Origin of the sequence: Streptomyces sp. V3I8 (assembly GCF_030817535.1) — a bacterium.
Lineage (GTDB): Bacteria > Actinomycetota > Actinomycetes > Streptomycetales > Streptomycetaceae > Streptomyces.
In genome coordinates this window covers 6,048,523-6,163,865 of sequence record NZ_JAUSZL010000002.1, presented here as the reverse complement: position 1 = coordinate 6,163,865, position 115,343 = coordinate 6,048,523, and the positions used below count along the sequence as shown (strand labels likewise).

The 115,343-nt window shown below is 71.5% G+C and carries 83 protein-coding genes, 1 other RNA gene, 4 pseudogenes and 1 riboswitch (2 of these 89 only partly in view); of the genes and pseudogenes, 45 read left to right on the top strand and 43 right to left on the bottom strand.

Annotated features, from left to right (window positions below; all coding sequences use genetic code 11):
* Both QFZ75_RS27270 and QFZ75_RS27265 read left to right on the top strand, forming a co-directional pair.
* Positions 1–1,649, top strand: partial view of a type I polyketide synthase gene (locus tag QFZ75_RS27270; protein ID WP_307540974.1) — the final stretch only. The gene continues 4,819 nt to the left of window position 1, outside the view; 1,649 of the gene's 6,468 nt are visible here — the last part of the coding sequence; the start codon falls outside the window, past its left edge; its stop codon occupies positions 1,647–1,649.
* The gene (locus QFZ75_RS27265) at positions 1,646–3,643 is read left to right on the top strand and encodes an alpha-hydroxy-acid oxidizing protein (RefSeq protein ID WP_307540972.1); all 1,998 of its coding nucleotides are present in this window, start codon (positions 1,646–1,648) and stop codon (positions 3,641–3,643) included. The genes QFZ75_RS27270 and QFZ75_RS27265 overlap by 4 nt, the downstream gene beginning before the upstream one ends.
* 96 nt (positions 3,644–3,739) lie before the next feature.
* On the opposite strand, the gene QFZ75_RS27260 is transcribed toward QFZ75_RS27265, so the two are convergent.
* From QFZ75_RS27260 to QFZ75_RS27240, 5 genes are all read right to left on the bottom strand, one after another.
* The gene (locus QFZ75_RS27260) at positions 3,740–5,044 is read right to left on the bottom strand and encodes an activator-dependent family glycosyltransferase (RefSeq protein WP_307540969.1); all 1,305 of its coding nucleotides are present in this window, start codon (positions 5,042–5,044) and stop codon (positions 3,740–3,742) included.
* A 292-nt stretch (positions 5,045–5,336) separates the two neighbouring features.
* A complete protein-coding gene (locus tag QFZ75_RS27255; protein WP_307540967.1) occupies positions 5,337–6,914 on the bottom strand; it encodes an FAD-binding oxidoreductase in 1,578 nt (525 codons plus the stop codon).
* Positions 6,915–7,028: 114 nt separating this feature from the next.
* Positions 7,029–8,228 carry a cytochrome P450 gene (locus tag QFZ75_RS27250; protein ID WP_307540965.1) on the bottom strand — a complete coding sequence of 400 codons (1,200 nt, stop codon included), beginning with the start codon at positions 8,226–8,228 and terminating at the stop codon, positions 7,029–7,031.
* A 65-nt stretch (positions 8,229–8,293) separates the two neighbouring features.
* Complete coding sequence (locus tag QFZ75_RS27245; RefSeq protein WP_307540964.1) at positions 8,294–8,506, bottom strand: MbtH family protein; 213 nt, start codon at positions 8,504–8,506, stop codon at positions 8,294–8,296.
* Between the two features lie 9 nt (positions 8,507–8,515).
* Positions 8,516–24,853, bottom strand: a complete 16,338-nt coding sequence (locus QFZ75_RS27240) for a non-ribosomal peptide synthetase (RefSeq protein WP_307540962.1) — start codon at positions 24,851–24,853, stop codon at positions 8,516–8,518.
* 882 nt (positions 24,854–25,735) lie between these two features.
* On the opposite strand from QFZ75_RS27240, the gene QFZ75_RS27235 reads away from it, so the two are divergent.
* The gene (locus tag QFZ75_RS27235; RefSeq protein WP_307540959.1) at positions 25,736–26,488 is read left to right on the top strand and encodes an AfsR/SARP family transcriptional regulator; all 753 of its coding nucleotides are present in this window, start codon (positions 25,736–25,738) and stop codon (positions 26,486–26,488) included.
* On the opposite strand, the gene QFZ75_RS27230 is transcribed toward QFZ75_RS27235, so the two are convergent.
* Together QFZ75_RS27230 and QFZ75_RS27225 are read right to left on the bottom strand one after the other, a co-directional pair.
* On the bottom strand, positions 26,485–27,789 hold the full coding sequence (locus QFZ75_RS27230) for an activator-dependent family glycosyltransferase (RefSeq protein WP_307540957.1): 1,305 nt from the start codon (positions 27,787–27,789) through the stop codon (positions 26,485–26,487). The genes QFZ75_RS27235 and QFZ75_RS27230 overlap by 4 nt on opposite strands.
* Positions 27,790–27,881: 92 nt before the next feature.
* Positions 27,882–29,201 (bottom strand): activator-dependent family glycosyltransferase, encoded by a 1,320-nt coding sequence (locus QFZ75_RS27225; RefSeq protein ID WP_307540956.1) that lies wholly within the window; start codon positions 29,199–29,201, stop codon positions 27,882–27,884.
* A 336-nt stretch (positions 29,202–29,537) separates the two neighbouring features.
* Between QFZ75_RS27225 and QFZ75_RS27220 the strand changes: the two genes are divergently transcribed.
* Genes QFZ75_RS27220 through QFZ75_RS27210 form a run of 3 tightly spaced genes read left to right on the top strand, consistent with a single transcriptional unit; the run spans position 29,538 to position 33,257 of the window.
* Complete coding sequence (locus QFZ75_RS27220; protein ID WP_307540955.1) at positions 29,538–30,578, top strand: NAD(P)-dependent oxidoreductase; 1,041 nt, start codon at positions 29,538–29,540, stop codon at positions 30,576–30,578.
* The gene (rfbH, locus tag QFZ75_RS27215; RefSeq protein ID WP_307540954.1) at positions 30,571–31,875 is read left to right on the top strand and encodes a lipopolysaccharide biosynthesis protein RfbH; all 1,305 of its coding nucleotides are present in this window, start codon (positions 30,571–30,573) and stop codon (positions 31,873–31,875) included. The genes QFZ75_RS27220 and rfbH overlap by 8 nt, the downstream gene beginning before the upstream one ends.
* The gene (locus QFZ75_RS27210) at positions 31,872–33,257 is read left to right on the top strand and encodes an NDP-hexose 2,3-dehydratase family protein (RefSeq protein ID WP_307540953.1); all 1,386 of its coding nucleotides are present in this window, start codon (positions 31,872–31,874) and stop codon (positions 33,255–33,257) included. Before rfbH ends, QFZ75_RS27210 begins: the two co-directional genes overlap by 4 nt.
* Before the next feature lie 87 nt (positions 33,258–33,344).
* Here the strand turns inward: QFZ75_RS27210 and QFZ75_RS27205 are convergent, their stop codons facing one another.
* From QFZ75_RS27205 to QFZ75_RS27190, 4 genes are all read right to left on the bottom strand, one after another.
* Complete coding sequence (locus tag QFZ75_RS27205; protein ID WP_307540951.1) at positions 33,345–34,334, bottom strand: Gfo/Idh/MocA family protein; 990 nt, start codon at positions 34,332–34,334, stop codon at positions 33,345–33,347.
* Positions 34,335–34,398: 64 nt separating this feature from the next.
* Positions 34,399–35,382 (bottom strand): dTDP-glucose 4,6-dehydratase, encoded by a 984-nt coding sequence (gene rfbB, locus QFZ75_RS27200; RefSeq protein ID WP_307540950.1) that lies wholly within the window; start codon positions 35,380–35,382, stop codon positions 34,399–34,401.
* Positions 35,382–36,287 carry a glucose-1-phosphate thymidylyltransferase RfbA gene (gene rfbA, locus QFZ75_RS27195; protein ID WP_307540949.1) on the bottom strand — a complete coding sequence of 302 codons (906 nt, stop codon included), beginning with the start codon at positions 36,285–36,287 and terminating at the stop codon, positions 35,382–35,384. The genes rfbB and rfbA overlap by 1 nt, the downstream gene beginning before the upstream one ends.
* A 383-nt stretch (positions 36,288–36,670) precedes the next feature.
* Positions 36,671–37,990 (bottom strand): lysine N(6)-hydroxylase/L-ornithine N(5)-oxygenase family protein, encoded by a 1,320-nt coding sequence (locus QFZ75_RS27190; protein WP_307540947.1) that lies wholly within the window; start codon positions 37,988–37,990, stop codon positions 36,671–36,673.
* A gap of 391 nt (positions 37,991–38,381) precedes the next feature.
* Here QFZ75_RS27190 and QFZ75_RS27185 point away from each other — a divergent pair, with 391 nt between their 5' ends.
* Positions 38,382–39,038, top strand: a complete 657-nt coding sequence (locus tag QFZ75_RS27185) for an FMN-binding negative transcriptional regulator (protein WP_307540946.1) — start codon at positions 38,382–38,384, stop codon at positions 39,036–39,038.
* An 88-nt stretch (positions 39,039–39,126) separates the two neighbouring features.
* On the opposite strand, the gene QFZ75_RS27180 is transcribed toward QFZ75_RS27185, so the two are convergent.
* Positions 39,127–39,801 carry an LmbU family transcriptional regulator gene (locus tag QFZ75_RS27180; RefSeq protein ID WP_307540944.1) on the bottom strand — a complete coding sequence of 225 codons (675 nt, stop codon included), beginning with the start codon at positions 39,799–39,801 and terminating at the stop codon, positions 39,127–39,129.
* 661 nt (positions 39,802–40,462) lie between these two features.
* Here QFZ75_RS27180 and QFZ75_RS27175 point away from each other — a divergent pair.
* Entirely contained in the window at positions 40,463–41,680 is a 1,218-nt protein-coding gene (locus tag QFZ75_RS27175; RefSeq protein ID WP_307540942.1) for a transposase, read from the top strand.
* Positions 41,681–41,812: 132 nt separating this feature from the next.
* Here the strand turns inward: QFZ75_RS27175 and QFZ75_RS27170 are convergent, their stop codons facing one another.
* From QFZ75_RS27170 to rnpB, 5 genes are all read right to left on the bottom strand, one after another.
* A complete protein-coding gene (locus QFZ75_RS27170) occupies positions 41,813–42,640 on the bottom strand; it encodes an ABC transporter permease (protein ID WP_307544816.1) in 828 nt (275 codons plus the stop codon).
* Positions 42,641–42,675: 35 nt separating this feature from the next.
* The gene (locus QFZ75_RS27165) at positions 42,676–43,686 is read right to left on the bottom strand and encodes an ATP-binding cassette domain-containing protein (protein WP_307540941.1); all 1,011 of its coding nucleotides are present in this window, start codon (positions 43,684–43,686) and stop codon (positions 42,676–42,678) included.
* Between the two features lie 256 nt (positions 43,687–43,942).
* Positions 43,943–44,764 (bottom strand): thioesterase II family protein, encoded by an 822-nt coding sequence (locus QFZ75_RS27160; protein ID WP_307540940.1) that lies wholly within the window; start codon positions 44,762–44,764, stop codon positions 43,943–43,945.
* A gap of 409 nt (positions 44,765–45,173) precedes the next feature.
* The gene (gene ddaH / locus QFZ75_RS27155) at positions 45,174–46,001 is read right to left on the bottom strand and encodes a dimethylargininase (protein ID WP_307540939.1); all 828 of its coding nucleotides are present in this window, start codon (positions 45,999–46,001) and stop codon (positions 45,174–45,176) included.
* A gap of 543 nt (positions 46,002–46,544) precedes the next feature.
* Positions 46,545–46,949, bottom strand: an RNA gene (gene rnpB / locus QFZ75_RS27150) — RNase P RNA component class A.
* Between the two features lie 183 nt (positions 46,950–47,132).
* On the opposite strand from rnpB, the gene yaaA reads away from it, so the two are divergent.
* Positions 47,133–47,927, top strand: a complete 795-nt coding sequence (yaaA, locus tag QFZ75_RS27145) for a peroxide stress protein YaaA (protein ID WP_307540938.1) — start codon at positions 47,133–47,135, stop codon at positions 47,925–47,927.
* Between the two features lie 85 nt (positions 47,928–48,012).
* Entirely contained in the window at positions 48,013–48,672 is a 660-nt protein-coding gene (gene eda / locus QFZ75_RS27140; protein WP_307540937.1) for a bifunctional 4-hydroxy-2-oxoglutarate aldolase/2-dehydro-3-deoxy-phosphogluconate aldolase, read from the top strand.
* Positions 48,673–48,764: 92 nt separating this feature from the next.
* Here eda and QFZ75_RS27135 read toward each other — a convergent pair.
* From QFZ75_RS27135 to QFZ75_RS27125, 3 genes and pseudogenes are all read right to left on the bottom strand, one after another.
* A pseudogene (locus QFZ75_RS27135) lies at positions 48,765–49,400 on the bottom strand (histidine phosphatase family protein); the annotation flags it as partial.
* A gap of 193 nt (positions 49,401–49,593) precedes the next feature.
* Positions 49,594–50,337, bottom strand: coding sequence for a zinc ribbon domain-containing protein (locus QFZ75_RS27130; RefSeq protein WP_307544814.1), 744 nt, complete (start codon positions 50,335–50,337; stop codon positions 49,594–49,596).
* Positions 50,334–51,173, bottom strand: a complete 840-nt coding sequence (locus QFZ75_RS27125; RefSeq protein ID WP_307540936.1) for a Nif3-like dinuclear metal center hexameric protein — start codon at positions 51,171–51,173, stop codon at positions 50,334–50,336. The genes QFZ75_RS27130 and QFZ75_RS27125 overlap by 4 nt, the downstream gene beginning before the upstream one ends.
* A 242-nt stretch (positions 51,174–51,415) precedes the next feature.
* On the opposite strand from QFZ75_RS27125, the pseudogene QFZ75_RS27120 reads away from it, so the two are divergent.
* Positions 51,416–52,720 (top strand): annotated as a pseudogene (locus QFZ75_RS27120) (hypothetical protein); the annotation flags it as partial.
* Between the two features lie 418 nt (positions 52,721–53,138).
* Positions 53,139–53,315: a hypothetical protein gene (locus QFZ75_RS27115; protein ID WP_307540934.1), complete on the top strand. Its 177-nt coding sequence runs from the start codon at positions 53,139–53,141 to the stop codon at positions 53,313–53,315.
* A gap of 119 nt (positions 53,316–53,434) precedes the next feature.
* On the opposite strand, the gene QFZ75_RS27110 is transcribed toward QFZ75_RS27115, so the two are convergent.
* The 3 genes from QFZ75_RS27110 to QFZ75_RS27100 all read right to left on the bottom strand — a co-directional run bounded on the left by QFZ75_RS27110 (position 53,435) and on the right by QFZ75_RS27100 (position 56,515).
* A complete protein-coding gene (locus QFZ75_RS27110; protein WP_307540933.1) occupies positions 53,435–54,409 on the bottom strand; it encodes a 3-oxoacyl-ACP reductase in 975 nt (324 codons plus the stop codon).
* A gap of 52 nt (positions 54,410–54,461) precedes the next feature.
* Positions 54,462–55,556, bottom strand: coding sequence for a Zn-dependent alcohol dehydrogenase (locus tag QFZ75_RS27105; RefSeq protein WP_307540932.1), 1,095 nt, complete (start codon positions 55,554–55,556; stop codon positions 54,462–54,464).
* Between the two features lie 101 nt (positions 55,557–55,657).
* Positions 55,658–56,515: a MaoC/PaaZ C-terminal domain-containing protein gene (locus tag QFZ75_RS27100; protein WP_307540930.1), complete on the bottom strand. Its 858-nt coding sequence runs from the start codon at positions 56,513–56,515 to the stop codon at positions 55,658–55,660.
* 330 nt (positions 56,516–56,845) lie between these two features.
* Here QFZ75_RS27100 and QFZ75_RS27095 point away from each other — a divergent pair, with 330 nt between their 5' ends.
* The 4 genes from QFZ75_RS27095 to QFZ75_RS27080 all read left to right on the top strand — a co-directional run bounded on the left by QFZ75_RS27095 (position 56,846) and on the right by QFZ75_RS27080 (position 61,005).
* Positions 56,846–57,814 carry an ABC transporter ATP-binding protein gene (locus tag QFZ75_RS27095; protein WP_307540929.1) on the top strand — a complete coding sequence of 323 codons (969 nt, stop codon included), beginning with the start codon at positions 56,846–56,848 and terminating at the stop codon, positions 57,812–57,814.
* Positions 57,814–58,533: an ABC transporter permease gene (locus QFZ75_RS27090; protein ID WP_307540927.1), complete on the top strand. Its 720-nt coding sequence runs from the start codon at positions 57,814–57,816 to the stop codon at positions 58,531–58,533. Before QFZ75_RS27095 ends, QFZ75_RS27090 begins: the two co-directional genes overlap by 1 nt.
* A gap of 45 nt (positions 58,534–58,578) precedes the next feature.
* Complete coding sequence (locus tag QFZ75_RS27085; protein ID WP_307540926.1) at positions 58,579–59,853, top strand: sensor histidine kinase; 1,275 nt, start codon at positions 58,579–58,581, stop codon at positions 59,851–59,853.
* A 519-nt stretch (positions 59,854–60,372) separates the two neighbouring features.
* Entirely contained in the window at positions 60,373–61,005 is a 633-nt protein-coding gene (locus QFZ75_RS27080; RefSeq protein ID WP_307544812.1) for a response regulator transcription factor, read from the top strand.
* A 36-nt stretch (positions 61,006–61,041) separates the two neighbouring features.
* Here QFZ75_RS27080 and QFZ75_RS27075 read toward each other — a convergent pair whose 3' ends face one another.
* Positions 61,042–62,580 (bottom strand): MFS transporter, encoded by a 1,539-nt coding sequence (locus QFZ75_RS27075; protein WP_373465951.1) that lies wholly within the window; start codon positions 62,578–62,580, stop codon positions 61,042–61,044.
* A 296-nt stretch (positions 62,581–62,876) separates the two neighbouring features.
* Here QFZ75_RS27075 and QFZ75_RS27070 point away from each other — a divergent pair, with 296 nt between their 5' ends.
* From QFZ75_RS27070 to QFZ75_RS27045, 6 genes are all read left to right on the top strand, one after another.
* A complete protein-coding gene (locus QFZ75_RS27070) occupies positions 62,877–64,637 on the top strand; it encodes an MFS transporter (RefSeq protein WP_307540923.1) in 1,761 nt (586 codons plus the stop codon).
* Positions 64,638–64,782: 145 nt separating this feature from the next.
* The gene (locus tag QFZ75_RS27065; protein WP_307540921.1) at positions 64,783–65,433 is read left to right on the top strand and encodes a class I SAM-dependent methyltransferase; all 651 of its coding nucleotides are present in this window, start codon (positions 64,783–64,785) and stop codon (positions 65,431–65,433) included.
* 96 nt (positions 65,434–65,529) lie between these two features.
* Positions 65,530–66,513 (top strand): N-acetylmuramoyl-L-alanine amidase, encoded by a 984-nt coding sequence (locus QFZ75_RS27060; protein WP_307540920.1) that lies wholly within the window; start codon positions 65,530–65,532, stop codon positions 66,511–66,513.
* Between the two features lie 158 nt (positions 66,514–66,671).
* Entirely contained in the window at positions 66,672–67,517 is an 846-nt protein-coding gene (locus QFZ75_RS27055) for a hypothetical protein (RefSeq protein WP_307540919.1), read from the top strand.
* A 127-nt stretch (positions 67,518–67,644) separates the two neighbouring features.
* On the top strand, positions 67,645–68,652 hold the full coding sequence (locus QFZ75_RS27050) for an LLM class F420-dependent oxidoreductase (protein ID WP_307540917.1): 1,008 nt from the start codon (positions 67,645–67,647) through the stop codon (positions 68,650–68,652).
* 378 nt (positions 68,653–69,030) lie between these two features.
* Positions 69,031–69,324 carry a hypothetical protein gene (locus tag QFZ75_RS27045; RefSeq protein ID WP_307540916.1) on the top strand — a complete coding sequence of 98 codons (294 nt, stop codon included), beginning with the start codon at positions 69,031–69,033 and terminating at the stop codon, positions 69,322–69,324.
* A gap of 33 nt (positions 69,325–69,357) precedes the next feature.
* Here QFZ75_RS27045 and QFZ75_RS27040 read toward each other — a convergent pair whose 3' ends face one another.
* The 3 genes from QFZ75_RS27040 to QFZ75_RS27030 are packed head-to-tail and all read right to left on the bottom strand — an operon-like array spanning position 69,358 to position 72,607.
* A complete protein-coding gene (locus QFZ75_RS27040; protein ID WP_307540914.1) occupies positions 69,358–70,428 on the bottom strand; it encodes a prenyltransferase in 1,071 nt (356 codons plus the stop codon).
* Positions 70,425–71,168: a class I SAM-dependent methyltransferase gene (locus QFZ75_RS27035; protein WP_307540912.1), complete on the bottom strand. Its 744-nt coding sequence runs from the start codon at positions 71,166–71,168 to the stop codon at positions 70,425–70,427. The genes QFZ75_RS27040 and QFZ75_RS27035 overlap by 4 nt, the downstream gene beginning before the upstream one ends.
* Complete coding sequence (locus QFZ75_RS27030) at positions 71,162–72,607, bottom strand: glycosyltransferase family 4 protein (RefSeq protein ID WP_307540910.1); 1,446 nt, start codon at positions 72,605–72,607, stop codon at positions 71,162–71,164. Before QFZ75_RS27030 ends, QFZ75_RS27035 begins: the two co-directional genes overlap by 7 nt.
* A gap of 228 nt (positions 72,608–72,835) precedes the next feature.
* On the opposite strand from QFZ75_RS27030, the gene QFZ75_RS27025 reads away from it, so the two are divergent.
* Positions 72,836–73,483, top strand: coding sequence for a TetR family transcriptional regulator (locus tag QFZ75_RS27025; protein ID WP_307540909.1), 648 nt, complete (start codon positions 72,836–72,838; stop codon positions 73,481–73,483).
* 69 nt (positions 73,484–73,552) lie between these two features.
* On the opposite strand, the gene QFZ75_RS27020 is transcribed toward QFZ75_RS27025, so the two are convergent.
* Together QFZ75_RS27020 and QFZ75_RS27015 are read right to left on the bottom strand one after the other, a co-directional pair.
* Complete coding sequence (locus QFZ75_RS27020) at positions 73,553–73,786, bottom strand: ferredoxin (RefSeq protein WP_307540908.1); 234 nt, start codon at positions 73,784–73,786, stop codon at positions 73,553–73,555.
* Positions 73,787–73,789: 3 nt separating this feature from the next.
* Positions 73,790–75,247, bottom strand: coding sequence for an aldehyde dehydrogenase (locus QFZ75_RS27015; protein ID WP_307540906.1), 1,458 nt, complete (start codon positions 75,245–75,247; stop codon positions 73,790–73,792).
* 155 nt (positions 75,248–75,402) lie between these two features.
* Here QFZ75_RS27015 and QFZ75_RS27010 point away from each other — a divergent pair, with 155 nt between their 5' ends.
* On the top strand, positions 75,403–76,428 hold the full coding sequence (locus QFZ75_RS27010; RefSeq protein WP_307540905.1) for an MBL fold metallo-hydrolase: 1,026 nt from the start codon (positions 75,403–75,405) through the stop codon (positions 76,426–76,428).
* Positions 76,429–76,584: 156 nt separating this feature from the next.
* On the opposite strand, the gene QFZ75_RS27005 is transcribed toward QFZ75_RS27010, so the two are convergent.
* The 3 genes from QFZ75_RS27005 to QFZ75_RS26995 form a co-directional block, all read right to left on the bottom strand.
* Positions 76,585–76,962 (bottom strand): peptidase inhibitor family I36 protein, encoded by a 378-nt coding sequence (locus QFZ75_RS27005; RefSeq protein WP_307540903.1) that lies wholly within the window; start codon positions 76,960–76,962, stop codon positions 76,585–76,587.
* A 134-nt stretch (positions 76,963–77,096) separates the two neighbouring features.
* Positions 77,097–78,122: a helix-turn-helix transcriptional regulator gene (locus QFZ75_RS27000; protein WP_307540901.1), complete on the bottom strand. Its 1,026-nt coding sequence runs from the start codon at positions 78,120–78,122 to the stop codon at positions 77,097–77,099.
* Positions 78,123–78,212: 90 nt separating this feature from the next.
* Positions 78,213–80,435: an AAA family ATPase gene (locus QFZ75_RS26995; protein WP_307540900.1), complete on the bottom strand. Its 2,223-nt coding sequence runs from the start codon at positions 80,433–80,435 to the stop codon at positions 78,213–78,215.
* A gap of 327 nt (positions 80,436–80,762) precedes the next feature.
* Here QFZ75_RS26995 and QFZ75_RS26990 point away from each other — a divergent pair, with 327 nt between their 5' ends.
* Positions 80,763–81,845 carry a PP2C family protein-serine/threonine phosphatase gene (locus tag QFZ75_RS26990; protein ID WP_307540899.1) on the top strand — a complete coding sequence of 361 codons (1,083 nt, stop codon included), beginning with the start codon at positions 80,763–80,765 and terminating at the stop codon, positions 81,843–81,845.
* A 45-nt stretch (positions 81,846–81,890) separates the two neighbouring features.
* On the opposite strand, the gene QFZ75_RS26985 is transcribed toward QFZ75_RS26990, so the two are convergent.
* Positions 81,891–82,337: an arsenate reductase ArsC gene (locus QFZ75_RS26985; RefSeq protein WP_307540898.1), complete on the bottom strand. Its 447-nt coding sequence runs from the start codon at positions 82,335–82,337 to the stop codon at positions 81,891–81,893.
* 139 nt (positions 82,338–82,476) lie between these two features.
* On the opposite strand from QFZ75_RS26985, the gene QFZ75_RS26980 reads away from it, so the two are divergent.
* Together QFZ75_RS26980 and arsB are read left to right on the top strand one after the other, a co-directional pair.
* Positions 82,477–82,788 (top strand): helix-turn-helix transcriptional regulator, encoded by a 312-nt coding sequence (locus tag QFZ75_RS26980; protein ID WP_307540897.1) that lies wholly within the window; start codon positions 82,477–82,479, stop codon positions 82,786–82,788.
* Positions 82,788–83,879, top strand: coding sequence for an ACR3 family arsenite efflux transporter (gene arsB, locus QFZ75_RS26975; RefSeq protein ID WP_307540896.1), 1,092 nt, complete (start codon positions 82,788–82,790; stop codon positions 83,877–83,879). Before QFZ75_RS26980 ends, arsB begins: the two co-directional genes overlap by 1 nt.
* Positions 83,880–83,960: 81 nt before the next feature.
* On the opposite strand, the gene QFZ75_RS26970 is transcribed toward arsB, so the two are convergent.
* Positions 83,961–84,335: a helix-turn-helix transcriptional regulator gene (locus QFZ75_RS26970; protein WP_307540895.1), complete on the bottom strand. Its 375-nt coding sequence runs from the start codon at positions 84,333–84,335 to the stop codon at positions 83,961–83,963.
* A gap of 102 nt (positions 84,336–84,437) precedes the next feature.
* Here QFZ75_RS26970 and QFZ75_RS26965 point away from each other — a divergent pair, with 102 nt between their 5' ends.
* The 9 genes and pseudogenes from QFZ75_RS26965 to QFZ75_RS26925 all read left to right on the top strand — a co-directional run.
* On the top strand, positions 84,438–85,820 hold the full coding sequence (locus QFZ75_RS26965; RefSeq protein WP_307540893.1) for an NAD(P)-binding domain-containing protein: 1,383 nt from the start codon (positions 84,438–84,440) through the stop codon (positions 85,818–85,820).
* A 43-nt stretch (positions 85,821–85,863) separates the two neighbouring features.
* Entirely contained in the window at positions 85,864–86,310 is a 447-nt protein-coding gene (locus QFZ75_RS26960) for an ArsI/CadI family heavy metal resistance metalloenzyme (protein WP_307540891.1), read from the top strand.
* Between the two features lie 100 nt (positions 86,311–86,410).
* A riboswitch (cobalamin riboswitch) is annotated at positions 86,411–86,489 on the top strand.
* Between the two features lie 173 nt (positions 86,490–86,662).
* Positions 86,663–87,967: a prenyltransferase/squalene oxidase repeat-containing protein gene (locus QFZ75_RS26955; RefSeq protein ID WP_307540890.1), complete on the top strand. Its 1,305-nt coding sequence runs from the start codon at positions 86,663–86,665 to the stop codon at positions 87,965–87,967.
* Positions 87,964–88,638, top strand: a complete 675-nt coding sequence (locus QFZ75_RS26950) for an SCO2322 family protein (protein WP_307540889.1) — start codon at positions 87,964–87,966, stop codon at positions 88,636–88,638. Before QFZ75_RS26955 ends, QFZ75_RS26950 begins: the two co-directional genes overlap by 4 nt.
* A gap of 13 nt (positions 88,639–88,651) precedes the next feature.
* The gene (locus QFZ75_RS26945) at positions 88,652–89,821 is read left to right on the top strand and encodes an energy-coupling factor transporter transmembrane component T (protein ID WP_307540887.1); all 1,170 of its coding nucleotides are present in this window, start codon (positions 88,652–88,654) and stop codon (positions 89,819–89,821) included.
* The gene (locus QFZ75_RS26940; RefSeq protein WP_307540886.1) at positions 89,818–91,632 is read left to right on the top strand and encodes an ABC transporter ATP-binding protein; all 1,815 of its coding nucleotides are present in this window, start codon (positions 89,818–89,820) and stop codon (positions 91,630–91,632) included. Before QFZ75_RS26945 ends, QFZ75_RS26940 begins: the two co-directional genes overlap by 4 nt.
* A complete protein-coding gene (locus QFZ75_RS26935; RefSeq protein ID WP_307540884.1) occupies positions 91,629–92,483 on the top strand; it encodes an ECF transporter S component in 855 nt (284 codons plus the stop codon). Before QFZ75_RS26940 ends, QFZ75_RS26935 begins: the two co-directional genes overlap by 4 nt.
* A gap of 305 nt (positions 92,484–92,788) precedes the next feature.
* A complete protein-coding gene (locus tag QFZ75_RS26930; RefSeq protein WP_307540883.1) occupies positions 92,789–93,214 on the top strand; it encodes a transglycosylase SLT domain-containing protein in 426 nt (141 codons plus the stop codon).
* 91 nt (positions 93,215–93,305) lie between these two features.
* A pseudogene (locus QFZ75_RS26925) lies at positions 93,306–93,503 on the top strand (DUF397 domain-containing protein); the annotation flags it as partial.
* A gap of 32 nt (positions 93,504–93,535) precedes the next feature.
* On the opposite strand, the gene QFZ75_RS26920 reads toward QFZ75_RS26925, so the two are convergent.
* Both QFZ75_RS26920 and QFZ75_RS26915 read right to left on the bottom strand, forming a co-directional pair.
* Positions 93,536–93,916 carry a signal peptidase I gene (locus QFZ75_RS26920; protein WP_307544810.1) on the bottom strand — a complete coding sequence of 127 codons (381 nt, stop codon included), beginning with the start codon at positions 93,914–93,916 and terminating at the stop codon, positions 93,536–93,538.
* Positions 93,917–93,924: 8 nt separating this feature from the next.
* On the bottom strand, positions 93,925–95,130 hold the full coding sequence (locus tag QFZ75_RS26915) for a glycosyltransferase (RefSeq protein WP_307540881.1): 1,206 nt from the start codon (positions 95,128–95,130) through the stop codon (positions 93,925–93,927).
* Between the two features lie 362 nt (positions 95,131–95,492).
* Between QFZ75_RS26915 and QFZ75_RS26910 the strand changes: the two genes are divergently transcribed.
* Positions 95,493–96,203, top strand: coding sequence for a hypothetical protein (locus QFZ75_RS26910; protein ID WP_307540880.1), 711 nt, complete (start codon positions 95,493–95,495; stop codon positions 96,201–96,203).
* A 90-nt stretch (positions 96,204–96,293) separates the two neighbouring features.
* Here QFZ75_RS26910 and QFZ75_RS26905 read toward each other — a convergent pair whose 3' ends face one another.
* On the bottom strand, positions 96,294–97,463 hold the full coding sequence (locus QFZ75_RS26905; RefSeq protein ID WP_307540879.1) for a steroid 3-ketoacyl-CoA thiolase: 1,170 nt from the start codon (positions 97,461–97,463) through the stop codon (positions 96,294–96,296).
* Positions 97,464–97,712: 249 nt separating this feature from the next.
* Here QFZ75_RS26905 and QFZ75_RS26900 point away from each other — a divergent pair, with 249 nt between their 5' ends.
* Positions 97,713–98,957 (top strand): cytochrome P450, encoded by a 1,245-nt coding sequence (locus tag QFZ75_RS26900; protein WP_307544808.1) that lies wholly within the window; start codon positions 97,713–97,715, stop codon positions 98,955–98,957.
* Between the two features lie 103 nt (positions 98,958–99,060).
* Positions 99,061–100,771: pseudogene (locus QFZ75_RS26895) on the top strand (hypothetical protein).
* Here QFZ75_RS26895 and QFZ75_RS26890 read toward each other — a convergent pair.
* Positions 100,725–102,872: a bifunctional glycosyltransferase 87/phosphatase PAP2 family protein gene (locus tag QFZ75_RS26890; RefSeq protein ID WP_307540878.1), complete on the bottom strand. Its 2,148-nt coding sequence runs from the start codon at positions 102,870–102,872 to the stop codon at positions 100,725–100,727. The pseudogene QFZ75_RS26895 and the gene QFZ75_RS26890 overlap by 47 nt on opposite strands.
* A 347-nt stretch (positions 102,873–103,219) precedes the next feature.
* Between QFZ75_RS26890 and QFZ75_RS26885 the strand changes: the two genes are divergently transcribed.
* Positions 103,220–103,891, top strand: coding sequence for an O-methyltransferase (locus QFZ75_RS26885; protein WP_307540877.1), 672 nt, complete (start codon positions 103,220–103,222; stop codon positions 103,889–103,891).
* A gap of 505 nt (positions 103,892–104,396) precedes the next feature.
* Here the strand turns inward: QFZ75_RS26885 and QFZ75_RS26880 are convergent.
* On the bottom strand, positions 104,397–104,792 hold the full coding sequence (locus tag QFZ75_RS26880) for a hypothetical protein (RefSeq protein WP_307540876.1): 396 nt from the start codon (positions 104,790–104,792) through the stop codon (positions 104,397–104,399).
* A 229-nt stretch (positions 104,793–105,021) separates the two neighbouring features.
* Here QFZ75_RS26880 and QFZ75_RS26875 point away from each other — a divergent pair, with 229 nt between their 5' ends.
* The gene (locus QFZ75_RS26875) at positions 105,022–105,426 is read left to right on the top strand and encodes a DUF1992 domain-containing protein (RefSeq protein ID WP_307540875.1); all 405 of its coding nucleotides are present in this window, start codon (positions 105,022–105,024) and stop codon (positions 105,424–105,426) included.
* Between the two features lie 188 nt (positions 105,427–105,614).
* On the opposite strand, the gene QFZ75_RS41210 is transcribed toward QFZ75_RS26875, so the two are convergent.
* The 3 genes from QFZ75_RS41210 to QFZ75_RS26860 form a co-directional block, all read right to left on the bottom strand.
* Entirely contained in the window at positions 105,615–106,409 is a 795-nt protein-coding gene (locus tag QFZ75_RS41210; RefSeq protein WP_373465950.1) for a hypothetical protein, read from the bottom strand.
* Between the two features lie 5 nt (positions 106,410–106,414).
* A complete protein-coding gene (locus QFZ75_RS26865; RefSeq protein ID WP_307540874.1) occupies positions 106,415–107,092 on the bottom strand; it encodes a hypothetical protein in 678 nt (225 codons plus the stop codon).
* A gap of 270 nt (positions 107,093–107,362) precedes the next feature.
* On the bottom strand, positions 107,363–109,471 hold the full coding sequence (locus tag QFZ75_RS26860) for an MDR family MFS transporter (RefSeq protein WP_307540872.1): 2,109 nt from the start codon (positions 109,469–109,471) through the stop codon (positions 107,363–107,365).
* Positions 109,472–109,805: 334 nt separating this feature from the next.
* On the opposite strand from QFZ75_RS26860, the gene QFZ75_RS26855 reads away from it, so the two are divergent.
* Entirely contained in the window at positions 109,806–110,765 is a 960-nt protein-coding gene (locus QFZ75_RS26855; RefSeq protein WP_307540871.1) for a peptidoglycan-binding protein, read from the top strand.
* A 247-nt stretch (positions 110,766–111,012) separates the two neighbouring features.
* Here the strand turns inward: QFZ75_RS26855 and QFZ75_RS26850 are convergent, their stop codons facing one another.
* Entirely contained in the window at positions 111,013–111,681 is a 669-nt protein-coding gene (locus tag QFZ75_RS26850; RefSeq protein WP_307540870.1) for an HAD family hydrolase, read from the bottom strand.
* A 520-nt stretch (positions 111,682–112,201) separates the two neighbouring features.
* Between QFZ75_RS26850 and QFZ75_RS26845 the strand changes: the two genes are divergently transcribed.
* The 3 genes from QFZ75_RS26845 to QFZ75_RS26835 all read left to right on the top strand — a co-directional run.
* On the top strand, positions 112,202–112,846 hold the full coding sequence (locus QFZ75_RS26845; RefSeq protein ID WP_307540868.1) for an HNH endonuclease family protein: 645 nt from the start codon (positions 112,202–112,204) through the stop codon (positions 112,844–112,846).
* A 156-nt stretch (positions 112,847–113,002) separates the two neighbouring features.
* Positions 113,003–114,739 (top strand): alkaline phosphatase D family protein, encoded by a 1,737-nt coding sequence (locus QFZ75_RS26840; protein WP_307540866.1) that lies wholly within the window; start codon positions 113,003–113,005, stop codon positions 114,737–114,739.
* A gap of 347 nt (positions 114,740–115,086) precedes the next feature.
* A protein-coding gene (locus QFZ75_RS26835; protein WP_307544804.1) for an FAD/NAD(P)-binding protein crosses the window boundary here: on the top strand, positions 115,087–115,343 show its start. 1,672 nt of this gene lie beyond the right edge of the window; only the first 257 of its 1,929 coding nucleotides appear in the window; it begins with the start codon at positions 115,087–115,089; its stop codon lies off the right edge, out of view.

The following is a 115,343-nucleotide window of genomic DNA, read 5'->3' as shown; positions in this document are numbered from 1 at the left end:
AGCAGCGGTTCCTGGACCACACCGGCGGCGCGGGCTTCGACGTCGTCCTCAACTGCCTCGCCGGGGAGTACGCCGACGCGTCCCTGCGCCTCCTGCCGCGGGGTGGCCGGTTCCTCGAGAGGGGCAAGGCCGATCCTCGCGACCCGCACGAGGTGGCGGCGGCGTACCCAGGTGTCGACTACCGGGCCCTCGACATCGAGGAACCGGACCCCGATCGCATCCAGGAGATGCTCCGCACCCTCGTCGGCCTGTTCGAGGAGGGCGTCCTGCAGCCACCACGGGTGCCGGCCTGGGACATCCGCAGCGCGCCCGAGGCCTTCCGGTACCTCGCCGACGCCCGGCACACCGGCAAGGTGGTCCTCGACCTGCCGGTCCCCGACGAGGCCTGGGACACCACGAGGGCGGTGCTGATCACCGGTGGCCTCGGCTGGCTCGGCCGGATCACCGCCCGGCACCTGGTGGAGCGGCACGGTGTGCGGCAGCTGGTGCTCATGGGCCGCGGCGCCCCCGGACCCGACGCGGCCCAGGCCGTCGCGGAGATACGCGGCCTGGGCGCCGATGTCCGCACGGTGGCCTGCGACGCCGCCGATCGCGACGCGCTGGCCGCCGCACTCGACACACTCGCCCGTGAGGGCGTGCGGATCGGCGGTCTCGTCCACGCCGCGGGGGTGCTCGAGGGCGGAGTCCTGACCGATCTGACCGCCGACAGCTTCGAACTGCCGTTGCGTCCGAAGGTCGACGCGGCGCTCAACCTGCACGAGCTGACCGCGGATCTGGACCTGTCCATGTTCGTCGTCTTCTCCTCCGTGGCGAGCACCCTGAACTCCGCGGGGCAGGGCGTCTACGCCGCCGCGAACGCGTTCCTGGAAGGGCTGATGGAGCAACGGCACGCCACGGGCAGGCCCAGCGTGTCCGTGGTGTGGAGCCAGTGGGACGTGGCGGGCGGTATGGGCAGCACCCTCACCGACGCCCAGGTCGCCCGAATGGCCCGGCTCGGCATCCTGCTGATGTCCATCGACCAGGGCCTGGCCTTCTTCGACGCGGCGGTCCGCCGGAACCGGCCGGTGGCCGTGGCGGGGCGCTGGGACGTCGACGCCCTGGCCGCTCAGCACCGCGACGGCACCCTGCCGCCACTCCTGGAATCCCTGTTGCCCAGCGGGCTGGAGCGGCTCGCGGAGCACGCGGACGATTCCGCGACGCCGTACGCGCAGGACACCGAGTCCTCGGGAGACGACGAGGACGTCCTCCTCGGGCGGCTCGTCGAAGAGCTTGCCGGGGTGCTCGGCCACGCGTCCGCCGCCGCCCTCGACCCGGACCTCGCCTTCGACCACGCGGGCGTGGACTCGCTGGCCGCGGTGGAGTTCCGCAACCGGCTCACGGCCGCCACCGGACTCCGGCTGCCGGCGACCTTCATCTTCGACTGGCCGACCCCGCGCGAACTCGCCGCTCACCTGGCGGAGGAACTGGCGCCGTCCCAGGACTCCGGCACTCCGTCGCCGCTGCTGGCGGACCTCGCCGGCTTCGAGGCCGCGTTCGCCGAACGGACCCGGACCCTCGCGGGTGCCGAACGTGACGCCGTACGGGAGCGCCTGGGCCGTCTGCTCGACCGGCTGGCCACCACGACCGAGAACGGAACCTCCACGTCATGACGGAGCGCAACGCCACCTCGTCGCCCGCCCCGGCAGAGGGCGACGAGGCGCGCTGGATACGGGTCTTCCACCGCAAGCAGCACAGCTCCGCCCGGCTGGTGTGCTTCCCGCACGGGGCCGGCACCGCGCACGCCTTCACCGGCCTGTCGGGGGCGCTGCCCGAGGACGTCGAACTGCTCGCCGTGCAGTATCCCGGCCGGGAGAACCGCAGGTCCGAACCCTTCGCCGCCGACATCGCCGCACTGGCCGCAGGAGTGGCCGACGCTCTTGCCCCGTACGCCGACCGCCCCCTGTTCCTCCTCGGACACAGCATGGGCGCGCTCGCGGCCTTCGAGACGGCCCGCCTCCTGGAGCAACACGCCAGCGTGGCCCGGCTGTTCGTCTCCGCCGCCCGTCCGCCGTCGCAGGACTGGGAGGAGCCCGACCTCGACGCGAGCGGTGACGAGGTGCTCGTGGACGGTCTTCGCACTCTGGGCGGAGTGCCCGAAGCGCTGCTCCAGGACCCGGACTTCCTCGATGAGATCCTGCGCATGCTGCGCGCGGACCACCGGCTGCTGCGCCACTACCGGTGTTCCGAGGACACCACCCTCACGACCCCGCTCACCGTGCTGCTCGCCTCCGCGGACCCGAAGAACAGTCTCGAACAGGTGCAGGGCTGGACCCGCCACACCACGGCCGGACGCTCCGTGGAGATCCACTCCGGTGGCCACTTCGCGCTGACGGAACGCGTCTGCGAGGTGGCGAAGCTGCTCACCCGGTACATCCACGACGACCTGGCAGCACACACCGCGGGCGTCCCGGCCGACCTGGTGCGGGAGATCTACCTGGCGGGCCCTGACGCCCGCGCGGACCAGCTCACCACCGACCTGCTGGGTCTGGAGGAGGAGGCCCGCAGGGCACTGCCATCGGCCGTGTACAGCTATGTGGCGGGCAACGCCGGAACTGGGGCGACGGGTCGCGCCAACCGCGAGGCCTTCGACCGGTGGCGACTGGTGCCGAGAGTGCTGCGTGGAGTCACCCACCGTGACTTCTCGGTTCCCCTCCTGGGCCGGCGGCTGTCCGCTCCCGTCCTGCTGGCGCCGGTCTCCGCCCAGACCGTCGTCCACCCCGAGGGCGAACTCGCCGCCGTACGCGGCGCGGCCGACGCGGGCCTGCCCTTCATCCTGTCGTCCTTCTCCTCCCACAGTCTGGAGGAGGTCGCGGCGGCCGCGGGCCCCGGACCTCGCTGGTTCCAGCTCTACTGGCCTTCGGACGACCTCCTGGCCACGTCCTTGGTCCGCCGGGCCGAGGCGAGCGGCTACTCGGCTCTGGTCCTCACCGTCGACAACCCCGCCTTCGGCTACCGGCCCGCGGACCTCGACCACGGCTTCCTGCCGTTCGTGAACGGCACCGGTCTCGCCAACTTCACCAGCGACCCCGTGTTCCGGGCGGCGCTGCCCCCCGGCGCCGACACGGCGGCGGTCGTCGGACACTGGGCGAGCATCTCCGGCAACCCGTCCCTCACCTGGGACCGGCTCCCCTGGCTGCGCGAACTGACCGGCCTGCCCATCCTCGTCAAGGGAATCCTGCACCCGGACGACGCCCGCCTCGCGCTGGCACACGGCGCGGACGGGATCGTCGTCTCCAACCACGGCGGACGTCAGCTGGACGGCACGATGGCCGCTCTCGACTGCCTGCCCGCGGTGCGGGCTGCCGTCGGGGACTCCGTCCCCGTGCTGATGGATTCCGGCGTGCGCACCGGCAGCGACATCGTCAAGGCACTGGCCCTCGGCGCCGACGCCGTCCTGTACGGCAGGCCCTACCAGTACGGCCTGGCGCTCGGCGGGCGCCGCGGTGTGCACCACGTACTGCGGTGTCTGCTCGCCGAGTTCGACCTGGCGCTGACGCTGACGGGCCGGGGCGACGCCACGGCCATCTCCCCGGATCTGATCGCCCCGGCAGGTCCCCTCGCCGCGTCGGTGACGTCCCACGGCTCTGCGGCACATCGCGGTTGACCGGAACAGACACGAGCACACGTCGACCGGCCGCCTTCGAAGGCGGCCGGTCGGATTCCGGCTATCGGCTATCGGCTATCGGCTATCGGCTATCGGCTATCGGCTGCGGTAGCGGTCCGCGAGCAGTTCCAGTTCCCGGACCACTTCACCGGGTGCCGGCTGCGCGAGCAGCTCTTCACGCAGCCGCCCGGCACCCTCCCGGAACGCCGGATCGTCCAGGAGCCGCACGAGGTGCTCCCGGATGCGCGCCCCGCTCGTCTCCTCCGGCTCGTCCGCCGGGATCCACACCCCGGCTCCGGCCTCCTCCAGACGCGGGCCGCGCTCGCCCACGTCAGGGACGACACGGCTGATCATCAGCTGCGGCACCCCGAGGGCGATCGAGACGAGGAAGGCGGGCACCCCTCCGTGATGGATGACCGCCGAGCACGACGGGATGACGGAGTGCAGTGCGACGAACTCCACCATTCTCGTGTTGTCGGGAACGCGCTCCAGTTCCTTCTGCAGTTGCGCGGACAGGGTCAGCACCAGCTCGATGTCGAGGTCGGCGACGGAGTCCAGCATCCCCTGCAACTGCTCGACGGACAGGGCCTGCCCCGCCGCGTCCTTCTCCTGACTCACGCCGAAGGTGGCCAGGACGCGCGGCTTCGACGGCTCGTGGCGGGCCCAGCCCGGCACGGCGGAGGGCCCGTTGTACGGAAGGTAGCGGACGGGGACATGAGGGACGTCCGATTCCACCCGCATCGAACCCAGCATCTGCTCGATGGTGAAATGCCCGGTCACCATCTCCTCGGAGAACGGCTTGCCGTACTTCCGGGCCCAGTCTCCGAGCCACTCCCCCAGGGCGTCCTCGCGGTCCTGGGGGGCCTGCTCCCCGCGGACCCGCAGAAAGTGCCGCCGCATCCGGATCTCCACGTCGAGCTCGATCGGCATGCGCGCGTGGGCGGCCCCCACCGCGGTGGCAGCGATCGAACCGGCGTGGCTCAGGGAGTCCCAGACGATCAGGTCGGGCTTCCACCAGTGGCAGTACTCCACCAGTTCCTCGACCATCGAGTCGTTCATGGCCTTGAAGGTTCCGGTGAGGTAGCGGTACAGCCAGCGCAGGCGTTCCCAGGTGAGCTCCTCCTCCCGGTTCTCGGACACATCGCTCAGGAGGTCGTCCGGCGCCCCGTGCTCCTCGGCGATCCGCCGGAACATGTCGGCCTGCGACCGCTCCAACTTCGCGAGGACGGGCTCGTCGCAGCCGACAGGGACCGCTGTCAGGCCCGATCTGGTGACGACCTCGGTCAGTTCCGGACCACTGGCGACACGCACCTCGTGCCCGGCCGTCTGCAGGGCCCAGGCCAACGGCACGGAGGCCTGGAAGTGGGTCCGCCAGGGGAATGTGACAAACAGGACACGCATAGCGGTTGTCTCCTCCGTGGGCCGCGTCCTCGAAAATTCTCGCCGCTCCGTCTTCTCCGGCCCGTGGCCGGACAGGCAGCCGTACCCGCCGTGGAACCGGAGCGCTTGATCAGCGCGGGAAACCCGCGTCCGTGGGGTCCCTCGTACGGCCTCCTGTCCGGCCGTCGTGGCAAAGATGGTGATCAGCTCCGTTCAGCTCCTCCGGGGCGCGCCGGGTTCCGGGTCGGGATCCGCGGCCTGCGCGTCGAACCCGCCGAGGTGGAGTCCGTGCCGGCCGGCCGTCCGGCGATGGTCAGGACGGGTCCAGAGAGAGCGCGTGCCGGAAGACGTTCCGGGGGTCGTACGTGTTCTTCACCTGCTGAAGCCTGGAGTGATTGCCCTTCCAGATGATCTCGTACCACGGCACGCCGCTCCGGTTCTGGTGCGGATCACGCAGATCCACGTCCGCGTAGTTGATGTACCCGCCGTCCTGCTGGCCGTTGGGCACCGGGAATCCGCCGGTCGCCGCGTGGACGTTCCTGCGCAGCGTGCGCAGCCACTCGACCTCGGCCTCGTCGTGTGCCGGGTCGACCCAGACGGACGTGTACCACAGCTTCATGATGGAGTCGCGCTGGGGGATCGCCCTGGCGGAGGGCTCGACGGTGTTGATCGCGCAGCCGTAGGCGGCCAGGTACACCAGGCCGATGTTGAGGTGGTCCGGATCGGTCAGGGACCGGTACATCGCGGCTATCTGGCTTGGGGTGAACACCTCGCGCATGTGCCCGCCGGTGGTCTTCTGCCGCGTGTAACCCGGGTGGACGGCGGTCGGTTCGAGGGTGATGTCCAGCCAGCTGCCCTCGGTGACGTCAACCATCGGCTCGGCGCCGACACCCTCGGAGACCGCGGCGATGTAGTCGTCGTGCAGCTGGTCCGTCTCGGCCAGGGTGGCGTCCATGCGGATCTCCAGTTGCACCCAGCCGGCGGTCGTGGAGTACAGGTTCAGCGAGCTGTGCATCACGGAGTACGGCGAGCCGGGGTCGCTGTGCGCCGCGTGCCAGGCGTTGTGGTTGGTCACCAGACGGGTGAAGCCCGCCTCGGTCAGCCCGGACCAGGGCCAGGACACGACGGTGTCCCGCATCCGTGAGGGCGGTGCGGGCAGCAGCGAGGACGGGCCGCCGGTGGCCCGCGGGGTGCGGAACCAGAATTTCGTGACGATACCGAAGGCGCCGCCGCCCCCGCCGGTGTGGGCCCACCACAGGTCGCGGTGCGGATCGTCCGGCTCCCGCGTCGCGACGACGGTCCGTGCGGTGCGACCCCTGCCCGCCACGACGACCTCGACGGCGTACAGATGGTCCACGATGAGGCCATGCCGGCGTGACAGCGGACCGTACCCGCCTCCGCTCACGTGGCCGCCCACGCCCACCTCGGGGCAGATGCCACCCGGCACGGTGACTCCCCAGCCCTCGTGGAGCGCGCGGTAGACATCGCCGAGCCGGGCGCCGGCCTCGACGGCGAAGGCGTTCATCCGTGGGTCGAAGGTGACACCGGTCATCTCCGACACGTCGACGAGGAGACGGAACTGCGGGTCGTCCACCAGGCGATCGAAGCTGTGGCCTCCGCTGCGGACCGTGATGCGCCGGTCGTGGGCGATGGCCTTGTTCACCGCCTGCTCCACCTGGCCGGCGGAGCTCACGAGCCAGATCTCGTCCGGTGTGGCGGCGAAGCGGGTGTTGCAGCCCCGTCCGGCGAGCTCGGTGTAACGGGGGTCGCCGGGCCGTACGATCACACTGCGCCGGCCCTGAGCGGTTGCCGAAGCAGCCGCGGGCAGGAAGCCCGCGGCTGCGCCGGTGGCGGCCGTCGCGGAGCCCAGGAATCTGCGTCGCGAAACCATGCTGATCCAATCTGTGCTGAATTCGGGGCCCTCACGGCACGAAGGCGTACGGGGGCCGGCCCGGCCTTCGTCCAGGTCCGCGCCGGGACACCTCGCCCCACTTCCCCACGGCTGTCAGGTGGTGAGCATCGACAGTTTCGAGACACCCAGTACGTCTTCGAGATCCATGAACTCCGGCGGGCTGTCCGGGTCCGTGCGCAGCTTCGGGAAGCGCTCCAGGAGGACGTTCACGCCGACGCGCCCCTCCAGACGGGCCAGCGGTGCGCCGATGCAGAAGTGGATCCCGCGGCCGAAGCCCAGCTGCGGGTTGGGGTCGCGGTCCGGGTCGAACACGTGGGGACGGGCGAACTGGCGCTCGTCCCGGTTGGCCGCACCGAGCCAGAGCCTGACGAGGCTCCGCGCGGGGACCTTGACCCCCGCCAGTTCCGTGTCGGCGACCGTCGCGCGGACCGAGCCCGCGAGCGGGCTCAGGAACCGCAGGGTCTCCTCGACCACTCCCGGGGCGAGGCCGGGGTCGGCCCGCAGCCGCGCCATCTGCTGCGGGTGGGCGTCCAGGCACAGCAGCATGTTGCCGATCGTCGCACTGGTGGTGAGGTGTCCGGCGACGAGGAGTTCCCTGGCGAAGTTGACGATGGCGCTCTCGCTCAGGTGCTCGCCCTCGATCTCCGCCTCCACGAGCTTGGTGAGCAGGTCGTCCTGCGGCTTCGAGCGGCGCTCGACGACGTGCTGACGCAGGTAGTCCATCAGCTCGGGCACCTGCCCCATGGCCGCCACGACGTCGGCGTCGTCCCGCTGCACGCCCGCGGTCTCCACGGTCACCTCGCCGGCGGCGGTGACGATCTGGTCGACCCAGCGCTTGAAGAGGTACCGGTCGCTGTGCGGCACCCCGAGCATGTCGGCGATCACGATCACCGGCATCGGGTAGGCCAGGTCCTCGACCAGTTCCAGGCCGTCCTTGCCCTCCGCCGCGTCGAGGAGCTCATGGGTGATCCTGGTGATCCGCGGTTCGAGGTCGGCCACCATCTTCGGTGTGAACGCACGGCTGACGATCTTGCGCATCTTCGTGTGCTTGGGCGGGTCCGCCGCGCTCAGCGCACCGTCGCTCAGCGCCTCGCCCTCATCCGCCTCCCCGAGCAACAGCGCTTCCACATTGGACGAGTACGTCTTCGGGTCGCCGTAGACCTGAACGCACTCGGCGTGCCCGTACACATGGACCACACCGCTGTCGTCGATCTCGACGGGCCGCTCCGGCCACCTGTCCCACATCCAGAAATACGCCGGGTTCACTCCCCAGCGGTCAGCGAGTTGCGTCACGCGCTCGTTCCTCTTCTTCTCTTCGGATCCGCAAAGAATCTCGGGTGGGACACGCGGGGACAGGACTAGGCGGTCATGGCTTCGCGCAGGCTCCTGGGCCGCAGGTCGGTCCAGTTCTCCTCGATGTAAGCGAGGCACGTGGCGCGCTCCCCGGCCCCGAAGACGATCCGCCAGCCGTCGGGAACCGCGGCGAACGACGGCCACAGGGAGTGCTGCTCCTCGTCGTTGACCAGGACGTAGAACGTGCCGGTCTCGTCGTCGAACGGGTTCGTGCTCATGGTGTCTCCCTAGTCATGGAGGTGGTGGTTGATGAGGGCGCAGATGTCGGCCGCCGGCCTCGGTGCGGTCAGCCCGAAGTGGGTGGAGTCGATGTCGTACGCGTGCAGTGCGCCCTCGACGTACGGGTCCCAGAGCTCCGGCTGCGCCTGAGGGCTCTGCGTCGCGCTGAAGAACAGCACAGTGCCGCGATAGACGGGCTGGGTGAACTTCTTCACCATGCGCGTGTGTTCGACCATGACGGTCGCCCCGTTCTCGACGACGGTCCGGCGGCTCTCATCGTCCGCGTCACCCGGTAGGTAGCCCTCCAGGAAGTCGCGCGACTCGGACCGGTCCAGGTGCGCCTCGGACTGCTGGGCGAACCAATCGCCCGGGACGGCGTCCAGGAGCGCGACCAGGGGCACCTCGTGCCCGCGGTTCTGGAGTTCGGCGCCGACGGCCTGTGCGAGGGCTCCGCCCAGGGAGTGCCCGACCAGCTGGAAGGGCCCCTCCGGCTGTACGGAGAGGATCTGCTCCGTGTAGTCGACGACCATGGCCGCGAAGCTCTCGGGCAGTGGTGATCCGTCGAAGCCGCGCGCCTGGATGCCGTACACCGGCCGGTCGCCGAGCTGGACGGCCATGCCCAGATAGGACCAGCAGAGGCCGAAGCCCGGGTGGATGAACCACACCGGAGCCCCGCTCCCGCCGGTCCGCAGCGGCAGCACCACACCGAACGGGTCGCTTTCGCCCGTGGGCCCGGAGCTCCCGGTCAGCTGTGCGGCCAGTTCCGCGACGGTGGGCGCCTGGAAGACCAGACGGATCGGCACCTCCACGCTCAGCACCGTGCGGATTCTGCTGATGAGCTTGGTGGCGAGCAGCGAGTGGCCGCCGAGGTCGAAGAAGCTGTCGTCGACACCGACTCGCCCGACGCCCAGGATCTGGGCGAACACAGCGGTCAGGAGCTCTTCCTGGGGAGTGCGCGGCGCGCGGTAGGCGGCGTCGCTGGTGATCTCGGGGAGGGGCAGCGCCTTGCGGTCCACCTTGCCGGTGGCGGCCAGCGGAAACTTTTCCATGGTCACGAACGCGGACGGCACCATGTGTTCAGGCAGCCGCTGCGCGGTGTAGGCCCGCAGCTCGTCGGCGTCCGGCCCGTCCCCTTCGGCGGAGGTGACGTAGGCGAGCAGGCGCATACCGGTACTCCGGTGGTCCCGGGCGATGACGACGGCCTGGGCGACACCCGGGTGCGTGGCCAACTCGGCCTCGATCTCACCGGGTTCGACGCGGAAGCCACGGATCTTGACCTGGTTGTCGGCGCGGCCGTGGAAGAGCAGGTCGCCCTCCTCGGTCCAGCTCACCACGTCACCCGTGCGGTACATGCGCTCGCCGGGCCCGCCGAAGGGGCATGCCACGAAGCGTTGCGCGGTCAGGTCGTAGCGGCCCAGATAACCGCGGGCCAGACGCTCGCCCGCGACGTACAGCTCGCCGGGAACGCCCAGCGGCACCGGGCGCAGGGCAGCGTCGAGCACGTACAGGCGCGTGTTGTCCATGGGATGCCCGATCGGCACCACATCGCCCAACTCCGCCGCGTCCTCCATGGCGTGCATGGAGGTCGCCGCGGTGGTCTCGGTCGGCCCGTAGCCATTGACGACGGACAGGCCCTCGCACGCGGCCAGCACCCGTTTCAGGGCGGCCGGGGTCACTACGTCACCGACGGTCCACACCTGGCGCGCCCCGTCGAACGCCTCGGGCGTCTCCTCCGCGATGGCCATGAACAGTCCCGCCGTCATGGCCAGACCGCTCACCCCGTGTTCAGCGATCATGTGCATGAGACCGGCCGGGTCCAGGCGCCCGGGGGGCGGGATGACGATGGCGCCGCCGCGCAGCAGGGGGACCCACAGCTCATAGGTCGAGGTGTCGAATGCCTGCGTGTTGTGCATCAGGACCCGCTGGTGACGGCCTTGGCCGAAGCACCGGTCCGCCACGAGTACCGCCACCGACCGGTGCGTGATCCCGACCCCCTTGGGCCGGCCCGTGGACCCCGAGGTGTACATCACGTAGGCGAGCTGATCCGCCTGCCCGGCCGAGGCGGCCTCCGGCGGCTGCGCCGAGGACGCGGCGATCTCCTCGGCCACATCGGGCTCGTCGATCACCAGGTGCGCGCAGCCGCCCCGGGGCAGCCCCGCCGAGATCTTCTCGTCCGTCACCAGGACGGTGGGTGCCGCATCGCTCAGCATGAAGTCCAGCCGCTCGGCGGGGTACTCCGGGTCGAGGGGCAGATAAGTGCCTCCCGCCTTCACCACCGCGAGCACAGCCACGACGTACTCCTGCGAGCGCGGCAGCGCCAGCCCGACGACGGACTCCTGGCCCACACCGCGCGCCGCCAGGACCCGCGCGAGCCGGTTGGCCCGGGCGTCCAGCTCCCGGTACGTGAGCGTGATGTCACCGAAGACCACCGCGGCCGCGTCGGGGGTGGCCGCGGCCTGCCTTCCGAACAGCGCGGCGATCGTCGCTTCCGGAACGTCCGTGGCGCAGTCGTTGAAGTCGGTCAGCAGCCGTTCGCGCTCCGCCGGTTCCACCACGTCGACCAGGACCACCGGAGTTCCGGGGTCCGCCGCGATGTGCCGGAGGATCCGCGCCAGGCGGTCCGCGAGGCGCTGCGCGGTACGGGGGTCGAGGGCATGGTCCTGGTAGCCGAGCGTCAGCCGCAGGTCCGGGTCGGCCTCGGCGAGCAGGCCCAGCGGGTAGTGCACGGTCGCTTCGCCGTCGATGCCCGCGACGGTGATCCCGGCCGCGCTCTGCATCTCACCCAGACCGTCCACGTCGGCCGGGTAGGACTCGTAGACGACCACCGAGTCGAAGAGGGTCCCGAGCCCGGTGGCCCGGTGGATCTCGGCCAGCCCGAAGTGGTGGTGGTCCATCAGGGCGGCCTGCCGGTCCTGCAGGTCCTGCAGCAACTCGCCCAGGGTCTGCCCGGGTGTCGGGCTCACGCGCACCGGAAGGGTGTTGACGAACAGCCCCACCATCTCGTCCATACCCGCCACCTGGGGCGGACGCCCTGAGACCGTGGCGCCGAACACCACGTCCTGACGACCGGTCTGGCCCCCCAGGAGCATGCCCCAGGCGCCCTGCACGAGGGTGTTGAGGGTGATCCCGAGCTCCGTCGCGCGGCGCGACAGCAGGCGCGCCGTGTCCTGGTCCACGTCGACACCCACGTGCCGGTGGTTGCCGCTCGTCTCCTGCCGGGTCTGCGGGGCCACGAGCGTGGGCTCGTCCACCCCGGCCAGCTCGGCGGTCCAGGCGCGGGCCGCGACCTCGTGGTCCTGGCGCGACAGCCAGTCGAGGAAGTCGCGATAGGGGCGCACCCGGCCCAGCTGCCCGGCGTCTCCGTGCGTGCTGTACAGGTGCAGCAGGTCCTGCAGCACCAGAGAGCCCGACCAGCCGTCGTACACGATGTGGTGGACGGTGAGGATCAGCTCGTGCCGCTCGGCCGCCCGCTTCACCAGGGTCAGGCGCAGCATCGGCGGGGCGCTCAGGTCGAAGTGGGCTGCCTGGTCCCGGACGAGGAGTTCCCGGTAGGCCGTGTCCTGTTCCGCCTCGGGCAGGTCACTCCAGTCGAGGACCTGCCAGGGCAGTTCGACACGCCCCAGCAGCACCTGTACCTGCTCACCGGCGCTGGTCGCCACGAACGCGGTGCGCAGACTGTCGTAACGGTCGAGCACTGCCTGACCGGCGGCACGCATGCGCTCCGGCTCCACCCGACCGGTCAGGTGGAAGATCAGCTGGACCTGGTAGGCGTCGAAATCGGCGCCGGCCAGCTGGCTCTGGAACAGCAGGCCGGACTGCATCGAGGTGAGCGGCCATACGTCGGCCACGCCCGGGTAACTCTCCTCCCACATTTCCAGGTCCCGCTGACGCAGCCGGACCAGCGGCACGTCCGACGGAGTCAGTCCGCCCGCACCGGACTCCGTGGCGTGCCGGGCCAGACCTTCCAGGGCCGTGCGCCACAGGTCCGCGAACTCCTGCACCTCCTCCCGCCCGAGCAGCCCGGTGGGGAAGGAGATGCCGGCGCTCAGCTGCGGACCCTGCGCCGTCTCGACGACATGGGCGGTGATGTCCACGACGGTCAGGGCGGGCGTGGTCAGTTCGGGGGCGAGCTCGTCCAGGTCGGCGGACATCGTCCAGCCCGCGTCGCCGGCCTCCTGCCCCTGGCCGCCCGAGGCGAACCGACCCAGATAGTTGAAGGAGACCTGCCCCTCGTCCAGGTCCTTGAGTGCCTCGGCGGTCTTCGGGTTGAGATGGCGCAGCAGGCCGTAACCGATGCCCTTGTCCGGGATCGCCTGGAGCTGCTCCTTGACCGCCTTGACGGCGTTGCCCGCGGAGCGGCCGCCCGCGACGGCCTCGTCGAGGTCGAGGCCGCCGAGGTCGAGGCGGACAGGGTAGACACTGGTGAACCAGCCCACCGTGTGCGTGATGTCGGTGCCCGGCACGGCGGCCTCCTCACGGCCGTGTCCTTCGAGGCGGATCAGAGCCGAGGACTCCCCGTCGCCCCGTGCCCTGCGCCACTTGGTCATGGCCAGCGCGAGGGCCGTGAGCAGGCCGTCGTCGACCCCGCTGTGGAAGGCGGCGGGCAACGTCGTCAGCAGCGCCTCGGTGATCCGAGAGGTCAGCTTGACCTGGACGGTCTCCATGGTGGCCCGTACGTCGACGGCCGGGTCGAGGGCGCGGGAGCCCAGGAGCGGGTCGGGTCCGTCCAGCACGTGCTTCCAGAGGGCGAGTTCGGCCACCCGCTGGGGCGACGCGGCCGCCTCCACCAAGCCGTGCGACCAACGGCGCATCGTCGTGGACACCGCGGCCAGCTGAGGCGTGCGTCCCTGGCGCACGTGGTCCCAGGCCTGGGCGAGGTCGGGCAGGAGAATGCGCCAGGAGACACCGTCGACCACCAGGTGGTTCAGGACGAGGATCAGTCGTCCGGAGGTGTTGGGGCCTGCGTCGCACCAGATGAAGCGGGCCATCCGGCCGGTCTTCGAGTCCAGTTCGCCGACGGCGGCGTCCACCGCGGCCTTCGTCTCCCGCCGCCAGGCCGGGTCGTGCCAGTCGCCTGTACAGGGCCTGCGGCTGACGAGCGCGGCCACGTCGACGGTGCCGGGCCTGCCCGCGTCCAGCCCGGGCTCTCCCGCGCGGACGCGGAGGCGGGAGCGGAGTATGTCGTGGTGATCGACGACCGCGGACAGGGTGGCGATCAATCCGCTCTCGTCGATGCCCGCCGGCAGGTCCACCACCATCGACATGGCGAATCCGTCGTAGCTTCCGACATGCTCACTCATCTGGCGGACCACGGGCAGCAGCGGCATCCAGCCGGTGCCGCCGCCCGCGGGCTCCCGGCGGGCGGACCGCCCGCTCTGGCCGCCGGCCGCGGCGGCCTCGGCGAGCGCGGCCACCGTGCGGTGCTTGAACATCAGCCGCGGTGTGACCTCGATGCCCTGTGCGCGGGCCCGGGAGACGACCTGGATGGAACGGATGCTGTCGCCACCGAGGGCGAAGAAGTCGTCGTCGAGGCCGATCCGGTCCCGGTCGAGGATCTCGGCGTAGATGGCGGCGAGTGCCTTCTCCGCGTCGGTGCGCGGTGCCTGATAGGCGCCACCGGTCACCTCCGGCTCGGGCAGTGCGGCCTTGTCGAGCTTTCCGTTGGGCGTGAGCGGCAGGCTGTCGAGCAGCATGAACAGCGAGGGCACCATGAAGTCCGGCAGCCGCTCGGAGAGGAACGTGCGCAGTGCGCCGGCGTCGAGGCTGCCGCCTCCGCCCCCCGGCGCCGGAACCGCGTAGCCGACCAGGCGCCGTTCGCCCTCCTTGTTCTCGTGCACGGTCACGACGGCCTGGGCGACGCCCGGGTGGTGTCCGAGTGCCGCGGCGATCTCGCCCGGCTCGATGCGCAAGCCGTTGATCTTGACCTGGTCATCGCTGCGGCCCAGGTAGTCGAGCTGTCCGTCGGCGCCCTGGCGAACGATGTCCCCGGTGCGGTACATACGGGTGCCGGCGGGTCCGTAGGGGTCGGCGACGAAGCGCTCGGCGGTGAGCGCGGAGCGGTTCAGGTAGCCGCGGGCGAGGCTGGGACCTGCTACGTAGAGCTCGCCGGGGGTGCCCGGCGCGACCGGGGCGAGGCGCTCGTCCAGCACACGCACCCGGTTGTCGGCCACGGCGGTGCCGATGGGCGTGTGGTCCGTGGTGAGGGGGGCGCTGATGGCGCCGCAGACGGTGGTCTCGGTGGGTCCGTAGGCGTTGACGAAGCGGCGACCCGGTGCCCAGGCCGCAACCAGGGCGGGCGGGCAGGCCTCGCCGCCGACGGTGACGGTGCGCAGTTCGGTCAGGGCGTGGGAGGCGTCGGCCGGGAGCGCGGTGAGCACACTGGGCGGCAGCATCACGTGGGTGATGCGGCGGTCGGCCAGCGTGCGGGCAAGGTCGTCGCCGACGACACGCTGTTGCGTCGGTATGACGAGGGTGGCGCCGGTGGTGAGGGTCTGCACCAGCTCCCAGAAGGCGGCGTCGAAGCTGGGGGCCGCGACCTGGAGGACACGGGCGTCCCGGGTCAGCGCGAGGCGTTCCTGGGTGGTGCGGCTGAGGGCCGCGATGCCCGCGTGTGTGACGGTGACGCCCTTGGGCAGGCCGGTCGAGCCGGAGGTGAAGATGATGTACGCCGGATGGGCGGGGGTCAGGGTGGTGTCGGGGTCGGTGACCGGACTGTCCTGCCAGGCCGCCCGGACGTCGGGGGTGTCGACGGGGAGCGCCTCGGTGGTCAGCCCGTCGGGCAGCTCGTCGAGGGCGGCCCGGGTGGTGAGCAGGACACCGGGGACGGCGTCGTTGAGCATGAAGAGGATGCGGTCGGCCGGGTAGTCGAGGTTGACGGGCAGGTAGACGGCGCCCGCCTTGAAAACGGCGAGAGCCACGGCGACCTGGTCCGCGCCGCGCGGCATGGCCACGCCGACCGACTGCTCGGGCCCGATACCCCGGGCGATCAGCCAGTGCGCGATCCGGTTCGCCCGTGCGTTCAACTCCTCGTACGACCATGTCTGGTCGACCGACTCCACCGCCGGTGCCTGGGGCGACTGCCGCAGCTGCGCCCGGAAGAGCTCCGGGAAGGTGGCCGCCGCCACGGTCCGCTCGGCGTGTTGCTCGGCCAGCAGCAGTGCGCGGCGTTCCTCGGAGGCGAGCAGTACCACGTCGCCGATGCGCTGCGAGGGGTCGGCGACCGCGGCGGCCAGGAGCCGCTCCCAGCGGGCGATCAGCGTTTCGATCGTCGAGGCGTCGAACAGCTCGGTGGAGTACTCGGCGGCGATGTGGATGCCCGCCGGCGCGGTGCGGTCCTCGAACGTCTCGCTGAGGCTCAGGGTGAGGTCGTAGCGGGACGTCCCGGTGCCCACACCCTCGCTGACCACGCGCAGACCGGGCAGCTCGAAGTCCTTGTCCTCGGTGTTCTGCAGGATCAGGGCGATCTGGAAGAGCGGGTTGACCGAGGCCGAGCGCTCCGGATTGAGCTTCTCCACCAGGGCCTCGAAGGGAATGTCCTGGTGGGTGTACGCGGCCAGGCTCGTCCTGCGGGCCTGGCCGAGCAGTTCGGTGAAGGTCGGGTCGCCGGACGTGTCGGTGCGCATCACCTGCACGTTGACGAAGAGACCGATCAGGTCGTTCAGGTTCTCGTCGACACGGCCCGCGATGCCGCTGCCCAGAGCGATGTCGGTGCCCACACCGAGCCGGGTGAGCAGGGCGGCCATGGTCGCCTGCAGCACCATGAAGGGGGTGGTGCCGGTGGCCCGGGCCAGGCCGGCGACGCCCTCGTGCAGCGCGCCGTCCATAGTGAACTCCAGCACGTCGCCACTGCGGTCGAGTTCCGCGGGGCGGGGCCGGTCGCTGGGGATGGTGACCGTCTCGGGCAGCCGGGCCAGCTGCTGGGACCAGTAGCGGTACTGCTTGCTGAACAGGCTGTCCGGGTCGTCGTCGTCGCCCAGGAGCTCCTGCTGCCACAGCGCGTAGTCCGCGTACTGCAGCGGTAGCGGTGTCCACCGGGGGGCCGCGCCCCGGGCGCGGGCCTCGTAGGCCGTGGCCAGGTCTTTCGCGAGGGGCGTCGCGGACCAGCCGTCGGCCGCGATGTGGTGGATCACAAGGACCAGGACGTGCTCTTCTGGGCCGACGCCGAGCAGAACGGCCTTCAGCGGAATCTCGACGGCGATGTCGAAGGGGTGCCGGGCCGCTGCGTTGATGGCCTCGGCCAGCCCCTCGTCACCCGCCACGTGCCGCAGGGGCAGGCCGATGCGGGCCTTCTCCGCCCCCAGGACGTGCTGGTGCGGCCTGCCCTCGACCTCACGGTAGACGGTGCGCAGGATCTCGTGCCGGGTGACGACGTCGTTGACCGTCTCCTCCAGGGCCCGCACGTTCAGGTCACCGCTGAGCCGCAGGACGAGCGGCATGTTGTACGTCGCCGCGTGGCCCTCGAACTTGTACAGGAACCAGAGGCGCTGCTGGGAGAAGGACAGCGGGAGCCGCTCGGGCCTCTTCACGACGGGAGCCAGCGGCGCCCGGGTGCCCGCGGCGCCGTCCAGGTGCGGGACGAGTCCGGCCACGGTGGGATGTGCGAAGAGGGCCCGCAGCTCCACCTCCGTACGCAGCGAGACGCGGATGCGGTTGACGAGCTTGGTGGCCATGATCGAGTGGCCGCCGAGGTCGAAGAAGTCGTCGTCGATACCGACCCGCTCCACGTGCAGCACCTCGGCGAACAGCTCGCACAGCAGCTCTTCCTGAGCGGTGCGCGGACCTCGGCCCTCGGCCGCTCCGGCGAAGTCCGGCGCGGGCAGCGCCTTGCGGTCCAGCTTCCCGTTGGCGGCCAGCGGCACGGAGTCGATGGCGACAACGGCGGTGGGCACCAGGTGCGCCGGCAGGCGGTCCTGCAGATAGCGGCGCAACGAGCCGACGAGGGCCTCGGCCCCCTGGTCCTGCTCCGGGCGGCCGCCGCCGGCCGGGGCGGGCACCACGTAGGCGACGAGCTGCTTGTCCCCCGTGCCCTGCGCGCTCCGGGCGACGACCACGGACTGGACGACGTCCGGGTGCGTGGCCAGGGCACGCTCGACCTCGGCGGGCTCGACGCGGACACCGCGGATCTTGACCTGGTCGTCGTCACGGCCGACGTAGACGAGTTGCCCGTCGGCGGTCCAGCGGGCCAGGTCGCCCGTACGGTACATGCGCGCGCCGGGCGGACCGTAGAGGTCGGCGACGAAGCGTTCGGCGGTCAGAGCGGCAAGGCCGAGGTAGCCGCGGGTGATGTTCCCCGCGACGTACAGCTCCCCCACCACCCCGGGCGGTACGGGCGCGAGGCCGGGACCGAGGAGGTAGGTGCGCATGTTCCCGAGCGGCGTGCCGATCGGGGTCCGGTCGCCGTCCTGGCGGGTCTGCCCCGCCTCGACGGCGTACGTGGTGGCGTAGAACGACTCGGTCTGTCCGTAGGCGTTGACGATGCGCACCTCGGGCAGGAATCCGCGGATACGGCGCACGAGCGTGTCGGGCAGTGCCTCGCCGGCGAAGACCACGGTCTTCAGACCGGAGATGGCGGCCATGCGGTCGCCCAGCTCGGCGAAGACCGACGGCACCGTGCTGATCACGCTCGCCGACACCGTCTCGCGCTCGGCGAGCACGAGGGCGTCCCTGACCACCTCGACGGTGCCGCCCCGGGCCAGCGTCGTGACGATCTCGAAGACGGACACGTCGAAGTTGACGGAGGAGCCCGCGAACATCCGGGTGTCCGCGTCCACGCCCACCCGCTCGGCGAGTCCCGTCACGCCGTTGACCACGTTGGCGTGGCTGACCACCACGCCCTTCGGTGTGCCGGTGGAACCGGAGGTGTACATCACGTACGCCGCGTGCTGCGGCCGCGCCCTCGACTCCACGGACGTGTCGCCGCTCTCGAGGTCGACGTCACCGAGGAGGAGCGTCGGGACGTCCGTCCCGGGGAGCACCCCGGCCGTGTCCGCGTCGGTGAGGACCAGCTGCGGCCGGGCACTGTCCAGGATGTGGCCGAGCCGGGTGCTCGGGTACGCGGGGTCGATCGGCAGGTACGCGCCGCCCGCCTTCAGGATGCCGAGGAATCCGGTGAGCAGGTCGGCCGAGCGCGGCAGTGCCAGACCGACGATCGTCTCCGGGCCGACCCCACGCCCGGTCAGCGCGCGCGCCAGCCGGTTGGCACGGGCGTCGAGCTCCGCGTAGCTGTAGGTGGTCCCACCGCAGATCACTGCGGTCCTGTCCGGCGTCCCGGCCACCTTTCGCTCGAACAGACCGGGGATGGTCAGTTCGGGAGTCCCGGTGGCGGTGTCGTTCACGTCGTTCAGGAACCGTGCGCGCTCCGCGGGTTCCAGCAGGTCCACCTCGCTGAGCGAAGACCACGGGTCGAGCGCCAGCTGGGTGAGGACGCGCCCGAAGCGGCGGGCGATGGTGGCCGTCTGCTCCAGGTCGAGGAGGTGGTGCTGGTACTGCAGGCTGACCCTCAGATGAGGTTCGGCGAAAGCCGTCACGATCAGCGGGTAGTGGGTGCTGCTGAGCGGGCTGAGTCCGGTCACGGAGATCCCGGCGGCCGAGTACGCCTCGCTCAGGGCCGCGCTGTCGATGGGGTACGACTCGAAGACCACCATCGTGTCGAACAGCGTCCGCAGGCCGGTGGCCCGATGGATCTCCAGCAGGCTGTGGTGATGGTGGTCGAGGAGTGCGCTCTGCCGCTCCTGGAGGTCGCCGAGGACGGTGCCGAGCGACTCGCCGGGGGCGCAGTCCACCCGGACCGGCAGGGTGTTGATGAACATGCCGACCATCTCGTCCACACCCGCCACCTGCGGCGGCCGCCCGGAGACGGTGGCTCCGAACACCACGTCACGACGCCCGGTCAGCCCAGCCAGAAGGATGCCCCACGCCCCCTGGACCAGGGTGTTGAGCGTCAGCCCCAGCTCGCTCGCCCGGCGGGAGAGCTCCCGGGACCGTTCCGGGGTGAGCGGTACGTCGACCTGTCCGACCCCGGAGGACTCGCCCCCCTCGGCGGGGACCGCCGGCAGCAGCAGCGTCGGCTCCTCCACGCCGTCCAGTTCCCGGGCCCACGCCCGGGCGGTCGCCTCGTGGTCCTGGCGGTCGAGCCACACGAGGAAGTCCCGGTAGTCGCGCGCCCTGCCCAGCACGGAGGCGTCACCGGCCGAGCCGTACAGGCGCAGCAGGTCCTGCATCACCAGCGGCACCGACCAGCCGTCGAACAGGACGTGGTGGACGGTGAGTACCAGTTCCCATCGGTCCGCGGTCAGCTTGACCAGCGAGATCCGCAGCAGCGGCGCTCGGGCCGCGTCGAAGCGGGTGCTGTGCTCCTGCGCCAGGAAACGCTTGAGCCGCGTTTCCCGCTCCGCTGCTGGAAGGTCACTGAAGTCGCGCTCGTCCCATGGCAGTTCGACGCTGTTCTGGACGATCTGGACCCGGTCCCCCGCGCTGTCGGTGACGAACGCGGCCCGCAGGTTGGGATAGCGGTCGAGCAGCGCCTGCCCGGCCGCCCGCAGCCGCTGCGGCTCCACCTCGCCGGCGAGGTGGAAGACGAGCTGCATCTGGTAGGCGTCGAAGTCGGCGCCGGCCAGTTCGGTGTGGAAGAGCAGACCGTTCTGCATCGCGGTCAGCGGCCACACGCTGCTCAGGCCGGCGTACGTCTCCTGCCAGGTGTCCAGCTCACTCTGGCTCACCGTGACCAGCGGCACGTCGGAGGGCGTGAGGCCCCCCGCGGCCGGCCCGGCGGCGTACAGCGCGAGGCCTTCCAGGGCGGCGCGCCACAGGTCGGCGAGCTGCTGGACCTCGTCGGCGCTCAGCAGCCCGACGGGGAAGTCCAGGCGGGCGTCCAGGCGCGGGCCCTGCTCGGTGTCGGTGACGTACGCGCCGATCCCCAGGGTGGCCAGGGCGGGCATGGCGCCGTCCAGCCGGGGCACCAGCATGGTCGTGTCCTCGACCTGGGTGAAACCCAGGCCCCGCAGGTCCTCGGGCATGTTGGACGCGCCGGTGTACCGGCCGAGGTAGTTGAACGTGATCTGTCCGGACGCGTACTCCCGCAGGACTGCCGCGGTCCCGGCGTTGAGGTGGCGCAGCAGGCCGTAGCCGATGCCCTTGTCCGGCACGGCGAGCAGTTGCTCCTTGACGGCCTTGACCGCCGTTCCCGCGGACGGACCGCCCGCGATGGCCTCGTCCAGGTCGGCTCCGGCGACGTCGAGGCGGACCGGGTACATGCTGGTGAACCAGCCCATGGTGCGGGAGAGGTCGGCTCCGGGAGCGACGGTCTCCTCGCGGCCGTGACCTTCCAGCCGGATCAGCGCGGACGACTCGTCGATGCCGCGGCCCTTGCGCCACTTGGCGAGGGCGAGAGCCAGCGCCGTGAGCAGACCGTCGTTGACGCCGCCGCGGAAGGCGGCGGGCAGCGTGGTCAGGAGGGCCTGGGTGACCCCGGTCGGCAGTTCCAGGGAGACATGGCCGACGGTGGACATGGTGTCGACGGCCGGGTCGAAGGGACGTGCGCCCAGCTGCGGGTCGGGACCGGACACGATCTCTCGCCACAGGGGAAGTTCCTCGGCCCGCTCGGCGGCGACCTCGTTCAGGGCGTGCGCCCAGCGGCGTACGGAGGTCCCGACCTCGGGCAGCCGCGGAGCATGCCCGTCACGGACCTGCCGCCAGGCGGCGGCGAGATCGGGCAGCAGGATGCGCCACGACACACCGTCCACGGCGAAGTGGTGCAGCAGGATGCTCAAACGTCCGGGGCTCCCGGGGCCGGCGTCGAACCACACGAACTGCGCCATCACTCCGTTCGCCGAGTCCAGCCGGGCCACCGCACGGTCGAGTTCGGCGACCGCCTGCTCCCGCCAGGCCTGACCCCAGCTGCCGTCACCCGCGACGCGGTGGATGAGCGGCGTCACGTCGACGGTGGCGGGCGCGGTGACCTCCAGGCCCGTCCGCTCGCCGGTGACCGTCCTGGAACGCAGGATGTCGTGGCGGTCGAAGACCGCCGAGAGCGTCGCCTCCAGCCCGTCCCGGTCGATCCCGGTCGGCAGCTCGACCGTCATCGCCATGGTGAACCGGTCGATGTCGTCGTGCAGTTCCGCCAGGTAGTGGCCGATGGGCAGCAGGGGCATGAAGCCGGCGCCACCGCCCTCCAGCTCCGCCAGGACCGGATCGGCCTGACCGCCGTGCCGGGCCGCCCGGGCGAGTTCGCCCACGGTGCGGCACTCGAAGATCTGCCGCGGGGTGACCTCGACCCCCCGGGCCCTGGCCCGGGTGACGACCTGGATGGAGCGGATGCTGTCGCCGCCGACGGCGAAGAAGTCGTCGTCGAGCCCGACCCGGTCCAGGCCGACCACCTCAGCGTAGACGGAGGCGAGCACCTCTTCGGCCAGGGTGCCCGGAGCACGGTAGGCGGAACCGGTGGGTTCCGGCTCGGGCAGCGCCTTGTGGTCGAGCTTGCCGTTGGGGGCCAGCGGCATCCGGTCCAGCATCACGAACAGCGACGGCACCATGAACTCCGGCAGCCTGCCGGACACGAACCTGCGCAGTTCGCGCGCGGAGACGGCGGCCGTCAGGTCGAAGTCCAGGTCTCCCAGGCTGTTCACCGCGCCGGGCCCCGAGTCCTCCATGTCCGTCGGCACCACATAGCCGACGAGCTGGGTCCGGTCCTGAATCCGGCGCGTGGCCACCACGGCCTGTGCCACACCCGGGTGTGCGGTGAGTGCCGCTTCCACCTCGCCCGGCTCGATACGGAAGCCGCGCACCTTCACCTGGGCGTCGTCACGGCCGACGTATTCCAGCCGGCCGTCGGCTCTCCATCGGGCCAGGTCACCGGTGCGGTACATCCGCGCTCCGGCCGGACCGTAGGGATCGGCGACGAAGCGCTCGGCGGTCAGCCGGGCCTTTCCGAGGTAGCCGCGCGCCACGTTGCCCGCCACGTACAGCTCGCCCACCACACCCGGCGCGACCGGCTGCAGACCGGAGCCCAGCACATAGGCGCGCATGTTGCCCAGGGGGGCACCGATGGGCGCACCGGCCGCGCCGGTCCAGCCCTCCTCCGCGATGAAGACGGTCGCGTAGAACGACTCCGTCTGACCGTAGGCGTTGATCACCCGTGCGCCGGGGATCACGTCACGGACGCGCTGCACCAGCGAGGCCGGCAGCGTCTCACCGGCGAAGACGATCGCGTCGGCCCTGATCTTCCCGCCCACCTGGTCGAGGAGTTCGGCGAAAACCGAGGGGACCGTACTGATGACGCCTCCGGACCAGCCGCCCCGCTCACCGATGACGAGGACGTCGCGGACGATCTCGAGGGTGCCGCCTGCGGCCAACGTGGTCACGGTCTCGAAGACGGAGACGTCGAAGTTGACCGACGTGCCCGCGAGGACACGTGTCCGCCCACCGATGCCGACCGCGTCGGCCAGCCGGAGCACACCGTTGACCACGTCCCGGTGGGTGATCGTCACGCCCTTCGGCGTGCCGGTGGAGCCCGAGGTGTACATCACGTACGCGGCATTCGCCGGCCGCACCACGGCCCGCTGCGTGTCCGAGCCCTCGGCGTCGAAGTCGATGTCCTCGACGAACAGACTGGGCACGTCGGACACCGGAAGTACATCGACCGTGTCCGCGCTGGTCAGCACGAGGTGCGGGCGCGCGTCGGACAGGATGTGGCCCAGCCGCGTGCTGGGGTACCTGGGGTCGATCGGCAGGTAGGCGGCGCCTGCCCGCCAGATACCGAGCATGCCCACGATCAGGTCCGCCGAGCGCGGCAGGGCCAGGCCCACCAGCGATTCCGCGCCCACTCCGCGTCCGGTCAGCTCCGCCGCGAGGCGTCGCACGCGTGCGTCCAGTTCGGCGTACGAGAGCGTCACGTCGTCATGGACCAGGGCCGTCGCATCCGGGGCCGAGGCGATCTGACGGTCGATCAGGCCGATGATGCTCAGGTCGGGCGTCTCGGCGTCCGTGTCGTTGAACGTGTGCACAACCAGCTCGCGTTCGCCGGGCATCAGGACGTCCGAGAGCGCGACGGCGCGGGTCGGCGCGTCGATCAGCTGCTCGACCAACCGCACGAGGCGGTCCAGGACGGCCTCCGCCGTGGACCGGTCGAACAGGTCGGTCGCGTACTCCAGGTAGATCGCGAGCCCCGGTTCGCCGGGCTCGTTGAAGAAGCTGAATTCCAGGTCGAATTTGGCCATCGACGTCCAGAGCGGGGCGATGCGGGCCTGCAGGCCGCCCGGAAGGCCGAAGTCGAGCCGGGCGCCCGTCGACCAGGTGAACATCACCTGGAACAACGGGTGGTACGCGGTGGAGCGCTCGGGGTTGAGCATCTCCACGAGGCGCTCGAAGGGGGCGTCCTGGTTGTCGTACGCGGCCAGCGCCTTGTGCTGCACCTGCTCCAGGACCTGCTCGAAGGAGGGGGCGCCCGACAGGTCGGTACGCAGAACCCACGTGTTGACGAAGAAGCCCACCAGATCCGCCAGGTCGGCGTCCCGCCGGCCCGCGATGGTGGAGCCGATCGCGACGTCCTGGCCCGCACCGAGCTGCTGCAGGAGGACCGAGAGCGCGGCCTGGAACACCATCGGTGCCGACACCCCGGTGCGCCTGGCGAGCTTCTCGACCTTGTCGAGCACATCCTCGCCGACACCGCCTTCGACGACATCGCCCCGGTGGCTGACCACCGGGGGGCGCGGCCGGTCCGTGGACAGGCGCAGAGGCTGAGGCACACCGGACAGCTCGTCACGCCAGTAGTCGAGCTGAGTCGCCAGAACGCTGCCAGGATCCCGGTCGTCGCCGAGCAGTTCGCGCTGCCACAGTGTGTAGTCGGTGTACTGGACCGGGAGTTCGGGCCAGCCGGGTGCCTCACCCTTGACCCGGGCCGTATAGGCGGCGTCCAGATCGCGCGCGAGCGGGAGGATGGACTCGCCGTCGCTGGCGATGTGGTGGATCAGGAGCAGCAGCTGGTGTTCCTGTGCGCCCGTGCGGAACAGGGTCGCACGGACGGGTATCTCCACCGACAACGTGATCGTGCGGCCGGCGGCCCGCCGTACCGCCTCGTCCACCTCTTCGGGGCCGATCTCGACGAGCGGGATGTCCAGGAGGGCTTCCTCGACCGGGACCACCTGTTGCGCCGGAATCCCTTCGGCGTTCTCCACGATCAGGGTGCGCAGGCTCTCGTGACGGGCCACCACGTCGCGGACCGCCGCCGTGAGCGCCGCGGTGTTCAGTTCCCCGGTGAGCTGTACGAGGAAGGGCACGTTGTAGGTCGCGGAGGGGCCCTCGAACTTGTCGATGAACCACAGACGCCGCTGCGCGAAAGACAGTGGGATCATTACTAGGAACTCCTGTTCATCCTGCGCAGACGCGGCGATTCGCCGATGGTGCGTCCTTCACCGTGTGCGCCGATTCGGCGACGCCATAAGCCTCGTACACACCGCCCGGTTGAACACGCCGCCCCGGGCGTCCTGCCGATCCTGCCGCCGAGGCGGTTCGCCGGCCTGGAATCGCCACCCGGATGCCGACGGTCAGCGGAAAGCGGCAGGGAAAGAGGACGACTCTTCGTTGAGAGTTTTCCGCTCATTCCTGTGGCACAACAGTCTCCGGGAGTACGGGATGCATTACAAAATCCGACCAGCGTCACCGGAAATTGACGGGGAATGACGATACAACAGCCTTCCTGAGCGTCTCGGTCAACGCCAGGACTACCGCACTTCGCCTCTCCCGTAGGCTTCCGCCCCCCTTACGACCCGGCTTCCACCTTGATCGCCCCGCACGGTGCCATCAGGTAAGCACGTCGACCCGGCAGCCTGTCAATGCTCGGCCGGGACCCCTGAATCGACTTCATCCCGTCCGGCAGGGCCGTCCCGTCAACGGGACGTCGAGCGCCCGCTTCGCCCGGTCCACCACGGCCGACCTGAGGTATGTTCGACCCCAGCCGAAGTGAGGTCCGACCGTGCTTCGACACCGATCCCCAAGTCTTCCGGGCCGGCAGGCACTGAACTCCTCGATCGAAGTTCGCGTGACGTCGTCCTGACTTTCATGCATCTGCCGAATTGCGCACGATCACACCGCAGACATTCCAGAAGCAGAAGGATTGCCGTTCCGAATTCACTGGCTTCGGCATGAATTCTCTGCCGTGCAGACGAAGCGCTCTCTCGGGCAGCAGCGTCGCCCGGCCCGGACGAACGTCTTTCCAGGAATTGGGAGTGCACAGCGTGCGATACGAGATTCTGGGGCAGCTCCGCGTCATCGACGGAACGAGCACGAAAACCATCAAGGCGCAGAAGGTGGAAACCCTTCTCGCCGCGCTGGTCGCCCGCTCCGACCAGGTCGTCGGCGCCGACCAGCTCATCAGGGAGATCTGGGGCGACGACCCGCCGCGCAGCGCCACCGCGGGCCTGTACGTGTACATCTCCCAGATCCGCAAAATGCTCGGCCGCCCCGGGGAGGAGACGAGTCCCGTCCTCACCAGACCCCCGGGGTACATGCTGCTGACGCTGGGGTCCGACGAGATCGACCTCCTCGACTTCAAGCGCCTGATGAGGGAGGGCCGGGCCCACCTCAGGAGCGGCGCGTACGAGGCCGCGATGAGCGGCTTCGAGGTCGCGCTGACCCTGTGCCGGGGCCCCTTCCTCTCGGACGGGGTACCGGGACCGATCCTCAAGGGGCTGCGCACCTGGCTCAGCGAAGCCCAGTTGGAGTGCATGGAGAGCCTGATCGAAGCGCGCATGGCCCTCGGGTACCACCGCGAACTCGTCAGCGACCTCTATCTCCTCAGTACGGAGCACCCCTTGCGGGAGGCCTTTCACCGGCAGCTCATGATGGCGCTGCACCGCAGCGAGTGCCGGGGCGACGCCCTGCTCGTGTACCAGCGGGCGCGCCGCACCCTCCGGGACGAGCTGGGCGTCGAGCCCGGCCCCGCACTCCAGGACGTCCAACGGGCGATCCTGATGGACGAGGGGCGTTAGCGGGTACGGAAGCGGTCGGTGAGCGACTCCAGTTCCCGGACCGCTTCGCCGGGTGTCGGCTGGGCGGCCAGTTCCCGGCGCAGTCGCGCGGCACCTTCGCGGAACGCCGGCTCCTCCAGGAGGCGCACCAGGTGTTCCCTGATCCGCGCCCCGCTCAGCTCTTCCGGATCATCGCCCGAAACCCACAGGCCGGCCCCGGCCCTCTGCAGTCGCGGACCACGCTCGCCGATGTCGGGCAGAACCCGGCTGACCATCAGCTGGGGCACCTCATGGGCGATGGAGTCCAGGAAGGGGCCGATGCCACCGTGGTGGAGCACGGCCGAGCACGACGGGATGATGACGTGCAACGGCACGAACTCCACCAGGCGCGTGTTGTCGGGAACGCGCTCCAGTTCCTTCTGCAGTTGCTCGGGCAGGGTCAGCACCAGCTCGATGTCGAGGTCGGCGACGGAGTCCAGCATCCCCTGCAACTGCTCGACGGACAGGGCCTGATGCCGCACCGCCTGCTCCAGGCTCACTCCGAACGTGGCCAGAACTCGCGGCCTGGACGGAGTGCTGCGGGTCCAGTCCGGCACGACGGAGGGACCGTTGTACGGGACGTAGTCGATGGGCAGGTGAGGAACGTCCGACGTCAGCACCATCGACCCCACCATCTGGTCGATGGTGAACTGTCCGGTCGCCATCTCCTCGGAGAACGACTTACCGTACTTCTGCGCCCACTCTCCCAGCCAATCCCCCAACGGGTCCTCGCGGTTCTCCGGGGCCTGCTGCTCCCGCACCCTCAGGTAGTTCGCCCGCATCTGAGCCTCGACGTTCAGCCCGATCGGCATGCGTGCGTGGGCCGCTCCCACCACGGTGGCCGCGATCGGGCCCGCGTAGCTCAGCCAGTCCCAGACGACCAGGTCGGGCTTCCACCAACGGCAGTACTCCACCAGATCCTCGACCATCGAGTCGTTCATGGCCGCATGGGTCTTTCGGTACATCCGGTACGCCCATCGCAGACGCTCCCAGGTGAGCTCCTCCTCGCGGTTCTCCGACATGTCGACCAGGAGGTCGCCGCGCTCCGCGAGTTCCTCGACCTTCTTCAGGACCTCCGCGTCCTGCAGCCGTTCCAGTTTCTCCATGACGGGCTCGTCGGAACCGACCGGGACCGCTGTCAGACCCGAGCTGGTGATGACCTCGGTCAGCTCGGGGCCACTGGCCACACGCACCTCGTGCCCGGCGCTCTGCAGGGCCCAGCCCGTCGGCACGACGAGGTGGAGATGGCTTCGCCAGGGAATGGTGACGAACAAAACGCGCACAGCGGTCAACTCCTCCGTAGACACAGCATCATCGGGACCCGCTTCTCCGCCGGTGCTTCGGGACCCCCGGCGGACACCTGACGATGACGGGCTCAGCGGGAACGCAGGCGCTCCACCATCGCCTCCAGTTCCCGGACCGCTTCGGCGGGCGTCGGCTGGGTGAGCCGCTCTTCCCGCAGCCGCGCCGCGCCTTCGCGGAACGCCGGCTCGTCCAGGAGCCGCACCAGGCTCTCCTTGATCCGCTTCCCGCTCAGTTCCGCGGGCGGGATGCTCAGACCGGCCCCGGCCTCCTCCATGCGCTCACCGCGCTCCTCGACGTCCGGAACGACACGGCCGACGAACAGCTGGGGCACCTCATGGGCGACCGAGTCCAGGAAGGCGGGGACCCCTCCGTGATGGATCACGGCCGAGCACGACGGGATGATGGTGTGCAGCGGCACGAACTCCACCAGGCGCGTGTTGTCGGGAACGCGCTTGAGTTCCTTCTGGAGTTGCTCGGGCAGGGTCACCACGAGCTCGATGTCGAGGTCGGCCAGGGAGTCCAGCATGTCCTGCAACTGCTCGATGGAGAAAGCCTGGTAGTCGCCGCTCTTCTCCTGACTCACTCCGAAGGTCGCGAGCACGCGGCGCTTGGCGGGGTCCCGGCGGATCCAGTCCGGCACGACGGAGGTCCCGTTGTACGGAACATAACGGACCGCGACGTGTGGCACGTTCGTCTCCAGGTGGAGCGAACCGAGCATGTGGTCGATGGTGAACTGTCCGGACACCATCTCCTCGGAGAAGGACTTTCCGTACTTCTCCGCCCAGCCGCCGAGCCAGTCCGCCATCGCGTCCTCGCGGACCTCCGGGGCCTGCTCCTCGCGCACCCGCACGAAGTTGCGCCGGAACCGTGCGTCCACATCGATCTCGGCGTGGATGCGCGCGTGGGCCGCACCGACCGCGGTGGCCGCGATCGAGCCCGCGTAGCTCAGCCAGTCCCAGACGACCAGGTCGGGCTTCCACCAGCGGCTGTACTCCACCAGGTCCTCGACCATCGAGTCGTTCATGCCCTTGAGGATCTCGGCGAGGTAGCGTGTCAGCCACCGCATCCGGTCCCAGGTGAGCATCTCCTCGCGGTTGTCGGCGAATTCGAAGAGGAGGTCGTCCCGCGGGCCGAGCTTCTCCAGGGTGTCGACGATCTCCTGGTGCTCTTCGGTGAAGGTCTCGGTCAGCTTCTGCAGGACGGGCACGTCGGAGCCCACCGGCACCGCCGTCAGGCCGGACTTGGTGATGACATCCGTCAGTTCCGGACCACTGGCGACACGCACCTCGTGCCCCGCCGTCTGCAGCGCCCAGGCCAGCGGCACGGTGGGCTGAAAGTGAGTCTGCCAAGGCCATGTCACGAACAAGACGCGCACAGTCAACTCCTCCATAGAATTCGTTACGTCGAACCGTCGCCGACCCGGCTTAAGCGGACCTTGAACTGTTCTTGACCCGCCTCGAACCGAACCGTGGGCCGTGGCACCGCTGTGATCCCCTCCCCTTCCCCCTCCTCCTTCGGCCTACGGCGCGAAAGACCGGGCCTAGATCGGCTTTAGCCGCGCGCGCCAGACTCGCCGCACCGGTTCGTGTGGAGCACTTACAGAGTGGGAGGGCCGGATGGCAGGGAGCTTTCAGCCTCAGTTCGCACAGGTTCAATGCGTCCAAGTCGACGCCATCGCCACCGCGCTCACTACGGGCACGGCTTACGACAAGGACAGTGCCCGCCCGTGAACCGAGTACTGACCGGCCAGTCGGTCCTCGTACTGGGTGCGACCGGCTACCTGGGCCAGCACATCTGCACGGCGTTCGCCGCGGCGGGCGCCCGGGTGATCCGGGTCAGCCGGGGCGCCCACCGTGACGGTGCGAACGGATCGGGCGGTGTGCCCCGGGACGTCGTGCCCGACACCGTGCACCTCGACCTCACGGCCGCCGGCTCCGCCGAACTCGTCCGCCTGTGCGTCGACTCCGGGGCGCAGGTCGTGGTGAACGCCGTGGGCGCGGTCTGGGAGGGCACCGAGAACGAGATGACCGAGCTCAACACCCGCCTGGTGGAGCGGCTGACGGACGCCGTCGCCACCTTGCCGCATCGGCCCCGTCTCATCCAGCTCGGCAGCACCCACGAGTACGGACCGGCCGGTCCTGACGACTTCATCGACGAGGACTGGCCGCCCGCACCGGCGACCGCCTACGGCCGCACCAAACTGGCAGGCACCCGCACCGTCGTCCGCGCCGTCCGGGAACGGGAGGTCAACGGACTCGTGCTGCGTGTCTCCGTCACGTGCGGACCGGGCGCCCCGCCGGGCAGCCTGCCCGGGACCGTGGCCGCCAACCTGGCGGCGGGGCACGACGTGCTGCGGCTCGCACCCCTGCTCGCCCATCGCGACGTGGTGGATGTGCGGGACGTGGCCGAGGCCGTCGTGGCGGCGGCCCGGATTCCGGCGGCCGCGATCGCCGACGCGGGGGCCGTCGTCAACATCGGGCGGGGCGAAACCGTTCCGATCCGCAAGCTCGTCGACCTGATGATCACGTGCAGTGGCCGCTCCGTCCTCGTACAGGAGGAACAGGCCGCACAGGCGAGCCGCTCGGACACCCTGTGGCAGCGCCTGGACATCTCACGGGCACGTCGACTGCTCGGCTGGGCACCGCGTCGCGTCCTGGCGGACTCCGTCCGCGATCTGCTCGCGACCGCGGGAGTGCCCGCCCCCGAGGTGCCACAAGGACCCAACTCCGCGACGGCCAACGGCCGAGGGAAGGACAGCAATGAGTGATCGGGCCGCGCACATCCTCGATGAGGTCCGCAAGCACCATCTGGACATCCAGGACGACCGGGCCTTCGTTCCCGGCGTCACGGAGATCTGGCCGTCCGGTGCGGTGCTCGACGAGAACGACCGGGCAGCTCTCGTCGAGGCCGCCCTGGACATGCGCATCGCGGCGGGCAAGTCGTCCCGCAAGTTCGAGTCGTCGTTCGCCCGCAGAATGAAGCGGCGCAAGGCGCATCTGACCAACTCCGGCTCCTCGGCGAACCTCCTGGCCATCACCGCCCTGACGTCTCCGCAGCTCGGGGACCGCAGGCTCAGGCCCGGCGATGAGGTGATCACGGTGGCGGCGGGCTTCCCCACCACCGTGAACCCGATCCTGCAGAACGGTCTCGTCCCCGTCTTCGTGGACATCGACCTGCACACGTACAACACCACGGCCGAACGCATCGAGAAGGCGATCGGTCCCCGCACCCGAGCCGTCATCCTCGCGCACGCCCTCGGCAATCCCTTCGAGGTCGCGGAGGTGGCACAGCTCGCCGAGGAACACGACCTCCTGCTGATCGAGGACTCCTGCGACGCCGTCGGCACCACTTACAACGGGCAGCTCGTCGGCACGTTCGGCGACCTCACCACCGTCAGCTTCTATCCGGCCCACCACCTCACCATGGGCGAGGGCGGCTGTGTGCTCACCTCGAACCTGGCACTGGCCCGGATCGTGGAGTCGCTGCGGGACTGGGGCCGGGACTGCTGGTGCGAACCGGGCGAGAACGACACCTGCCGCAAGCGGTTCGGCTACCAGATGGGGACGCTGCCGGCCGGCTACGACCACAAGTACATCTTCTCGCACGTGGGTTACAACCTGAAGGCGACCGACCTCCAGGCCGCGCTCGGTCTGGCCCAGTTGGAGAAACTCGACGACTTCTGCGCGGCGCGGCGGCGCAACTGGAGCCGGCTGCGGGAGGGCCTCGCGGATGTTCCGTGGCTCCTGCTGCCGGAGCCCACTCCGGGCAGCGACCCGAGCTGGTTCGGCTTCGTCATCACCGTCGACCCCGAGGCGCCCTTCCACCGCTCGGAACTCGTGCACTTCCTGGAGAGCCGGAAGATCGGCACGCGCAGGCTGTTCGCCGGGAACCTGACGCGCCACCCGGCTTACTCCGACCGCGAGTTCAGGGTCTCCGGCACGCTCACGAACAGCGACATCGTGACCGAGCACACCTTCTGGGTAGGCGTCTATCCCGGCCTCACCGACGAGATGCTCGACTACATCATCTCCTCCGTGTCCGACTTCGTGGGAAGCCACCGATGACCGCGACGGGGGACACGTCGCCGCGGCCGGCGCTCAGGGCCAGGCAGGATGCCACGCTGCCCGACCGCGTCGCACGGTCCGCTGCCGCGCTGACGGGCGAGTCCGCGGACGAGATCCGCGGTTGGCTCCACCAGCGCCGCAAGGAAGTCCGTTTCACGGTGGACCGCATCCCCTTCGACTCCCTCGACGGCTGGTCGTTCGCCCCGGGGACCGGAAATCTCGTGCACCGCAGCGGTCGCTTCTTCACCGTGGAGGGGCTGCGCGTCGGCGTCGGTGAGGAACCCGGTCGCGCCCAGTGGCATCAACCCATCATCGTCCAGCCCGAGGTCGGCATCCTGGGCATCCTGGCCCGGGAGTTCGACGGGACCCTGCACTTCCTGATGCAGGCCAAGATGGAGCCCGGCAACCCCGAGCTGCTGCAGCTGTCGCCCACGGTGCAGGCGACGTACAGCAATTACACCAAGGTCCACAAGGGCGCGGCCGTCCGTCATCTGGAGTACTTCACCGACCCGTCCCGGGGCCGCGTCCTGTCGGACGTGTTGCAGTCCGAGCACGGTTCCTGGTTCCACCGCAAGCGCAACCGCAACATGGTCGTCGAGGCGATCGGTCCGGTGCCGGAGCACGAGGACTTCCGCTGGCTCACCCTGGGCCAGATCCATGAACTCCTCGGCCACGACAACACGGTGAACATGGACGCCCGCTCGGCCCTGGCCGGCCTGTACGGCCCGAGCGCTTCCCATGCCCTGCACTCCGACACGGAGCTGCTCTCCTGGCTCTCCGCCGTGCGCTCCGTGACCCCGATCCGCGCGGAACGCGTCCCGCTGTCCGGCCTTCCCGGCTGGACGACCGGCACCCACACGGTCGACCACGAGGACGACCGGTACTTCCGTGTCGTGGCCGTGTCCGTGGAGGCGGGCAACCGCGAGGTCAGCCGCTGGACCCAGCCCCTGTTCGAACCCCGTGGACAAGGCATCGTCGCCTTCCTGACCCGCTCCGTCGAGGGCGTGCCGCATGTGCTCGTGCGCGCCTGCGCGGAGGGCGGCTTCCTGGACGCCGAGCTCGGCCCCACCGTCCAGTGCACGCCCGGCAACTACGCGCATCTGCCCGCCGAGGACAGACCGCGCTTCCTCGACCTGGTGACGGCGGCCGACCCGTCCCGGATCCGTTACTCGGCGCTGCACTCCGAGGAGGGCGGACGCTTCCTGGACGCGGTGAGCCGCTACCTCGTCGTGGAGGCCGACGAGAGCGAGGCGCCGCTCGACGCTCCGCCCGGATTCCGCTGGGTCTCGCGCGACCAGCTGGCCGCCCTCGTTCAGTACAGCCACTACGTCAGCGTCCAGGCACGGACGCTCCTGATCTGCCTGAACACGCTGAAGGCCTGAAGCCTGTCGCCGCGTGCACCACGCACTGTGGCCGGGCCCCGTGGACGGGGCCCGGCCACAGTGCGTGGTGCACGCGGCGAGTCGCGGCTACGGGATCTCGATCCGCATCGCCGCCCGCTCGACATCCCCGACGAGCTGAGCCTGGCGCAGGCTCGCCGCCGTCCGGTCGGCCGTGTCCTCCCCCTTGCGGACCGCCGCGGCGAAATACCGGACGACGTTGGAGAACTGGTCATCGGCGCGGAGCGTGATCTCCTCGTGGTGATCCTGCCGATCGATGCGCACCACCGGCTGGAACGTCGGCGACGGCGTGAACGGGCGGTCGAGCCGAAGCCGCCCGCGGGTCCCCGCGAACTCGCAGCTCGTCCGGTAGGAGTGCTCCATTCCGAAGAACAGGTCGGCTGTCACTCCGCCGGGCGTGCACGCGAGGATCCGACCGGACACCACAGCGCCGGTTCGGGCGCGGACCCGCAGCACGGCGTGGACCACCTCGATGTCGGATCCGAGGTGGTGGAGGGCCACGTGGAGCGGGTAGATGCCCATGTCCAGCAGGGCGCCACCGCCGACATCCGGCCGGTGGCGGATGTCGTTCTCGGGCAGCGGCGGAATCGTGAACACACTCGTGAAGTCCCGTACGTCACCGATGGCGCCGTCGGCGATCAGTTTTCCCACCCGGGCATGCTGTGCGTGATGCGGGAAGGCGACGTTCTCCAGGAGCACCAGCCCCAGCGAGTCGGCGAGCCGCAGCAGTTGTCCGGTGCTCTCCGCGTCCCCGGTCAGCGGCTTCTCGGCCAGGACGTGCTTTCCCGCGCGCAACGCCTTCCCGACCCACTTCGCATGCAGCATCGCCGGCAGCGGCAGGTAGACGGCGTCGATGTCGGGGGATGCGAGGAGCGCCTCGTACCCCGACACCGACGCACAGCCGAACGCGGCGGCGAAGCGGGCCGCCTTGTCCAGGTCCCGGCTGGCGACGGCGGCCACCTCGACGTCGGGCGCCGCGACCATGGCCGGGAGGGTACGGCGCCACGCGATGTCCGCGCAGCCCAGGACGCCGAAGCGCAGCGGGCGTGGTGGTGCCACAGATCCTCCTGAGGAACACTGGTTCGATGAGGTCAGCCCTGGTGGGTCCGAGTGGGCCGCTCGGTCATGTCGTGGCGCCGCGGCCGGGCGGTTCCCACCAGGCGCGGTTGTCCCGGTACCAGGCGACCGTCTCGGCGAGACCGGCTTCGAAGTCCCGCCGAGGACGGTAGCCGAGTTCGGTGCGGGCCTTGTTGTCGTCGACCGAGTAGCGCCGGTCGTGGCCCTTGCGGTCCTCCACGTGGCGCACCTGGTCCCAGCTGCTGCCGCACGCCTTGAGCAGCAGTCCGGTCAGTTCGAGGTTGGTCAGCTCGGTGCCGCCGCTGATGTTGTAGATCTCACCGGCGGTGCCGCCGGCGCGCACCAGGTCCACGCCGCGGCAGTGGTCCTCGACGTGCAGCCAGTCGCGTACGTTCTCGCCGTCGCCGTACAGCGGTACCTCGCCGGCGTCGAGCAGGCGCGTGACGAACAGCGGAATGACCTTCTCGGGGAACTGCCGGGGGCCGTAGTTGTTGCAGCAACGGGTGACCCGGACGTCCAGGCCGTGTGTGCGGTGGTAGGAGAGGGCGATGAGATCGGAGGATGCCTTGGACGCCGCATACGGTGAGTTGGGGCTCAGGATGTCCGTCTCGGTGAAGGAGCCGGTCGCGATGGATCCGTAGACCTCGTCGGTGGACACGTGCACGAAACGGTCGACGGCGTGGCGCAGCGCGGCGTCGAGGAGCGTCTGGGTTCCGCTCACGTTGGTGTGTACGAACGCGTCCGCGCCGGCGATGGAACGGTCCACATGGGATTCCGCGGCGAAGTGGACCACCTGGTCGGCCCGGGCCATGACCCGGTCGACGACCTCGGGGTCGCAGATGTCGCCCTGGACGAAGGTCAGCCGGGGGTCGGTGAGGTCGAGGTTGTCGAGCCGGCCGGCGTAGGTGAGCTTGTCGAGCACGGTGACGTGGGAGACGTCTGCCGCCGTCTCCACGCGGTCGGGCGCGAGCAGCATGCGTGCGTACTGGGACCCGATGAAACCGGCGGCGCCGGTGACCAGGAGATGCATCAGTCCTCCAGGAAGTTGGCGAATCCCGGGTTCAGGCGGTACTCGCGGGCGGTCGCCATGACGTACTGGCCGTAGGGCGACGTATCCATCGCGGCGCCGAGTTCGTAGCACTCCTCCGCACTGATGAAGTCCATGAGCATGGCGATCTCCTCGACACAGCCGATGCTCATTCCCTGGTGGTGCTGCATGTCCCGGACGAACCGGCCGGCGTCCAGCAGGGATTCGTGCGTCCCGGTGTCCAGCCAGGTGACGCCCCTGCCCAGCCAGACCAGGTCGGCGCGGCCCTCCGCCAGATACGACGTCAGGACGTCCGTGATCTCCAGTTCGCCGCGTGCGGAGGGCTGCAGGTTCCGCGCGATGTCGTTCACGGTGTGGTCGAAGAAGTAGAGCCCCGGAATCGCGAGGTTCGAGCGCGGGTGCTCCGGCTTCTCCTCGATGGAGATGAGCTGGCCCTTCGCGTCGATCTCGGCGACGCCGAAGTGCTGCGGCTCGGCGACCTGGTGGCCGAAGAGCACACAGCCTCGCAGGTCCCTTGCCGCCTTTCGCAGCATGGTGGGCAGCTTCGCGCCGTGGAAGAGGTTGTCGCCCAGGATGAGGGCGCACTCCTCGCCCTTGATGTGGTCGGCCCCGACCCGGAAGGCATCGGCGATGCCCCGCGGCTGTTCCTGGACCGCATAGTCGATGCGCATACCCAGTCTGTTGCCGTCTCCGAACAGCTTCCGGAACAGATCGATCTCTGTGGGGCGCGCGATGATGAGGACGTCGTCAATTCCCGCGAGCATGAGCATGGACAGCGGGTAATAGATCATGGGTTTGTCGTAGACCGGGGCGAGCTGTTTGGAGCCCACGAGGGTGAGGGGCTGCAGTCGTGTCCCGTTCCCGCCCGCCAGAACTACGCCCTTCACCGGATTGACACCGTACGAGAGGGGCATGCGGCCGTTCGGCGCACCGCCCGGAACATCGGGTGGACCACGTCTCCTCCAATTGTCACAGACCACTGGGATCAGCCAATCTTCGGCCGCCCGTCCAAAGCTGGTCTTGAGTGAGTCAAAACCGGATCACTTCCAGCGGAAAACAGCAGGATTTCGCAACTCTGTGCAACCGACCGGATACCGCCGTGCGGTACTCTCACCGACTGCCACCGAACGGTTTCACCCTGCACGGAGTTCGGCGGCAGACAGTCCCTGCACAGGTGTCCGTCCTTCACCAGGAATCGGTAAAGCGCACACATGTGGCACCCCCTTACCGGTAGGGGGCGCTCTCACTGCTCGGGCGGATCAGCGCTCGGCTACGGCGCCGTCGCCAATTCGCTCCGGACGCGTGCTCCGACGATGGAGTCGGCTATCTCACCGCTGCGCACCGCGATGTTCGAGAGCAGCGACGAGCTGAGTCCGTGCGTGTGCTCGGTGCCGCCCTGGAGATAGATGCCGCAGGGCAGCTCCGGTGTGGTGACGAGTCGGTAGTCGCGCTCCACCTGGTGCCGGCCCGCCGCATCACGCAGGCAGTACCGGTCGAGGTCGCCGAGGAGCCCGCTCGGCTCCATGGCGTCGTAGCCGCTCGCGAAGACGAGCGCGTCCACGTCGAGTTCCTGCGAACCGCTGTCGAGCAGCGACTCCATCGAGACGCGTGTCTCGTGGCCGACCCGCTTGACTTCGTCGACCCTGGTCAGGTTCAGGAAGTGAAGGCGCTTGACGCCGCTCACCTCCTCGTCGTACGCCCGTCGGTGCAGGTCCCTGATGACCTCGTCGTCGACCACGGAGTAGTTCGTGTTCTTGTGATAGTGCCAGAAGGCTTCGCGGGTACGGGCCGTGCCGAAGTAGTAGTCGTCGACGGCACCGGCGTCGAACACCTGGTTGGCGAAGGGAGTGTCGTCGGCGACGGAGTACCCGTAGGACGGGATGATCGCGGAGACCTGGGCATGCGGGAGGCTGTCGTACAGGAACCTGGTGATCTCGGCCGCGCTCTGGCCGGCGCCGACCACCGCCACCCTCCTCAGCTCGTCGGGGGCCATCCGCCGGAACCTCTCCAGGAACTCCGAGCTGTGCCACACGCGTTCATCGCGCTCCACGCCTTCCGGCAGCCTCGGCACGAGCCCTGTCGAGATGGCCACGTTGCGCGCGTTGACCAGCCGGGTGCCTGATCCGTCCCCGTTCTCCACTTCCACCTGTACGTACGGGGATGCCCCGGAAACGCCCTCCGGCGGCAGTCCGATCCGCGTGACCGACGCGTTGTACGAGACGCGGTCCGCGAGACTCGACTCCGCCCACTCGAGGTACTGATGGAATTGGTGCCGTGTCGGGAAGAACGTCTGGGTGTTGACGAATTTCGCCAGCCGACCGGTGGCGTGCAGATACGAGACGAAACTGAACCGGGAAACCGGGTTACGGAAGGTGGCCAGGTCCTTCAGGAAGGACACCTGCATCGTCGTCGACGGCAACAGCATGTTGCGGTGCCAGCCGAACGCGGGCTGGCGCTCGAAGAACGCGGCGGTGACCGGGTGCGCGGAGGAGTTGGCCCGGTGCTCCTCCAGAGCGATGGCGAGTGACAGGTTGGACGGGCCGAAGCCGATGCCGACCACGTCGTATATCTGTTGTGCACTGGTACCCATAGAATTTTTCTCCCGCTAGCCTCGCGCGACAGGGACTTCCACATCTTCGATGGGCAAATTGCGGTAGTCCAGGAAATCCCGACCGGAAATTCTATCTACTCGCGTCGAGATCATTTTTGATCAGGTCTCGAATGCCCGCGGAATATCGCGACCGGCGACCTGAAAGTCACCCGTTCAGTGTTGCACTGGAGACCATCGCGAGGCCAACATAGATGCCCGGGGAAAGCCATTGCAAGAGACCCCACCATAGTGCCTCTGAAGCACCGGCTGTCCTGGCGACAGGACAGGAATAGGCTTTGATGCCGTGCTCGCCGCACACAATCTGCCGGTAGTCTTCGGCGACTTGGATCCGCGTCATGACCACTAAACCAACGAGGGGTGTGATTTCCAAGTGTTCGTTCCCAGCCACTACCGCGAGCCGGACAGCTCGTGGATGGCCGATCTGATCCGCGAAAATCCGTTGGCACTTGCGGTGATCAACGGCAGCGCCGACGACGGGCCCTATGCCACGCATCTTCCTGTCATCCCCGATCCCCAAGCGGCCGACAAATGGCCGGACGACCTGACAGGGGCCACTCTGCTGGGACACATGAACAGAGCCAATCCTCATTGGCGGGCCCTGGAGACCGAAGACGTCATTCTGCTTTCTTTCACCGGACCGCATGCATATGTCTCGCCGGCGGTGTACGAGGTGACGCCGGCCGCGCCGACGTGGAACTTCACGTCGGTACACGTGCGCGGCGTGGTGGAGAAAATCGATTCCCTCGAGGAGACGCTCGACGTCGTACAGGCCACTGCGCTGACCTTCGAGGCACGGTTCGGGGACGGCTGGGACCAATCGGAGTCGGTCGACTACTTCCGCAAGATCGTCCCGGCCGTCGGCGCGTTCCGGGTGACGGTGACCGGGGCCGAGGGCATGTTCAAGCTCAGCCAGGAGCAGCCCACCGAGGTCCGCGACCGCGTGCAGAAGTCGTTCGGCGGGCGCGAGTGCACCCGGCACCGCGAGACCGCGGAGCTGATGAGCCGGCTGCCACACACAGGTCCCTGAGCTTCCCGCCCGCCCCAGACCCGGCAGAACCGCAGGACCCGGACTCCGAAGGGAGACGGGCCCCGCGGTTCTGCGTCACTCCGGCGCATCAGGCACTGACGCTGGCCTGCTCCTGCAGTTCTTCCAGGACCTGTCCAGCCGCGTGGTCGAGCGTGGCGAGAACCCACTGCTCGAGTTCGACCCCGGACTGCGTCGCCGCCTTGTGCCACCACTGAAGACGGTTGTCAGGTACGGCGAGCCGCCTTGTCAGATCGGCCTGCAGTGTCTCCCGCGCCTCTTCCCCGCGCGCGACGCGCATGGCCCGGCGCAACTGCTTGGTGCTCCAGCCCTGCTGCTCGGCCTGATCGAGCCACCGCTCCTGCTCCTCGACCGGCCGGGAAGCCAGCTCGGCGTGGTGTTGAAAACTCAGCGCGGCTCGTCGCCGGTCCATGGGGAACCGACGGGACACCCAGGCGTAATTCCGCAGCGTCTGGTACTGAAGGCCGGCCGCACGAACTCCTCGCTCGTACCGGTCGCTGTAGTGGTCCTTCCCGTACACCAGCCAGTCACCGAGCCACCAGGAGGTCGAGTTGACGATTCCGGAGAGCTGACGTCCCGCCGACTCCCAGTTCTCAAAGGTGAGTCCAGCAGGTAACTGCAGACCTACTTTCGTGGTGAGGACCTGAGCGGGTTGTCCGACTTCATTGACGCCACCGCCCTGCCTCGGGACGGATTCCGCTCTCTTTCGGAACAGCACAGACTTCGTTGCGTCGGTTTTCGACATGACGAATTATCCCCCGTTCACCTCGACTTGATTTCCGCAAGTACGCGGCTGTCGATGCGGTACTTCACGTTGACGAGCACCAGGCGTTGCGACCGCCTGAGCCGTCAGAGTCGAGTAAAACTCAAGGTAATGTCGATATCAAGCGCGTTGCTCTGACTGCACGTACTTGTTGAAGTTCGCAGTACGTACCCCCGCTGGGAACTCCCACACCAAAACAGGAAGATCGCGTTCCGTTCGGACGGAGCTAACGCGGCCCATACAATGAGAAATAACGCCGAATCGTTACGGCGCTCGACAACCTCAGCTATTCCGCAATTTCCCCATCCAGCCATCAAGCCACACCAAACGGACAGTCGGCTTCCGCAGCGCGGCCGAGCACGGCACGAGCGTCCCCGATAGGCCGCTTCACCGGACCGGAACGTCGATAACTCGCAAGTAGGGGGTGCGGTTCCGGTTCGGAGGTGGCAGGATTTCATCGGCTTCGGGGGCCGTCAGAGCCGGTAGTGCTTGACTGATACGCGCCCTCATGGCTTCAGGGATGAAGCACACCCGCCCGACGCGATGCATTTCAGCCAAGTCCTGCTCGTCGGTTGCGTCGCATCACGATTCGTGCTTCGACTCTGGTGACCGTGCACCGATCGGCCGTAAGGGGAATTGCACCATGACCAGGCTCGGCGCAGCCGCGAGTGAACAGCGGACCCTTGCCGACCTCGACTCAGACTTGGTCGCCTTTTCCGACGAAATCTTCAGCGGTATGAGACGGGCCGACCAACGAAGGTGGGCGCGGGCCTACTTGTCGGGACTGCTCATCACGCCGGGGAACAAGTCCGTGCGGCGCCTGGCCCTCTGCGTGTCCACCTCGCCCACTGCCGCCCAGTCGCTTCGCCAGTTCGTCTCCACCAGCCCATGGGACTGGGATTCGGTCATGCGCAACCTCACCCGCTGGGCCGAGGCGTGCAGACCCGCCTCCGCGTGGACGATCCAACGCGTGGTCATACCCAAGTCGGGTGAGCAGTCGGTCGGCGTGCACCGCTACTTCGACCCGATCTCTGAGCGCACCCTCAACTGCCAATTGGGAATTGGCGCGTTCGTCTCCATAGGATCGGTGCAGGTACCCGTCGAGTGGCGGCTGCATCTGCCCGCGATGTGGACGAAGGACGAGCAGCTGCGCCGGCGCGCACGCGTCCCGGAAGCGGTGGAGTACCGCCCGCTGGGAGCTCAGATGCTCGATCTCGTCGACACCTTGGCCGACCGCACGGTTTGCCCTTCCGTTCCTCTCGTGGCCGACATGAGCGGCACTCCCGACGCGGACCCGTTCGTGCGTGGGCTCAGCCGGCGAGAGCGCGATTTCGTCGTCACGCTGCCCCCGCATCTGAGGGTCCATCCCACCGGCGAGGGCGCTCCGCCCACCCGGGTGCTCCTCAGTGCCGCCGAGTGCGTGGCCTCCGCCTCCACCACCCACGACGTGGTGGTCACCTCGGAGGGCGGCCAGCAGCGGCGCGCACAGGTCCGGTCCGCGCTGATCCGCCTGCCCGGTGGCCGAACCGCCGGGCCCGATGTCCCCTTTCGCCTCCTGGCCGAAGTGACCCAGGACCACCGCTCCGGCCCCGTCTGGATCACCAACCTCACCGACCGGCCCCTCGACGAGGTCATGTCCCTGTCCACGCTGAGAACGAGTGTCACCACCTCCATCGGCATCATGAAGCGCGACTTCGGCCTCGGCGACTTCGAGGGCCGCTCCTTTCCCGGCTGGCACCGCCACATGGCCCTTGTCTCCTCCGCTTACGCGTACCGGCGCCTCGATGCTTCTTTCAGCCCTCCGCCGAGCAGTCCGCGGGATCCGTGCGCCGGTGTGCCCACCCCATGCGTGCTGCCCTGAACACCGGCGGGGGAACGCGGGTCCAGGGCAGCGGTACGGATGCCGGCGCGAGGACCGGAGCCGGGTGCGACGGTGACACGGCGCGCACAGCGGGGGGCGAGCCGAGCCGCAGGCGGTGTTCCGGCAGCTCGGCTACGAAGTGGAATTCCGGTACTTGCGCACGGCGAGGGTGCGGCAGACGACGATGATGACGACCGAGTAGATCAGCGAGGCGAGCACCGCGTTCTCCATCGGCCAGGCGTCCGACGTCCGGACACCCGGGTTGCCGAACAGCTCCCGGCCGGCCTGCACGGTGGCGCTGAAGGGGTTCCAGTCAGCCACGTGCCGCAGCCAGGGTGTCATCTGTCCGGGGTCCACGAAGGCGTTGGAGATGAACGTGACCGGAAGGATCCAGAGCATCGGCGCGGAGGACGCGGCTTCGGGGCTACGGACCGACACACCGATCAGCGCGCCGACCCAGGTGAACGCGTACCCGAGCAGAACGACCAGGCCGAAGGCCGCCAGCGCCTTGGGTACGCCTTCGTGGAAGCGCCAGCCGACCAGTGCCCCGACGATCGCCAGCACGATCACGGTGAACGTCATCAGCACCAGGTCGGCGAACGTCCGGCCGCTGAGCACCGCGCCGCGCGCCATCGGCAGCGACCGGAACCGGTCGATGAGTCCCTTGCTCATGTCGTGGGCGATGGCACCACTGGAGGTCACGGTGGCGAAGACGACGGTCTGGGCGAAGATGCCGACCATCAGGAACTCGCGATAGACGCTGGGGGCCGCGGTCCCGCCGACGCTCATGGACCCGCCGAACACGTACGAGAACATCACGACGAAGATGACCGGCTGGATCATCGTGAAGATGACGACCTCGGGGACCCGCGTCAGTCGGAGCAGGTTGGTCTTGGCGATGACGATCGAGTCACGGACGGACTGTCCGAAACCGTCCCTGGCGCGCGGCGGCGCGGGCACCGGGGCGGTCGGGGTGGTCGGGACGGTGGGGGTGGTCACTTCGCCATCTCCTTCGTGGTCAGGTCCTCGGTCCGGGCGTTCTCCCCCGCGTCGGCGGGCCCGGTCGCCTCGGCGACGTGACCGGTGAGCGCCATGAACACGTCGTCCAGAGTCGGGCGGCGCAATCCGATGTCGTCGATCGTGATGTCCAGCTCGTCCAGGCTGCGGATGATGTCGGCAAGCAGCCGGGCACCGCCGGTGATCGGCACGGTGAGCTTGCGCGTGTGCTCCTCGACCGTGACCTCACCGTGGCCGTGGGTCTCGAGGACCGCACTGGCGGCCCCGATGTCCTCCCGCCCGTGCACGACCACCTCGACCCGCTCGTGGCCACTCCGCGCCTTCAGCTGGTCGGCGGTGCCGCGGGCGATCACGAGTCCGTTGTTCACGACGCAGATGTCATGCGCGAGGTGGTCGGCCTCCTCCAGGTACTGCGTGGTCAGCAGCAGTGTCGTGCCGCCCTTGACCAGCTCCTGGATCACATCCCACAGCGCCTGCCGGTTGCGCGGGTCCAGCCCCGTGGTCGGTTCGTCCATGACCATCACGCTCGGCTGGACGATCAGTGCCGCGGCGAGGTCGAGCCTGCGCCGCATGCCGCCCGAGTACGTCTTGGCGGTGCGATCGGCGGCGTCGCCGAGGTCGAACCGCTCCAGGAGCACTCCGGCCCGGGCCTTCGCGTCACGCCTGCTGAGCTGGTAGAGCTGGCCCACCATCTGCAGATTCTCACGGCCGGTCAGGTAGTCGTCGACCGCGGCGAACTGCCCCGACAGGCCGATGTTTCGCCGCACATCGTTCGGATTCCTGACCACGTCGAACCCGGCCACCCTCGCGTGCCCGGCGTCGGGCTTCAGCAGGGTGGTCAGCATGCGAACGACCGTGGTCTTGCCGGCGCCGTTGGGGCCGAGCAGGCCGAGCACGGACCCACTGGGGACAGCTAGGTCGACGCCGTCCACGGCCCGCACGTCGCCAAAGTGCTTCACCAGGCCTTCGGCGTAGATGGCATCTGGCATGAAGGATCTCCCCAAGTACGAGTGGTTTCGGGCATGAGTGGTCGTCGGAATCGCTGACGCCCTTACCCGAAGGGCCGATTGAGCAGCGATGCGAGATTAGGGAAACGCGATACATCGCGTCAAGCCGCGAGAGGGCGGTTTCGGTCAGTTCCCCGTGCGACGTCCGGATCCCATCGTCTCCCCCGCGGTTCCCCGACGTCCCGGGCACGGAAAGCGTCGACCGGATCCTTCCGCCGGGCCGGGCCGGCCGCTCGCCTCACACGCTGCGTCGACCGGCCGCGGAAAGCGGTTCCTCACCGCGGTACGCGAGGGAGAAGGCCGCCAGGTCCCGCGAGATGGTCCGGGCCACCTCAGGCACCTGTGACTGGAGATAGAAGTGACCGCCGTCGAAGAACCTGGTCGTGCACTGCGCCGTCGTGTGTTCGCGCCACTTGAGGAATCCGTCGCGCGGCACGTCCGTGTCCTGCTCCCCGCAGTAACCGCTGATGGGGCAACCGACCTTGTCGCCCGGGAGTCCCTGGTACGTCTCCACTGCCTTGAAGTCGGCGCGCAGGGGCGGGATGACCGTCGCCAGAAGCTCCTTGTCGGCCAGCAGGGCCGGCGGTGTCCCCGCGAGCTCCACCATGCGCTTGGTGATGCCCTCGTCGTCCAGCCGGTGGAGGCCGCGGTCCTGGCGGACGGACGGCGCCGCACGGCCCGAGACGATCAGACCCGACAGGTCGCTGCCCGGTCGCCGTTCCATCCGCAGCGCGACCTCGTAAGCCAGGGCGGATCCCATGCTGTGCCCGAAAAGGGCTACCGGCCTGTCCCGCCAGGGTTCCAGAGCCTCGGTGGCGCGGTCCGCCATCTCCAGCAGATCCTCCAGAGGGGGTTCGTCCAGACGGTCCTGCCTGCCGGGATACTGCACGATCAGCACATCGGCCGTGGCGGACAGCGCCTCCGACAGGGAGAAGTAGGCCGACGCGGATCCTCCGGCGTGCGGAAAGCAGATCACCGTCAGACGACCGTCGTCTCGCGGTTCGTGGAACTGGCGTATCCAGCTGCTGCGCACGGCGTCGTGGCGGCGCATGCTCTTCATCGCTTCTTCCTCCGTGTTCCGGGGCACGATCGCGGAGGGCTCTGCGCGTATTACTCGCCGGCGCGCTCGGTAGGCTGCCGAAATCGCTAAAATATTGGCCTTCGGGAGAACCTTCCGGGTCGACAGAACGACCCGGAAGGTGCGCCTGAAATACGAACGACACAGCAATCACCCGATATATTCGACTGATTGTCCGGTGCCGACCGAATTTCCGACCGGCAAGCACTGACCGCACACGCTCCCGCATTTCCGGTTTCTGATTCCGGCTGCGCCCGAATATACCCTCCGACGGATGTCCGGTGAACCGGAAAGCGCTTTGTGCAGGATCAGCCGGACCAGTCGGCGGGGCCGTCCCGTCAACAGGACAACCGGACGGCCCGGCCACGTTCGGCCGGTGCCCGGAACACGCCTAGCCCCGCAGCTCGAGCGTGCAGCACTTGACGCTGCCGCCCGCCTTCAGGAGCTCGGTCAGGTCGGCCCCGACGGGGTGATAGCCGCGCTCGCGCAACTGCGCCGCGAGACCCACGGCCTGCTGCGGCAGTATCACGTTCCGACCGTCCGACAGGGCGTTCAGGCCGAAGGTGACCGCGTCGGCCCGGTCAGCCAGGATCGCGTCGGGGAAACGCTCGGCCAGAACCGACTGGCTCTCCGGGGAGAACGCCGCCCGGTTGTACATGATCTCCCCGTCCGCGAGCACCGACAACGCCGTGTCGAGGTGGTAGAACCGCGGATCGACCAGTGTCAAGGTCACCACGGGACGGCCGAAGAACTCGCTCACCTCGTCGTGCGACCGCAGGTCGGAGCGGAACCCGCTGCCGGCGAGGATCTCCCCACCCGCGAAGAGGAAGTCGCCTTCGCCCTCATTGACGTACTCGGCCTGCCGAACCTCCGACCAGCCGCCACGGCTGAACCACTCGAGGTAGGCGGCCGACTCGTCGACACGCTGGGAATGCCGGAAGCGGGCGACGAGCACCTTGTTGTCTATGACGATGGCACCGTTCGCGGCGAACACCATGTCGGGCAGTCCCGGCACCGGCTCTATGAGCTGCACCTCGTGGCCGAGTTCGACGAACGTGTCGTGCAGCTCCTCCCACTGGGCCAGCCCGACCTCTGCCGAGGTGGGCTTGCTCGGGTCCATCCACGGGTTGATCGAATACGTGACATCAAAGTGTGTGGGGCGACACATCAGATAACGCCGCGGCGATGCCGCACGAGCACTTTCCGTCGACCGTTCCATATTTATGTCTGCCACCTTGATCCCGTCTCGTCTGCGGAAAATTTTGGAACATTGAAGCAGAATCGGTAAGGAAGTGCGAGCACGATCGGGAATGGGCGCATCCATGCCGGGGTGAAAGTCCTGCACCTGTGGACGGGTTATGCGCGGGTGCCATGGCGATAAAGAAATGAGCGACTCGGCCGGTGGTCGCGCTCTGACCGGATTCCCTTTCGCCGACCGATCCTGCCGTCGCCCCTGGAGGTATCCGGTGTCGTGGCGGTGTCCGGTGTCGACCGCCTTGCCGCCACGGACGAAGGGAGGGCTGGGTGTCCATGCGGCTGAACACGAAGAAGGGCCCCTGCCCGCGGCGCGGAGCCGCGCTACCCGGCGTCTCGGCGCACGGCCTCAGGGCTGCTGGACCTGACCGAAGCCCTCGCAGGCGGCACTGTGCCGCTGCACGCCGTGTGCGCGTGGGGCCGCTCGGCGAAGTCCCCGGGCCGGCGCACCGACAGGAGTTCCGAGGCAGGCCGGAGACCCTTTCGAAGGCAAGGCCGCAGGTGGCGGCAGACGAGTCGGGCTGTACGCCGGGTTCTGTCGCCCGGCTGCCTCGCGGCGGCCGGGGAGACGGCCATCCATCTAGGGCCGGCGTTGCCGCCGGCCTCGTGCGGTCTACCCACGGACTCGGGCGGGCAGCCCTCGAACGTCCGCGCAGAGACACCGGGGTGTCTCCTTTTGACCTTGCTCCGGGTGGGGTTTACCTAGCCGCCTGAGTCACCTCAGGCGCTGGTGGTCTCTTACACCACCGTTTCACCCTTACCGGGGACCGAGGTCCCCGGCGGTCTGTTTTCTGTGGCACTGTCCCGCGGGTCACCCCGGGTGGCCGTTAGCCATCACCCTGCCCTGTGGAGCCCGGACGTTCCTCGGGAAGCGCCCCCGAAGGGGACTCCACGCGGCCGTCCGCCCGGCTCGTCTGCCGTACCGACCATGCTACCGGGCGTTCGCCCCGCCGTCGGCGTCGGTGTCGGCGTCACGACGCGGAGTGGGCGGTGCCTTCGCCGTTCCCGGGGCGGGTCGCGTGCGCCGTAGGCTGGCGGGTGCTCTTCGTGCGTACGTGCCGAGAGCCCCGTACCGAAAGCTCCAGGGAGAACCGCCGTGCTCGTGTTGTTGCCGCCGTCCGAAGGAAAGGCTCCCTCCGGGCGGGGCGCGCCGTTGAAGCCGGAGTCGCTGTCGCTGCCGGGGCTCGCCGGGGCGCGGCAGGCGGTCCTGGACGAGCTGGTCGAGCTGTGCGCGGCCGACGAGGAGAAGGCGCGCGAGGTGCTCGGGCTGAGCGAGGGGCTGCGCGGCGAGGTCGCCAAGAACACGGAGCTGCGGACCGCGGGGGCGCGGCCCGCCGGGGAGATCTACACGGGCGTGCTGTACGACGCCCTTGACCTGGCCTCGCTCGATGCGGCGGCCAAGCGGCGGGCCGCGCGGTCGCTGCTCGTCTTCTCCGGGCTCTGGGGCGCGGTCCGGGTGACGGACCGGATTCCCTCGTACCGCTGCTCGATGGGGGTGCGGCTGCCGGCGCTCGGGGCGCTGGGGTCGCACTGGCGGGCGCCGATGGCCGCGGTGCTGCCGGAGGCGGCCGGGAGCGGGCTCGTACTGGACCTGCGGTCCTCGGCGTACGCGGCGGCGTGGAAGCCGAAGGGTGAGGTCGCGGAGCGGACGGCGAGCGTACGGGTGCTGCACGCGCCGACCCGCAAGGTCGTCAGCCACTTCAACAAGGCGACCAAGGGGCGCATCGTACGCAGCCTCATGGAGTCCGGGGCCGTGCCGTCGGGGCCCGCGGAGTTGATCGAGGCGTTGCGGGATCTCGGGTACGTGGTGGAGGCGGCGGCGCCGGCCGCCGGGGCAGCGGGTGCGGGCAAGGTCCGGATGCTGGATGTGCTGGTGGACGAGGTGCACTGAGTGCGCGGGAGCGCCGGTCTTCCCACTTGTTGCAGCATGTGCAATGGGCTTTGCGGAGCGTGCGTGGCGCGGGCAGGATGTGGGCATGGTCTCGCCTCCGTCCTCGCCCTCAGCTTCTTTGTCGCCGCTTCCGTCCGTTCTCGAGCTCGCGCCCGTCGTGCCCGTGGTCGTCGTCGAGGACGTCTCCGACGCCGTTCCGCTGGCGCGGGCGCTCGTCGCGGGCGGGCTGCCCGCGATCGAGGTGACGCTCCGGACGCCCGTGGCGCTCGACGCGATCCGGGCGATCGCGGACGCCGTGCCGGACGCGGTGGTCGGGGCCGGCACGGTCATCTCGCCTGCTCAGGTCGCTGATTCCGTGGCCGCCGGGGCGCGTTTCCTCGTCAGTCCCGGCTGGACGGACGCGCTGCTCGACGCGATGAAGGGGTCCGGGGTGCCGTTCCTGCCGGGGGTGTCGACGACCTCGGAGGTCGTGGCGCTGCTGGAACGGGGCGTCACCGACATGAAGTTCTTCCCGGCGGAGGCGGCCGGTGGCACGGCGTACCTGAAGTCGCTGGGCGGGCCGCTTCCGCAGGCCCGCTTCTGCCCGACGGGGGGTATCGGCCCCGCGGTCGCGCCGGAGTATCTGGCGCTGCCCAACGTGCTGTGCGTGGGCGGGAGTTGGATGCTCCCCGCCGATGCGATAGCGGACGGGGACTGGGCGCGGGTGGAGAAGCTGGCGCGGGAGGCCGCGGGGCTCGCCCCGTAGCCCCGTAGCCCCGTCCCCGTAAGGGGCGCGGGGAACTGCGCGGCCCGCCCCCCGCCAGTCCGCAGCCGACATCGCCGCGGCTCAGCCCGGCTTCAGCGCAGCGCAGCCGTGTCGTTCAGCGAACGCACGCTCGCGTTGCCGTCCCCGTAGTACGCCACCGACGACAGCGAGGCCGCCGACAGCTCCATGCGGAACAGCGACTCGGGTGGTGCGCCCAGGGCCAGTCGTATGAGGGTCTTGATCGGCGTGACGTGGGAGACGACCAGTACGGTGCGGCCCGCGTGGGCCGCGAGCAGCGTGTCGCGGGCCGCCGCCACGCGGTGGGCGACCGCGTCGAAGCTCTCGCCTCCGCCGGTGGGTTCGGCGTCGGGGGACGCCAGCCAGGCGTTCATGTCGGCGGGGTGGCGGTCGCGGACCTCGGCGAAGGTGAGGCCTTCCCAGGCGCCGAAGTGGGTTTCGCGGAGGTCGGCTTCCGTCTGTACGTCCAGGCCCAGGCGGGCGGCCACGATGTCGGCGGTTTCGCGGCAGCGGGTCAGGGGGGACGTGACGACGGCCTGTACGGTGCCGCGTCCGGCCAGTTCGTCGGCGACGCGTTTCGCCTGGTGGCGGCCCGTCTCCGAGAGCGACGGGTCGCTTCCTCCGCTGCCCGAGAAGCGCTTCTCGGGGGTGAGCGGGGTTTCGCCGTGGCGGAGGAGGACGAAGGTGGTGGGGGTGCCCAGGTCCGGGGGCTGGTCGGTCATGTCGGGGCCGCCGTGGGTGTGAGGGCCGTCTGTCGGCTGACGGCCGGTCGTGGCTGAGCGCGCAGTTCCCCGCGCCCCTGGGTGAGCGGGACCCGCGGTCGTCTGACCACTGACCGTCCGCCGTGGCTCAGCGCGCCGTTCCCCGCGCCCCTGGGTGGATGGGGCGCGGGTGGGGGCCCGGTTACAGGCCCGACTCCGATGTGCGGATCAGGATGCGGCGGCAGTTCTCGCAGCGCAGGACCGTGTCGGGGGCCGCCGCCTTCACCTCGTTGACCTCGGTGATGTTGAGCTCCAGGCGGCAGCCCTCGCAGCGGCGCTGGTAGAGGCGGGCCGCGCCGACGCCGCCCTGCTGCTCGCGGAGCTTCTCGTACAGCTTCAGGAGGTCCGCGGGCACGGAGGCGGCCACGACCTCGCGCTCCTTGGTCAGGGTCGCGCTCTCGCCGTCGAAGGACTCGAAGGCCGCGTCCCGGCGGGCCGTCGCGTCGTCGATCTTCGACTGGACGGACGAGACCCGCTCGGTCAGCTCGGCGACCCGCTCCTGCGCGGACTCACGGCGCTCCATGATCTCCAGGACGACGTCCTCGAGGTCACCCTGCCGCTTGGCCAGCGAGGTGATCTCGCGCTGGAGGTTCTCCAGGTCCTTGGAGGACGTGACGGCACCGGAGTCCAGGCGCTGCTGGTCGCGCGAGGCGCGCTGGCGCACCTGGTCGACGTCCTGCTCCGCCTTGGTCTGCTCGCGGGAGCAGTCGCTCTCCTCGGTCTGTGCGGCCACGAGCAGGTCGCGCAGCTGCGTGAGGTCCTTGGTCAGCGACTCGATCTCGTCGTGCTCCGGCAGCGACCGCCGCTTGTGCGCGAGCTGCTGCAGGCGGGCGTCGAGGGACTGGACGTCGAGAAGTCGGATCTGGTCGGCGGGCGCGGCGTTCAGTTGGGGGCTCCAGGTGAAGGGGAGTGGAAGTTCCACGGGTCGGTGACCGTCTTCGAGACGTGGACCCGCAGGCCCCAGCCGTGACGGTCGGAAATCTCGTCGAGCTGGGCTGCGGCCAGCTCGCACCAGGGCCACTCGGTGGCCCAGTGCGCCGCGTCGAGCAGCGCGAGGGGGCTCTGGGCACGGGCCTCGGACACCGGATGGTGGCGCAGGTCCGCGGTGAGGAAGGCGTCCACGCCCGCGGCGCGTGCGTCGTCGAACAGGCTGTCGCCGGAGCCGCCGCTGACCGCCACGGTCCGCACCGGCGCATCCGGGTCGCCCGCCACCCGGATGCCCTGTGCCGTCGCGGGCAGCCGCTCGGCGGCACGCGCGGCGAACTCGCGGACCGTCAGCGGGCGGTCCGGCTCGCAGACCCGCCCGAGGCCCCGACGGCCCTCGGGGTCGGCGGGGTCCGGCACCAGCGGGCGTACGACCCTCAGGTCCAGCGCGCCGGCGAGGGCGTCGCTCACCCCCGGGTCGGCGCGGTCGGCGTTCGTGTGGGCCACGTGCAGCGCGATGTCGTTCCTGATCAGGGTGTGCACGACGCGGCCCTTGAAGGTCGAGGCCGCCACCGTCGTCGTACCGCGCAGGTAGAGCGGGTGGTGGGTGACCAGCAGGTCCGCGCCCAGCTTCACCGCCTCGTCCACGATCTCCTGGACCGGGTCGACGGCGAACAGGACGCGGGAGACCTCCTGGTCGGGGTCTCCGCAGACCGTCCCGACCGCGTCCCACGCCTCCGCGCTCCCGGGAGGCCAGAGGGCGTCGAGCGCGGCGGTTGCTTCAGACAGACGGGGCACGTACAAAAGGCTACCTGCCTCGCGCCCCCGTCCCACCGGCCGCTCCGGTGATCACTTGGCCCGGGGCACGGGCCCACCCGCGGGCGGGCCGGACCGTGCGCACCCCGCATCACCCTCAGCACACGCGTCCCCGTTCCCACCGGCGAATCGAAAGCCGGCCACTCTTATGTGTGAAGCGGCTGCCTGTGGGTCCCACGACTGTGCGTGCGAAAACTAGTTTCGTCGCCGGAGGTGACCGAACGATGGCGGCCTGTGTGATCGAGCCCGCGGCGGCGTCCGGGAACGGCAACGGGAACGGGAACGACGGCGGAAGCGGGGGCGGGGGCGGCGACGGGAGGGCGAACGGGTCGGCCGCCTCGGCAGGGTGCGTGATCAGCGTCGACGGGGCCTACGCGGCCCGGCTGGCCCGCAGCGGCGAGTCCTGGTTCCCGGAGCGCTGGACGCTGGACGGTCCCGAACCGTACGCGGTGCCCCTGCCCGGCAACCAGCCGGAGGAGCCCGGCACGGAGGTGCTCCCGATGGCGGACGGGCGGGTGCTCATCCACCGGTTCACCGACGGGCGGCACGCGTTCTCCCTGCTGTACCCGACGGGCCCCGGGACGGGCGAGGTCCCGCTCGGCGCCGTGGAGTGCCCCGATCCGGGGACGGAGCTGCGGCTGCTGCCGCCCGCCCCGGACGGCCTGCGCGCGTACGCCCTTGCCGTGGGGCCCCTGTCGACCTCCGTGTGGCTGGTGGCGGGCGGCGCCTTCGGGCCCGAGCACCTCGCGGAGGTCCCGGGCCACTGCTCGGGCGGGGTGTGGCTGGGCGGCGGGGACCGGCTGCTGGCGCTGGACCGGCGGTCGCAGGGCAGGACCAAGACGGTGGTGGTCGATCTGCAGCGCGGGGGCGAGCTGTCGCCGCTGCTGCAGATCGCGGAGGAGAGCAACGACCGGCTGCTGCTCGCGGACGCCGACAGCGGGCTGCTCCTGGTCCGCTCGGACGCGCCCTCGCCGGGGCGGGAGCGGCTCGGCTGGGGTGTGCTGGGGAGCACGCTTCCGGTCCGGTTCCCCGAGTGCCTGCGGCCGGCCGGCTGCACGGTCACGCCGTTCGCGATCCAGCCGGGGCTGATGCTGACGCCGGAGAGCTGCGGGGTCGCGCTGCGGATCGACGGCGCCTCGGGCAGCTGGGTCGGGGTGTGGCGGCCGGCGGAACGCCACCTCCACCAGTTTCCGGCGCCGGAGGGATGGTTGACCGGTTGCGGCCGGTGGACCGGGGACGGGGTGCTCCACCTGCCGTACGCGACGCGGGAGGTGCCGTGCGGGGTGGCACGGGTCGAGGCGTCCATGGAGGCGTGGGACGCCGGTCCGGGGGACGCGGGTCCAGGGCTCACGGGTGCGGGGCACATGGGTGCGGGGAGCCCGGGCGCCGGGGACTCGGCTGCGGGGAGCCCGGATCATACGGTCGGGGTGTCGGGGGAAGCGCCGCGGGAACCGTCGGTCACGGGTCCCCCGGACCCTGCGGTGACCCGTCCGGTGCCGCTCCAGCAGGCCCCCCTGACGGGCCGGGTGATGGCGAACGCGTTCACGGGACGCCGGCTGGCCCAGGCGGGGATGGGCCGGGGGCGGGGTTCCGGGGAGGCCCCGCCCTGGGTCCCCGACGGTTCCGACGGCCCCGACAGTTCCAACGGTTCCGACGGTCCCGGCCGTCGTCCTGACCGCCGTCCCGGTGCCGACACCGACACCCGCACCCGCACGGACACCGGCCCTGTCCCCGCGAACCCCCTGCGCATCGAGCACGTGAGCGACGAGGCGCCGGCGGCCCTCCGCACCCTCTGGGCGACCGCCGGAAGCGCCTCCTCCGCCAGCCCCGCCCCCAGCCCCTCGAAGTGACCCCCGAGTAGCCCCTCCCGCCCCTCCGGGCGGGCAGGGGCGACCGTTAGAATCTCCGGCGCTGTACCGAAGGATCTTGTTGACGGGGTGAATACGGATGAGTGACACGAACACCATGGAAATGACGGCCACCAACCCACGGGGGACGTCGGCGCAAGCCGGCGACGACGACGGCCACGGCCGGCATCGGGGGCCCGTCGCCGCCCAGGAGGACGGGGCGATCCCCCGTGGCCGGCACCGCAGGCCGGCCGAGCAGAACGGCACCGGCGTCTGACCGCACCACAGGCCGCAGCGGACCGCGGAACGGCCCCGCCCGACACCCGTCGGGCGGGGCCGTTCCGCGCATCGGGCACTCACCGGGCGCACCACTGGCGCGGGCGGTCGAAGCCCGCTTCAGCCGTGCTTGAGGCTCAGCACCTCCGCCGCCGCGAACGTCTCTCCCGCCGGCCGGTCCGCGTAGTGGGGCGTGAGCAGCGCGTCCAGCTCGTCGTACGTGAAGACGCCCTGTCGGGTGTCGAACTTCGCCGCCACCCGCGGACGTTCGACGACCGCGACCATCCCGCCGTGCACGACGAGCAGCTGCCCGTTGACGCCCGCGGCCGCCGGAGAGGCCAAGTAGCCGACGAGCGGAGCGACATGCTCGGGAGCGAGTGGATCCAGCCGCCCCGCGCCCCCCTCCGTCCGGGCACCCTGCGACTCCCGGACACCTGCGGGCACGCCCGCGAACACGTCCGCCGTCATACGGGTCCGGGCGCGCGGGCAGATCACGTTCGCCGTGACGCCGTACTTCGCGAGCGCCAGCGCCGTGGAGGTCGTGAGACCGACGATCCCGCCCTTGGCGGCCGCGTAGTTGGGCTGCCCGGCGGAGCCCGCGAGGAACGCCTCCGAGCTGGTGTTCACGATCCGCCCGTACACCGGCGCGCCCGCCGCCTTGGACCGCGACCGCCAGTGCGCGGACGCGAAGCGGGTCGTGTTGAAGTGGCCCTTCAGATGGACCCGGATCACGGAGTCCCATTCGTCCTCGGACATCGAGAAGACCATCCGGTCGCGCAGGATGCCCGCGTTGTTGACGAGGACGTCCAGCTGTCCGAACTCCGCGACCGCCAACTCGACCAGCTGCCAGGCCTGTTCCAGGTCGGCCACGTCCCCGGTGTGTGCGACCGCCCGGCCGCCCGCCGCCCGGATCTCGGCGGCGACCTCCTCGGCGGGCGCGGCCGACGCCTCGCCCGAGCCGTCCCGGCCGGACTGTCCGAAGTCGTTGACGACGACGGCCGCGCCGAGCCGGGCGAGCTCCAGCGCCTCGGCCCGGCCGAGGCCGCGGCCCGCGCCCGTCACGACCGCCGCCCGTCCCTCAAGTGGCAGTGACATCGAAGTCCCTTCAACTCAACTCGGCCGGCAGGAGCGGTGCTTCGCGGTGGCGTCAGATCTCGATGCAGGTCCGCAGCGCCACACCCGTACGCATCTGGTCGAGCGCCTCGTTGATGTCGCTCAGCGGCACCCGGTGCGTGATCAGGCTCTCCAGGTCGATGCGGCCAGCCCGCCACAGGGCGACGGTCCGCTCGTACGACCGCAGGACGTCCCCTCCGCCGTACATGGACGGCAGGATCCGCTTCTCGTCGAAGAACAGCTCGAACATGTTGAGCTGCAGGAAGTCGTCCATGGCTCCCGCGCCGACGACGACCAGCGTGCCGCCGCGGCGGGTGTGGTCGTACGCCGTGCGGGCGGTGGCGGAGCGGCCGACGACCTCGAAGACGTAGTCGAAGCCCTCGCCCGCGGTCACCGACTGCTTGGCGTCGGGGAGTTCCTCGGGTGAGACGGCCCGGGTGGCGCCGAACCTCAGCGCGGCCTCGCGGCGCGAGAGGACGGGGTCGACGGCGACGATCTCCGCGGCCCCCTTGAGCCGGGCGCCCTGGATCGCGCTGATGCCGACGCCTCCGCACCCGATCACGGCGACCGACGAACCGGCCTCCACATCCGCGGTGTTGAGGGCGGCACCGAGCCCGGTGGTGACCCCGCAGCCGATGAGGGCGGCGATGTCGAAGGGCACGTCGTCCGGGATCGGCACCGCGCAGCCCGCGTCGACCACGACCTCCTCGGCGAAGGTCCCGGTGCCCGCGAAGCCGAACAGGTCCGAGGAACCGCCCCCGGCCTGTCCGCCGCGCGCGAAGTTGGGGGTGCCGGCGTTCATGAACCCGGCGAGACACAGCTGCGTCTGCCCGCGTTTGCAGGCGGCGCACTCCCCGCACGCGGGCAGCCAGCAGACGACGACCCGGTCGCCGGGCCGCACACCCGTGACGCCCTCACCGACCTCCAGGACCTCACCGGCGCCCTCGTGTCCGGGGACGAACGGCGCCGGCTGCGGCAGCACGCCCGCCATCGCCGACAGGTCCGAGTGGCACAGGCCGGTGGCCCGTACCCGGATCCGTACCCGGCCGGGGCCGAAGCCCTTCGTCTCGATGTCGTCGAACACCTCCAGCTTGTCCTGGCCGATCTCCTGCAGTACGGCTGCGCGCATGATGCGGCTCCCCTCGGAAACGTACGTACGGCGTTCGGGCGCGCCCGGCTCCCGGGCGGCTCAGCGGTCAGGCGCGCCCGGCTCCCGGGCCCGTCCGGCGCTCAGGCGTGCTCGACGACGGTGTCGGTGAGGACCGGCGCGTCGCCTCGGCCGGCCGCGCCCACCGTCACCCGGACCCTGCCCTCCTCCCGCCACAGGCGGATGCGCAGGGTCTCGCCCGGGTACACCACCCCGGCGAAGCGCGCGGCGTAGGAGCGGACCCGGCCGACGTCACCGCCGAGCACGGTGTCCACGACCGCCTTCAGCGTCATCCCGTACGTGCACAGCCCGTGCAGGATCGGACGGTCGAAGCCCGCGAGCTTGGCGAACCCGGGATCGGCGTGCAGCGGGTTCCGGTCGCCGGAGAGCCGGTAGAGGAGCGCCTGGTCCTCGCGGACCGGGCGCTCGATCGTCCGGTCGGGCGCGCCCGTCGGCGGTTCGGCGCGGACCGAGGGGCCGCGGTCGCCGCCGAAGCCGCCCTCGCCGCGTACGAAGATCTGGGCGTCGCTGGTCCACAACGGGCCTTCGTCGTCGGCGACCTCGGTGCGCAGGACGAGGACGGCGGCCTTGCCCTTGTCGTACACGGCGGCGATCCGGGCGGTGGCCACCGCCTCGCCGGTGACCGGGATCGGCCGGTGCAGCGTGACGGTCTGGCCGCCGTGCAGGACGCGCGCGAGGTCGACGTCGACGCCCGGCATGGACAGGCCGCCGATCACCCCCGGGGAGCCCGCGCCCGCGACGGTCGCGAAGCTCGGCAGGACGTGCAGCCGGGACTCCAGCGTGTAGCGCAGTTCGTCGGGGTCGGTCGCCGGCACGCCGGCGCCGAGGCCGAGGTGGTAGAGCTGGACGTCCTTGTGGCCCCAGGCGATCCCGGCCGACCGGGGCTCGGCCGCGAGGGCCTGGGCAACGTCGATGGGCATGGGGCTCCTGACTCCGAACGGACTGCTGAACGGACTGCTGAACCGGCTGCTGAACGGGCTGCTGAACGGAAAGACCCCGGTGCGGCCGTCCGCACCGTCGGTCGCACCGAGGTCGACTCCGGGCCGGGAACCCTTCACCCGTTCTAGAACGCGTTCCAGTCCCGGCGCCTTCTGTATAGCCGAGCCCCGGGCACATGTGAAGCCTCCTGACGCCATGTCAGATAGCGTCGGGCGCGCACCTCGTGGGTCCCGGGCCGTGACATTTGTCCTGCCCGGGTCCGTACATGCGCCTCTGCCGCGCCCCGCCCGCCCCTCCGTAGCGTCGTACCCATGACGAAGACGGGGACGGGAACGGGAACGAGGACGAGGGCAGCGACCGGGGTGGGGGCCGTGTCCCTCACGGGAGCGGTCAGGACGTTCGGCGCCGTACGGGCCGTGGACGGGATCGACCTGGAGATCGCACCCGGCGAGACGGTCGCGCTGCTCGGCCGCAACGGCGCGGGCAAGTCCACCGCGATCGCGCTCCTGCTGGGCCTGGACACACCCGACGAGGGCACCGTCCGCCTCTTCGGCGCCGCTCCGGAGCACGCCGTACGGGCCGGCCGCGTCGGCGCCATGCTGCAGGACGGCCGGCCGGTGCCGCGGGTGACGGTCGGTGAGCTGGTCGGGTTCGTGGCGGGTACGTATCCCGCGCCGATGCCCGTCACGGAGGCGCTGCGGCTGGCGGGCGTCGCGGAACTCGCCGGGCGGCGCGTGGACCGGCTTTCCGGGGGCCAGACGCAGCGGGTGCGGTTCGCGGTCGCGCTCGTCGGGAACCCCTCGCTGATCGTGCTCGACGAGCCGACCGCCGCGCTGGACGTGGAGGCCCGGTACGCCTTCTGGGACTCGATGCGGGCCTACGCGCGCCACGGCCACACCGTCCTCTTCTCCACGCACCACCTGGAGGAGGCGGACGCCAACGCCGACCGGATCGTCGTCGTCGACCACGGGCGGATCGTCGCCGACGGCACCGGCGAGCAGCTGCGGCGCGCGGCCGGCGGCAGCCTCGTCGCCTTCGACCTCGCGGGCGCCGGCACGGCCTGGCTGTCCGCGCTGCCCGGGGTGGTCTCCCTGGAGGTCCGCGGGGACCGGGCCAGGCTGCGGAGCGACGACCCGGACGCGACGGTGGTCGCGCTCGCGGAGCGCGGCGCGGTACGGGACCTGGAGGTCGCCCCGGCCTCACTGGACGACGCGTTCCTGGCCCTGACCGCCACGGCCTCCGGCACGGTGGCCCGGCCCGCTTCCCTGGAGTCGGTGTGATGATCGGCTATCTGCGGCTCGAAGTGCGCCGGACACTGCGCGACGTCGGTTTCATGATCGGCGGTGTCGTGATGCCGGTGGTGATGTACCTGCTGTTCACCAACCTCGGCGGCGGTGCCGACAGCGACTGGAAGACCGCTTCCATGATCGGCATGGCCGCGTACGGGGCGATGGGTTCGGCCCTGAACACCGGCGGCGGGGTCGCCGAGGACCGGTCGACCGGCTGGCTGCGGCAACTGAGGATCACCCCGATGAGCCCGCGCCAGGTGGTGGCGGGGCGCGCGCTGACGGGCGCGGTGACCGTCCTGCCCGCGATCGTGGCGGTCCTCGCGGCGGGCGGCCTGGTCAACGGCGTACGCCTCGACGCCTGGAAGTGGGCGGTGATCGCGCTGTCGCTGTGGCTCGGCTCGGTCCCCTTCACGCTGCTCGGCCTCGGCAACGGCTACCGGCTGACCGCGCAGGGCACGGGCGTGGTGAACATGGTGTGCAACCTGACGCTCGCGGTGGTCGGCGGACTGTGGTTCCCCCTGGTCCTCTTCCCGGGCTGGCTGCGGTCCCTGTCCGCCTACACACCCACGAACCGCTTCGCGCAGCTCGGTACGGCCGTCGCCGACGGGCGGGCGCCCGCCCCGGGAGCGGTGCTGGTGCTGACCGGCTGGCTGCTGGTCTTCGGCTCGTACGCTGTGGTCTCGTACCGCAGGACCGCGCGGACCGTCTGAACGGGGGTTGAGGACATGTCCTGGTTGCGAAGGATCGGTCGTCGGATGTCGGCGCGACGGGAGAACCGGGCCCGGTGCGGGGCCGGCCGGGGCGCGTTCGACGCGGGCCTGGGCGCGTTCGACGCGGGCCTGGGCACGTTCGACGCGGGCCGGGGGTTCGTCGCCGGCCGGCGGAAGGCACGCCGGGCGGGGAAGCTGCCGGAGCACCTGGGCCCGCCGCCCAGCGGTTTCGCGCTCCTGCCCTGGCTCCTCATGGGCATGGGCGCCTTCTCCAACCTCCTCCAGGGCAAGGCCCCGAACCCCTGGGTCGGCGGCATCGGCCTCTTCGTCTTCAACTCCCTCTACATCCACGTGGTGTTCCGCGCCTTCTCGAAGGAGGCCCGCGAATCCCGTTCCACCCGGCGTGCGCTGCTCGCCCTGGGCGTGGTGACCTGTCTGCTCGGCGGCCTGTACGGGGGCAGCTGGCTGCTCTTCTTCCCGCTGCTCGGGCTGGCCGCGGGGGCGGTCGTGCGGGGACCGTGGCTGGGCAGGACCGGTATCGGACTGAGCGTGCTCGCGGGTGTCGTGGCCGGGCTGCGGGACGGGTGGGGCGCGGTGAACGTCGCGTACGGCACGTTCCTGTCCACCATGGTGACCGCAGCGATCCTGTCCCTGTCGGATGCCGTACGTGAACTGCGTTCGGCCCGCGAGGAGTTGGCGCGGCGGGCCGTCGAGGAGGAGCGTCTGCGGTTCTCGCGCGACCTGCACGACCTGCTGGGCCACACGCTGTCCGTCATCGTGGTCAAGTCGGAGGCGGCCCGGCGCCTGGCCCCCCGGGACCTGGACGCGGCGCTCGTCCAGGTCTGCGACATCGAGTCGGTCGGCCGGCAGGCGCTGACGGAGATACGCGAGGCGGTCACGGGGTACCGCGAGGGCAGCCTCGCGGCGGACCTGGACCGGGCGCGGTCGGCGCTGCTGGCGGCGGGGATCGAGCCGGTCGTACGGCAGTCGGGGCCGCCGCTGCCCGCGCGGGCGGAGGCGTTGCTGGGGTGGGTGGTGCGGGAGGCGGTGACCAACGCGGTGCGGCACAGCGGGGCGACGCGGTGCGAGATCGCGGTGGACGGCTCCGCGGAACGCGTCCGGGTCAGCGTCTCGGACGACGGCACCGGCGTCTCCGACACCTCGGGCACCGGTCCCGCCGGCACCGGGCTGAAGGGGCTGGCGGAGCGGCTCGCGGCGGCGGGCGGGGCGCTGGGGGCGGGGGCGGGGACCCGGGGCGGGTTCGTGGTGACGGCGGAGCTACCGGTCCTGGAGCCGGAGCCGGAGCCGACCGCGGCGTGAGGCCTACCGGCCGGGAGGCAGCCCGGGCTGCGGGCCGCGGGTTCCTGGCCGCGGGCCGCAGATCCCAGGCCGCGGGCCCCTGGCCGTATAGGTCCGGGTAGCGGGCCCCGGATCGTGCGGGCCCCGGCCGTATGGGTCCGGGGCGCGGGCCCGGGGCGTAGACCCCGAATCGCGCGGGCCCAGGTCGCGTGGGTCCGGAGCGTAGATCCTGAATCGCGCGGGCCCGGGGCGCATGGGTCCGGGGCGCGGGCCCCGGCTGGCGGCCCCCGAATCGCACAGGCCCGGGGCGTAGACCTCGAATCGCGCGGGCCCAGGCCGCGTGGGCCCGGAGCATAGATCCCAGGTCGCGCGGGCCCGGGCCGCATGGGTCCGGGGCGCGGGCCCCGGCTGGCGGCCCGGATCGCACAGGCCCGGGGCGCAGACCCCGGATCGCGCGGGCCCGAATCGCGCGGGCGCGGGGCGCGTGGGTTCGCGCGGCCTTCAAGGGCAGGTCCGGCCTAGTGTGGGCGTGTGAACGAGATGCCCCGGGAGTATCGGCCTGCCAAGTCCATCCGTGTTCTGCTCGCCGAGGACCAGGGGATGATGCGGGGCGCGCTCGCCCTGCTCCTCGGGATGGAGACCGACATCGAGGTCGTGGCACAGGTCGGGACGGGGGACGCCATCGTGGGGGCGGCCCTGGAGTCGCGGCCCGATGTGGCGCTGCTGGACATCGAACTGCCCGGGATCAGCGGGCTGGACGCCGCCGCACTGCTGCGGGAGGAGACGCCCGACTGCCGGGTGCTGATCCTCACCACCTTCGGCCGCCCCGGTTACCTGCGGCGGGCCATGGAGGCGGGCGCCGCCGGGTTCCTGGTCAAGGACGGGCCCGTGGAGGAGCTGGCCCGGGCGATCCGCCAGGTGCTGACCGGGGAGGTCGTCATCGACCCGGCGCTGGCGGCGGCCGCGCTGGGCGCCGGCCCCAGCCCGCTCACCGCCCGCGAGTGCGACGTGCTGAAGGCCTCGGCGGACGGCGCGACCGTCGCCGACATCGCCGCCAGGCTCCACCTCTCCGAATCGACGGTCCGCAACTACCTCTCCTCGGCCATCGGCAAGACGTCCACCCGAAACCGGATGGAGGCCATGAGGGAAGCCCGCCACCAGGGCTGGCTGTAGTCCCTCCTCCCCCCTCCGGTGAGGGGATTTCGCGTTTCAGGGGCGCGGGGAACCGCTCGACCGGCCACGACGCACCCGCGGCGGACGACGCGCCTTCCCCCGTCCCGTCTCCCGTCCCGTCCCCCGCCCCGTCCCCCGCGGCCCGGCGGAGCCGCGCGGCAGCCACACCAGCATCAGCACCGCCCCGCCGAGCAGCACGAGGCACCCCGTGCGGAACACCAGCGCATACCCCTGCGTGAGCGCCGCGGCCGACCCCTCTCCCCCGCTCCGCGCCGCGGCGATCGTCGCCATCACGGACAACCCGAGCGAACCCCCCATCGTCCGCGAGGTGTTGACGAGCCCGGACACCAGCCCCGCGTCCCCCGCCGCCGCCCCGGACGTGGCAACGGCGGCGAGCGGCGTCGCGGAGAGTCCCGCGCCGAGCATCATCAGGACACCGGGCAGCATGATCGTGGTGACGTACGCCCCGTCCGCGCTCATCGTGGACTGCCATCCGAACCCGGCCGCCGCCACCAGCGCGCCGGTCACCGCGACGTTGCGCGCCCCCACGACCCGCATGAACCCGGGTGCGGCCTTCGAGCCCAGGACCACCGCGAGCGAGCTGGGCACGAGCGCCAGCCCGGCCTCCAGGGGTGTGTAGCCGAGCACGTTCTGCGCGTACAGCGTCATGAAGAACCACATGCAGAACATCGCCGAGCCGCACAGGAACATCGCCACGTTCGCCGAGGACACGGACCGCACCCGGAACAGTCCCAGCGGCATCAGCGGCGCCTGCGTCCGCGCCTCGACGAGCAGGAACAGCCCGATCAGCGCGGCCCCGCCGGCCAGCGGGACCAGGGTCGCGGCGGACGCCCACCCCGCGGCCTCGGTCTGCACGATCCCGTACGCGAGGGTCGCGAGCCCCGACGTCACCAGTACGGCGCCCGGCAGGTCGAGCCGCCGCCCGCCGCCGGCCCGGCTCTCCACGAGCCAGAACAGGGCGCCGGCCAGCACCACGGCGCCGATCGGGACGTTGATCAGCAGGACCCACCGCCAGTTCAGGCCGTCCACCAGGAGCCCGCCGACGAGCCCGCCCGCCGCGCCGCCGCCTCCGCCGACCGCGGTCCAGGTCGCGATGGCGCGCGCACGCGGGGCCCCCTCGGGCACGGCCGACGTGAGGATCGTCAGGGTCGAGGGGGCGAGCACGGCCGCGCCGAGTCCCTGCACGGCCCGCGCGGCCAGCAGCTGCCACTCCGCCTGGGCGAGCCCGCCCGCCAGCGAGGCCAGCGTGAACAGCGCCAGCCCGACCAGGAACATCAGCTTGCGCCCGTACAGGTCGCCGGCCCGGCCGCCGAGCAGCATGAAGCCGGCGAAGGCGATGGTGTACGCGTTGACGACCCACTGCAGTCCCGGGGCGCTCAGTCCCAGGTCGGAACGCATCGACGGCAGCGCCACATTGACGACGGACACGTCGAGGACGACGAGGAACTGGCCCGCGCAGGCCAGGGCGACCACCAGCCAGGCGGGCGGCGCGGGACGACGGGAGCGGGACGCGGGTATCTCTTCGGCGACTCTGAGCGTGGGCATAGAGGTCATGGTCGCAGCGGCCCCCTGCCCCGTACATCGTCTTTTCGCCGCACGGCCGTCGGGCACCGGGCGTAAGCCGTAGGACCTCAGTCCGAGCCCGGGGCCGGGTCCGAGCCCGGAACCGGGTCTCAGCCCGGCCCCGAACCCGGCCCCGAGTCCGGACCCGAGTCCGGATCGGACGTCAGATGTTCGGATGTAATGAGAAGGTCAAGAAATCGTTAGCGGCTCGAAGCAACGGAATAGTTGCCTGGGCACACGGGGTTCACCCTGCACCTACCCCCTTCCCGCCTCTGGAGGCCGCACGCATGACCCGGACAACGACGGATCCGCACACCCGAGGGCCCGGCGGCAGCGGAATCGTCCCCGTACTGGCCTTCGCGGGCATCGTTGTCGCGGTGATGCAGACCCTGCTGGTGCCGGTCATCAAGGACCTGCCGCAGCTGCTGGGCACCTCCCCCGGCAACGCCACCTGGGTCATGACCTCCACCCTGCTCGCGGGCGCCGTCTCCACGCCGATCATGGGCCGCCTCGGCGACCTCTACGGCAAGCGGCGCATGCTGATCGCCAGCCTCGCCGTGATGGTGGTGGGCTCGCTCGTCGCCGGATTCACCAGCGAACTGCTCGTGATGATCGTCGGCCGCGCCCTGCAGGGCTTCGCGATGGGCGCCATCCCGCTCGGCATCGGACTGATGCGCGACGAGCTGCCGCTGGAGAAGCTCGGCTCGGCGATGGCCCTGATGAGCTCCTCGATCGGCGTCGGCGGCGGGCTGGCACTGCCGGTCGCGGCGCTCGTGGCGCAGCACGCCGACTGGCACGCGCTGTTCTTCGCCTCGGCGGGCCTCGGCGTCCTGGCGATCCTGCTCACCCTGGTCTTCGTCCCCGAGTCCCCGATGCGCGCCGCCGGCACCTTCGACGTCCTCGGCGCGTTCGGCCTCTCCGCCGGACTGGTCCTCTTCCTCCTGCCCATCACCAAGGGCAGCGACTGGGGCTGGACGTCCGGCACGACGCTCGGTCTGTTCGGCGCCGCGGCGGCCGTGCTCCTGCTGTGGGGCGTGATGGAGCTGCGGATCAAGGCGCCGCTGGTCGACCTGCGCACCACGGCCCGGCCCGCGGTGCTCTTCACCAACCTCGCCTCGATCATGGTCGGCGTCGCCTTCTACGCCGTCTCCCTCGTCCTGCCGCAGCTGCTCCAGCTGCCCGCGTCGACCGGGTACGGCCTCGGCCAGTCCATGGTCGTGGCGGGTCTGTGCGTGGCGCCGCTCGGCCTGACGATGATGTTCACGGCGCCGGTGTACGCGCGGCTGTCCGCCAAGTACGGCCCCAAGGTCACCCTGATGATCGGCCTGCTGATCATCGCGGTCGGGTACGGCGCCGGGCTCGGCCTGATGAGCGCCGCCTGGCAGACCATCGTCATCGCCGTGGTGCTGGGCGCGGGCATCGGCCTCGCGTACTCCTCGCTGCCCGCGCTGATCATCGGCGCCGTGCCCGCGTCGGAGACCGGCGCGGCCAACGGGCTGAACACGCTGATGCGCTCCATCGGTACGTCCGTCTCCAGTGCCGTCATCGGCATGGTCCTGGCGAACACGGCCAACCAGGTGGGCGGGACCGCGGTCCCCTCGATGCACGGCTTCCGCGTGTCGTTCATGATCGCCACGGGTGCGGTGCTGCTCGGCCTGGCGTTCGCGGCGTTCCTGCCGGGGCGGCGGGCGGCGGCGAACACGGCGAAGCCGCATCTGGTGGCGTCCAGCGAGGACGTCCCCGGGACGGGACCGGCCGCCGCCGGCTCCGCGGACCGGGCCGGTTTCCGTGGGCGTGTGCTGACCGCCGACGGTGTTCCGGTCGCCCGGGCCAAGGTGACGCTGATCGACCGGCGGGGGCGGCAGGCGGGGGCGACGCTGTCCTCCGTGGACGGCGCCTACACGCTCGCCGTGCCCGGCGAGGGGGCGTACGTGCTGGCCGTCACGGCGGGTGGGCACGGGCCGCTCGCGTCCGGGGCGAGCCACCCCGGCGGGGTGCGGGTCCTCGATGTGGACCTCGCGCTGCCCGGTGCGGAGGTCCTGGCCTAGCCGAGTCGTAGGGCGCGGGTGCGTCGTGGCCGGGCGTACGTCATGGCCGGGCGTGCGGTTCCCCGCGCCCCTGGTGGGGCGCTCGCCCTCATGCATGCGGCACCATGGCGCCCGTATGCGTGGACGTACTACCTGGAGGAACCCCATGGCCACGGCACCTGAGCCCGAGATCCTCGCCGCCTTCGAGGGGGCCAAGGGGTTCATGCCCGTGGGGGAGGGGCTCGCCCTGTACGCCGCCGCCGTCGAGGCCGGGCGGCTGGGGCTGCCGCTGCTGGAGGTCGGTACCTACTGCGGGCGCTCCACCGTCCTGCTGGCCGACGCGGCGCGGGGGGCCGGGGTCACCGCCGTCACCGTCGACCACCACCGGGGCAGCGAGGAGCAGCAGCCCGGGTGGGAGTACCACGACCCGGCCACGGTCGATCCGGAGCTCGGGCTCATGGACACCCTGCCGGCCTTCCGCCGTACGCTCCACCGGGCCGGTCTCGAGGACCACGTGGTCGCCGTCGTCGGACGGTCGCCGCAGGTCGCCGCATTCTGGAGCTCCCCCCTCGGCCTCGTCTTCATCGACGGCGGCCACACCGACGAGCACGCGGGCGGGGACTACGAGGGCTGGGCGCCCCACGTCGCCGAGGGCGGGCTGCTGCTCATCCACGACGTGTTCCCGGATCCGGTGGACGAGTTCACCGGGCAGGCGCCGTACCGCGTCTACCTCCGCGCGCTGCGGTCCGGCGCGTTCACGGAGGTGTCCGCCACCGATTCGCTGCGCGTGCTGCGGCGTACGGGCAAGGGCATCTGACCCGGGGCCCCTCCTTCAGCGCATCCGGTCTTTCCTTCACCGCGTCCGGTCCTTCGTTCACCGCGTCCGGCCCGGCCGACCCGTAAGGTGTTGGCCGTGTCATACGTAGGCCCGGACTTCGAACCCCCCCGCCCCCCGCGCCGCGCCCTGCGCGGCCCCCTGACCGTCGCCGTCGCAGCCCTCGTGCCCGGCGCCCTGGCGGGCTGGCTGGTGTGGCAGTCCGTGGGGAACGACGACGGGGACGGCTCCGCCGCGCAGGCGTCGACGTCGGCCCCGGCGAACCGTTCCACCGCACCGGGCGCCCCGGACGGCGGCAAGGACGACGGCAAGGAGCGGCCGGACGGCGGCACCGGCCGGTCCGGTGGCGGCGGGTCCGGTGACGGCCGGTCCGGCGGCGCGGAGCCCGGCCCCCTCAAGGGCAAGGTGGTCGTCGTCGACCCCGGCCACAACCCCGGCAACTTCCGGCACCCGTCCGAGATCAACCGCGAGGTGGACATCGGGACGAACTCGAAGGAATGCGACACGACGGGTACGGCGACCAACGCCGGTTACACGGAAGCCCGGTTCACGCTCGACGTCTCGCGCCGGCTGCGCACCCTCCTGGAGAAGGAGGGCGCCACCGTGAAGTTCACCCAGGACGACGACCGCGCCTGGGGTCCGTGCGTGGACGAGCGGGCCGAGATCGGCAACAAGGCCGCGGCGGACGCCGTCGTGTCGGTCCACGCGGACGGTTCGGCGGCCGGCAACCGCGGCTTCCACGTGATCCTGCCGGGCTCCGTGCACTCGGGCGCCGCCGACACCCGGCCCATCGTGGCCTCCTCCCGTGACCTGGGCGAGCGCATCGCCGGCCGCTTCCTGAGCGTCACCGGCAGCCCCCCTTCCAACTACATCGGTGACGGCACCGGCCTCGACGTGCGCAAAGACCTCGGCGGTCTCAATCTGTCAACGGTTCCGAAGGTCTTCATCGAGTGCGGCAACATGCGCGACAGCAAGGACTCCGCGCGGCTGACCAGTGGTGCCTGGCGCCAGAAGGCGGCACAGGGAATCTCTGAGGGAATCGTGAGTTTCCTGCGCGGGTAGGGAAGAGCGTGCGGATCGGGGCGGACACCCAGGTGGGGCGGACGATAGTGTCCTCCCTACGATGAGGGGCCACCCCCGCGCATGGCACCGCGGCCTCACGGGGACAAGGTGACAGCGACGCCTCCACCGACGACGAGACGACTGACGAAGGACCTGAAGTGAATATCCGCTCCCTCACTCGAGGCGACGGCGTGGTGATCGGAGCAGCGGTACTGCTGTTGATCGCGTCGTTCCTCGACATCTACTCGTACGACGGGGCCGCCAACCTCGACATGCCGAACGCGTGGTCGAGCGCTCCTCTGCTGCTCGGAGTTGTCCTCACGGGCATCGCCGGCGCCGCGCTCATCGTCCTCGCACGCGGTCTCCCGCAGGCGCCCAAGGTCATCGGCATCGACCTCGGCCACTTCGGTATCGCCCTCAGCATCTTCTCCGCGTGGAGCGCCCTCGCGAACATCTTCGACCCGGCCGGCGGCCTCAACAACGTCGGTGAGGGCTCGTCCGGCCCGGACGTCGGCACCGGTCTGATCCTGATCCTGATCGCCACGCTGGTCCTGGCCGGCGGCGCGATCGCCACCCCTCTCGTCCCGGCGCTCAGGGGCTCCCTCCTCCCGCCGCCCAAGCCCGCCGCCCCGCAGCCCTACGGCGGTCAGCCGCAGGGTGGTTACGGCTACCCGGGCGCCCAGCAGCCGGGTCCGTCCTTCGGCGGCCAGCCGCAGCAGGGCCAGCCGTTCGGCGCCCAGCCCGGCCAGCCGCAGCCCGGCCAGCCGCAGCAGGCGCAGGCCCCGCAGGCTCCGCAGCCCGGCGGGGAGTTCTCCCCGTTCTGGTTCGCGGTGCCGGTGGCGCGTCCGCTGTTCGCGGAGGACGGTTCGCCGACGCCGATCGCCGAGCTGGCGCCGGGCACCTGGTACCTGGCCGTCGAGCAGCGCGGCCCGAGCCTGGTGGCGCAGACGCAGGACGGCCGCCGCGGTGTACTGCAGGACACGTCCGGGATCCAGCGCGGCTGAATTCCGTCGCCGCAGGTCCGTCACGGCCCTCCACCCCCAGAGCTCTTCGGAGCTCTTCCGGGTGGGGGGCCGTTCCCGTACAGTCGGCGCGGCCTTCTCTTTTCTGACGCACCGTCAGGAGTAGTGCATGCGACTCGGACTCGCCCTCGGTTACTGGGGCCGCGGACCCTCCGCCGACCAGGTGTCCCTCGCCCAGGAGGCGGAGCGGCTCGGCTACGACTCGGTGTGGACCGCCGAGTCCTGGGGGTCCGACGCCTTCACCCCGCTGACCTGGATCGCCGCGCGGACGTCAAGGATCAAGCTGGGTACGGCGGTCGCGCAGATGGCGGCCCGCTCCCCCACCACGACCGCGATGCACGCGCTCACGCTGGACCACCTGTCGGGCGGGCGTGTGCTGCTCGGCCTCGGGCTGTCGGGGCCGCAGGTCGTCGAGGGGTGGTACGGGCGCCCGTTCCCCGCGTCGCCGCTCACGGCGACGCGGGAGTACGTCGACGTCGTACGCCAGGTGCTGCGGCGCGAGGGGCCGGTCGAGCTGGACGGGCGCTTCCACCCGCACCCGTACCGGGGGGCGGACGGGACCGGGCTCGGCAAGGCCCTCAAACCGATCACGCACCCGCTGCGGGCCGAACTGCCCGTGCTGCTGGGGGCCGAGGGGCCGAAGAACATCGCGCAGACGACGCGGATCGCGGACGGGTGGCTGCCGTTGTACTGGTCGCCGATGAGGGCGGACGTGTACGAGGCCTCCCTGGGCGGGGCGCCCGGCGGTTTCCTGGTCGCCCCGATGGCCCGGGCGAAGGTCTGTGACGACGTCGCCGAGGGGCTGCTGCCGGTGAAGGCGATGCTCGGCTTCTACATCGGGGGGATGGGGCACGCGGCGCGCAACTTCCATGCCGATCTGATGGCGCGGATGGGGTTCGCGGAGGAGGCGCGGCGGATCCAGGAGCTGTTCCTGGCGGGACGGCGGGAGGAGGCGGTGCGTGCCGTGCCGGATGCCTTCGCCGACGAGATCTCGTTGGTGGGGCCGCGTGAACGGATCGCCGAGCGGCTGGAGTTGTGGCGGGCGGGGCCGGTGACCGACCTGCTGCTCCTGTCTCCGGACCGTCATACGCTGCGGACGCTGGCCGACCTGAACTGAACGCTGCGGCTGCGCTGCGCTGTGCTGTGCCGGTTCGGTCTGGCTGGTCCGGTCCGTCGGGCGCGGGCGCGTCGTGGCTGGTCGCGCAGTTCCCCGCGCCCCTGAAAAGCCCCGGGCCGACGTGCGGCGTCAGGTGCCGGCCCGTCGTGGCTGAGCGCGCAGTTCCCCGCGCCCCTGAGAAGCTCCGGGTGCCGGTTCGCCGGGGTCGAGCGTGCGGTTGCCCGCGGCCCCGAGAAGCTCCGGGCTGGCGGGGCCGTCGGGGCTGCCCCGCCGAACCACCCTGCGGATAAGGGTAGTTGGGGGCGATTTCAGAGGGTGGGGATTCAATGCGAGAGGTGCCGGAGGTTTCATACGCGGTTCAAGGGTCATCTGCATGACATGTCCCCTCGATATCGCAACGGTTCGAATCAAGCCGGCACGGTCGTCGCGATCGTTGCCGACATCATGGCCGCCATCCTCGGCCTCTGGATCCTCATGTACCTGCTGGACGCCAACCAGGGCAACTCGTTCGTCCAGTTCATCCATGACGCCGCCCGCTGGCTCGCCGGCTGGTCGCACGACCTGTTCACGTTCGACGAGCAGTGGGCACGCGTCGTCGCGGGCTACGGTCTCGCGGCCGTCGTCTACCTCTTCATCGGTCACGCGATCGCCAATCGCGTGGCACGCCACTGAGCCCTCGGGCCCGCAGCTCGCGCACCACGCGGACTACCGGCAGCAGTCGGGGTCCAGTCCCAGCGGCAGGCGGTCGCCGCCGAAGACCGCGCAGGTCGCCTCGTCGCCGCCCAGCGCGGCGACGGCGAGGAGCAGGGAGCCCGCCGTCCACGAGGTGAGCTCCTCGGGCCACACGGCCCGTGAGTCGAAGACGTAACCGGTCCAGTACAGGCCCGTCCGCGGGTCCCGCAGGTGCTGGATCGACTGCAGGATCTCCAGCGCGCGGTCGGACTCGCCCACGGCCCACAGGGCCAGGGCGAGTTCGGCCGACTCGCCGCCCGTCACCCACGGGTTGGGCACCACGCACCGCACACCGAGACCCGGGACCACGAACCGGTCCCAGTCCCGCTCGATGCGTTCCTTCGCCTCGGTGCCGGTCAGCGCGCCGCCCAGCACCGGGTAGTACCAGTCCATCGAGTAGCGGCCCTTGTCGAGGAACCGCTCGGGGTGCCGGCGGATCGCGTGGCGCAGCGCGCCCACCGCCAACTCCCAGTCGGGCTGCGGCTCCTCGCGCTCCTCGGCGATGGCGAGCGCGCAGCGCAGCGCGTGGTGGACCGACGAACTCCCGGTCAGCAGCGCGTCCTCGACGGCCGTGCCGTCGTCCTCGCGCTTCCAGCCGATCTGGCCGCCCGGCCGCTGCAGCGCCAGGACGAACTCCACCGCGGCGAACACCGTCGGCCACATGCGGTCCAGGAAGGTGTCGTCGCCGGTCGCCTGGTAGTGGTGCCACACACCGACGGCGACGTACGCGCAGAAGTTGGTCTCGCGCCCGCGGTCGGTGACGTCGGCGGCGTCCCCGTCGGCGTAGGCCGCGTACCAGGAGCCGTCCTGGTTCTGGTGCCGGGCCAGCCACTCGTACGCGCGGGCGGCGGCCTCGTGCTCGCCGGCCGCGTCCAGGGCCATGGCGGCCTCGGTGTGGTCCCACGGGTCGAGGTGGTGGCCGCGGAACCACGGGATGGCGCCGTCCGCACGCTGCACGGCCAGGATGCCCCGGACGGTCTGCGCGGCCTCCTCCGCGGTGAGCACCCCCGCGAGGACGAGGTGTTCGGTACGCGGAGTCGTCACGAAGCGTCCGTGAGGGTGGCGGCGGGCAGGTGCGGCTTGGTCGCGTACGCCACGAAGCTCTTGCCGATCAGCGGGTTGAGCGCCTGTTCGGCGATCCGGGTCGCGAGGGGCTTCTTCATGATGTCCCAGACGAGGAGCTTGTGGTACGCCCGTACCGGCAGCGCCTTGTCGTTGTCGACGCCGAACGCACACTTGAGCCACCAGTAGGGGCTGTGCAGCGCGTGGGCGTGGTGCGTGCCGTACGGCCGCAGGCCCGCCTCGCGGATCTTGCCGAGCAACTCGTCCGCCCGGTAGATGCGGATGTGGCCGCCCTCGACCTCGTGGTAGGCGTCCGACAGCGACCAGCAGACCTTCTCGGGCCCGTAGCGCGGCACGGTGATCGCTATCCGCCCGCCGGGCCTGAGCACCCGGACCATCTCGGCGAGCACGCCCTTGTCGTCCGGGATGTGCTCCATCACCTCGGAGATGATGACGACGTCGAACGACTCGTCGGGGAAGGGCAGGCGCAGCGCGTCACCCTCCATGGCGGTGGCGGTGGCTCCCCCGGGGGCCTCCCCCGCCTCCTTCATCGCGGCGAACCACTTGGCGACCTCGCGGATCTCCTCGGCGTTCCGGTCCAGCGCGACGACCTGGGCGCCGCGCCGGTAGCACTCGAAGGCGTGGCGTCCCGCCCCGCACCCGAGGTCCAGCACGCGGTCCCCCGGGGCGAGCGGGAACCGGGAGAAGTCGACGGTCAGCACGTGGTCCTGCTTTCGCGATTCGGGGTGTCCACGGGGGCGGGGGAGGAGACGGCGGGGGCCGCCTCCTGTGGGGCCGCGGGGCGGCCGGGAGTCTCGGCCGCGGGGCGGCCTCGTGGTTCCGGCGCGGAGCGGCGCGCGGACTCGATCGCCTCGCGGTAGCGGGCCACCGTGCCCTCCGCCGCGCGGGCCCACGTGAACCGTTCCAGTACGCGGGCCCGGCCGGCCGAGCCGAGCCGCGCGCGCAGGCCGGGGTCGCCCAGCAGCCTGCTCAGCGCGACGGCCAGCGAACCCGCGTCGCCGGGCGGGACGGCGAGGCAGGTCTCGCCGTCGGGGCCCGCGACCTCGGGGATGGCTCCGCCGGTGGTGGCCACCAGGGGCGTACCGGTCGCCATCGCCTCGGCGGCGGGCAGCGAGAAGCCCTCGTACAGGGACGGCACGCAGGCGACCTCGGCGGACCGGACGAGGTCGACGAGCTCCGCGTCCGGGATGCCCTTCACGAACTCGACGGCGCCCTCCAGCCCGTACCGCTCGATGAGCTGGGCCACCGGCCCGTCCTCGGCGCGCCGGCCGACGACGACGAGGTGCGCCGCGGGGTGCTCGGTACGGACCTTGGCGAGCGCCTCCACGAGGAAGACGAGGCCCTTGAGGGGGACGTCCGCGCTGGACGTGGTGACGATTCGGCCCGGTACCTTCGGCACGGACGGATCGGGCGAGAAGAGGTCGGCGTCGGCACCGATGTGGACGACGTGGATCCGCTCGTCCCGTACGCCGAGGTGGTCGACGATCTCCTGGCGGGACGTGCCGGAGACGGTGAGCACGGACGGCAGCCGGCGCGCGACCCGCTTCTGCATGCGCGTGAAGGCGTACCACCGCCGCACGGACGCCCGTTTGCGGCGGCTCGCGGCGGCGTCCAGTTCCAACTGCCGGTCCACGGTGATGGGGTGGTGGATGGTGGTGACCAGCGGGGCGCCGACATCGCCCAGCAGCCCGTACCCGAGCGTCTGGTTGTCGTGCACGACGTCGAAGTCGCCGCGCCGGGCGCGCAGATGGCGGCGGGCGCGCAGGGAGAACGTCAGCGGCTCCGGGAAGCCCCCGGTCCACATCGTGCCGACCTCGACGGCGTCGATCCAGTCGCGGAACTCGTCGCGCCGGGGGGTGCGGAAGGGGTCCGGCTGGCGGTACAGGTCGAGGCTGGGGAGCTCGGTGAGGGAGAGCCCGTCGAGATCCTCGCCCTCGTCGAGCACCGGGTAGGGCTGCGAGCCGATCACCTCGACCTGGTGGCCCAGCCGGGCGAGCTCGCGCGAGAGGTGCCGTACGTAGACGCCCTGGCCGCCGCAGAACGGGTTCCCCTTGTAGGTGAGGAGCGCGATGCGCAGCGGTCGGCCGGCGTCGGCGGCCGAGCCCTCGGGGAGGCCTGCCTCCATGGCCTCATGGGTCACTCTCGGCCCCCTTCTTCCAGCACTTTCCCGCGAGATTACTTCGGGACGGTAATCTAGAACAAGTTTCAGACTTGATCGTTCAGGGAGCATTGAATCTACCGGCAGGTAGCTCTCCTGTGAGCGGTGGATCGGGTGATTCACGCCACGGCCGGGCTCTACCCGCTCTCGCTCCACCGCCCCTGTCGCCCCTGCCGCCCTCTGCTGTACGAACGTCACGGAACGGGATCCATGCCTGCGGAAGCCAAGACTGCGGCGAAGGCCGCGCAGCCGCCCGTACGGGCGGCGCAGCCGGTCACTCCCCCGCTCACCGAGCGCCAGGAGGCGCGCCGCCGCCGCATCCTGCACGCGAGCGCGCAGCTGGCGAGCCGGGGCGGTTTCGACGCGGTGCAGATGCGGGAGGTGGCGGAGTCCTCGCAGGTCGCGCTGGGCACGCTCTACCGCTACTTCCCGTCCAAGGTGCACCTGCTGGTCGCGACCATGCAGGACCAGCTGGCCCACATGCACGGGACGCTGCGCAAGAAGCCGCCGACGGGCGACACGGCGGCGCAGCGGGTCGCGGAGACCCTGATGCGGGCCTTCCGCGCGCTGCAGCGGGAGCCGCACCTCGCCGACGCGATGGTCCGCGCCCTGACGTTCGCCGACCGCAGCGTGAGCCCGGAGGTGGACCAGGTCTCCCGCCAGACCACGGTGATCATCCTTGACGCCATGGGTCTCGACGATCCCACCCCCGCCCAGTTGTCGGCCGTCCGCGTCATCGAGCACACCTGGCACTCGGCGCTGATCACCTGGCTCTCCGGCCGCGCCTCGATCGCCCAGGTGAAGATAGACATAGAGACGGTGTGCCGCCTGATCGACCTGACGTCACCGCCCCCGTGAGGGGCGCGGGGAACCGCGCGCCCAGCCCCCACCGGCCGGTGGCCGACCACACCCTCGCGCCTTCCCCCCTCACTCCTCCGGAGGGAACACCGCCTCCCCGCTGCCCGGCAGGGTGATCGTGATCGCCTCCACCGGGCAGCCCTCCGCCGCCTCCAGGACCTTCTCGTTGGCGTCGCTCTCGGACTCCGCGGGGTGGGACTGCATGGCCGCGTCGAGGCGGAAGGCGTCCGGGGCGAGGTGGGTGCACTGGGCCGAGCCGATGCAGACGGAGCGGTCGACCTCGACGTGCCAGCGGTCGCCCATCCCTCAGACCTCCCAGCCGGCCGGCAGGTGGATCGTCTTGTGCTCCAGGAACTCCCCGTACCCCTCGGGGCCGAACTCGCGGCCGAGCCCGGAGTTCTTGTAGCCGCCGAACGGGCCGAGCATGTCGAGGCTGAAGGTGTTGACGGAGTACGTGCCGGTACGGACCCGGCGGGCCACGTCGATGCCGCGGGGCACGTCGGCCGTCCAGACGCTGCCGCTCAGGCCGTACTCGGAGTCGTTGGCGATCTTGACCGCCTCCTCCTCGTCGCCGTACGGGAGCAGGCAGATCACCGGGCCGAAGATCTCCTCGCGGGCGATCCGCATGGAGTTGTCGACGTCGCCGAAGAGCGTCGGCTCGACGTACCAGCCGCGGTCCAGGCCCGCCGGACGGCCGCCGCCGGCGAGGATCTTGGCGCCCTCCTCCTGGCCGATGCGGATGTAGTCGAGGCTGCGCTGCTGCTGCCGCCGGGCGACCAGCGGGCCGACCTGGGTGGCGGGGTCCAGCGGGTCACCGACCACCAGCGCGTCGGCCGCCGCCGCGAACGCCTCCGCGAACTCGTCGTAGCGCGAGCGCGGCAGCAGGATGCGGGTCTGGGCCACGCACGCCTGGCCGTTGTTCATCCAGGCCGCCGAGACGATGCCCGGCACGGCGGTCCCCAGGTCCGCGTCCGGCAGGACCACCGCCGCCGACTTCCCGCCCAGTTCCAGGGTCACGCGGGTGAGGTTGCGCGAGGCCACCTCCATGACACGCCGGCCGGCCGCGACCGACCCCGTGAAGGAGACCTTGTCGATCCCGGGGTGTCCGACGAGGTACTCGCTGACCTCGCGGTCCGCCGGCAGGATCGACAGGACGCCCTCCGGCAGCCCGGCCTCCCGCGCGATCTCGCCGAGTATGTACGCGTCCAGCGGTGACTCGGGCGACGGTTTGAGCACGGCCGTGCAGCCGGTCAGCAGCGCGGGCCCGAGCTTGGCCGCCGTCACGAACTGGGGCGCGTTCCACGGGACGACGGCGGCCACGACCCCCACCGGCTCGCGCCGGACGAGGATGCGTCCGAGCACCCCGTCGCGCGTCTCCTCGTAACGGAAGTCCCGTGCGACGGTGAGGGCGGCGTCCCACACCATCATCGCGCCGAGCGCCTGCGCGAGGACGCTCCAGGAGTACGGGGAGCCGTTCTCGGAGGAGATGACCCGGGCGATCTCCTCGTGCCGTACGGCGATCGCGTCCTTGATCCGGGTGACCACCCCGATGCGCTCGTCGAGGGTCATGCGCGGCCAGGGCCCCTCGTCGAAGGCGGTGCGCGCCGCGGCCACGGCCCGGTCGACGTCCTCCCGCGAGGCGTGCGGCACCCGGCCGATGACCTCTTCGGTGTGCGGGGAGACCACCTCGATGACGTCCGGGCCGCCGGGAGCGGTCAGCTCCCCGCCGATGAACAGCTTTCCGTGTTCCACGAGTTCGGTCATGACCGACTGCCTCTCCGAGGGAACCACTCGTTCCTGACGGTGCATCAGACATTGAACTGATATCAGTTCCACCGGACGGAGTCCACGGAGCACACAGCACTCCCGCTGGAACCCGTTCTAGTTATAGTGGCGGGAAGCCGGCGACAGGGGAGCCCATGCCACAGGTGACCGACCACGGCGGCGGCGTACGGTCCGTCGCGGTCCCCATCCCGGACAACCCCCTCGGCCACACCCTCGTGTACGTCGTGGACACCGACCGCGGACCGGTGCTGATCGACACGGGCTGGGACGACCCGGCGTCCTGGGACGCGCTCACCGAGGGGCTGGTGGCGTGCGGGACGGCCGTCGGCGAGATCCACGGCGTGGTGATCACCCACCACCATCCCGACCACCACGGGCTGTCGGAGAAGGTGCGTGGGGCGTCGGGCGCGTGGGTGGCCATGCACGCCGCCGACATCTGCGTCGTACGCCGCACCCGCGAGACCGAACCGGGACGCTGGCTGGCGTACATGGCGGACAAGCTGACCGCGGCCGGCGCGCCCGAGGAGCACGTGGCGCCGCTGCGCACCGCCCGCCGCCCACGCCTGCCCGGCCTCTCCCCCGCGCTCCCCGACCGGGAGATCGTCCCCGGCGAACTCCTCGGCCTCGCCGGCCGGCGGCTGCGCGCGATCTGGACCCCGGGACACACGCCCGGCCACGTCTGCCTCCACCTGGAGGAGGCCCATCCGGCCCAACTTCCCGGTCGCGGACGCCTGTTCTCCGGCGACCACCTCCTGCCGAGGATCACCCCGCACATCGGCCTCTACGAGGATCCGGACGACGACACCGTCCCCGACCCGCTCGGCGACTACCTCGACTCCCTGGAGCGGGTCGGCGGCCTCGGACCGGCCGAGGTGCTCCCGGCCCATCTGCACCCCTTCACCGACGCGCCGTCCCGCGTACGGGAGTTGCTCGACCACCACGAGGAACGCCTCACCGGTCTCCTCGCCCTCCTCGGCACCCCGCGCACCGTGTGGCAGGTCGCCGAGCACATGGAGTGGAACCGCCCCTGGGCCGACATCCCGTACGGGTCCAGGAACATCGCGGTCTCGGAGGCGGAGGCCCACCTGCGCCGCCTGGTGAAGCTGGGCCGCGCGGAGACGGTGCCGGGGAGCGGCCCGGTGACGTACATCGCCGTCTGAGAGGGCGTTCGTGTGGGACCGGTCCCCTGTACGGCTCTCACACCCGCCCCGCCCGAGGAGCTGAGCCGTCGCTGCCGAAAGTCCGTGGACGAGAAAGCGGCGCACCGCCCGGATCGGGCGGCGCGCCGCTTTCCCGCGGACCTGCGGGTGTCCGTGTCAGCACTCGCCTCGCCAGCGGACGCTGTAGAGGACTTCCGTGTAGGGAGCGGTCCACTTGTACAGGCCGGGCCCGGGGTTGTAGTGGATACAGCTGGTGGTGGTGCCGTCCCCCTCGTACCAGTACGTCATGTCGACGTGGTCGGCTCCCGGGAACGCGTATCCGTTGTTGAAGATGGACTGGAAGCGCACCTGGCCGCTCCAGTTGCCCGCCGTCTTCAGTACCAGCGATCCGGTCTGGTCCGGTCCGCTGTAGGCGCAGAAATACCCCTTGGGGCAGCCGGGCGGATTCGGTTCGGCGGAGGCGGTGGTGGCCGAAGCGATGACACCGAGCATCGCAGCGGCGGTTGCGATCGTTGCCGCAGCCTTCTTTCGCATGGTGTTCCCCTGTTTTCTGGTCGTGGCCGTCGTCCCTGGCGCCAGGACGTACGGTGACCGGTCCGTACGTAGGTCAGTCCGTACGTGGATCACGTCCACACCATGGCGCAGATCGTGGCGGTGGCGCGAGACCCTTAAGGCACATCTGAAATCCGCTGGTCAGGCGTGAGAACAGGGACACTGCCTGTCAGAAGAGCGGTGCCGAGCGGCGTCAGCGTGTGCAGGATCGACGCCCCGGTGCGCTGGCTGTGGACCAGCCCCGCCCGGGACAGCACGTGGACGTGCTGACTCGCCGCGGAGGCGGAGACCCGCAGCCGCGAGGCGAGTTCACCGGTGGTGGCCCCGTCGCGCAGCGCTCGGAGGACTTCGGCCCGGGTGCGCCCCAGCAGCCCGTCCAGGGCACTCGCCGACCGGGGAACCGGTTCATTCGCGGTGGGACCGACGGGGTAGACAAGGACCGGGCGCAGCTGCGGGTCCGCCAGGGCGACGGGAACACGGGAACAGAAACGGGACGGTACGAGACGAAGTCCGCGGCCTGAAAGGTGCAGATCGCGTTCGACGGGATACCTCACGTACAGCACGGGAGGTTCCCATCGCACCGCGGTGCCCAGCGAGGTGAGAAGGCGGGAGACACCACCGTCCCGGAGGGCACGCGCGCGTAGGGCCCGGTCGGCTTCCACGTACGCTTCCACCTGCGTCCAGTCAGGAGCGATGACCGTGTCGTACACGCATCGAAACGCCTGCACCAGGTCGGCCAGCTGGCGGTTGTCGCGGTCCGCGTCGGCCAACTGCCGTACCGGGCGTGGCACTCCACGGTGCTGCTGGGACGACAGCATCTGCAACTCTCTCCGAACCCGGCCGGGCGGAGTGTTTCGTACCGCGGAGATCGCTGTCCGCATTCCGTCGGCTGCCTCAGCCGGGGTCAGGAAATCCGGAACATAGCCTTTCTGGGGAACAAGCGCTCTCAGATAGCGGACCTGGTTTCCCAGCTTCTTCCGTGCGACGACTTCCCGTGCTCTGAGGCGCCAGTCCCGAAAGGCGCGTCCCGGCCTCGCACACACCAACTGCTGCAGGCCGAGGATCGTTTCCCAGCAGGGATCGGGGCCCGTCGCCACATGAGTCAGTGCCAGGTCGCTGGTGGTGAAGTGAATACGTAACACAACCCTCCGTTCGCAGCCCTCACGAAATGAGCGTACGCATCCGATGTTCTCACCCGGCGCGAGCAGGAGGAGGGGTCGAGCGCGGTTGTGTCAGGTGCCGGTGCCGTCCTCCACCGCGTAGGCGACGCCCCGTTCGTACGACATGGCCAGGCCCTGCGCGTACGCCCTCGTGTAGGCCTCGTCGCCGATCTTCCCGCGGACCAGTCGTTCACGGGCGCGGCGGGCGGCCGTCAGGTCCGGTGAGTCCATCTGGGCTCTGCCCAGGCGCTCCCAGATGCGCTGGCCGACGGCGAGCAGGCGCGCCGCGCGGTGCCCGTCGCCGGTCGCGGCCACCGCGGAGGCCAGCACGTCGAGGGTGAGGGCGACTCCGAGCGTGCTGTTCAGCGACAGATGCCCGACGACGGACGTACGGGCGTTGCGCAGCGCCGCCGGGAAGTCGCCCTCGGCCAGGTCCGCCTGGGCGACGAAGCAGTCCGCGAAGGCGCCCGCCCAGGACTCGCCGTGCCGCGCGCTCTCCGCGCGCACCTCGTCGGCGACCGCCCGGGCGCGGACGAGGTCGCCGAGCAGCAGGTGCACGAAGGAGAGCCCCAGCCGTACCTGGAGCTGCGCGGACCCCAGCCAGTCGTCGCGGACCGGGAGCGGTTCGGCCGCCCGGAACACCGCCAGCGCTTCGGCGAGCCGGCCGCGCAGGAGCAGGTGCCCGCCGGTGAGGTAGGCCGCGGCGGCCACCTCGACGGGGTCCCCCCGCTCCACCGACGCCGCCGTGTACACCGACGCCCAGCTCCCGGCGCTGTCCAGGTCGCCCTGGAGCAGGGCGACCGCGCCCCTGGCCCACAGGGCCCGCACGAGATCCGGGCCGGGCGCCGGATCGGCGGTGAGCACCTGGTCCAGGCAGTGCTGGGCGTCCCGCAGGTAGCCGCAGTGGCGCCACAGGAAACCCAGGTCGGCCGCCGTGCGCAGGGCGGTCGCGCCGTCGCGCTCGGACAGCGCGCAGTCCATCGCGGTACGGAGGTTGGCGTGTTCGGCGACCGTGCGCTCGCACCACAGCACCTGGCGGCCGGTGTTCCACTCCGTGCAGCCGGTACGGGCCAGGCTCCGGTAGTGGTCGAGGTGCCGCAGCCGCAGGGTCCGCTCCTCGCCGAGCGCGCGCAGCCAGTCGCCGCCGAACTCCCGCACGCTGTCCAGCAGCCGGAAACGGACGCCGCCCCCGCCCCCGTCTCCGCTCCCGTTTCCGTTTCCGCTTTTGCCTTCGCTTTTGGCTCCGTCTCCGTCCCCGCCGCCGCTGCCGCTGCCGCTGCCGCTCGGGCGGTGGCGGAGCACGATCGACTGCTCGACGAGCCGTTCGAGCAGTACCGCGATCCGTACGGCGGGCAGGGGGCCGCCGGAGCAGACGTCCTCGGCCGCGGACAGGTCGAAGCCGCCGCTGAACACGGAGAGCCTTGCCCACAGCAGCCTCTCCAGAGGCGCGCACAGCTCGTGGCTCCAGCCGATGGCCGTCCGCAGCGTGCGGTGCCGCACGGGCCCCTCGCCGGGTCCCGCCGCGAGCAGGTCCAGCGGGGACGGCAGCCGCTCGCCGAGCCGTTCGTCGAGTTCGGCGAGGGAGAGTTCGCAGAGGCGGGCCGCGGCCAGCTCGATGGCCAGCGGGATCCCGTCCAGCCGACGGCAGACGGCGGCGGCCGTGCCGGTGGAGGCCTCGTCCAGGACGAAGCCGGGGCGCGCCTCGGCGGCCCGCTGGGCGAACAGGTCGAGGGCGTCACCGGCCTCTGCCGGTGGCCGGGCCGGGCCGGTGCCGTCGCGTACCGGCAGCGGGGCGACCGTCACACGCAGCTCGGACGGCAGGCCGAGGTGTTCCCGGGTGGTGGCCAGGAACCGCAGCCCGGGGGCGGCGGGGAGCAGGGCGCGGACGAGGTCCGCACAGTCGGGGAGCACGTGTTCGCAGGAGTCGAGGACGATCAGCGCCTCCTTGTCCGCCAGCCACTCGGCGAGCACCTCGGTCACCGGGGACGTCGAACTGTCGGCCAGCCGCAGCGCCTCGACCACGGCGAAACCCACCAGGCCCCGGGCCCGCAGCGGCGAGAGCTCCACGAACCAGACGCCGTCCCGGTACCGGTGGGCGGCGCGGCGGGCGGCCCGCAGGGCGAGCCGGGTCTTGCCGACGCCACCGGCCCCGGCGAGCGTCACCAGCCGCCCGTGCCTCCCGGAGGGGTCCAGGAGTCCGTCGAGCCGTTCCAGTTCCCGTGGCCGGCCGACGAAACTCCGTGTCTCGGGCGGCAGGTTTCCCGGCCGCCCGTCGCCCGCCCTGTTTTCCGGCACGGCAATGCCCTCCCCGCACAGCGTGACAGCGAGCCCGGAGGGATCCCGCACGGGTCAGTGTGACGGGCCCGCGGGACTGCCTCCGACCGCACCGGCGAGCCGGACACGAACTCGGTCCCCCACCGCCACTTCCGGGCATATTGCGACGAGATGTGATCAACGCCCTGTCGGTACGGGTGCGGAGGGAGATATTCAGAGACCGTCGTGCGACGGGAGCGGTGGCGCCCGCCGACGCGGTCGCGGATGCCGCCGCCCATGCCCACGCCGATTCCCATGTCCGTGCTGTGCCCATGCGATTGCCGATGCCCGATGCGAATGCGGATGTGGATGCGACCCGACGACCGACGACGGCTCCGCGGCCACGGCCGCGGCTACGGCTACGGCCTGCCACGCCCGTCCGGTCCGCCCCGCGACCTCCGCGACCTCCGCAGCCCCTCCGGACCACCTGCACCCCCGGGGCCGCCCGAACCCTCCGAACCCTCCGGGCTCTCCGGGCTCTCCGAAGCCCGGTTCCTCGCGCCCTCGGCGGTCGGCGTCCTCGTCGCCGGGCCCGCACTGCTGCTGGACCGGGTCCCGGCCGCCGTCACGCTGTCGCAGCTGCTGCTCGGCTGCGCGCTCACCGCGCACACCGTGCGGCAGCGGGACCGGCTCACCGCGCGGCTCGCCGAGGTGCGCGAGGTCGTACGGATCACCCAGGAAGCCGTCGTACGGCCGCTGTCCCGCAGCTTCGCCGGCACGCACGTCTCCACGCGCTACCACTGCGCCGTGCACGAGTCGACGCTCGGCGGGGACCTGTACGACGTCGCGGTCACCCCGTTCGGCCTGCGGGTCCTCGTCGGTGACGTGCGCGGACACGGTCTCGAAGCCGTCCGGCTGACCGCCGAGACGGTGGCGGGCTTCCGCGAACTCGCCCACACGGTCCCGGACCTGACCGCCGTCGCCACCGGCCTGGACGAACGCCTCGCGCCGGACCTGGACCCGGAGGACTTCGTCACCGCGCTCCTCGCCGAGTTCGCGCCGGGCGAGGTCCGGCTGGTCAACTGCGGCCATCCCGCGCCCCTGCGCGCCGGCCAGCGCATCGAACTGCTCGAACCGGGCGTCGCCACCCTGCCGTTGGGCCTCGGCCCCGACCCGCGCCAGTACCGCGTACGCCTCCAGCCGGGCGACCGCCTCCTCCTCTACACCGACGGCCTCACCGAGGCCCGCGCCCCCGACGGCACGCTCTTCCCCTTCCTCACCGAGGCCGCCCACGCCCTGCGCGACCCCCTCCCCGACGAGGCCCTCGACACCCTCTACTCGCGCCTCCTCGCCCACACGGGCACCGCCCCCGTCGACGACCTGGCCCTCGTCCTCTGCCAGCCCACACCGGCCCCGGTCCCGGCACCGCACACGGCCCGCCGCGCCCTCTAGTCCGGTGACCGCAGCACTCGGCGGAGCGAAGTCCACCGTATGCGTCTACCGCTGCGCGTCGATCTCGGCGACGAGGGCCTCGATGCGGGTCCTGATCTCGTCGCGGATCGGACGGACGGCTTCAACCCCCTTGCCTGCGGGGTCTTCCAGCGTCCAGTCGAGATACTTCCTGCCGGGGAAGACGGGGCAGGCGTCGCCGCAGCCCATCGTGATGACGTAGTCGGACGCCTGCACCGCCTCGGTGGTGAGGACCTTGGGGATGGCGGCGGAGATGTCGATGCCGACTTCCTTCATGGCCTCGACGGCGGCCGGATTGACCTGGTCACCGGGGATCGAGCCGGCCGAACGCGCCTCGACGCGCGCGCCCGCGAGGTGATCGAGGAAAGCGGCGGCCATCTGCGAGCGGCCCGCGTTGTGAACGCAGACGAAGAGCACGGAGGCGAGCGGCGCGGGCGGGGACGCGGGCATGGGCACGGGCACGGGCACGGGCATGAGCGTTTCCTTCGGCCGCGGAGCGGGCGCCCGGCAGGACGGGCGACATGGGAGGGGACGTCATGGGGTCCCCTTCGACGGGATCCCATACTTCAGCCCCGACTGGTATCAGTCTTGGCTGATGTGACAATATCAGCCCATGATGACGTCAGTCGACACTGATCTGATGCGGGTGCTGGCCGATCCGCTCAGGCTCCGGATCGTGACCCTGCTCGCCCACGAGACGCTGTGCACCACACACCTGGTCGCGGAGACGGGCGCCAAGCAGACCAACCTGTCCAACCACATGAAGGTGTTGCGTGAGGCGGGCGTGGTGGACACCGAGCCGTGCGGCCGGTTCATCTACTACAAGCTGAAGCCCGAGGTCATCGAAGCCCTGGCGAACTCGTTCGCCGAGCTGGCCACCATCGCCGGACAGACCGTGGAGACCGGCCGGAAGCGGGCCTGCTGATGACGTCCACGGAACCCGCGACGGCCGGCACAGCGGGCGGCGGGGAGGCGGGAGCCGTCGCGAAGCTCTCCACCCTGGACCGCTTCCTCGCCGTGTGGATCCTGCTCGCCATGTCCCTCGGCCTGGCTCTGGGCCGTCTCGTTCCCGGCCTGGACGACGCGCTCGCGAAGGTCGAGATCGGCGGGATCTCCCTGCCGATCGCCGTCGGCCTGCTGGTCATGATGTATCCGGTGCTGGCCAAGGTCCGCTACGACAAGCTCGACGCCGTCACCGGCGACCGCAGGCTGATGGTGTCGTCACTGCTCATGAACTGGATCGTCGGCCCGGCCGTGATGTTCGCGCTGGCGTGGATCTTCCTGGCCGATCTGCCGGAGTACCGCACCGGGCTGATCATCGTCGGGCTGGCCCGCTGCATCGCGATGGTCGTCATCTGGAACGACCTGGCCTGCGGCGACCGTGAAGCGGCCGCCGTACTGGTGGCCCTCAACTCCGTCTTCCAGGTCCTGGCGTTCGGCCTGCTCGGCTGGTTCTACCTCGACCTGCTGCCCGGCCTGCTCGGCCTGGGCGACGGTGAGCACCTCGACATCTCCATGGGGAAGATCGCCCTGAACGTCCTCGTCTTCCTCGGCGTCCCCCTGCTGGCCGGGTTCCTCACCCGCCGGATCGGCGAGAAGAAGCTGGGGCAGGAGCGGTACGAGTCCGGCTTCCTTTCCAGGATCGGTCCTTGGGCCCTGTACGGCCTGCTCTTCACGATCGTCGTCCTCTTCGCCCTGCAGGGCAGGACGATCACCTCACGACCGCTGGACGTCGCCCGGATCGCACTTCCGCTGCTCGTGTACTTCGCGGCGATGTGGTTCGGGACCTTCGCGCTCGGCAAGGCCGTCGGCCTGGCCTACGACCGCACCGCCACGCTCGCCTTCACCGCGGCCGGCAACAACTTCGAACTGGCCATCGCCGTCGCCGTCGCCACCTTCGGCGTCACCAGCGGCCAGGCCCTGTCCGGCGTGGTCGGCCCGCTCATCGAGGTGCCGGTGCTGGTGGCGCTGGTCCACGTCTCGCTCGCCTGGCGCCGGCGGTTCCACACCGCCTGACATGCGCCGCGGCACCGGGAAGCGGCCGGGGCGGCCCCGTCGGGGATGCTCCGGACGCCGGTGCGCACGACCCGGTACGGGTCAGCGGGTCCCCGCGGTGAGCAGCTGCCCCATCGCGGCCAGAACGCCCGGCTCGACGCGGTAGTACACCCACGTCCCGCGCCGCTCGGAGGCCAGCAGACCGGCCTCCTTGAGCTTCTTCAAGTGGTGGGAGACGGTCGGCTGCGAGACACCGACGTCGGAGATGTCGCACACGCACGCCTCGCCGCCCTCGTGCGAGGCGACCAGCGAGAACAGCCTCAGCCGCACCGGATCCCCGAGCGCCTTGAACATCTTCGCGGTCCGCTCCGCCTCCCCGGCGCTCAAGGGGCGCTCGGTCAGCGGCGGGCAGCACGGCACGACCGCCCCGTCCGGCTGGTTCAGGACCGGCAGCTCCACCACACTCGAATTCGACATACGTCGATATTGACATCCGTCGATACCACGTGGCAAGGTCCCTGATATCGACAGACATCGAATCAGTGGGTCCATGCCCTCCCGACCGCCCTGGAGAACGTGATGAGCGAGAGCACGCCCGCCGCCCTGCCGACCGTGATCATCGGCGCCGGCCCCATCGGCCTGGCCGCCGCCGCCCACCTCGTCGTGCGCGGCCTCGAACCGCTCGTCCTGGAATCCGGGCCCTCCGCGGGCAGCGCGGTGCGCGACTGGTCGCACGTGCGCCTCTTCTCCACCTGGGCCGAAGTGGTCGACCCGGCCGCCGAGAAACTGCTCGCCCCCACCGGCTGGACCCATCCCGACCCGGGCACCTACCCCTCGGGGGGCGACTGGGCGGACGCCTACCTGCAACCGCTCGCCGAGACCCTCGGCGAGAAGGTCCGCACCGGCGCGAGGGTCACCGGCGTCTCCCGGTCCGGCCGCGACCGCATCGTCGACGCCGACCGCGAGACCCAGCCCTTCGTCGTCCACGTCACGTACCGCGACGGCCACGAGGAGCGGATCTTCGCCCGCGCCGTCATCGACGCCTCCGGCACCTGGGCCACCCCGTCCCCGGCGGGCGGCAGCGGCCTGCCCGCCCTCGGCGAGCGCGCCGCCTCCGACCGCATCACCTACCGCGTCCCCGACCTCGACGACCCTGCCGTACGCGCCCGTTACGCGGGCAGGCGCACCGCCGTCATCGGCTCCGGCGCCTCCGCCTTCACCGCCCTGGCCCATCTGGCCGACCTCGCCAAGACCGCGGACGGCGCGGGCACCAAAGGACTGTGGATCCTGCGGCGCGGCATCGGCGGCTCCACGTTCGGCGGTGGCGAGGCCGACCGGTTGCCCGCCCGCGGCGCCCTCGGACTCGCGGCGAAGGCCGCCGTCGACGACGGGCACGCGGACGCTGTCACCGGCTTCCGCACCGGCGCCGTCGAGCGGACGGCCGATGGACGCCTGGTCCTGGTCGCCGAGGACGGTCTGCGCCTCGACCCGGTCGACGAGGTCATCGTGCTCACCGGCTTCCGCCCCGACCTGACCTTCCTCGGCGAACTCCGTCTGGGCCTCGACGAGCGCCTGCAGGCACCCGTCGAACTGGCACCGCTGATCGACCCCAACCAGCACTCCTGCGGCACCGTCCGCCCCCACGGCCACCGCGAACTGTCCCATCCCGAACAAGGTGTCCACCTGGTCGGCATGAAGTCCTACGGCCGCGCCCCCACCTTCCTCGCCATGACCGGTTACGAGCAGGTCCGCTCGGTCGTCGCCGCCCTCGCAGGGGACGAGGAGTCCGCCGACCGCGTCGAACTCACCCTCCCCGAAACCGGCGTGTGCGGCGGTGCCGGCCTCTTCGACACCGCGGACACCACCCAGGAGGCGACGGGCGGCTGCTGCGCCCCGGCCCCCGCCCTGATCCGGCTCGGCGCTCCCGGCACCGTCCGGGCTCCCGCTTCCGGCGGCTGCTGACCCGCACCACGACCACGCCACCCACCACGACAGGAGGACTGCCATGTCCCGTGTGCAACTGGCTCTGCGCGTGCCCGACCTCGACGCCTCGGTCGCCTTCTACCGCAAGCTGTTCGACACCGAGCCGGCCAAACTCCGCGACGGCTACGCCAACTTCGCCATCGCCGAACCCCCGCTCAAGCTCGTCCTCATCCAGGGCGAGGCCGAGCACGAGACGCGCATGGACCACCTCGGTGTGGAAGTCACCTCCTCCGAAGACGTCCACGCGGCCACCGCCCGCCTCGCCGGCCGAGGGCTCGACACAGCGGTGGAGCGCGACACCGTCTGCTGCTTCGCCCTCCAGGACAAGGTGTGGGTCCACGGCCCCGGCCGGGAACCCTGGGAGGTGTACGTCGTCAAGGCCGACGCCGACACGCTCGCCGAGCAGCCCCGGAGCACGTGCTGTACCGGCCCGGACGAATCCGCGGCCGCCGGTACCGGCTGCTGCTGACCCGTCCGCCGGCCACCTCGACCCCGGCGGCTCCCGGCCGGCCCCGGGGGGCATCGCTACGGGCCGGTACAGTGAGCAGGTCGTCATCACACCCGTACGGGGGGAAGCCGGTGCAAATCCGGCGCTGACCCGCAGCCGTGTGCCGCCCCGTTCCCGCTGGGCGGCGAGCCGGAACGCCCCGTACGGAACGTGACCGGCTCGCGTCACCGGGACCGCCGGTGACCGGCACCGTCGAGGCATACGGAGCCGAGCCGCCCGGGGTTCCGGGCTGCCCGGCCGCTCCCCCCGCAGGGCGAGCCGAAGGGGCACCCCCGTCGGCGAGCCGATGAGTACAGAGAGGCACCCGCCGATCATGTCTGTCCGCCGCAGCGCCGTGGTCCTGGCCGCCACCGCCGTGATCGGCACGGCGTTCGCGCCGACCGCCCTCGCCGACGAGTCACCCTCCCCGTCCCCGTCCGCTTCGTCCTCCGCCTCGCCCTCCCCGTCCCCGGCGCTCCCCTCAGGCCTGTACGGCAGCACCGACCCGACGTACGACGGTGTCTGGCGGCAGTCGCTCGCGCTGCTCGCCCAGCACACCGTGGGCGTGCGGCCCGCCGCGAAGGCCGTCGACTGGCTCACCGGGCAGCAGTGCGCGGACGGCGGCTTCGCGGCCTACCGCGCGGACCCGGCCGCGAAGTGCGACACCAGGACGCAGGCCGACACGAACAGCACCGCCGCCGCCCTGCAGGCCCTGGAGGCGCTCGACGCCGACGACGCCGTGAGCGGCGCGGCCGTGAAGTGGCTGAAGTCCGCGCAGAACGAGGACGGCGGCTGGGGCTACCTCCCCGGCGGGGCCACCGACACCAACTCGACATCCGTCGTGATCGGCGCCCTGGAGGCCGCCGGCACCGACACGCAGGACCTGCGCTCGAAGGACGACCGGACGCCGTACGACGCCCTGCGCGGCCTGTCCGTCCCCTGCGACGAGGACGGCGCGGGCGCGTTCGCCTTCCAGCCCGACAAGAAGGGCGGGCTCGCGGCGAACGCCGACGCCACCGCGGCGGGCGTCCTGGGCGCGCTCGGCGAAGGCCTGGCGGCGGACGCCGAGGACGACGGGGGATCCGCCGGGAAGTCCGCCGGGGCCGCGAAGTGCGCGGGCGGCGACTCCCCGACCGCCGGGCAGGCGGCGGCCAACGGCGCCGGGTATCTCGCGGGCGCGGTGGCGAGGACCGGCTACCTGAAGTCCGCCCTCGCGGGCGCCGAGGACCAGCCCGATCACGGCAACACCGCCGACGCGGTCGTCGCGCTGGCGGCGGCGGGCCGGACGGCCGACGCCGGCAGGTCCCTGGCCTGGCTGAAGAAGGAGTCGGGCGACTGGGCGGCGCGGAGCGGCCCGGCCGCGTACGCGCAGCTGATCTTCGCGGCGCACGCCACCGGAGCGGACCCGCGCGACTTCGGCGGCGCCGACCTGGTGAAGCAGCTCGGCGCGACCGGCCCGGCCGCCGAGGCCACCGGCACATCGGCCGCCGACAAGGGCGACAAGGACAACGAGGACGGCAAGGAGGACGAGGACGGCGACGGCGGGGTCAGCGTCTGGTGGATCGTCGGCGTCGGCCTGGTCGGCGGCATCGGCATCGGCTTCCTCCTGAGCGGCCGCACCAAGAAGCAGCAGCCGTGACCCGCGGCCGCCCGGCCCTGCTGGTCCTGGCCCTGGTCCCGGCCCTCCTGCTCGCCGTGCTCGGTGCGGCGGGGCAGGCCCGGGCGGCCGGCTACCGCTACTGGTCCTTCTGGGACCGCGAATCCGCCGCCGGCACGTGGGTGTACGCGACGCAGGGCCCGTCGACCGCGCGGCCCTCCGACGGCGACGTCCAGGGGTTCCGCTTCTCGGTGAGCGAGGACTCGAAGGACTCGGCGAAGCCGCGCGGGAAGGCCGGCTTCGCGGCCGTCTGCGCGGGGACGCCCGCACGCGAGGGGACGAAACGGGTCGCCCTCGTCCTGGACTTCGGTACGGCCGCGGACGCGCCGGCCGGTTCGACACCGCCGGACCCGAGCCCGCGCACGGTGTGCGCCCGCGTCGACGAGGACGCGACGACCGCGGACGCCCTCGCCTCCGTCGCCGAGCCGCTGCGGTACGACACGAACGCCCTGCTGTGCGCCATCGCCGGCTACCCCCGCACCGGGTGCGGCGAGCCGGTGTCGGACGACCGTCCGGAGGCCACCGCCCCGCCCCGCGCGGTGAGCGGGTCCGGGGGCGATGGCGGGCCCTCGGTGGGCCTGGTGGCCGGGATCGCCGCCGTGGCCGTACTGGCCGCGGCCACGGTCTGGCGGGCCCGCCGACGCCGCGGCTGACGGGACACGCACCATGACCACCGGCGAGAAGGTCCGCCCGGGCCCGGCAGGAGTCCTGCGACGACTGCGTGCCCCGCGCGCGACCCGTACCAACGCCCTCCACCCCGGCGCCTGGTGGATCTGGGCCCTCGGGCTCGGGACCGCCGCGTCCCGGACCACGAACCCCCTCCTGCTCGCCCTCCTCATCGGCGTGGCCGGTCACGTGGTGGCGGCGCGCCGGACGCAGGCCCCCTGGGCACGCTCCTACGGCGCCTTCGTGAAGCTCGCGCTCACCGTGCTCGGCATCCGGCTGGCCTTCGCCGTCCTCCTCGGCTCACCCGTTCCTGGTACGCACACCCTCGTCACCCTTCCCGAACTCCCGCTCCCCGACTGGGCGCAGGGCATCCGCGTGGGGGGCCGGGTCACCGCCGAGGGCCTGGTCTTCGCGCTCTACGACGGCCTGAAACTCGCCGCCCTGCTCATCTGCGTGGGCGCCGCGAACGCCCTCGCGAACCCGGCCCGCCTCCTCAAGTCCCTGCCGGGCGCCCTGTACGAGGCGGGCGTGGCCGTGGTGGTCGCCCTCACCTTCGCCCCGAGCCTGATCGCGGACGTCCAGCGACTGCGCGCGGCCCGGCGGCTGCGCGGCCGGCCCGACCACGGCGTGCGCGGCCTGCTCCAGGTCGGGCTGCCGGTCCTGGAGGGCGCGCTGGAACGTTCGGTGGCCCTCGCCGCGGCGATGGACGCGCGCGGTTACGGCCGCTCCGCCGAAGTGCCGCCCGCCGTCCGCCGGACCACCGCCGCGCTCACCCTGGGCGGTCTGGTCGGGGTCTGCGCGGGCACGTACGGCCTGCTCACCGCGGAGGGCGGCAGCTACGGCGTGCCCGTGCTGCTCGCCGGACTCGCCGCGGCCCTCGGCGGCCTGTGGCTCGGCGGGCGCCGCTCGCTGCGCACCCGGTACCGGCCGGACGCGTGGGGCGTACGCGCCTGGCTCGTCGCCGCGTCCGGCGCGGCCGTCGCGGGGCTGCTGATCCTGTACGCCGCCCACGACGCGTACGCCGCCGCGGCCCTGCATCCCGGCGTCGTCCCGCTGACGGCACCGACGCTTCCGCTGTGGCCCGCGGCTGCGGTCCTGCTCGGCCTGCTCCCGGCCTTCGTCGCCCCGGCACCCGACATCGCACAAGACACCGGCAAGGAGCCTTCATGATCCGCTTCGAGGACGTCTCCGTGACGTACGACGGGGCGGCCGGGCCCACCGTCCGCAACATCGAACTGACCGTCCCGGAGGGCGAGTTGGTGTTGCTGATCGGACCGTCCGGGGTCGGCAAGTCGACGCTCCTGGGCGCGGTGGGCGGACTGGTCCCGCACTTCACGGGCGGCACCCTGCGCGGGCGCGTGACGGTCGCGGGCCGTGACACCCGCACGCACAAGCCCCGCGAGCTGGCCGACCTGGTCGGCACGGTGGGCCAGGACCCCCTCTCCCACTTCGTCACGGACACGGTCGAGGACGAACTCGCCTACGGGATGGAGTCGTTGGGCCTCGCCCCCGACGTGATGCGCCGCCGCGTGGAGGAGACCCTGGACCTGCTCGGCCTCGCCGACCTGCGCGACCGCCCCATCGCCACGCTCTCCGGCGGACAGCAGCAGCGGGTCGCGATCGGCTCGGTCCTCACCCCGCACCCCCAGGTTCTGGTCCTCGACGAGCCGACCTCGGCCCTCGACCCGGCCGCCGCCGAGGAGGTGCTCGCCGTCCTGCAGCGCCTCGTCCACGACCTCGGCACGACGGTCCTGATGGCCGAACACCGCCTGGAACGCGTCGTGCAGTACGCCGACCGCGTCGCCCTCCTCCCGTCGCCGGGCGCCCCGCTGACGCTCGGCACCCCCGCCGAGGTCATGGCGGTGTCCCCGGTCCACCCGCCGGTGGTGGCCCTGGGCCGGCTCGGCGGCTGGACACCCCTGCCGCTGACGGTCCGGGACGCCCGGCGCAGGGCGGGCGCCCTGCGCGAACGCCTGGAGGGGCTCCCGTACGGGGGGACGGGCGCCCCCGGCCCCGCAGCCCCGCCGGTACGGGTGCCGGAAGGCGGTGCGACGGAGGGTGACGCGGCGAAAGGCGAGGCGGCGGAGGGCGGTGCGCCGGCCTCCCGCCGCCCACGGCTCTTCCGGAGGCGCCCGGCCACGACACCCGGCACCACCGGCCCGGCCGGTACGACCGACGCGACCGGCACGACCGCCGCGCCCCACCCGGCGGTGGTCACCGGTCTCGCCGTCCGCCGGGGCCGCACCGAAGTGCTCCACGACGTCGACCTGACCGTCGCCCCCGGCGAGACCGTCGCGCTCATGGGCCGCAACGGCGCCGGCAAGTCGACCCTGCTCTCGGCCCTGGCCGGCCTCGTCCCCCCGTCGGCCGGCTCGGTCCGCGTGGGCGGACTCCGGCCCCACCGCACGGCGCCCGGTGAGCTGATCCGCCACGTCGGCCTCGTACCGCAGGAGCCCCGGGACCTGCTGTACGCGGACACGGTGGCCGGCGAGTGCGCGGCGGCGGACGCCGACGCGGGCGCCGGGCCGGGCACCTGCCGGGCCCTGGTGTCGGAGCTGCTGCCGGGCATCGGGGACGGCACTCATCCGCGGGATCTGTCCGAGGGCCAGCGGCTCACCCTGGCCCTGGCGGTCGTCCTGACGGCCCGGCCGCCCCTGATCCTCCTCGACGAGCCGACCCGCGGCCTCGACTACGCGGCCAAGTCGCGCCTGGTCACCCTGTTGCGGACGCTCGCGGCCGAGGGCCGTGCCATCGTCCTGGCCACCCATGACGTCGAGCTGGCCGCCGAGCTCTCCCACCGGGTCGTGATCCTCGCCGACGGCGAGCCGGTGGCCGACGGCCCGACGGCCGAGGTTGTCGTCGCCTCCCCGTCCTTCGCGCCGCAGGTCACCAAGGTCCTGGCCCCGCAGAAGTGGCTGACCGTGTCCCAGGTGCGCGAGGCGCTGGGCGAACCCGGGCCGGCGGAAGGGGCGCATCCATGAGCGCCCGGCCCCGGCCCCAGGCGCGTCCCATCCGGCTGGGACCCCGTTCCGTCGCCGCGCTCGTCCTGGTCGGGGCGATCGGTCTCGCCGCGCTCACCTGGCCCTTCTTCAGCGGTCCGACCTCGCAGGTGGGCGCGCACGCGCAGGACGCGCCCTGGCTGTTCGCCGGGCTGCTGGTGCTGCTGGTCGGGGTCGTCGCGGCGACGATCTCCGAATCGGGCCTGGGCCCCAAGGCGGTGGCCATGCTCGGGGTACTGGCCGCGACCGGGGCCGCGCTGCGGCCGATCGGCGCCGGTACGGCGGGCATCGAGCCGATGTTCTTCCTGATGGTGCTGAGCGGGCGGGTGCTGGGGCCGGGGTTCGGCTTCGTGCTGGGGTCGGTCACGATGTTCGCGTCCGCGCTGCTCACGGGCGGGGTCGGGCCGTGGATGCCGTTCCAGATGCTCTCCATGGGCTGGTTCACGATGGGCGCGGGGCTGCTGCCGGGTCCCGACCGGCTGCGCGGCCGGGGCGAGCTGGCGATGCTCGCGGCGTACGGCTTCCTCGCGGCCTTCGCGTACGGCACGTTCATGAACCTGGCCGGATGGCCCTTCATGGACGCGCTGTCGTCGAACGTCGCCTTCGACGCGCGGGACGCGGTGCACACCAACCTGGCCCGTTTCGTGGCGTACTGCCTGGCCACCTCGCTGGGCTGGGACCTGGGCCGGGCGACGGTGACGGTCGTCCTGACGCTCACCCTGGGCGCGACTGTCCTCAAGGCGCTGCGCCGGGCGACGCGGCGGGCGGCCTTCGAGACGCCGGTCACGTTCGAGGAGCCGGACGGCGCGGCGCCCGTCACGCCGCTTCCGTGAGCCGTCCCACAGGACCTTGGTCCTCAACTAGGCGCGATCGTAGGACATAAGCCTGTCATGCCCATGCACTAATGGCCTCTGACCTGCGAATGGAGAGCCACCTCACACAGGGACCTTTCGCCGGGGATACGACCACAACTAGCAAAAGGGGTCATTGCGGACGCGCCGCGACCCTGGTTCATTGGAGGAGTCGCAAGGCGCCGACGTGCCCCTCCGGGTCTCGGCGCCGCCGCATGTCAGGACCCCGCCGGAACCGGCGCCCAGGACGTACGAGCGGCCCCCCGTCCCCGTAGAAAAGGTTCTCCGTGCCCTTCTCCACCCGCATCCGTCCGCTCACCACCCCGAAGAAGGCCCTCACCGGCGCCGCCGTGGCGGCCGCCACCGCCGGCATGGTCCTCGCGGCGGGCCCCGCCCAGGCCGCGGCCCCCACGGTCGCCTCCTCCGCGTCGGCCAGGACGATCGCGCAGAAGATGATCCACGACGACGCCCAGTACAAGGCGTTCTCGAAGATCGTCGAGCACGAGAGCGGCTGGGACGTCGATGCCACGAACGCCTCCTCGGGCGCCTACGGCCTGGTGCAGGCCCTGCCGGCCTCGAAGATGTCCTCCGCGGGCGCCGACTGGAAGACCAGCGCGAAGACCCAGATCAAGTGGGGCCTCGACTACATGAACTCCCGCTACGGCAGCCCGGTCGGCGCGTGGAACTTCTGGCAGGCCAACGGCTGGTACTGAGCCGGCCCGACGGCGCCCGGGAGGCACCGTCACGACTCCCCCGTACGCGAAGGCGGCGGTCCTCGATCCCCGGGGCCGCCGCCTTCGCCCTGTGCGGCACCCGCGCCGGGCCGGGAGTGTCCACTTCGCGGGCGACCCGGCCATCGTCTGCAGCGAGGACTACGGAACGGGGCACCCGACCGCTGATCCGGACGCGGTTGAGGGGCGATCGCTCCGTACCACCTTCGCCGTACGCGACTCGAAGAACCCGGCGGGGCCCGTCCGCACGCTCGACCCCGCCGCGTTCACCACCTTCCTCGACTGGACGGCGACGACGGCCCGTCAGAGCCGCTCCTCCTCCTGCGCTACGGCGTATCCGGGTACCGAGGGCCAGCGCACGGTCAGTACCACCGACTCGTCCTCCGCGACCCAGGAGTGGCCCACCCCCTCGCCCCAGACGACGTAGTCGCCCTGTTCCTCCAGCAGCACGCTGCGGCCGGGGAACTCCAGGCGGAAACGGCCCGAGACGAGGACCAGGAGGGCGGTGCGCACCTCGCCCTCCACCCACTGCGCCCGCCGTTCGCCGCGCGGGTGGACGCCCCACTTCACCTCCAGGGCCTGGCTGTGGCGGGGATCGCCGGGCTCCTTGAAGTGCCCGAGCAGCCATCCCCGGTCCAGCGCCGCGTCCTTGCCCGCGTTGCCCACGTACACGCCGTCGTCCACGGGCCCGCTCACCGGAGGGCCTCGTGCAGCAGGCGCGCGGCGACCGCCGCGCCGTCGGTGTGGATCCTGGCCCCCAGTGCCTCCGCCCGTGCCCGCGTCTGCGGTGCCAGGACCGTCTTGACCGCGACGTCCAGGTCGTCGTCGGTCAGGGTCGCGCCGTCGAGTGCCGCGCCGACGTCCAGGGCCGCCACCCGGCTCGCCCAGTACGGGTTGTCCGCCAGCTGGAGAGGCACCACCACCTGTGGCGCGCCCGCGCGGGCGGCCGTCACCGTCGTGCCGGCGCCGCCGTGGTGCACCACGGCGGCCACCCGGGGGAACAGGCTCTGGTGGCTGACCTCGCCGACGGCGAAGCAGTCGTCCCGGTCGCCGGCCAGGTCCAGGCCGGCCCAGCCGCGGGAGACGAGTACGCGGTGGCCCTGCGCGCGGATCGCCTCGACGGCCCTGCGGGCGATGTCCGGCGCCGGGGTCATGCTGCCGAAGCCGACGTAGACCGGCGGGGTGCCCGCGTCCAGGAACGCCGACAGGTCGGCGGGGAGGGGACGTTCGTCCGGCAGGAACCACGCACCGGTCTGGGTCACGTCGAGGCCCGGGGTCCCGCGCCACGCCCCCAGGACCGGGTCCGCCGCCAGCCACGGCCGGTCGCTGTAGACGTGGTCGCGGACGTTGTCCACCGGGGGCAGGCCGAGCGACGCCCGGTGGCCGTTGAGTGGTTCGCGGAACTGCGCGTTCACGTTCTCGGCGTCCAGTCCCCACAGCGCCAGGTTGTCGCTCGCCGCCGGCTCCGGCCAGCCCGGCCGCGGCGGCGGCGCATGGTAGGGCGACGGCAGGTTGACCGCCGCGTAACACGTGTACACGTACCGGATGCCCGCGGCCTCGGCCACGGACCGCGCGGCGATCTGCGCCAGCCCGGCCGCCACCAGCGCGTCGCATCCGTCGGCCGCCGCGGGGAAGATGTCGAACTGCGCGTCGAGCATCTCGGCCCGGTACCGGGCCAGGTCCGCCGCCGACGGCACACCCGCCCCGCGCATCAGCTCCTTCACCGGTGGCCCGACCGGCACCAGGTCCACACCGAGACCGGCCAGCCGGCGCGCGAACTCCTCGTCGGGCGGGGCGCACATCCGCACCTGCACGCCGAGTTCCCGCAACCGCACCGCGAGCGCGACCAGCGGTTCGACGTCGCCCCGCGTGCCGTACGTGGACAGCAACACCCGCATTCCGCAACCTCTTTCGTTCCGTCACTGACTGTGTCGTCGACTGCGATGCGTCGGCCCCGGCGGGTGCGCGGCAGCAGTGTACGACGCACGGTGCAGGCCGCGACGGTGATCCACGATCACCGGGACGCCGGGAACCGGAGCCCGTTTTGCCCTCTCGCGTGGGCCGCCCTCAGTGGCTACGGTGATCGCCAACGTGCCTCCCGGGGCCGACGACGCGGCGTCGGCCCCGGCCCTTCCGCACCCACCCGCACCCGCCGACGCGTGCGAGGTTCCCGATCGTCGACACGGCCCACTCCCCCACGACACGACCTGACGACCTGACGGCCTCACGACCTGAGAGCGACTCCATGGATAGTTCGTCCGTGCCCACCCCTGACGTCTCGGTCATACTGCCCTGCGCCGGATTCGGAACGCGTTTCGGGGCGCCCTACTCGAAGGAACTGCACTGCCTGGCCCCCGGGGTCACCGTGCTGGACCGCAGCCTGGAAGCCGTCGCCGAACTGGCCAGGAGCGGACTCGCCGTACGCCTGGTCGTCGTGTTCGAGACGCACAAGCTGGACACGGTGAGCTATCTGGCGCGCTACGCCCAGACCTTCCAGATCGTCTTCGTCTACCAGGACCAGTCCTCGCAACCGGAACTCGACGGGGCGATCCGGTCCGCCCTGCCGATGACGCACGGACAGGTGGCCCTCGTATTGCCGGACATCGTTGTCACGGGTGCGGGCAGCTCCGGCAGCCTGCTCGCCGCACTGCGGCACACGGAGACGGCGGGCTGGAGCGTGGTGGCCGCCGAGGAGCGGAACCCCGACATACTGCGGCAGATGGGCGCGCTGGCCCTGGCCGGGGGAGACGGCGGCCAGGGCGACGGCGACGGCGTCAGGACGGTCGGGGCGGCCGTCGACAAGCCGGCCGACCCGTCTGCGTACAACGCGTTCTGGGGCATGGTGGCGGTCACCGAGGAGAACGCGCACCGGCTGCCGGATGTGGTGCGCAAGGGGGCGGACAGCCCTCTGGTCGGCGCGGCGGCCGTGCTGGTGGAGGGCATCACCAACTACAACACCGTGGAGGGCTGAGGCCGAAAACAGGAAACAGAAGGCAGAAGGCAGAAGACAGAAGGCAGGAAGCGGGAAGCGGGAAGCGGGAAGCGGGAGGCGGGAGGCGGCCTACAGCCGCTGGATGATCGTCCCCGTCGACAGCGCCCCGCCCGCGCACATCGTGATCAGCGCGAACTCCTTGTCCCGGCGCTCCAGTTCGTGCAGCGCCGTGGTGATGAGCCGCGCCCCGGTCGCCCCCACCGGGTGGCCCAGCGCGATCGCGCCCCCGTTCACGTTCACCTTCTCCAGGTCCTGTCCGAAGACCTGCGCCCAGCTCAGCACCACCGACGCGAACGCCTCGTTGATCTCGACGAGGTCGATGTCCTTGAGGGTCATGCCGGCCTTGCCCAGGACCGCCTTCGTCGCGTCGATCGGGCCGTCGAGGTGGAAGTGCGGGTCGCAGCCGACCAGCGCCTGCGCCACGATCCGGGCGCGCGGGCGCAGCTTCAGCGCCCGCGCCATCCGCTTGGACGCCCACATGAGCGCGCAGGCGCCGTCGGAGATCTGGGAGGAGTTGCCCGCGGTGTGGACGGCGGTGGGCATGACCGGCTTCAGGCCCGCCAGGGCCTCCATCGACGTGTCGCGCAGTCCCTCGTCGCGGTCGACCAGCCGCCACATGCCCTGCCCGGCGCCCTGCTCGTCCTCGGTGGTCGGCACCTGTACGGCGAACGTCTCGCGCTTGAAGCGCTCCTCCGACCAGGCGGCAGCCGCCCGTTCCTGCGAGATCAGGCCCAGCGAGTCCACGTGTCCGCGGGTCAGCCCGCGACGGCGCGCGATCCGCTCCGCCGCCTCGAACTGGTTCGGCAGGTCCACGTTCGCCTCGTCGGGGAACGGCTTGCCCGGTCCGTGCTTCGACCCGGAACCCAGCGGCACCCTCGACATGGCCTCGACGCCGCAGGAGATCCCGATGTCGATCACGCCCGCCGCGACCAGGTTGGCGACCATGTGCGAGGCCTGCTGGGAGGAACCGCACTGGCAGTCGACCGTGGTCGCCGCCGTCTCGTAGGGCAGGCCCATGGTCAGCCAGGCCGTGCGCGCCGGGTTCATGGACTGCTCGCCGGCGTGCGTCACCGTGCCGCCGACGATCTGCTCGACGCAGTCCGCGTGGATGCCGGTACGGCCGAGGAGTTCACGGTAGGTCTCGCCCAGCAGGTAGGCGGGGTGCAGGTTGGCGAGCGCGCCGCTGCGCCTGCCGATGGGGGTGCGCACGGCTTCGACGATCACGGGTTCCGCGGCCATGGGGAGTCCTCTCCTCGGGTCACCCGCGCGGCGCGGGCGTCCCGGCCCACCCGCCACGCTGAACTAGTACGCGTTCTAGTTCTGCTTGCAGTCTGCTGACCCGGCGTCCGCCACCGCAAGGGTCGTGCAGCTCCCGGATTTCGGGGTGCCGTGCCCCTTGCCTCTTGTAGAACCCGTTACTACCTTCACGGCAGTTCCCGGTTACTGATGGGCCGTCAGAACCCGCCGTCGCACGACCTGGAGGCCCCGATGCCCTGTCCGGCCCTGCCCGACGGGTTCGACCCCACCGATCCCGATCTGCTGCACCAGCGCGTCCCCCTCCCGGAGTTCGCCGAACTGCGCCGGACCGAACCGGTCCGCTGGATCCCCCAGCCGCCGGGCCTCGCCGGCTTCCAGGACGAGGGCTACTGGGCCGTCACCCGGCACGCCGACGTCAAGTACGTCTCCACGCACCCCGAGCTGTTCTCCTCCACCCTCAACACCGCGATCATCCGCTTCGGTCCGCACATGGAGCGGGACGCGCTCGACGCGCAGCGGCTGATCCTGCTCAACATGGACCCGCCCGAGCACACCCGGGTCCGCCAGATCGTCCAGCGCGGTTTCACCCCGCGGGCGGTGCGCGCCCTGGAGGAGAACCTCCACGCGCGCGCGGGCCGCGTCGTCGCGGACGCGCTCGCGGAGGCCGGTCCCGGCGGCTCCTTCGACTTCGTCACCCAGGTCGCCAGCGAGCTGCCCCTGCAGGCGATAGCCGAACTCATCGGCATCCCGCAGGACGACCGCGCCAAGATCTTCGACTGGTCCAACAAGATGATCGCGTACGACGACCCGGAGTACGCGATCACCGAGGAGATCGGCCAGGAGGCGGCCACTGAGATCCTCGCCTACGCGATGAACATGTCAGCCGACCGCAAGCAGTGCCCCGCCAAGGACATCGCCACCACGCTGGTGGCCGCCGAGGACGAGGGCAACCTCGCCTCCGACGAGTTCGGCTTCTTCGTGCTGATGCTGGCCGTCGCGGGCAACGAGACGACCCGCAACGCCATCACGCACGGCATGCACGCCTTCCTCACCCACCCCGACCAGTGGGACCTCTACAAGCGAGAGCGCCCGGCGACCGCCGCGGAGGAGATCGTCCGCTGGGCGTCACCCATCGTCGCCTTCCAGCGCACCGCGACCCAGGACACCCGGCTGGGCGGCAAGCAGATCCTCGAGGGCGACCGCCTCGGCCTCTTCTACTCGTCCGCCAACAACGACCCGGAGGTCTTCGACGCGCCGGAGGTCTTCGACATCGGGCGCGATCCGAACCCGCACCTGGGCTTCGGGGGCGGCGGCCCGCACTTCTGCCTCGGCAAGTCCCTGGCCACCCTGGAGATCGACCTCATCTTTCACGCGATCGCCGACGCCATGCCCGGCGTACGCCTGGCCGGGGACCCCCGGCGGCTGCGCTCGGCCTGGCTCAACGGCATAAAGGAGCTGCAGGTCAGCGCCGGTTGAGCGGTCCTCCGGCAGATGATGAACGATTTCGGTCCGTCGAGCGTCTTTACAGGTGGCACAGACACCTCACACCTTCGAAGACTTCGAACGGAAACGCCGAGCCGTGGCCCCAGCCGAACTGTCCCCCGTCCGGGGGAAGAGCGCCGCAGCCTCCCCGAAGCGGGATGTCCGACCGGTTCTGCGACGGCGTCTGCGGCGGCACCGGGTGCCGCTGCTCGCCACCCTGCCGACCGTGCCGCTGTACGTCCTGTGGTGGTTCCTCCTCGCCACCGGCGGCGGTGATCTCGCCGCGCAGGAGGCGTGGGCCGACTTCGTGTCCCGGCACGGCGGATCGGCGTACAGCCTCTTCTGGTACGGCGGGATGCACACCGCCAACTACAGCCTGATCTCGCCCTACCTGATGGCCGCCTTCGGTGTGCGGACGGTCACCGTGGCGGGCCGGGCTGGTGGCCGCCTGGCTGGCCGCGGTCCTCGTCGTCCGTACGGGGATCCGCCGTCCCCTCGGCCCGGCGCTGCTCGCGTCGCTCGCCCTGTGGTGCAACGTCGCGTCGGGGCGTACGACGTTCGCGCTCGGCGTCGCGCTGGGGCTCGCGGCCTGTGTGCTGCTGGTCCGCGAGCGCCGCGTACGGCCGGCCGCTGCGTACGCGGCGCTCGCCACCATGGCGAGCCCGGTGGCGGGCCTGTTCCTGGTCGTCGCGGGCGCCGGCCACGCCCTCGTACGGGACCGGGGGCGGGCCGCGGCCCTGATCGCGCCCCCGGTCGTGGTGGTCGGCACGACGACCCTGTTCTTCCCGTTCACCGGTGAGCAGTTGATGCCCGCCGCCCGGATCTGGCCGCCGGTGCTGATCGGGATCGCCGTGCTGACGCTGGCCCCGCGCGGGTGGCGGGTCCTGCGCCGGGGCGCCGTCGTGTACGCGGCCGGGACGGTCCTCACCTATCTGGTGCCCTCACCGGTCGGCACGAACGTGGAGCGCCTCGCGGAGCTGTTCGCGCCGGCGGCGCTGCTGGCCGCGCTGCTCGCGGTGCCCGGCCCCCACCGCACCGGTGCCGACACCAGCGGTGCCGGCACCGGCACCGAGGAGACCGATGCCGTCCTGTGGCGCGGGCGCCGCCGGCGGCGCGTGGCGTTGACCATGGCCCTGGTGTTCTCCGTGGGCTGGGTCGGCAAGAAGACCGTCGACGATCTGGAGGTGTCGACGGTGGTGCCGGCCTGGGCGCACGACACCACCGGAGTCGTGGAGGCCCTGGACCGGCTCGGCGCCGACCGCACCCGGGTCGAGGTCGTCCCGGCCCGCAACCACCGGGAGGCGACCGCGCTGGCCCCGCACGTGAACCTGGCGCGGGGCTGGAACCGGCAGCTGGACATGGAGCGCGGCCGGCTCTTCTACGACGGCACGTTCTCGCAGGAGACGTACCGGGCCTGGCTGGACCGGTGGGCGGTCGGCTTCGTCGTGCTGCCCGAGGGCAAACCGGACGGCTTCGCGGAGGACGAGGCCCGCCTGGTCAGGAACGGCACCCCGTGGCTGGAGCCGGTGTGGCGCGACCCGAACTGGCGGGTCTACCGGGTGCGCGACGCGGTGCCGCTGGTGTCGCCGCCCGCCACGGTCGTGCGGGCCGACGGCGCCGAGGTCGTGGTGCGCGTCCCGCGCCCCGGCCCGGTCACCGTGCGGGTCGTCTTCTCGCCCTGGCTGCACGCCGAGGGCGGCTGCCTGGCGAAGGAGGGCGAGTTCACGCGGCTGACGGTGAGCGGGCCGGGCGAGTACCGGATCAGCTCGGGGTACGGCCCTTCACCGGGGCCGGCTCCGCGGTGCTGACCTCCCCGGCCTTCCCGGCCTCCCCGGCCTTCCCTGCCTTCCCGGCCTCCTCGGCCTTCCCTGCCTTCCCGACCTCCTCGGCTTTCCCGGTGCCTCCGTCCCCGGCCGGTTGCGTACGCGGCCGGGGTCGCGGGCCCTGGAGCAGGTAGGTCAGCCCGAAGCCCGCGCCGACGACGGCCGCGCCGCCCACCGCGTCCAGCACCCAGTGGTTGCCGGTCGCCACGATCGCGGAGACCGTGAACAGCGGGTGCAGCAGGCCGAGGGCCTTCATCCACCATCGGGGGGCGAGGATCGCGATGACGAGCCCGCACCACAGCGACCAGCCGAAGTGCAGCGAGGGCATCGCCGCGTACTGGTTGGTGAGCGCGGTCAGCGTGCCGTAGTCCGGCTGGGAGAAGTCCTGTACGCCGTGCACGGTGTCGATGAAGCCGAGGCCGGGCATCAGCCGCGGCGGGGCCAGCGGGTAGAGCCAGAACCCGACGAGCGCGAGCAGCGTGGCGAAGCCGAGCGCCGCCCGCGCCCAGCGGTAGTCGGCGGGCCGACGGGCGTACAGGACGCCGAGCACGGTCAGCGGGACCACGAAGTGGAACGACGTGTAGTAGAAGTTGAAGAAGTCCTCCAGCCAGCCGATCCTCACCACCGTGTGGTTGACCCAGTGCTCGATGTCGATGAAGAGGAACTTCTCGATCGAGTGGACCTGCTCGCCGTGGTGCTCTGCGGTGGCCCGGCCCCCCGTGTTGGTGCCGCCGGTCGCCGCGAGCCTGACCTGCTGGTACGCGGAGTAGCCGACGCGGATCAGCAGCAGTTCGAGGAGCAGGTTCGGGCGGGTGAGGACCCGGCCCAGGAACGGCAGCAGGGGTACGCGCCTCCACCGCGTGGGCACCGGCTGCGCGTACCGCGTCGGGACCGGTGAGCGGTAGTGCTCGGACGTACGGGACAGGAACGGGACCGCGGTCGCCGCGGCGAGGGCGGCGAGCAGCACGACGTTGTCGCGCAGCGGGTAGAGGACCGCCATGTTCGGCAGCATCATCTTCGCCGGCAGGGTCATCACCAGGACGACGGCGACCGGCCACACATACCGGTCGCCCGCCTTCTTCCCGACGCGGCCGGAGAGCGCGAGCAGGACCCACAGCAGCTGGTGCTGCCAGGTGGTGGGCGCCACGGCGATGGCGACGCAGCCGGTGACGGCGACGGCGAGCAGCAGCTGTCCGTCGCGGGCGTAGCGCACGGCGCGGCGCAGGCCGAGCACCGCGACGGCGGCGGCGAGCACCAGGAAGAGCGCGATCTCCGGCGGGCCCTCGACACCGAGCCGCAGCAGCGCCCCGTGCAGCGACTCGTTGGCGAGGTCGTCGGCGGGCCGGCCGAGCCCGACCCCGGCCAGGTGGTGCACCCAGTAGGTGTACGAGTCGTGCGGCATCGCCGCCCACGCGAGCGCGGTGGCCGCGGCGAAGGTGAGGCCGGTGGAGACGGCGGCCCGGCGGCGGCCGGTGAACCACAGGAGCGGCGCGAACAGCAGGACGGTCGGCTGCAGGGCGGCCGCGAGACCGATGAGCAGCCCGCTCGTCCGTTCCCCGCGTACGGCGAAGCAGCCGAGGAGCACCAGCAGGACCGGGATGATGCTGGTCTGGCCGAGGTACAGCGTGTTGCGCACGGGCAGGGACAGCATCAGCAGGCTGATCGCGACCGGCGCGGCCAGCAGGGCGGTGCGGCGGCTGACGGGCTGCGGCAGGGCGCGTGCGGCGACCACGCCCAGGGCGACCACCAGCAGCAGCGTGCCGAAGGTCCAGCCCCAGCCGAGGGCCTGCTCGGCGGCCCTGGTGAGGGGTTTGAGGACGAGTCCGCCGAAGGGCGTGCCCGTGAACCGGGTCGAGTCGTACAGCGAGCCGTTCACATGCAGCACGCCCTCGGGACCGACCCAGGTCTCCAGGTCCGTCAGGCGTTCGCTGTCCGGTGTGTTCAGGACGGTGGCGAGCTGTCGTACCGCCAGGACGGCGGCGATCAGCCAGAGGCCCGCGCGGACCATGCCCAGCCGTGCCCTCGCCGTCCCGGGCGCCGCCCCGAAGGCCTCACCTGGTCGTCCACCGTGCTCCACGTTCGCCACGCGCCGTCGGACCTCCCGCCCCGTTCGTCCTCTGCGTCCCATGAGCACTCGTGAACCCCATGGGTCCAGTAAGCCCCATGAGCCCCATGAGTCTTGTGCGCCTGTTTTCTCTTCGAACCCTAAGAGGCTCGCACCACCTCTGTTGTGAGACGCGGGCAACCCCCTCTTCACCTGACGTCCTTCATTCTTTTGTCCCGATGAAGGTGTTGTAAGGCCGAAGAGGCCCTCTGGCGCGCCGCCACGCGAGGCCGTGACGGGAATACGGCCACCCGGTCCGCGGGTGACCGGCTATATTCGGCAACAGAACTAGTTAGTTCAGCTAACTAGACAGACGAAAGGTCCGCCGTATGAACGAGCCGCAGCTCTGGCACGACGTGGACGCCTACTTCACCGGGCTCCTCGCCCCGCCGGACGCCGCCCTGACCGACGCGCTGCGCGACAGCGACGCCGCCGGACTCCCCCCGATCAACGTCGCCCCCAACCAGGGCAAACTGCTGCATCTGCTCGCCGTCGTCCAGGGCGCGACCCGCATCCTGGAGATCGGCACGCTCGGCGGCTACAGCACCATCTGGCTGGCCCGGGCCCTCCCCGAGGACGGCAGGCTGATCACCCTCGAGTACAGCGAGCAACACGCCGAGGTGGCCCGGCACAACCTCGCCCGGGCCGGTCTGGACAAGATCACCGAGGTACGGGTGGGGCCGGCCCTGATCGGCCTGCAGAAGCTGGCCGACGAGCGGCCCGCCCCCTTCGACGTGGTCTTCATCGACGCGGACAAGGTGAACAACCCGCGGTACGTGGAGTGGGCCCTGGAGCTCACCCGGCCGGGCAGCCTGATCATCCTCGACAACGTCGTCCGCGGGGGCGCCGTCACCGACGCCACCAGCCAGGACCCGAGCGTGCGCGGTACCCGCGAGGCGCTGGACATCTTCGCCACGCACCCCAGGCTGACCGCCACGGCGATCCAGACGGTGGGGGTGAAGGGCTACGACGGATTCGCGCTGGCGCGCGTCCTGCCGTAGCCGTAGGCCGCGGTGCGCGCGCCGGGCGCGGGTGCCGGGTGCGGGTGCCGGGTGCGGGTGCCGGATGCGGAGGCCGGATGCGGAGGCGGGCGCAGGTGCCGGGTGCGGAGGCGGGCGCAGGTGCCGGGTGCGGAGGCGGGCGCAGGTGCCGGGCGCCGTGCCCGGGAGGCGGCTACCGGGCGCAGGCGCCGTGCCCGGAGGCGCGCACCTGGCGCAGGCGCCGTGCCCCGGAAGCGGACGCCGGGTGCGGACGCCGGGCACGGGCGCCGTGCCCGGGAGGCGGCTACCGGGCGCAGGCGCCGCGTTCGGAGGCGCGCATCTGGCACAGGCGCCATACCCCGGAAGCGGACGCCGGGCACGGACGCCGGGTGCGGGCGCCGTGCCCCGGGGGTGGCTGCCGGGCGCAGGCGCCGCGTTCGTAGGCGCGCACCTGGCACAGGCGCCATGCCCCGGGGCGGCCGGGGCTCTCGGCGGGGTCGGGGCGGGCCGGGGAGGTCCGGAAACCCTAGACCTCCTGGTAGAAGCCCACGTTCACGCTGCGCGGGCCCGTGCGGTCCACGATGACCAGCTCGCCCGCGCCGCCCTTGGGCAGCTGTGCCGTCCCGCCGTACGGGAGTGGCTGCTGGGCGTCGCCCACCAGCGCGAAGCGCACCTCGGACGACGGGTCTTCGTGCGAGCCCCGCAGCCAGGTCACCTGCCAGGTCCCCTCGGGTCCGCACAGGAACTCCAGGTGGACCCGCGAGACGAACAGCCAGTCGTCTGGCGTCGCGAGGCGGCACACGCCCCGGTCGCGCCCCACCCGCAGCATGGCGCCCGGCTCGCTCGACGCCTCGGCCATCTGCATCCCGGCCGTCGCGCCGGCGTCGGCCCCGGACACCGAGGCCATGGTCAGTTCGAGCACGTGCGCTCCTTCGTTCCGCGCGTTCCCGCGGTCCAATTGTGCCGCGCCGGGGCACGGTCGGCGCCCGGCGACGTATCGCCGCCGAATGATAATTCGCCCGGCCGCGCACCGTCCGGCACAGTCGCATACCGTTCGGCCTCCGTGGGGCGCCGTCAGCCGTCGTCGGTCGCCGTCGGTGACCGTCAGCGGTCGCCGGCGGTCGTCCGGGCCCCTTTGGCACAATGGGGACATGACCGAGCGCAAGCCTCCCGGCGTCAGCTTCGAGTCCTGGGTCGACAGGCAGATCCGCGAGGCGGAGGCCCGCGGCGAGTTCACCCAGCTCGCCGGAGCGGGCAAGCCGCTGCCGAGCGGCCCCGACACGTCGTACGACGAACTGTGGTGGATCAAGCAGAAGATGGCCCGCGAGGGCATGTCCGTGCTGCCGCCGACCCTGGCGCTGCGCAAGGAGGCGGAGGACGCCCTGGAGGCGGCCGCCGCGGCGCCCTCGGAGCGGGTGGTGCGGCGGATCGTCACGGACATCAACGCCAAGATCCGCGACATGATGTTCAAGCCCCCGCCCGGCCCGCCCCTGGGCCTCAAGCCGTACGACGTGGAGGAGATCGTCCGGGCCTGGCACACCGCCCGCACGACCTGACTCCGCACGGCGGACTCCGCACGGCCTGACTCCGGCCGGGGGGGCGGGCTCCGGTTTCCGGCCGGCCCGGCTCCGGGCACGCGCGAGGCCCCGCCCGGGGTGTCGTCCGGGCGGGGCCTCGTACGTGGCACGCGGTACGCGTGGTCCGGTCCGTCGCGCACGCGAGTGCGCCGGCACGGCGGCCGGGGTCAGATCTTCAGCAGGCGCTCCGCCAGTTCGCGGTAGTCCTTCAGGGCCAGCCGGAGCTGTTCCGTGTCCGCCTTGTCACCGTCCTGCCAGGACGTGCGCAGGGTGCGGCGGCGCTGGTTGACGGCGTCGGTGAACCGCTCCGCCACCTCCTGCAGCACCTTGTCCGCCTCCTCGACCGAGCCCTTGGGCCCGTCGACGAACCCGGTGACCGCGTGCTGCAGCCGCAGCGACCACGTGTCGCCCTCGTCGTGCGGCATGAGCCGCCCGCTGGTGCCCGACGGGGTACCGGCCTTCACCCTGGCCTCGGCGCCCAGGAGTCCCTCGCGGGACGCCCCGGTCCTGCCGTCCGTGCCCTTGCCGGTGACGCCGTCCGGAGCCGGCGAGCGGTCGTGCCCGGCCGGGCCGGGCCCTGCCGGGACCGGCTCGCCGTCGACGACCGTGTCCCGGCCGCCACGAGCCCGCTCCTGCGCCGCCGTGTCACGACCACCCAGGACACCGTCCCGGTCACCGCGGCCCGGGGACGCCGGGACCGGCTCGCCGTCGACGACCGTGTCCCGGCCGCCGCGGGCCCGCTCCTGCGCCGCCGTGTCACGGCCACCCAGGACACCGTCCCGCGTACCCGAACCGGCCCGGGCCGTGCCGCCGGTGCCGGTGCTGTTCCCTCCCGGGGTCCTCGGCGTCCCCGGCGTCTGCGGGGCCCCCGAGGCTCCGGGTATCCCCGGGGCCCTTGTCGGATCCTCCCGCTCGTCCCGCTGCTGCTGGTCACGGGACGGCCCTGCGATGTTGTCCGGCATGCGTCTCAACTCCCCTTCACGTGGCGCCTGTTGAGCGCCCACGGCGCGTGCGAGCGACCGCGGGAGCTGTCGTCCGTCGAAGTGCTCGCGGGCACTTCCTCGTCGTCCTTCCGCAGCCGCGCCTTGTCGTCGCGGGCGGAGGTGGTCAGGTTCTCGAAGAGACCGCGGGCCTCGACCAGCGCCTCACGCAGCTCTTCCGTGTCGAGCCGCCCGGCGGCGCCGTTCGCGTGCGCGGCCAGATGGACACGCCGGTAGCCGTTCACGTGGTGTGCGTGGTGCACGGACAGCGCGGAGAGCTGCTCCTCGTAGTGGTCGTTGCCCGGGAACCCGCGCGCGCCCGCCACCTCGGCGAGCAGCCGGTCCGCCTCGACGACGGCGTCCCGCGGCGAGTCGACGAACTGCTCCTGCACCGCGGTCCAGCGGACCACGTACCGCTCCCGCGCCGTGGGGTCCAGCGGCTGCTCACGCAGCGAACCGTGCCGCTGCACGCGCTCCTCGAGCTCACGCTCGGCGGCCTTGGTGTCGCCGTCGTGCCGGGCCACCGCCCGGTCGTACTCGGGCCCGAAGCGCCGCTTCAGACCACGCCCGCCGCCCGCCCCGCGGGCCATCACTTGCCGAGCGATCACGGCGGCGACAAGGGCCACCGCGATCACGATCAGAACGATGATCACGCCTGTGGACATGGATTGCCTTCCGGGTTCTGGGCCCAGTGGGCCGGTTCTCTCGATCGGATTGCCCGGACTCCGGCGCGCAAACGGGCCCTTGTGCAATCCGAGCCGCAGTCGCGCGATCGTGGCGCCCGCGCACGTCGTCCCGGTCCCGCGAACGCGGCTCGGACAGCGCCTCGAAGAGAGCCTCGGACAACGCCCCGAACAACACTCTCGGGGCATGCAAGTGACGTCCCGCGTCCCGCGAGCGGCTTCCCGCGCCCTACAAGTTCCTTACCGGACAGCTCACTTGGCGGTCCGCGACCGGCCGGCCGGCCTGGACGCCGACTCCTCGTAGGGTCGTTCGGCGTCGGAACCGCACAGCTCGGAGTTCAGTTCCGCCACCAGACGGACGAGGTCGGTCGGCCGGTCCGGTCCCCACCAGTCGCCGAGGAGTTCGGCGAGGGACTCCTCCCGGGCGGCGGCCAGCTCCTCGGCCACCTCGCAGCCCCGCTCCGTCAGGACGAGGTCGTGCGCCTCGCGTACGGCGAGACGCCGCTCCTCCACCTGGCGCGCGGCCGTGATGACGACCTGCAGGGGCACTCCGCTGCGCTCGGCGAGCGTGGCGGGTTCGGCCCAGCCGTAGCGCCTGATGCGCAGCAGCAGCCAGCTCGCCGCGGGCAGCAGGTCGTACCCGGCACGGGCGGTGATCTTCTCGTAGATCTGCCGCCGCCCCTCCCGGGTGCCGAGCACGGACAGCGCCCGGCACACCTCGTCGTACGAGGAGCGTTCCACGGGGTTGCTGGCGAGGGTCTGGGTCGCGTCCGGCGCCGTCACCGAGCCGCGCAGCTTGTCCTCGCGCAGGAACCAGGCGAGCGCGAAGCCGACGAAGGCGACCGGGGCCGCGTACAGGAAGACGTCCGTGATGGAGGTGGCGTACGCCTCGACGACGGGCGGCCGGAGCGCGGCCGGCAGCTCGGAGATGATCTTCGGGTCGGACTTCAGCGCGTCGGGGCTCAGGCCCGCCGGGAGTTCCCGTCCGCGCAGGACGTCGGCCAGCTGGTCGCTCAGACGGCTCGCGAAGACCGAGCCGAAGACGGCGACGCCGAACGAGGCGCCGATGGAGCGGAAGAAGGTGGCGCCGGAGGTCGCGACCCCCAGGTCCTCGTACGAGACGGCGTTCTGCACGATCAGGACGAGGACCTGCATGACCAGGCCGAGTCCCAGGCCGAACACCAGGAAGTACGCGCTCATCTCGCCCGTGGAGCTGTTCACGTCGAGCCGGTGCAGGAGCAGCAGCCCGAGGGCCGTCACCGCGGTGCCCACGACGGGGAACACCTTCCAGCGGCCGGTGCGGCTGACGATCTGCCCGGAGACGGTCGAGGAGAGCAGCAGCCCGGCCACCATCGGCAGCATGTGCACGCCCGACATGGTGGGCGACACGCCCTGGACGACCTGCAGGAACGTCGGCAGGTACGTCATGGCGCCGAACATCGCGAAGCCGACGACGAAACTGATGACGGCGGCGAGGGTGAAGGTGCGGATCCGGAACAGCTTCAACGGGAGCACGGGTTCGGCGGCGCGCCGCTCGACGGCCACGAACGCCACGGCGAGTACGACGCCGAGGACCGTGAGGCCGATGATCTGCGGCGAGACCCAGGCCCAGGTGGAGCCGCCGAGCGAGGCGACGAGGACCAGGCAGGTGGCGACGGCCGCGATCAGGAACGTACCGAGGTAGTCGATCGTGTGCTTCCTGGAGCGGACCGGGATGTGCAGGACGGCGGCGATGACGGCGAGCGCGACGACGCCGACGGGGAGGTTGACGTAGAAGACCCAGCGCCAGCTCAGGTGCTCGGTGAACAGGCCGCCGAGCAGCGGGCCGAGGACGCTGGTCGCACCGAAGACCGCGCCGAACAGGCCCTGGTAGCGTCCCCGTTCGCGGGGCGGGACGAGGTCGCCGACGATCGCCATCGACAACACCATGAGTCCGCCGCCGCCGAGACCCTGGAGGGCGCGGAAGGCGATCAGCTGGGGCATGTCCTGCGCCATTCCGCACAGCGCCGAGCCGATCAGGAAGATCACGACGGCGATCTGGAACAGCTTCTTGCGGCCGTACTGGTCGCCGAGTTTGCCCCAGAGCGGGGTGGCGGCCGTGGAGGCCAGCAGGTAGGCCGTGACGACCCACGACAGGTGGTCGAGGCCGCCGAGGTCGCTGACGATGGTCGGCAGCGCGGTCGACACGATCGTCTGGTCGAGCGCGGCGAGAAGCATCCCCAGGAGCAGCGCCCCGATCGGGATGAGCACTCCGCCGTGCGTCTGTTCCGGCGGGGCGTCGGCGCCACGTCCGCGGTCCTGGCCGCCGCGGGATGTCTTCCGTATGTGCAAGGCGTCCGCGCCGCGCGCGTCCTCGGCCATGTGGACCTCCCGGCCACGAGAATCCCGTTCCTCTTCCATCCTGGTCGGTGTGACCTGTTATGGCCTGTTGAATCCAGCCAGGAGTCGCCAATTCCGGGGGTAACCCGGAGATTGTGTGGAGGCGGTCTGCATAATCGCTGGAGTTCGTACGGGGAGGGATCCACACGTGAGTGACCGGAGCGGTCATATATGTCCTGAATGCGGAGCACCCTGGGCGGCGGAGGGCTCTCCGACCTGCGGCTGCGCGCGCAGAGCGGCGGACGAGCTCCTGCAGACCCGCAGCGCCGAGGCGGCCGCCGCGGAGGACTTCGACCCGCTGCGGATACGCCCCTACGTGGATCTGTCCGTGACCCCGGAGGGCTCAGGGACGACCGACGGCACGGCGGCACCGGGCACGGCGGGGGTGGGCGCAGAGGGGGTGGGCGCAGAGGGGGTGGGCGCAGAGGGGGCGACGGTTCCGATCCCGTCGATCCCCGTCCAGCGCTCCACCTCCGCCGAGGCCCCCACCGCCGCCTCCGGACAGATGAGTTCAGCGGACTCCCGTCCCCGTCCCCTCAGTGACGCGACGACCCCGCTGTCCCGTGCGACGGTGCCGCCGCACCCGGCGAACGTCCAGCTCTTCGGGGACGGGTCACCGCCCAGCCCTCCCGACCTCGACGGCCCTGGAGGCCTCGAAGGTCCTGACGGGAACACGAGCCGGCGCCGCCGCTTCGCGCTCGTGGGCGCCGGGGCCACCGCGGTCGTGGTGGCCGCCGCCGGGTTCGCGAGCGGACTGTTCTCGTACGAGTCGCCGTCGCGCGGCAGCGCCGCCCCGGACGACATACGCGCGAGCGTGCCGGACACGTCCGTGGAGGAACCGTCCCCGTCGGAATCCGGTTCCCCGTCCGCGTCGTCGTCCCCCTCCGCGTCCGCGTCCGCGTCGGCCGGCGAGAGCACCGAGCCGGAGGCCTCCGGTTCGCCGACGGCCTCGGCCACCGCGTCGTCCCGGGCGAGCGCCACGACGGACGCGCCCTCGGCCGAGAACCCGACCAGCACCACGAAGCCGTCCGCGACCCCGACGGACAGGGTCGAGCCGGTGGTCCTGCGCCGCGGCGACAAGGGCCCGGAGGTCGTCGAACTCCAGTCGCGCCTGAAGCAGTTGGCGATGTACGTGGGCGAGGCGAACGGCGACTACGACAACCGGACCGAGAACGCCGTACGCAGCTACCAGCTCACCCGGGGCATCCAGGACGGCCAGGGCGTCTACACGGAACAAACCCGCCAACGCCTGGAATCAGAAACATCGGAACCGTAGACACCCCACCCCGAAGACACAGACCACGGCTCACTCCCCCACCCTGAGGGGGGCGCGCCCTCAGGGGCTCGCTCTTCAGAAGCTCGCTCTTCGTAGGCGCGCCTTCAGGGGCGCGGGGAACTGCGCGGCCCGCCCCCACGGGCCCGCACCCAAAACACACCCGCACCCCCGCCCCCCCTCCAGGGGCGCGGGGAACTGCGCGACCAGTCCCCGCAAGCCCGCAGGCAACGGCACGCGCACACCCCCGTCACCCCACGCGCAACCGAACCCCGCCCCCACCGACCGCCTCGACCCGGACCCCCCGAAGATCCCGCACCACCGCATCCGGCCGATGAACCGCCGCCCGCGCCCCCACTCCGACAACCCGCATCCCGGCGGAGCGCCCCGCCACGATCCCCGCCCCGGAGTCCTCGAACACCACGCACTCCTCAGGCGCGACCCCCAGCTCGGCCGCCCCCTTCAGGAACCCCTCGGGATCCGGCTTGCTCGCCCCCACGGACTCGGCGGTGATCCGGAGCTCGGGCAGCGAAAGCCCCGCGGCCCTCATACGCGCCGTGCTCAGCGCGACGTCCGCGGACGTGACGAGCGCGTGCGGCACCCCCAGCTCCCGCAGCGCCCCCAGGAACTCCCCCGCCCCCTCGACCGCCACGACCCCCTCCATGTCGGCCGTCTCCTCGGCCAGCATCCGCGCGTTCTCCGCGTGGTTCTGCTCCATGGGCCGGCTGGGCAGCAGCATGGCCATCGACGCGTACCCCTGCCGCCCGTGGACGACCTTCATGACCTCGTCCCCGTCGAGCCCGTGCCGGTCGGCCCAGCGGCGCCACACGCGCTCGACGACGGCGTCCGAATTGACGAGGGTGCCGTCCATGTCCAGCAGCAGGGCACGGGCGGTCAGCACGGTCGGGGCCATCGGCATGCTCCAAAGACGTGGGAAAGAGCCCCCGGAGGGACAGGCGCCGGGGACAAGGTGGCCCCGCCCGCCGGTCAGGGAGAACGGACGGGGACCACTTTGTTCCCCCACGGTACAAAACAAAGCGACATCCCCGCTACCCGCCCCCACCGATCCACCGAATCCACCGGATCCACCGGATCCACCGGGCGAGCCGGGTACGCCGGGTACGCCGGGTACGCCGGGTACGCCGGGCCCATCGGCCCCATCAGGCGCGTCAGGCGCGTCAGGCGCGTCAGGCGCGTCAGGCGCGTCAGGCGAGCTGAATCCACCGGATCCATGCGAGACCTCCGCAACCCCCGACGCGCACCCCATTCCGCACGAGGGCACAACAAAGAGGACAGGCCGGCCCGGAAATCCCGGCGCGGCCCTTGTCGTGTCATGCCCACATCACTAACTTCTCACCTGACGCACACCTCCCGGAAACCCGCCTCCGGGAGCATGCGGTGCCCGCACGTCAACTTCCCCCCACCCAAAGGGAGTTCGCATGCCCAGGATCTACGCGCGTCGACGGCTGAGTCTGGTCGCGGCCCTCACCGGTCTGATAGCCATGGCCGGGCTGTTCAACGGCCCGGCCGCCTCCGCCGCACTGCCCACCCCGGTCAGCGCGGCCACCGCCCGCACGTACCTCGCCTCGCTCACCGTGGCGACCGAGGACCGCACCGGCTACGACCGCGACCTCTTCCCGCACTGGATCACCATCAGCGGCACCTGCAACACCCGCGAGACCGTTCTGAAGCGTGACGGCACGAACGTCGTCACCAGCTCCGCCTGCGCCGCCACCAGCGGCTCCTGGTACTCGGTCTACGACGGCGCGACCTGGACCGCGGCCTCCGACCTCGACATCGACCACCTCGTGCCGCTGGCCGAGGCCTGGGACTCCGGCGCCGACGGCTGGACCACCGCGCGGCGCCAGTCCTTCGCCAACGACCTGACCCGTCCGCAGCTCATCGCCGTCACGGACAACGTGAACCAGTCGAAGAGCGACCAGGACCCGGCCGAGTGGATGCCGTCCCGCACGGCCTACGCCTGCACCTACGTACGCGCCTGGGTCCAGGTGAAGTACTACTACGACCTCTCCGTCGACTCCGCGGAGAAGACCAAACTCAGCTCGGTCCTCAGCGGCTGCTGACACACCCCCGGCAGGCTCGGGGACCGCGATCTTTGGAGATATCTCACCGGTCTTCCACCGGTCTCTCACCGATTGCCTGCCGATTGCTCGCCGGAATGTCCCCACCGGCCTCCGTCGTTCCGTACCGTACGGGGCGACGGAGGAGGGTGATCACACGTGGCGAGTCTGCGCCTGGGTCCACTGCTGAGGTACGTCGACGGCTCGTCCGCGACCGTCTGGGTCGAGGCGAGCCGTCCGTGCGCCGCCGAGGTGCGCTGCGCGGACGGCACGAGCGGTGAGGCCCGGACCTTCCAGATCTCGGGCCACCACTACGCCCTGATCCCGGTGACCGGGCTGACACCGGGCACGACCACCTCGTACGAGGTGCTGTTCGACGGGGCGCGCGTCTGGCCGCTGCCCGACTCGCCCTTCCCGCCCTCGGCCATCCACACCCCCGTGGACGACCACGAGACGGTGCGGGTCGCCTTCGGCTCCTGCCGCTGGGCCTCACCGCCCGAGGGCGAGAAGGACCCGGTCGGCCCGGACGCCCTGGACACCCTCGCGGTACGGATCGCCGCGGACCCGCAGGGCGAGCGCCCGGACGTCCTGGTGCTGCTGGGCGACCAGGTGTACGCGGACGAGGTGTCCAAGACCACCCGCCGCTGGCTGGAGACCCGCCGCAGCCTGGACGAACCGCCCGGCGCCGAGGTCGCGGACTACGAGGAGTACACGCACCTCTACTACGAATCGTGGCTCGACCCCGAGGTGCGCTGGCTGCTCTCCACGGTCCCGAGCTGCATGATCTTCGACGACCACGACGTCATCGACGACTGGAACACCAGCGAGGCCTGGGTCGCCGACATGCGGGGCACCCCCTGGTGGCGCGAGCGCGTGCTGAGCGGCCTGATGTCGTACTGGGTCCACCAGCACCTCGGCAACCTCTCCCCCGACCGCCTCGCCGAGGACCCGCTGTACGCGGCCGTCCGCGACACGCCCGACGGCACGGACGCCCTGCGCACCTTCGCGGCCCGGGCCGACGCCGACCCGGCCTCGGTCCGCTGGAGCTACCGCCGCGACTTCGGCCGCACCCGCCTCCTGATGGTCGACAGCCGCGCCGCCCGCGTCCTCGACGAGCAGAACCGCTCGATGCTCGACCCGGCGGAATGGGACTGGCTGCGCGAGCAGATACTCGACGGGCGGACACCGGACGCCGGACAGGCACCGGAAGGACAGCTTCCGAAGGGACAGCTTCCGGAGGGACAGGCGCCGGCCGGGGGAACGCCGGACGTCCCCGGCCCGTACGACCACCTCCTCATCGGCACCTCGCTGCCCTGGCTGCTCCCCAACCTCGTGCACGACGCGGAGGCCTGGAACGCCGCGACGTGCCGGGGCGAGCGGGGCGAGCGCTGGGCGCGGCGCGGGGAGAAACTGCGGCGGGCGGCCGACCTGGAGCACTGGGCGGCCTTCCCGACCTCCTTCGACAGGCTGGCCGACCTGATCGCCGAGGCCGGCTCCGGACCCCAGGCACCGGCGACCGTGTGCGTGCTGTCCGGGGACGTCCACCACGCGTACGTCGCCGAGCCGGTCTGGCGGGAGAGCACGGCGGGGCCCGACGCCCGGGTGCTCCAGCTGACCTGCTCCCCCGTCCACAACTCCATCCCGGCCTACATCAAGGTCGGCTTCCGCTTCGGCTGGAGCGGGACGGGCCGGGCGATCGGCCGGCGCCTCGCCCGGCACGGCAGGGTCGCTCCGCCGCCCGTCGACTGGCGCAAGACCGGCGGCCCCTGGTTCGGCAACCAGCTGATGACACTGACCCTGCGCGGCCGTTCGGCCCTCCTGCGGCTCGACCACGCGCGCGAGGAGCCCGGCGGCGGGGCCCGCCTGCGGACGATCGACGAATCCGAACTCAGCTGACCGCTCACGCCGTTCGGCACGGGCAATTGTGTACGTTGCCCGTGTAGAGCCTTGTTGTGCGTGATGCTGATGCTTGGTACCCGCGAGTCCTGTGAGTCCCGTGAGGCATCCCACAACCGGCCCCGATGATCCGTTCCAGGGGTCGGTTCCGGTGGTGCGCGACGGCATGATGATGCGGACCGCCCGCTTCCAGTGGGCGTCAGTGCCGCACATGCCCCACCTGTCCGGGAGTCTCACCCTTGTCTGCAGCGACCGCGGAGCCGACGGAACCGACGAGGAACACGGAGGCCGCGGGGCCCGCCGGGTCCGCGGATCCCGGGCCGCCGGAGCCGGCAGGACACGTCCACGTGGCCCTGGTCGGTGCCGGGCCGCGGGGCACCAGCGTGCTGGAGCGCCTCTGCGCCTCCGCGCCCGAACTCCTCGCCCCGGGAACGCGGTTGACCGTCCACGTCGTCGATCCGTCACCGCCGGGTCCCGGCCGCGTCTGGCGCACCGCCCAGCCGGCCGAGCTGCTGATGAACACGGTGGCCTCCCAGGTCACCCTCTTCACCGACGACAGCGTCGACTGCTCGGGCCCGATCCGCCCCGGCCCCAGCCTGCACAC

What these genes read in the sequence shown, in the direction of transcription:
- QFZ75_RS27025 (WP_307540909.1), top strand. Translation starts at nt 72,836, where the DNA reads ATGCCTGCGGAAGCCAAGACTGCGGCGAAGGCCGCGCAGCCGCCCGTA.
- QFZ75_RS26940 (WP_307540886.1), top strand. Translation starts at nt 89,818, where the DNA reads ATGATCCGCTTCGAGGACGTCTCCGTGACGTACGACGGGGCGGCCGGG.
- QFZ75_RS27105 (WP_307540932.1), bottom strand. Translation starts at nt 55,556, where the DNA reads ATGCGCGCAGCCGTACTGCAGGAGATCGGCCAGGACAAGCTGGAGGTG.
- QFZ75_RS27095 (WP_307540929.1), top strand. Translation starts at nt 56,846, where the DNA reads ATGACGAAGACGGGGACGGGAACGGGAACGAGGACGAGGGCAGCGACC.
- QFZ75_RS27020 (WP_307540908.1), bottom strand. Translation starts at nt 73,786, where the DNA reads ATGGGCGACCGCTGGCACGTCGAGGTCGACCGCTCCGTCTGCATCGGC.
- arsB (WP_307540896.1), top strand. Translation starts at nt 82,788, where the DNA reads ATGACGTCCACGGAACCCGCGACGGCCGGCACAGCGGGCGGCGGGGAG.
- QFZ75_RS26875 (WP_307540875.1), top strand. Translation starts at nt 105,022, where the DNA reads ATGACCGAGCGCAAGCCTCCCGGCGTCAGCTTCGAGTCCTGGGTCGAC.
- QFZ75_RS27180 (WP_307540944.1), bottom strand. Translation starts at nt 39,801, where the DNA reads ATGTCGAAAACCGACGCAACGAAGTCTGTGCTGTTCCGAAAGAGAGCG.
- QFZ75_RS41210 (WP_373465950.1), bottom strand. Translation starts at nt 106,409, where the DNA reads ATGCCGGACAACATCGCAGGGCCGTCCCGTGACCAGCAGCAGCGGGAC.
- QFZ75_RS27070 (WP_307540923.1), top strand. Translation starts at nt 62,877, where the DNA reads ATGACCCGGACAACGACGGATCCGCACACCCGAGGGCCCGGCGGCAGC.
- QFZ75_RS27090 (WP_307540927.1), top strand. Translation starts at nt 57,814, where the DNA reads ATGATCGGCTATCTGCGGCTCGAAGTGCGCCGGACACTGCGCGACGTC.
- rfbH (WP_307540954.1), top strand. Translation starts at nt 30,571, where the DNA reads ATGAGTGATCGGGCCGCGCACATCCTCGATGAGGTCCGCAAGCACCAT.
- QFZ75_RS26945 (WP_307540887.1), top strand. Translation starts at nt 88,652, where the DNA reads ATGACCACCGGCGAGAAGGTCCGCCCGGGCCCGGCAGGAGTCCTGCGA.
- QFZ75_RS27050 (WP_307540917.1), top strand. Translation starts at nt 67,645, where the DNA reads ATGCGACTCGGACTCGCCCTCGGTTACTGGGGCCGCGGACCCTCCGCC.
- QFZ75_RS27175 (WP_307540942.1), top strand. Translation starts at nt 40,463, where the DNA reads ATGACCAGGCTCGGCGCAGCCGCGAGTGAACAGCGGACCCTTGCCGAC.
- QFZ75_RS26845 (WP_307540868.1), top strand. Translation starts at nt 112,202, where the DNA reads ATGCCCAGGATCTACGCGCGTCGACGGCTGAGTCTGGTCGCGGCCCTC.
- QFZ75_RS27080 (WP_307544812.1), top strand. Translation starts at nt 60,373, where the DNA reads ATGCCCCGGGAGTATCGGCCTGCCAAGTCCATCCGTGTTCTGCTCGCC.
- QFZ75_RS27075 (WP_373465951.1), bottom strand. Translation starts at nt 62,580, where the DNA reads ATGACCTCTATGCCCACGCTCAGAGTCGCCGAAGAGATACCCGCGTCC.
- QFZ75_RS27005 (WP_307540903.1), bottom strand. Translation starts at nt 76,962, where the DNA reads ATGCGAAAGAAGGCTGCGGCAACGATCGCAACCGCCGCTGCGATGCTC.
- QFZ75_RS26960 (WP_307540891.1), top strand. Translation starts at nt 85,864, where the DNA reads ATGTCCCGTGTGCAACTGGCTCTGCGCGTGCCCGACCTCGACGCCTCG.
- QFZ75_RS26885 (WP_307540877.1), top strand. Translation starts at nt 103,220, where the DNA reads ATGAACGAGCCGCAGCTCTGGCACGACGTGGACGCCTACTTCACCGGG.
- QFZ75_RS27245 (WP_307540964.1), bottom strand. Translation starts at nt 8,506, where the DNA reads ATGAGCACGAACCCGTTCGACGACGAGACCGGCACGTTCTACGTCCTG.
- ddaH (WP_307540939.1), bottom strand. Translation starts at nt 46,001, where the DNA reads ATGGAACGGTCGACGGAAAGTGCTCGTGCGGCATCGCCGCGGCGTTAT.
- rfbB (WP_307540950.1), bottom strand. Translation starts at nt 35,382, where the DNA reads ATGCATCTCCTGGTCACCGGCGCCGCCGGTTTCATCGGGTCCCAGTAC.
- QFZ75_RS27065 (WP_307540921.1), top strand. Translation starts at nt 64,783, where the DNA reads ATGGCCACGGCACCTGAGCCCGAGATCCTCGCCGCCTTCGAGGGGGCC.
- QFZ75_RS27085 (WP_307540926.1), top strand. Translation starts at nt 58,579, where the DNA reads ATGTCGGCGCGACGGGAGAACCGGGCCCGGTGCGGGGCCGGCCGGGGC.
- QFZ75_RS27100 (WP_307540930.1), bottom strand. Translation starts at nt 56,515, where the DNA reads ATGCCCATCGACGTTGCCCAGGCCCTCGCGGCCGAGCCCCGGTCGGCC.
- QFZ75_RS26905 (WP_307540879.1), bottom strand. Translation starts at nt 97,463, where the DNA reads ATGGCCGCGGAACCCGTGATCGTCGAAGCCGTGCGCACCCCCATCGGC.
- QFZ75_RS26985 (WP_307540898.1), bottom strand. Translation starts at nt 82,337, where the DNA reads ATGCCCGTGCCCGTGCCCGTGCCCATGCCCGCGTCCCCGCCCGCGCCG.
- QFZ75_RS27015 (WP_307540906.1), bottom strand. Translation starts at nt 75,247, where the DNA reads ATGACCGAACTCGTGGAACACGGAAAGCTGTTCATCGGCGGGGAGCTG.
- QFZ75_RS27190 (WP_307540947.1), bottom strand. Translation starts at nt 37,990, where the DNA reads ATGGGTACCAGTGCACAACAGATATACGACGTGGTCGGCATCGGCTTC.
- QFZ75_RS27260 (WP_307540969.1), bottom strand. Translation starts at nt 5,044, where the DNA reads ATGCGTGTCCTGTTTGTCACATTCCCCTGGCGGACCCACTTCCAGGCC.
- eda (WP_307540937.1), top strand. Translation starts at nt 48,013, where the DNA reads ATGGTCTCGCCTCCGTCCTCGCCCTCAGCTTCTTTGTCGCCGCTTCCG.
- QFZ75_RS26935 (WP_307540884.1), top strand. Translation starts at nt 91,629, where the DNA reads ATGAGCGCCCGGCCCCGGCCCCAGGCGCGTCCCATCCGGCTGGGACCC.
- QFZ75_RS27265 (WP_307540972.1), top strand. Translation starts at nt 1,646, where the DNA reads ATGACGGAGCGCAACGCCACCTCGTCGCCCGCCCCGGCAGAGGGCGAC.
- QFZ75_RS26970 (WP_307540895.1), bottom strand. Translation starts at nt 84,335, where the DNA reads ATGTCGAATTCGAGTGTGGTGGAGCTGCCGGTCCTGAACCAGCCGGAC.
- QFZ75_RS27210 (WP_307540953.1), top strand. Translation starts at nt 31,872, where the DNA reads ATGACCGCGACGGGGGACACGTCGCCGCGGCCGGCGCTCAGGGCCAGG.
- QFZ75_RS27115 (WP_307540934.1), top strand. Translation starts at nt 53,139, where the DNA reads ATGAGTGACACGAACACCATGGAAATGACGGCCACCAACCCACGGGGG.
- QFZ75_RS26900 (WP_307544808.1), top strand. Translation starts at nt 97,713, where the DNA reads ATGCCCTGTCCGGCCCTGCCCGACGGGTTCGACCCCACCGATCCCGAT.
- QFZ75_RS27255 (WP_307540967.1), bottom strand. Translation starts at nt 6,914, where the DNA reads ATGGTTTCGCGACGCAGATTCCTGGGCTCCGCGACGGCCGCCACCGGC.
- QFZ75_RS27165 (WP_307540941.1), bottom strand. Translation starts at nt 43,686, where the DNA reads ATGCCAGATGCCATCTACGCCGAAGGCCTGGTGAAGCACTTTGGCGAC.
- QFZ75_RS27010 (WP_307540905.1), top strand. Translation starts at nt 75,403, where the DNA reads ATGCCACAGGTGACCGACCACGGCGGCGGCGTACGGTCCGTCGCGGTC.
- QFZ75_RS26965 (WP_307540893.1), top strand. Translation starts at nt 84,438, where the DNA reads ATGAGCGAGAGCACGCCCGCCGCCCTGCCGACCGTGATCATCGGCGCC.
- QFZ75_RS26980 (WP_307540897.1), top strand. Translation starts at nt 82,477, where the DNA reads ATGATGACGTCAGTCGACACTGATCTGATGCGGGTGCTGGCCGATCCG.
- QFZ75_RS26990 (WP_307540899.1), top strand. Translation starts at nt 80,763, where the DNA reads ATGCGACCCGACGACCGACGACGGCTCCGCGGCCACGGCCGCGGCTAC.
- QFZ75_RS26865 (WP_307540874.1), bottom strand. Translation starts at nt 107,092, where the DNA reads ATGTCCACAGGCGTGATCATCGTTCTGATCGTGATCGCGGTGGCCCTT.
- QFZ75_RS26955 (WP_307540890.1), top strand. Translation starts at nt 86,663, where the DNA reads ATGTCTGTCCGCCGCAGCGCCGTGGTCCTGGCCGCCACCGCCGTGATC.
- QFZ75_RS26860 (WP_307540872.1), bottom strand. Translation starts at nt 109,471, where the DNA reads ATGGCCGAGGACGCGCGCGGCGCGGACGCCTTGCACATACGGAAGACA.
- QFZ75_RS27045 (WP_307540916.1), top strand. Translation starts at nt 69,031, where the DNA reads ATGTCCCCTCGATATCGCAACGGTTCGAATCAAGCCGGCACGGTCGTC.
- QFZ75_RS26915 (WP_307540881.1), bottom strand. Translation starts at nt 95,130, where the DNA reads ATGCGGGTGTTGCTGTCCACGTACGGCACGCGGGGCGACGTCGAACCG.
- QFZ75_RS26850 (WP_307540870.1), bottom strand. Translation starts at nt 111,681, where the DNA reads ATGCCGATGGCCCCGACCGTGCTGACCGCCCGTGCCCTGCTGCTGGAC.
- QFZ75_RS27110 (WP_307540933.1), bottom strand. Translation starts at nt 54,409, where the DNA reads ATGTCACTGCCACTTGAGGGACGGGCGGCGGTCGTGACGGGCGCGGGC.
- QFZ75_RS27160 (WP_307540940.1), bottom strand. Translation starts at nt 44,764, where the DNA reads ATGAAGAGCATGCGCCGCCACGACGCCGTGCGCAGCAGCTGGATACGC.
- QFZ75_RS27240 (WP_307540962.1), bottom strand. Translation starts at nt 24,853, where the DNA reads ATGATCCCACTGTCTTTCGCGCAGCGGCGTCTGTGGTTCATCGACAAG.
- QFZ75_RS27225 (WP_307540956.1), bottom strand. Translation starts at nt 29,201, where the DNA reads ATGGAGGAGTTGACTGTGCGCGTCTTGTTCGTGACATGGCCTTGGCAG.